This window comes from Streptomyces sp. NBC_00259 (genome assembly GCF_036181745.1).
GTDB lineage: Bacteria > Actinomycetota > Actinomycetes > Streptomycetales > Streptomycetaceae > Streptomyces > Streptomyces pratisoli.
Map to the genome: position 1 here is coordinate 6356991 of NZ_CP108080.1, position 115343 is coordinate 6472333.

Annotated in this window: 96 protein-coding genes, 2 pseudogenes and 1 riboswitch (1 of these 99 only partly in view); of the genes and pseudogenes, 51 read left to right on the top strand and 47 right to left on the bottom strand. The window is 71.9% G+C overall.

What is annotated here, in order from left to right; all coding sequences use genetic code 11:
• From OG766_RS28565 to OG766_RS28590, 6 genes are all read left to right on the top strand, one after another.
• A protein-coding gene (locus tag OG766_RS28565) for a (2Fe-2S)-binding protein (RefSeq protein WP_266387424.1) crosses the window boundary here: on the top strand, positions 1-393 show its 3' portion. It extends 198 nt beyond the left edge of the window; only the last 393 of its 591 coding nucleotides appear in the window; the start codon falls outside the window, past its left edge; its stop codon occupies positions 391-393.
• 5 nt (positions 394-398) lie between these two features.
• On the top strand, positions 399-2807 hold the full coding sequence (locus tag OG766_RS28570; protein WP_266387421.1) for a xanthine dehydrogenase family protein molybdopterin-binding subunit: 2409 nt from the start codon (positions 399-401) through the stop codon (positions 2805-2807).
• A 255-nt stretch (positions 2808-3062) separates the two neighbouring features.
• Complete coding sequence (locus OG766_RS28575; RefSeq protein WP_328726515.1) at positions 3063-4526, top strand: NCS2 family permease; 1464 nt, start codon at positions 3063-3065, stop codon at positions 4524-4526.
• Between the two features lie 46 nt (positions 4527-4572).
• Complete coding sequence (locus tag OG766_RS28580; RefSeq protein ID WP_266387415.1) at positions 4573-5724, top strand: XdhC family protein; 1152 nt, start codon at positions 4573-4575, stop codon at positions 5722-5724.
• Positions 5725-5827: 103 nt separating this feature from the next.
• On the top strand, positions 5828-8194 hold the full coding sequence (locus OG766_RS28585) for an FHA domain-containing protein (RefSeq protein WP_266387413.1): 2367 nt from the start codon (positions 5828-5830) through the stop codon (positions 8192-8194).
• A gap of 11 nt (positions 8195-8205) precedes the next feature.
• A complete protein-coding gene (locus tag OG766_RS28590; RefSeq protein WP_266387410.1) occupies positions 8206-8832 on the top strand; it encodes a hypothetical protein in 627 nt (208 codons plus the stop codon).
• A 157-nt stretch (positions 8833-8989) separates the two neighbouring features.
• Here OG766_RS28590 and OG766_RS28595 read toward each other — a convergent pair whose 3' ends face one another.
• The gene (locus OG766_RS28595) at positions 8990-10264 is read right to left on the bottom strand and encodes a streptophobe family protein (RefSeq protein ID WP_328726516.1); all 1275 of its coding nucleotides are present in this window, start codon (positions 10262-10264) and stop codon (positions 8990-8992) included.
• 223 nt (positions 10265-10487) lie between these two features.
• On the opposite strand from OG766_RS28595, the gene OG766_RS28600 reads away from it, so the two are divergent.
• Positions 10488-11894 (top strand): DUF6777 domain-containing protein, encoded by a 1407-nt coding sequence (locus tag OG766_RS28600; protein WP_328726517.1) that lies wholly within the window; start codon positions 10488-10490, stop codon positions 11892-11894.
• 151 nt (positions 11895-12045) lie between these two features.
• Positions 12046-14193 carry a SpoIIE family protein phosphatase gene (locus tag OG766_RS28605; protein ID WP_266388783.1) on the top strand — a complete coding sequence of 716 codons (2148 nt, stop codon included), beginning with the start codon at positions 12046-12048 and terminating at the stop codon, positions 14191-14193.
• A 17-nt stretch (positions 14194-14210) separates the two neighbouring features.
• Here the strand turns inward: OG766_RS28605 and OG766_RS28610 are convergent, their stop codons facing one another.
• The gene (locus OG766_RS28610) at positions 14211-15311 is read right to left on the bottom strand and encodes a serine hydrolase domain-containing protein (protein WP_266387401.1); all 1101 of its coding nucleotides are present in this window, start codon (positions 15309-15311) and stop codon (positions 14211-14213) included.
• 214 nt (positions 15312-15525) lie between these two features.
• Between OG766_RS28610 and OG766_RS28615 the strand changes: the two genes are divergently transcribed.
• Positions 15526-16245 carry a GbsR/MarR family transcriptional regulator gene (locus OG766_RS28615; protein WP_328726518.1) on the top strand — a complete coding sequence of 240 codons (720 nt, stop codon included), beginning with the start codon at positions 15526-15528 and terminating at the stop codon, positions 16243-16245.
• Positions 16246-16309: 64 nt separating this feature from the next.
• On the opposite strand, the gene OG766_RS28620 is transcribed toward OG766_RS28615, so the two are convergent.
• The gene (locus tag OG766_RS28620) at positions 16310-17251 is read right to left on the bottom strand and encodes an alpha/beta hydrolase family protein (RefSeq protein WP_266387395.1); all 942 of its coding nucleotides are present in this window, start codon (positions 17249-17251) and stop codon (positions 16310-16312) included.
• 239 nt (positions 17252-17490) lie between these two features.
• Here OG766_RS28620 and OG766_RS28625 point away from each other — a divergent pair, with 239 nt between their 5' ends.
• On the top strand, positions 17491-18081 hold the full coding sequence (locus OG766_RS28625; protein ID WP_266387392.1) for a TetR/AcrR family transcriptional regulator: 591 nt from the start codon (positions 17491-17493) through the stop codon (positions 18079-18081).
• Positions 18082-18118: 37 nt separating this feature from the next.
• On the opposite strand, the gene OG766_RS28630 is transcribed toward OG766_RS28625, so the two are convergent.
• From OG766_RS28630 to OG766_RS28645, 4 genes are all read right to left on the bottom strand, one after another.
• Positions 18119-19792, bottom strand: a complete 1674-nt coding sequence (locus OG766_RS28630; protein ID WP_266387390.1) for a SpoIIE family protein phosphatase — start codon at positions 19790-19792, stop codon at positions 18119-18121.
• A gap of 86 nt (positions 19793-19878) precedes the next feature.
• Complete coding sequence (locus OG766_RS28635) at positions 19879-21024, bottom strand: PP2C family protein-serine/threonine phosphatase (RefSeq protein ID WP_266387388.1); 1146 nt, start codon at positions 21022-21024, stop codon at positions 19879-19881.
• A 10-nt stretch (positions 21025-21034) separates the two neighbouring features.
• Positions 21035-23266, bottom strand: coding sequence for an FUSC family protein (locus OG766_RS28640; RefSeq protein WP_266387385.1), 2232 nt, complete (start codon positions 23264-23266; stop codon positions 21035-21037).
• Positions 23263-23394, bottom strand: a complete 132-nt coding sequence (locus OG766_RS28645) for a hypothetical protein (RefSeq protein ID WP_328726519.1) — start codon at positions 23392-23394, stop codon at positions 23263-23265. Before OG766_RS28645 ends, OG766_RS28640 begins: the two co-directional genes overlap by 4 nt.
• A 270-nt stretch (positions 23395-23664) precedes the next feature.
• Between OG766_RS28645 and OG766_RS28650 the strand changes: the two genes are divergently transcribed.
• The 3 genes from OG766_RS28650 (at position 23665) to OG766_RS28660 (ending at position 26224) form a co-directional block, all read left to right on the top strand.
• A complete protein-coding gene (locus OG766_RS28650) occupies positions 23665-24579 on the top strand; it encodes a DMT family transporter (protein WP_266387381.1) in 915 nt (304 codons plus the stop codon).
• 115 nt (positions 24580-24694) lie between these two features.
• Entirely contained in the window at positions 24695-25171 is a 477-nt protein-coding gene (locus OG766_RS28655) for an SPW repeat protein (RefSeq protein WP_266387379.1), read from the top strand.
• A 132-nt stretch (positions 25172-25303) separates the two neighbouring features.
• Positions 25304-26224, top strand: a complete 921-nt coding sequence (locus OG766_RS28660; RefSeq protein WP_266387377.1) for a MurR/RpiR family transcriptional regulator — start codon at positions 25304-25306, stop codon at positions 26222-26224.
• Positions 26225-26618: 394 nt separating this feature from the next.
• On the opposite strand, the gene OG766_RS28665 is transcribed toward OG766_RS28660, so the two are convergent.
• Both OG766_RS28665 and OG766_RS28670 read right to left on the bottom strand, forming a co-directional pair.
• A complete protein-coding gene (locus tag OG766_RS28665) occupies positions 26619-27299 on the bottom strand; it encodes a class F sortase (RefSeq protein WP_266387374.1) in 681 nt (226 codons plus the stop codon).
• A 144-nt stretch (positions 27300-27443) separates the two neighbouring features.
• On the bottom strand, positions 27444-28514 hold the full coding sequence (locus OG766_RS28670; RefSeq protein ID WP_328726520.1) for a hypothetical protein: 1071 nt from the start codon (positions 28512-28514) through the stop codon (positions 27444-27446).
• A gap of 531 nt (positions 28515-29045) precedes the next feature.
• Here OG766_RS28670 and OG766_RS28675 point away from each other — a divergent pair.
• The 3 genes from OG766_RS28675 (at position 29046) to OG766_RS28685 (ending at position 31052) form a co-directional block, all read left to right on the top strand.
• The gene (locus OG766_RS28675; protein ID WP_266387368.1) at positions 29046-29354 is read left to right on the top strand and encodes a hypothetical protein; all 309 of its coding nucleotides are present in this window, start codon (positions 29046-29048) and stop codon (positions 29352-29354) included.
• A 250-nt stretch (positions 29355-29604) separates the two neighbouring features.
• A complete protein-coding gene (gene sigK / locus OG766_RS28680) occupies positions 29605-30198 on the top strand; it encodes an ECF RNA polymerase sigma factor SigK (protein WP_266387365.1) in 594 nt (197 codons plus the stop codon).
• Between the two features lie 2 nt (positions 30199-30200).
• On the top strand, positions 30201-31052 hold the full coding sequence (locus OG766_RS28685; protein WP_266387362.1) for an anti-sigma factor: 852 nt from the start codon (positions 30201-30203) through the stop codon (positions 31050-31052).
• Positions 31053-31067: 15 nt separating this feature from the next.
• Here OG766_RS28685 and OG766_RS28690 read toward each other — a convergent pair whose 3' ends face one another.
• Positions 31068-32303, bottom strand: a complete 1236-nt coding sequence (locus tag OG766_RS28690) for a cytochrome P450 family protein (RefSeq protein WP_266387359.1) — start codon at positions 32301-32303, stop codon at positions 31068-31070.
• A 107-nt stretch (positions 32304-32410) separates the two neighbouring features.
• Here OG766_RS28690 and OG766_RS28695 point away from each other — a divergent pair, with 107 nt between their 5' ends.
• Positions 32411-33646, top strand: coding sequence for an FAD-dependent oxidoreductase (locus OG766_RS28695; RefSeq protein ID WP_266387356.1), 1236 nt, complete (start codon positions 32411-32413; stop codon positions 33644-33646).
• An 81-nt stretch (positions 33647-33727) separates the two neighbouring features.
• On the opposite strand, the gene OG766_RS28700 is transcribed toward OG766_RS28695, so the two are convergent.
• From OG766_RS28700 to OG766_RS28710, 3 genes are all read right to left on the bottom strand, one after another.
• A complete protein-coding gene (locus OG766_RS28700) occupies positions 33728-35401 on the bottom strand; it encodes an acyl-CoA dehydrogenase family protein (RefSeq protein ID WP_328726521.1) in 1674 nt (557 codons plus the stop codon).
• 27 nt (positions 35402-35428) lie between these two features.
• On the bottom strand, positions 35429-36046 hold the full coding sequence (locus OG766_RS28705) for a TetR/AcrR family transcriptional regulator (RefSeq protein WP_266387350.1): 618 nt from the start codon (positions 36044-36046) through the stop codon (positions 35429-35431).
• A 225-nt stretch (positions 36047-36271) separates the two neighbouring features.
• On the bottom strand, positions 36272-39490 hold the full coding sequence (locus OG766_RS28710; protein WP_328726522.1) for a glycosyl hydrolase 115 family protein: 3219 nt from the start codon (positions 39488-39490) through the stop codon (positions 36272-36274).
• A gap of 188 nt (positions 39491-39678) precedes the next feature.
• Here OG766_RS28710 and OG766_RS28715 point away from each other — a divergent pair, with 188 nt between their 5' ends.
• Positions 39679-40329, top strand: coding sequence for a DUF4232 domain-containing protein (locus tag OG766_RS28715; RefSeq protein WP_328726523.1), 651 nt, complete (start codon positions 39679-39681; stop codon positions 40327-40329).
• A gap of 142 nt (positions 40330-40471) precedes the next feature.
• On the opposite strand, the gene OG766_RS28720 is transcribed toward OG766_RS28715, so the two are convergent.
• Both OG766_RS28720 and xylB read right to left on the bottom strand, forming a co-directional pair.
• A complete protein-coding gene (locus OG766_RS28720) occupies positions 40472-40945 on the bottom strand; it encodes a carboxymuconolactone decarboxylase family protein (protein WP_328726524.1) in 474 nt (157 codons plus the stop codon).
• A gap of 190 nt (positions 40946-41135) precedes the next feature.
• Entirely contained in the window at positions 41136-42620 is a 1485-nt protein-coding gene (gene xylB / locus OG766_RS28725; RefSeq protein ID WP_328726525.1) for a xylulokinase, read from the bottom strand.
• 257 nt (positions 42621-42877) lie between these two features.
• On the opposite strand from xylB, the gene xylA reads away from it, so the two are divergent.
• Together xylA and OG766_RS28735 are read left to right on the top strand one after the other, a co-directional pair.
• Complete coding sequence (xylA, locus tag OG766_RS28730; protein ID WP_266387336.1) at positions 42878-44050, top strand: xylose isomerase; 1173 nt, start codon at positions 42878-42880, stop codon at positions 44048-44050.
• Positions 44051-44300: 250 nt separating this feature from the next.
• Positions 44301-45575 carry an ROK family transcriptional regulator gene (locus tag OG766_RS28735; RefSeq protein WP_328726526.1) on the top strand — a complete coding sequence of 425 codons (1275 nt, stop codon included), beginning with the start codon at positions 44301-44303 and terminating at the stop codon, positions 45573-45575.
• Positions 45576-45705: 130 nt separating this feature from the next.
• Here OG766_RS28735 and OG766_RS28740 read toward each other — a convergent pair whose 3' ends face one another.
• On the bottom strand, positions 45706-47601 hold the full coding sequence (locus OG766_RS28740) for a glycerophosphodiester phosphodiesterase (protein ID WP_328726527.1): 1896 nt from the start codon (positions 47599-47601) through the stop codon (positions 45706-45708).
• Positions 47602-47808: 207 nt separating this feature from the next.
• Here OG766_RS28740 and OG766_RS28745 point away from each other — a divergent pair, with 207 nt between their 5' ends.
• From OG766_RS28745 to OG766_RS28765, 5 genes are read left to right on the top strand one after another with little or no spacing between them, the layout of a single operon-like run.
• A complete protein-coding gene (locus OG766_RS28745) occupies positions 47809-48216 on the top strand; it encodes a hypothetical protein (protein WP_328726528.1) in 408 nt (135 codons plus the stop codon).
• The gene (locus OG766_RS28750; RefSeq protein ID WP_328726529.1) at positions 48213-48869 is read left to right on the top strand and encodes a hypothetical protein; all 657 of its coding nucleotides are present in this window, start codon (positions 48213-48215) and stop codon (positions 48867-48869) included. The genes OG766_RS28745 and OG766_RS28750 overlap by 4 nt, the downstream gene beginning before the upstream one ends.
• 2 nt (positions 48870-48871) lie before the next feature.
• Entirely contained in the window at positions 48872-53641 is a 4770-nt protein-coding gene (locus OG766_RS28755; RefSeq protein WP_328726530.1) for a putative T7SS-secreted protein, read from the top strand.
• Positions 53642-53654: 13 nt separating this feature from the next.
• On the top strand, positions 53655-54407 hold the full coding sequence (locus OG766_RS28760; protein WP_266387322.1) for a hypothetical protein: 753 nt from the start codon (positions 53655-53657) through the stop codon (positions 54405-54407).
• Positions 54400-55209 (top strand): hypothetical protein, encoded by an 810-nt coding sequence (locus OG766_RS28765; protein WP_328726531.1) that lies wholly within the window; start codon positions 54400-54402, stop codon positions 55207-55209. Before OG766_RS28760 ends, OG766_RS28765 begins: the two co-directional genes overlap by 8 nt.
• Before the next feature lie 82 nt (positions 55210-55291).
• On the opposite strand, the gene OG766_RS28770 is transcribed toward OG766_RS28765, so the two are convergent.
• The 3 genes from OG766_RS28770 to OG766_RS28780 are packed head-to-tail and all read right to left on the bottom strand — an operon-like array spanning position 55292 to position 58160.
• Positions 55292-56605, bottom strand: a complete 1314-nt coding sequence (locus OG766_RS28770; protein ID WP_328726532.1) for an MFS transporter — start codon at positions 56603-56605, stop codon at positions 55292-55294.
• A complete protein-coding gene (locus tag OG766_RS28775) occupies positions 56602-57090 on the bottom strand; it encodes a MarR family winged helix-turn-helix transcriptional regulator (RefSeq protein WP_266387314.1) in 489 nt (162 codons plus the stop codon). The genes OG766_RS28770 and OG766_RS28775 overlap by 4 nt, the downstream gene beginning before the upstream one ends.
• A 50-nt stretch (positions 57091-57140) precedes the next feature.
• Positions 57141-58160 (bottom strand): LacI family DNA-binding transcriptional regulator, encoded by a 1020-nt coding sequence (locus tag OG766_RS28780; protein WP_266387311.1) that lies wholly within the window; start codon positions 58158-58160, stop codon positions 57141-57143.
• 150 nt (positions 58161-58310) lie between these two features.
• Here OG766_RS28780 and OG766_RS28785 point away from each other — a divergent pair, with 150 nt between their 5' ends.
• From OG766_RS28785 to OG766_RS28800, 4 genes are read left to right on the top strand one after another with little or no spacing between them, the layout of a single operon-like run.
• A complete protein-coding gene (locus tag OG766_RS28785; protein WP_328726533.1) occupies positions 58311-59618 on the top strand; it encodes an ABC transporter substrate-binding protein in 1308 nt (435 codons plus the stop codon).
• Between the two features lie 27 nt (positions 59619-59645).
• Positions 59646-60593: a carbohydrate ABC transporter permease gene (locus tag OG766_RS28790; RefSeq protein WP_266387305.1), complete on the top strand. Its 948-nt coding sequence runs from the start codon at positions 59646-59648 to the stop codon at positions 60591-60593.
• Positions 60593-61411 carry a carbohydrate ABC transporter permease gene (locus tag OG766_RS28795; RefSeq protein ID WP_266387302.1) on the top strand — a complete coding sequence of 273 codons (819 nt, stop codon included), beginning with the start codon at positions 60593-60595 and terminating at the stop codon, positions 61409-61411. Before OG766_RS28790 ends, OG766_RS28795 begins: the two co-directional genes overlap by 1 nt.
• Complete coding sequence (locus tag OG766_RS28800; protein ID WP_443045554.1) at positions 61408-63849, top strand: beta-glucosidase; 2442 nt, start codon at positions 61408-61410, stop codon at positions 63847-63849. The genes OG766_RS28795 and OG766_RS28800 overlap by 4 nt, the downstream gene beginning before the upstream one ends.
• Positions 63850-63957: 108 nt before the next feature.
• On the opposite strand, the gene OG766_RS28805 is transcribed toward OG766_RS28800, so the two are convergent.
• The 3 genes from OG766_RS28805 to OG766_RS28815 form a co-directional block, all read right to left on the bottom strand.
• Positions 63958-65424 (bottom strand): SulP family inorganic anion transporter, encoded by a 1467-nt coding sequence (locus OG766_RS28805; protein ID WP_328726534.1) that lies wholly within the window; start codon positions 65422-65424, stop codon positions 63958-63960.
• 112 nt (positions 65425-65536) lie between these two features.
• A complete protein-coding gene (locus OG766_RS28810; protein ID WP_266387296.1) occupies positions 65537-66145 on the bottom strand; it encodes a carbonic anhydrase in 609 nt (202 codons plus the stop codon).
• A 166-nt stretch (positions 66146-66311) separates the two neighbouring features.
• A complete protein-coding gene (locus OG766_RS28815; protein ID WP_328726535.1) occupies positions 66312-66710 on the bottom strand; it encodes a hypothetical protein in 399 nt (132 codons plus the stop codon).
• Between the two features lie 190 nt (positions 66711-66900).
• Positions 66901-67090: riboswitch (cobalamin riboswitch) on the top strand.
• A 38-nt stretch (positions 67091-67128) separates the two neighbouring features.
• On the opposite strand from OG766_RS28815, the gene OG766_RS28820 reads away from it, so the two are divergent.
• From OG766_RS28820 to OG766_RS28835, 4 genes are all read left to right on the top strand, one after another.
• The gene (locus OG766_RS28820; protein ID WP_266387290.1) at positions 67129-67494 is read left to right on the top strand and encodes a (2Fe-2S) ferredoxin domain-containing protein; all 366 of its coding nucleotides are present in this window, start codon (positions 67129-67131) and stop codon (positions 67492-67494) included.
• 160 nt (positions 67495-67654) lie between these two features.
• Complete coding sequence (locus tag OG766_RS28825) at positions 67655-68644, top strand: ABC transporter substrate-binding protein (RefSeq protein ID WP_266387287.1); 990 nt, start codon at positions 67655-67657, stop codon at positions 68642-68644.
• 86 nt (positions 68645-68730) lie between these two features.
• Positions 68731-69786, top strand: coding sequence for a FecCD family ABC transporter permease (locus OG766_RS28830; protein WP_443045622.1), 1056 nt, complete (start codon positions 68731-68733; stop codon positions 69784-69786).
• A complete protein-coding gene (locus OG766_RS28835) occupies positions 69783-70667 on the top strand; it encodes an ABC transporter ATP-binding protein (protein ID WP_266387284.1) in 885 nt (294 codons plus the stop codon). Before OG766_RS28830 ends, OG766_RS28835 begins: the two co-directional genes overlap by 4 nt.
• Here OG766_RS28835 and OG766_RS28840 read toward each other — a convergent pair.
• The 6 genes from OG766_RS28840 to OG766_RS28865 form a co-directional block, all read right to left on the bottom strand.
• Positions 70636-71655, bottom strand: a complete 1020-nt coding sequence (locus OG766_RS28840) for a pyridoxal-phosphate dependent enzyme (protein ID WP_328727541.1) — start codon at positions 71653-71655, stop codon at positions 70636-70638. The genes OG766_RS28835 and OG766_RS28840 overlap by 32 nt on opposite strands.
• Positions 71588-72607 carry a GHMP family kinase ATP-binding protein gene (locus OG766_RS28845; RefSeq protein ID WP_328726536.1) on the bottom strand — a complete coding sequence of 340 codons (1020 nt, stop codon included), beginning with the start codon at positions 72605-72607 and terminating at the stop codon, positions 71588-71590. Before OG766_RS28845 ends, OG766_RS28840 begins: the two co-directional genes overlap by 68 nt.
• 92 nt (positions 72608-72699) lie before the next feature.
• Positions 72700-73524 carry a Rossmann-like domain-containing protein gene (locus OG766_RS28850; RefSeq protein ID WP_266388774.1) on the bottom strand — a complete coding sequence of 275 codons (825 nt, stop codon included), beginning with the start codon at positions 73522-73524 and terminating at the stop codon, positions 72700-72702.
• Positions 73525-73677: 153 nt separating this feature from the next.
• A complete protein-coding gene (locus OG766_RS28855) occupies positions 73678-74460 on the bottom strand; it encodes an ABC transporter ATP-binding protein (protein WP_328726537.1) in 783 nt (260 codons plus the stop codon).
• The gene (locus OG766_RS28860; RefSeq protein WP_328726538.1) at positions 74457-75698 is read right to left on the bottom strand and encodes a FecCD family ABC transporter permease; all 1242 of its coding nucleotides are present in this window, start codon (positions 75696-75698) and stop codon (positions 74457-74459) included. The genes OG766_RS28855 and OG766_RS28860 overlap by 4 nt, the downstream gene beginning before the upstream one ends.
• Complete coding sequence (locus tag OG766_RS28865; RefSeq protein ID WP_266387270.1) at positions 75688-76719, bottom strand: ABC transporter substrate-binding protein; 1032 nt, start codon at positions 76717-76719, stop codon at positions 75688-75690. Before OG766_RS28865 ends, OG766_RS28860 begins: the two co-directional genes overlap by 11 nt.
• Before the next feature lie 135 nt (positions 76720-76854).
• Here OG766_RS28865 and OG766_RS28870 point away from each other — a divergent pair, with 135 nt between their 5' ends.
• Positions 76855-78129 carry an MFS transporter gene (locus tag OG766_RS28870; protein WP_328726539.1) on the top strand — a complete coding sequence of 425 codons (1275 nt, stop codon included), beginning with the start codon at positions 76855-76857 and terminating at the stop codon, positions 78127-78129.
• A 13-nt stretch (positions 78130-78142) separates the two neighbouring features.
• On the opposite strand, the gene OG766_RS28875 is transcribed toward OG766_RS28870, so the two are convergent.
• Positions 78143-78598 (bottom strand): Lrp/AsnC family transcriptional regulator, encoded by a 456-nt coding sequence (locus OG766_RS28875; protein WP_266387265.1) that lies wholly within the window; start codon positions 78596-78598, stop codon positions 78143-78145.
• A gap of 208 nt (positions 78599-78806) precedes the next feature.
• On the opposite strand from OG766_RS28875, the gene OG766_RS28880 reads away from it, so the two are divergent.
• The 4 genes and pseudogenes from OG766_RS28880 to OG766_RS28895 all read left to right on the top strand — a co-directional run bounded on the left by OG766_RS28880 (position 78807) and on the right by OG766_RS28895 (position 83284).
• Positions 78807-79829, top strand: a complete 1023-nt coding sequence (locus OG766_RS28880) for an asparaginase (protein WP_266387262.1) — start codon at positions 78807-78809, stop codon at positions 79827-79829.
• A gap of 113 nt (positions 79830-79942) precedes the next feature.
• Positions 79943-81391 carry an aspartate ammonia-lyase gene (gene aspA / locus OG766_RS28885; RefSeq protein ID WP_266387260.1) on the top strand — a complete coding sequence of 483 codons (1449 nt, stop codon included), beginning with the start codon at positions 79943-79945 and terminating at the stop codon, positions 81389-81391.
• Positions 81392-81413: 22 nt separating this feature from the next.
• Positions 81414-82280, top strand: a pseudogene (locus OG766_RS28890) (MFS transporter); the annotation flags it as partial.
• 284 nt (positions 82281-82564) lie between these two features.
• Positions 82565-83284 (top strand): SDR family oxidoreductase, encoded by a 720-nt coding sequence (locus OG766_RS28895; RefSeq protein WP_266387257.1) that lies wholly within the window; start codon positions 82565-82567, stop codon positions 83282-83284.
• Between the two features lie 28 nt (positions 83285-83312).
• Here the strand turns inward: OG766_RS28895 and OG766_RS28900 are convergent, their stop codons facing one another.
• Both OG766_RS28900 and OG766_RS28905 read right to left on the bottom strand, forming a co-directional pair.
• Positions 83313-86159 (bottom strand): Pls/PosA family non-ribosomal peptide synthetase, encoded by a 2847-nt coding sequence (locus OG766_RS28900; RefSeq protein WP_328726540.1) that lies wholly within the window; start codon positions 86157-86159, stop codon positions 83313-83315.
• A 299-nt stretch (positions 86160-86458) separates the two neighbouring features.
• Positions 86459-87028: a histidine phosphatase family protein gene (locus tag OG766_RS28905; protein ID WP_266387251.1), complete on the bottom strand. Its 570-nt coding sequence runs from the start codon at positions 87026-87028 to the stop codon at positions 86459-86461.
• Positions 87029-87341: 313 nt separating this feature from the next.
• Here OG766_RS28905 and OG766_RS28910 point away from each other — a divergent pair, with 313 nt between their 5' ends.
• Both OG766_RS28910 and OG766_RS28915 read left to right on the top strand, forming a co-directional pair.
• Complete coding sequence (locus OG766_RS28910) at positions 87342-87569, top strand: CbtB domain-containing protein (RefSeq protein ID WP_266387249.1); 228 nt, start codon at positions 87342-87344, stop codon at positions 87567-87569.
• A gap of 19 nt (positions 87570-87588) precedes the next feature.
• The gene (locus OG766_RS28915) at positions 87589-88377 is read left to right on the top strand and encodes a CbtA family protein (protein ID WP_266387246.1); all 789 of its coding nucleotides are present in this window, start codon (positions 87589-87591) and stop codon (positions 88375-88377) included.
• A gap of 127 nt (positions 88378-88504) precedes the next feature.
• Here the strand turns inward: OG766_RS28915 and OG766_RS28920 are convergent, their stop codons facing one another.
• The 5 genes from OG766_RS28920 to OG766_RS28940 all read right to left on the bottom strand — a co-directional run bounded on the left by OG766_RS28920 (position 88505) and on the right by OG766_RS28940 (position 94091).
• A complete protein-coding gene (locus tag OG766_RS28920) occupies positions 88505-90679 on the bottom strand; it encodes an MMPL family transporter (protein ID WP_328726542.1) in 2175 nt (724 codons plus the stop codon).
• A gap of 246 nt (positions 90680-90925) precedes the next feature.
• Positions 90926-91180 carry a hypothetical protein gene (locus OG766_RS28925; protein ID WP_266387241.1) on the bottom strand — a complete coding sequence of 85 codons (255 nt, stop codon included), beginning with the start codon at positions 91178-91180 and terminating at the stop codon, positions 90926-90928.
• Complete coding sequence (locus tag OG766_RS28930) at positions 91177-91533, bottom strand: ArsR/SmtB family transcription factor (RefSeq protein ID WP_266387238.1); 357 nt, start codon at positions 91531-91533, stop codon at positions 91177-91179. The genes OG766_RS28925 and OG766_RS28930 overlap by 4 nt, the downstream gene beginning before the upstream one ends.
• 194 nt (positions 91534-91727) lie before the next feature.
• On the bottom strand, positions 91728-93449 hold the full coding sequence (locus OG766_RS28935) for an MOSC and FAD-binding oxidoreductase domain-containing protein (RefSeq protein WP_328726543.1): 1722 nt from the start codon (positions 93447-93449) through the stop codon (positions 91728-91730).
• 129 nt (positions 93450-93578) lie between these two features.
• A complete protein-coding gene (locus OG766_RS28940; protein WP_266387233.1) occupies positions 93579-94091 on the bottom strand; it encodes a CGNR zinc finger domain-containing protein in 513 nt (170 codons plus the stop codon).
• Between the two features lie 258 nt (positions 94092-94349).
• On the opposite strand from OG766_RS28940, the pseudogene OG766_RS28945 reads away from it, so the two are divergent.
• From OG766_RS28945 to OG766_RS28955, 3 genes and pseudogenes are all read left to right on the top strand, one after another.
• Positions 94350-95240, top strand: a pseudogene (locus OG766_RS28945) (alpha/beta fold hydrolase).
• Between the two features lie 89 nt (positions 95241-95329).
• Positions 95330-96250 carry an SDR family NAD(P)-dependent oxidoreductase gene (locus tag OG766_RS28950; protein ID WP_328726544.1) on the top strand — a complete coding sequence of 307 codons (921 nt, stop codon included), beginning with the start codon at positions 95330-95332 and terminating at the stop codon, positions 96248-96250.
• Between the two features lie 42 nt (positions 96251-96292).
• Positions 96293-96970, top strand: coding sequence for an NAD-dependent epimerase/dehydratase family protein (locus OG766_RS28955; RefSeq protein WP_328726545.1), 678 nt, complete (start codon positions 96293-96295; stop codon positions 96968-96970).
• A 50-nt stretch (positions 96971-97020) separates the two neighbouring features.
• Here OG766_RS28955 and OG766_RS28960 read toward each other — a convergent pair whose 3' ends face one another.
• The 4 genes from OG766_RS28960 to OG766_RS28975 all read right to left on the bottom strand — a co-directional run bounded on the left by OG766_RS28960 (position 97021) and on the right by OG766_RS28975 (position 102008).
• Positions 97021-99087: an iron ABC transporter permease gene (locus tag OG766_RS28960; protein WP_328726546.1), complete on the bottom strand. Its 2067-nt coding sequence runs from the start codon at positions 99085-99087 to the stop codon at positions 97021-97023.
• A gap of 5 nt (positions 99088-99092) precedes the next feature.
• Positions 99093-100067: an iron-siderophore ABC transporter substrate-binding protein gene (locus tag OG766_RS28965; RefSeq protein ID WP_328726547.1), complete on the bottom strand. Its 975-nt coding sequence runs from the start codon at positions 100065-100067 to the stop codon at positions 99093-99095.
• The gene (locus OG766_RS28970; RefSeq protein WP_328726548.1) at positions 100064-100924 is read right to left on the bottom strand and encodes an ABC transporter ATP-binding protein; all 861 of its coding nucleotides are present in this window, start codon (positions 100922-100924) and stop codon (positions 100064-100066) included. Before OG766_RS28970 ends, OG766_RS28965 begins: the two co-directional genes overlap by 4 nt.
• A 163-nt stretch (positions 100925-101087) precedes the next feature.
• Positions 101088-102008, bottom strand: coding sequence for a cobalamin-binding protein (locus OG766_RS28975; protein ID WP_266387216.1), 921 nt, complete (start codon positions 102006-102008; stop codon positions 101088-101090).
• Between OG766_RS28975 and OG766_RS28980 the strand changes: the two genes are divergently transcribed.
• A complete protein-coding gene (locus tag OG766_RS28980; RefSeq protein ID WP_443045559.1) occupies positions 101971-103293 on the top strand; it encodes a short-chain fatty acyl-CoA regulator family protein in 1323 nt (440 codons plus the stop codon). The genes OG766_RS28975 and OG766_RS28980 overlap by 38 nt on opposite strands.
• 126 nt (positions 103294-103419) lie before the next feature.
• Positions 103420-103902, top strand: coding sequence for a peroxiredoxin (locus OG766_RS28985; protein ID WP_266387211.1), 483 nt, complete (start codon positions 103420-103422; stop codon positions 103900-103902).
• Between the two features lie 9 nt (positions 103903-103911).
• On the opposite strand, the gene OG766_RS28990 is transcribed toward OG766_RS28985, so the two are convergent.
• Entirely contained in the window at positions 103912-104850 is a 939-nt protein-coding gene (locus OG766_RS28990) for a hypothetical protein (RefSeq protein ID WP_266387209.1), read from the bottom strand.
• Between the two features lie 244 nt (positions 104851-105094).
• On the opposite strand from OG766_RS28990, the gene OG766_RS28995 reads away from it, so the two are divergent.
• From OG766_RS28995 to OG766_RS29005, 3 genes are all read left to right on the top strand, one after another.
• Positions 105095-105772, top strand: a complete 678-nt coding sequence (locus tag OG766_RS28995; RefSeq protein ID WP_266387206.1) for a TetR/AcrR family transcriptional regulator — start codon at positions 105095-105097, stop codon at positions 105770-105772.
• Between the two features lie 2 nt (positions 105773-105774).
• Positions 105775-106647: a class I SAM-dependent methyltransferase gene (locus tag OG766_RS29000; RefSeq protein ID WP_328726549.1), complete on the top strand. Its 873-nt coding sequence runs from the start codon at positions 105775-105777 to the stop codon at positions 106645-106647.
• 250 nt (positions 106648-106897) lie between these two features.
• The gene (locus OG766_RS29005; RefSeq protein WP_266387200.1) at positions 106898-107653 is read left to right on the top strand and encodes a dienelactone hydrolase family protein; all 756 of its coding nucleotides are present in this window, start codon (positions 106898-106900) and stop codon (positions 107651-107653) included.
• A 90-nt stretch (positions 107654-107743) separates the two neighbouring features.
• Here the strand turns inward: OG766_RS29005 and OG766_RS29010 are convergent, their stop codons facing one another.
• Positions 107744-108724 (bottom strand): alpha/beta hydrolase, encoded by a 981-nt coding sequence (locus OG766_RS29010; RefSeq protein ID WP_328726550.1) that lies wholly within the window; start codon positions 108722-108724, stop codon positions 107744-107746.
• Between the two features lie 228 nt (positions 108725-108952).
• On the opposite strand from OG766_RS29010, the gene map reads away from it, so the two are divergent.
• The gene (gene map, locus OG766_RS29015; protein ID WP_328726551.1) at positions 108953-109720 is read left to right on the top strand and encodes a type I methionyl aminopeptidase; all 768 of its coding nucleotides are present in this window, start codon (positions 108953-108955) and stop codon (positions 109718-109720) included.
• Positions 109721-109833: 113 nt separating this feature from the next.
• Here map and OG766_RS29020 read toward each other — a convergent pair whose 3' ends face one another.
• Positions 109834-110466 carry a TetR family transcriptional regulator gene (locus OG766_RS29020; RefSeq protein WP_328726552.1) on the bottom strand — a complete coding sequence of 211 codons (633 nt, stop codon included), beginning with the start codon at positions 110464-110466 and terminating at the stop codon, positions 109834-109836.
• Between the two features lie 82 nt (positions 110467-110548).
• On the opposite strand from OG766_RS29020, the gene OG766_RS29025 reads away from it, so the two are divergent.
• Positions 110549-111352 carry an SDR family NAD(P)-dependent oxidoreductase gene (locus OG766_RS29025; RefSeq protein WP_266387188.1) on the top strand — a complete coding sequence of 268 codons (804 nt, stop codon included), beginning with the start codon at positions 110549-110551 and terminating at the stop codon, positions 111350-111352.
• 206 nt (positions 111353-111558) lie between these two features.
• Here OG766_RS29025 and OG766_RS29030 read toward each other — a convergent pair whose 3' ends face one another.
• From OG766_RS29030 to OG766_RS29045, 4 genes are all read right to left on the bottom strand, one after another.
• Positions 111559-111879, bottom strand: coding sequence for a hypothetical protein (locus OG766_RS29030; protein WP_266387184.1), 321 nt, complete (start codon positions 111877-111879; stop codon positions 111559-111561).
• 295 nt (positions 111880-112174) lie between these two features.
• A complete protein-coding gene (locus tag OG766_RS29035) occupies positions 112175-112705 on the bottom strand; it encodes a choice-of-anchor K domain-containing protein (protein ID WP_328726553.1) in 531 nt (176 codons plus the stop codon).
• A 243-nt stretch (positions 112706-112948) separates the two neighbouring features.
• Positions 112949-113257, bottom strand: a complete 309-nt coding sequence (locus tag OG766_RS29040) for a hypothetical protein (protein WP_266387177.1) — start codon at positions 113255-113257, stop codon at positions 112949-112951.
• Between the two features lie 261 nt (positions 113258-113518).
• Complete coding sequence (locus OG766_RS29045) at positions 113519-114592, bottom strand: alkene reductase (RefSeq protein ID WP_328726554.1); 1074 nt, start codon at positions 114590-114592, stop codon at positions 113519-113521.
• A 117-nt stretch (positions 114593-114709) separates the two neighbouring features.
• Here OG766_RS29045 and OG766_RS29050 point away from each other — a divergent pair, with 117 nt between their 5' ends.
• The gene (locus OG766_RS29050; RefSeq protein ID WP_266387171.1) at positions 114710-115090 is read left to right on the top strand and encodes a MerR family transcriptional regulator; all 381 of its coding nucleotides are present in this window, start codon (positions 114710-114712) and stop codon (positions 115088-115090) included.
• Positions 115091-115343: the final 253 nt, after the last annotated feature.

Genomic DNA, 115343 nt, shown 5'->3' on the forward strand with positions numbered 1-115343 from the left:
GTCGAGGGCCGCGAGGTCGTCACCGTCGAGGGCCTGGCGGACTTCGCCAGGCAGCGCGCCGAGCACGGGCACGGCGGATGCGCCACGGGCGCCTGCGGCACCCCGCTCCAGGAGGCCCGGCAGTGGTCCGCCAAGGGCACCGACTCGCAGACCGGCGAGGGTACCGAACTCTCCCCGATCCAGCAGGCGTTCATCGACGCCGGCGCCGTGCAGTGCGGCTTCTGCACCCCGGGTCTGCTGGTCGCCGCCGACGAGCTGCTGGAGCACAACGCCTCCCCGTCCGACGCGGACATCCGCGAGGCGCTGTCCGGCAACCTCTGCCGCTGCACCGGTTACGAGAAGATCCTCGACGCGGTCCGCCTCGCGGCCGCCCGTCAGGAAGAGGCGGTCTGACCACCATGGCGCTCCATCCACGAGTCACCACCACTCCCGCGGGCACGCCCACCGAGGTCACCCAGGGGTCGCAGACCAAGGGCGGCATCGGCGAGTCCACGCTCCGCCCGGACGGCACCCTCAAGGTCACCGGCGAGTTCGCGTACTCCTCGGACATGTGGCACGAGGACATGCTGTGGGGCCAGACGCTCCGCTCCACCGTCGCGCACGCCGAGATCAGGTCGATCGACATCTCCGAGGCCCTGGCCATGCCCGGCGTCCACGCGGTCCTCACCTACGACGACCTGCCGACGGAGATGAAGAACTACGGCCTGGAGATCCAGGACACCCCGGTCCTCGCGCACGGGAAGGTCCGCCACCACGGCGAGCCGGTGGCCCTCGTCGCCGCCGACCACCCCGAGACGGCCCGCCGCGCCGCCGCCAAGATCAAGATCGACTACGTCGAGCTGCCCGTCATCACCGACGAGGCCTCGGCCACCGCGCCCGGCGCGATCCTGGTCCACGAGGGCCGCGACGACCACCACATCGGCCACGTCCCGCACCCCAACATCGTGCACCGGCAGCCGATCGTCCGCGGCGACGTGGCGAAGGCCCGCGAGCGCGCCGACGTCATCGTCGAGGGCGACTACACCTTCGGCATGCAGGACCAGGCGTTCCTCGGCCCGGAGTCCGGCCTCGCCGTGCCCGCCGAGGACGGCGGCGTCGACCTGTACGTCGCCACCCAGTGGCTGCACTCCGACCTCCGCCAGATCGCCCCGGTCCTCGGCCTGCCCGAGGAGAAGGTCCGCATGACGCTCTCCGGCGTCGGCGGCGCCTTCGGCGGCCGGGAGGACCTGTCGATGCAGATCCACGCCTGTCTGCTGGCGCTGCGCACCGGCAAGCCGGTCAAGATCGTCTACAACCGGTTCGAGTCCTTCTTCGGGCACGTCCACCGCCACCCGGCGAAGCTCCACTACGAGCACGGCGCCACCAAGGACGGCAAGCTCACGCACATGACGTGCCGCATCGTCCTGGACGGCGGCGCCTACGCGTCGGCGTCCCCGGCGGTCGTCGGCAACGCCTCGTCGCTCTCCGTCGGCCCGTACGTCGTCGACGACGTCGACATCGAGGCGATCGCGCTCTACACCAACAACCCGCCCTGCGGCGCGATGCGCGGCTTCGGCGCGGTCCAGGCGTGCTTCGCCTACGAGGCGCAGATGGACAAGCTGGCCGCGAAGCTCGGCATCGACCCGGTCGAGTTCCGGCAGCTGAACGCCATGGAGCAGGGCACGATCATGCCGACCGGCCAGCCGGTCGACTCACCGGCCCCCGTCGCCGAACTGCTGCGCCGCATCAAGGCCCGCCCGCTGCCGCCGGAGCGCCAGTGGGAGGTCGCCGGCGGCGCGTCGGACGTACGCGCCCTGCCCGGCGGTCTGTCCAACACCACGCACGGCGAGGGCGTCGTCCGCGGCGTCGGCTACGCGGTCGGCATCAAGAACGTCGGCTTCTCCGAGGGCTTCGACGACTACTCCACCGCCAGGGTGCGCATGGAGGTCGTGGGCGGCGAGCCGGTCGCCACCGTGCACACCGCGATGGCGGAGGTCGGCCAGGGCGGTGTCACCGTGCACGCCCAGATCGCCCGCACCGAACTCGGCGTGACCCAGGTGACCATCCACCCCGCCGACACCCAGGTCGGCTCCGCCGGCTCCACCTCCGCCTCCCGCCAGACGTACGTCACCGGCGGCGCGGTGAAGAACTCCTGCGAGCTGGTCCGCGAGAAGGTCCTGGAGATCGGCCGCCGCAAGTTCGGCTCCTACCACCCCGCCTGGGCCACCGCCGAGCTGCTGCTCGAAGGCGGCAAGGTCGTCACCGACGGCGGCGAGGTGCTCTCCGACCTGGTGGACGTGCTGGAGGACGAGGCCGTCGAGGTCGAGGCCGAGTGGCGGCACCGTCCGACCGAGGCCTTCGACCTGCGCACCGGCCAGGGCAACGGCCACGTCCAGTACTCGTTCGCCGCGCACCGCGCGGTCGTCGAGGTGGACACCGAACTCGGCCTGGTGAAGGTCGTCGAGCTGGCCTGCGCCCAGGACGTCGGCAAGGCGCTCAACCCGCTGTCCGTCGTCGGCCAGATCCAGGGCGGCACCACCCAGGGCCTGGGTGTGGCGGTCATGGAGGAGATCATCGTCGACCCGAAGACCGCGAAGGTGCGCAACCCGTCCTTCACGGACTATCTGATCCCCACGATCCTCGACACCCCGACCATCCCGGTCGATGTGCTCGAACTCGCCGACGACCACGCCCCGTACGGGCTGCGGGGCATCGGCGAGGCCCCGACCCTGTCGTCCACCCCGGCCGTCCTCGCGGCGATCCGGAACGCGACGGGTCTGGAGCTCGACAGGACGCCGGTACGCCCCGAACACCTCACCGGCACCTAGCCCTCCGGCGGCCGGGGGGATTCCGTCCCCTCGGCCACCGGTTCAGGTCCCAGGCGGCGACAGTCCCCAGGAGATCCTGCTCAGCAACACCGGAAGAACTGCAGTGGCGAACCCCCTGGGTTCCCCGGTCTGCAGACCCGTTCGTCTCGGGCCGTCCCCCGGGTCGTGCAGCCCACGAAGAATCCCAAATCCCGTAGCCCGACGCGGCATTCACGTCCGGTGCGGGTGCCCCTGTGAACCTTGGGAGTAGGCATCATGACCCAGTCGTCAGTGGAGCCGAGGACCACCGCGGAGGACGCGGGCCCCGGCTCGCGCGTTCCCGCCGGACGGTCCTGGCTCGACCGGTACTTTCACATATCCGAACGAGGATCGACGGTCGCGCGGGAAGTGCGCGGCGGCATCACCACCTTCATGGCGATGGCGTACATCCTCCTGCTCAACCCGCTGATCCTCAACGGCAAGGACGTTGCCGGCAACGTCCTGAGCCAACCGGGACTCATCACCGCGACCGCCTTCGCGGCCGCCGCGAGCACCCTGCTGATGGGCTTCTTCGGCAAGGTCCCGCTCGCCCTCGCGGCCGGACTGAGCGTCTCCGGTGTGCTCGCCTCGCAGGTCGTCCCGCAGATGACCTGGCCGCAGGCCATGGCCATGTGCGTGGTCTACGGCCTGGTGATCTGCCTCCTGGTGGTCACCGGACTGCGTGAGCTGATCATGAACGCGATCCCGCTGCCGCTCAAGCACGGCATCACGATGGGCATCGGCCTCTTCATCGCCCTGATCGGCCTGGTCAAGGCCGGCTTCGTCGGCAAGGGCTCCGAGTTCGGACCGCCCGTCACCCTCGGCGCGGGCGGCGAGCTGGCCGGCTGGCCCGTACTGATCTTCTGCCTCACCCTGCTGATGATCTTCATGCTGCAGGCCCGCGCCGTACCCGGCGCGATCCTGATCGGCATCGTCGTGGGCACGGTCGTCGCGGTCGTCGTGCACAACGTGGCCGGTCTCGACGCCAAGGCCTGGAACATGGCCCCGCCGGAGCTCGGCGGCGGCGCGGTCTCCATGCCCGACTTCTCGCTGTTCGGGCACGTCGAGTTCGGCGGCTGGGGCGACGTCGGCTCGATGACCGTCGGCTTCATCGTCTTCACGCTCGTGCTGGCCGGCTTCTTCGACGCCATGGCCACCATCATCGGCGTCGGCACCGAGGCCAAGCTCGCCGACGAGCGCGGCCGGATGCCCGGCCTGTCCAAGGCGCTGTTCATCGACGGGGCCGGCGGTGCGATCGGCGGTGTCGCGGGCGGCTCGGGCCAGACCGTGTTCGTCGAGTCGGCCACCGGCGTCGGCGAGGGCGCGAGGACCGGGCTCGCGTCGGTCGTCACCGGACTGTTCTTCGCGGCCTGCCTCTTCTTCACCCCGCTCACCGCGATCGTGCCGCCCCAGGTCGCCTCCGCGGCCCTGGTCGTCATCGGCGCGATGATGATGCAGAACGCCAAGCACGTGGACTGGGGGGACCGTGCGGTCGCCGTCCCGGTCTTCCTCACCGTCGTGCTGATGCCGTTCACGTACAGCATCACCCCGGGCGTGGCCGCCGGTGTGATCGCGTACGTCGCCATCAAGGCGGCCCAGGGCAAGTCCCGGGAAGTGGGCGGCTTCATGTGGGTGCTGACCGCGATCTTCATCGTGTTCTTCGCACTCAACCCGATAGAAGGCTGGCTGGGAGTCCACTGACTCCGCCGAGCCCTCCACGCATCCCCGATCCCCGGAGGAGACCGACATGCTGGACATCGCCGACGAGCTGCACCGGTGGGTCGGGCAGGGCCGTGACTTCGCCGTCGCCACCGTGGTGGCCGTCGGCGGCAGCGCGCCCCGCCCGCCGGGAGCCGCGCTCGCCGTCGACAGCGACGGCACGGCGATCGGCTCGGTCTCCGGCGGATGCGTGGAGGGCGCGGTCTACGACCTGTGCCGGCAGGCGATCGAGGACGGCGAGACCGTGCTCGAACGCTTCGGCTACAGCGACGAGGACGCCTTCGCCGTGGGCCTGACCTGCGGCGGGATCATCGACATCCTCGTCACCCCGGTCCGCGCGGACTCTCCCGCGAGGGACGTTCTCGCCGCCGCGCTCACCGCCGCCGCGCAAGGGGAGGCGGCGGCTCTCGCGAGGATCACCGACGGGCCGGCCGACGTGCTGGGGCGCGCCCTGCTCGTCCGTGCGGACGGCTCGTACGAAGGAACCCTCGGCGGCCACCCGGAACTGGACCGCACGGCCGCGGGCGAGGCCCGCGCCATGCTCGACGCCGGCCGCACCGGCACCGCCCCCATCGGCGCCGACGGCTCGCGCTGCGGGCGGCCCCTCACCCTGCTCGTCGAATCCAGCGTCCCCGCCCCGCGCATGATCGTCTTCGGGGCGATCGACTTCGCGTCCGCACTGGTCCGCGTCGGGAAGTTCCTCGGCTACCACGTGACCGTGTGCGACGCCCGCCCCGTCTTCGCGACCCGGCCGCGCTTTCCCGACGCGGACGAGATCGTCGTCGAATGGCCGCACCGCTACCTGGAGTCGACCGACGTCGACGGCCGTACGGTGCTGTGCGTCCTCACCCATGACGCCAAGTTCGACATCCCCCTGCTCGAACGGGCGCTGCGGCTGCCCGTCGCCTACGTCGGGGCCATGGGCTCCCGGCGCACCCACGAGGACCGCAACGCACGGCTGCGCGAGGCGGGCGTCACCGAACGGGAACTCGCCCGGCTGCGCTCGCCGATCGGCCTCGACCTCGGAGCCCGGACGCCCGAGGAGACGGCGCTGTCGATCGCGGCGGAGATCGTCGCCGGCCGGCGAGGCGGCAGCGGGGTCTCGCTGACCGGCGCCCACACGCCGATCCACCACGACGAGCCGCGCGTACCGGCGCAGATCATCGGGTCCGTCGCCTGACCCCGGCCCCGCGCGGGGAGACACCGTGCCGGTCAGCGCCGCGCGGGGGAGACCGGGCGAGCGACACCGGGCGGGCAAAGGGTGCGAAAGTTAAAATCGACGCATGGCTGAGCGGCCCGCAGCGCCGACCGCGCCCGAGCTGGTCATGGAAACCGACAGGGGCTCGACGCTCATGAGCCCGGGCAGGGTGTACCACGTCGGCCGTGACCCCCTGAGCGACATCGTCATCGAGGACGCCCGGGTGTCCTGGCACCACGCCGTCCTGCGCACGGTGGCGGACCACTGGACGCTGGAGGACGAGAACAGCACCAACGGCACCTACGCGGACGGCCGCCGCGTCCACGAATGGGGGGTGGGCCCCGGCAGCGTCATCCGGTTCGGCAACCCCCAGGACGGCCCGCGCGCCGTCCTGGTCGGCACGGAGCCCGAGCCGCCGCCCCCGCCGTCCCCGGCCGAAGCGCCGCCCACGCCCCGGGCCACGCCGCCGCCGCCCGCCACCAGCACCCTCCGGCAGCCGACCACGGTGCGCCCGCTGCCCACCCGCACCGTCCGCATCGGCCGCGCCACCGACAACGACATCGTCATCGACGACCTCATCGTCTCGCGCCGCCACGCCGAGCTGCGGGCCCATGTCGACGGCACGTACGAGATCGTCGACCTCGGCAGTCACAACGGCACCTACCTCGACGGACAGCCCGTCACCCGGGCCGGGCTCTCGGCCGGGGACATCGTCGGCATCGGCCACTCCACGTTCAGCCTCGTCGGCGACGAACTGCAGGAGTTCGTGGACTCCGGCGAGGTCTCGCTCGATGTGCAGGACCTCGCCGTCACCGTGGACGACGGCCGCAAGGTCCTCCTCGACCACGTGTCGTTCCCCGTCGGCGAGAAGTGCCTGCTCGCCGTCGTGGGGCCCAGCGGCGCCGGGAAGTCCACGCTGCTGAACGCGCTCACCGGACTGCGCCCCGCCGAGCACGGCACCGTCGTCTACGACGGGCGCGACCTGTACCGCGACTACGCCGAACTGCGCCGGCGCATCGGACTCGTACCGCAGGACGACATCCTGCACGTCCAGCTCACCGTCCGCCGGGCCCTCATGTACGCCGCCGAGCTGCGCTTCCCCGAGGACACCGCACCCGCCGAACGCGAGGCGCGGGTGTCGGAGGTCATCCGCGAACTGGGCCTGGAGCAGCGTGCGGACCAGCCCATCCACAGTCTTTCCGGCGGCCAGCGCAAACGCGTCAGCGTGGCCCTGGAGCTGCTGACGAAGCCGTCGCTGCTGTTCCTGGACGAGCCCACCTCCGGTCTCGACCCGGGTATGGACCGCTCGGTCATGCACATGCTCCGCGGGCTCGCCGACGACGGCCGGACCGTCATCGTCGTCACCCACAGCGTGCTCAGCCTCGACGTGTGCGACCGGCTGCTGGTGATGGCGCCCGGCGGCCGCATCGCCTACTTCGGCGCACCCGAGGACGCCCTCGGCTTCTTCGGCTTCGAGCAGTGGCCCGAGGCGTTCGAGGCGTTCGAGAACGACCACGACCGGGACTGGGCGCGGGAGTTCCGGGCCTCCCCGTACCACCGCCAGTTCATCGACGTCACCCCGCAGCCCCGGACCGGCCAGGACCGCAGGCCCCTGGACGCCGCGCCGCCGCCCAAGTCGCAGAGCTGGTTCGCGCAGCTGAGCACCCTGGTCCGGCGCTACGCGTCCGTGCTGAGCGCCGACCGCACCTTCATCATCATCATGATCGCGCTGCCGTTCGGGATGGGGCTGATGGCCCGGGGACTGGCGGGCAGCAGATTCACCCAGGAGACCGCGCTGGACGCCCTGCTCGTGCTGTGCGTCGGCGGAGTCCTGACCGGAGCGGCGAACGCGGTACGCGAACTCGTCAAGGAACGCGTCATCTACCGGCGCGAACGCGCCGTCGGCCTGTCCAGATCCGCCTATCTGACGTCCAAGGTGGTGGTGCTGGGCGTGGTCACGGTCGCCCAGGCCGTCGTCCTCACCCTCGTCGGCCTCTTCGGCGTCGACCTGAACGCGCCCGGCGGGCGGGGCGTCGTGCTGCCCCCGCTCATCGAGATCACCGTGGCCGTCGCGCTGCTGTCGTTCACGTCGATGATGATCGGCCTGGTGATCTCCGCGCTCGTGCCCAAGGAGGAGGTCACCATGCCCCTGCTGGTCCTCCTCACCATGGTCCAGATCGTCTTCTGCGGCGCGCTGCTGAAGCTGAACGGCGTCGCGGGCATGGAGCAGCTGGCGTGGCTGGTGCCGGCCCGGTGGGCCTTCGCCGCGATGGCGGGCACCGTCGACATCGCCCGGATCGTGCCGGGGCCGGACACCGCCGATCCGCTGTTCCGGCACTCCCTCGGGGTGTGGCTGCCGAACATGGGCGTGATGCTGGTGTTCTGCGCCGTCCTGTGGTTCGTCATCGCCCAGCTGCTGCGGCGCCACGAGCCCGCGGTCATGCGGAAGTAGCGGCGGCGACGATGACCGAGACCGCGGTGCCCGGCTTCCGGCCCACGCATGTCGTCCCCGGCGAGGGCATGGCGACCTGGGAGAGCCCCGACGTCGCCAGCCCCAGCGCGCCGCTCGACCCGTTCCTGCCGGTCGAACTCGTCGACCGGCGGGGCGAGTGGGGACGCGTCCTGTGCGCCAACGGCTGGTCGGCCTGGGTCGACGGGCGCCTGCTCATCGCCGTACCGAAGGCACCGCCGTCCGCCGGGCAGCCGCTCGACCGCACGGCCGACCCGCAGCCGCTGCTCGCCCGCGCGGAGGAGGTGCTGTCGCAGTACCGCCGGGCGGCGCAGGAGCTCGCGACGGGCCGCTGCGACGGGGAGACCTTCCGCAGACGTACCCAGGGGATGCGGCTGGGCGTCGTCGTCGACGGGGAGGCGCTCTGGCTGTACGACGCCGAGCACGAGCGCTGGGTGTACTGCGACGGCGCCAGGCTGGCCCCGTTCGCCACCACGGCGCCCCCGAGCACCACGCGCGAGGCGCCCGCGGACACACCCCGGCGGGCCACCGAGCCCGGCCGCCCGTCGGCCCCCGCACCGCCGGGACGGATCACGGAACCCGGGACCGGGTCCGGGGCCGGCAGGGGCCACTCCGGGTGACCGGCGCGTGGCCCCGCGCCGCTGCGGAGTGGCTCATGGCCACGGAAGGACCTCGCTGCTGAGGGGGTCATGGCCCCGGCAGGACCTCGCTGCGGTGGGGTTCATCGTCCCGGCAGGACCTCGCTGCGGTGGGGTTCATCGTCCCGGGAGGACCTCGCTACGGAGCGACCTCGCCTCGGCGCCGTACGGGAGCGGCCAGCAGGGACCCGAGCAGCCCGGCGACGATCCCCCAGCCTAGACCGATGCCCACCGCGGCCCACAGCCGCGGCTCCAGCGCCACCTCGCCGCCGAGCCCTCCCAGATCGCCGACACCGATCAGCGACAGCCCGTACCGTGCCGCGACCCGGCCGGTCAGACACACGACGAGCATCGTGAGGGCCAGCGCCACACCCATGTGCAGGGCGTGCTGCCAGGGCCGGGTCCGCGCGGGGGAGCGCACCGCCATCAGGAACGCCGCGGCCGGCACCAGCACCGCGGCGACCACCACCAGCCACCAGGCGCGTCCGTCCTGTTCGGCGAGCGTGGAGACGCTCAGCGTCGAGGTGTTCTCGCCGCGCAGGACGGCGTCCAGCACCTGCGGCATCGGCAGTCCGAAGGGCCCTTCCACCTTGCCCTCCCAGGACGCGCCCAGGCCGAGGGTGAGCGCGAGCCAGACGAGATTCGGCAGGCCGAGCAGCATCATCGCGAAGGTGCGGGCGGGGTGCCCGTGGGTCGCCGCGACGACGATCCCGGCGCACAGCCCGAGGACGACGTACGCGAGCAGCAGCCAGACCATCGCGTACGCGGCCGGGCGCACCGACTCCTGGAACCGCACCAGCCGGGCGGGCAGCGGGGCCTTCCGGGACACCATGAGGGCGACCGCGATCACCCCGATCAGCCACAGCAGGCCGTAGAGCAGGGTGGGACCCACGTCCGCGCGGAAGCCGACCTCGGGGGTCGCATCGAGGAACTCGCCGAGATCGCTCAGCAGGGAGTCCTCCCCGAGCGAGACCGGGAACGTCTTGTTGGCCGCCGCGGCCAGCCCCGCCAGCGCCGCCAGCCACAGCACCGCGAGCCGGGCGAACCGGCCGAGCAGCTCACGGGTCCTGGCGACGGCGCGGTGACGCAGCGGCCGCAGGAACAGCAGAGCCGTCACCAGGGCCCCCACGAGGCTCACCGACAGCGGCATGACCGTCAGTTCGGCCTGCGACCGGGCCACGAAACCCGCGTCTCCCGCGAGCCCCACCGAGCCACCGGCCGCCATGACGACCAGGGCGGCGACGACCTGCGGGAACGCGTTCTCGGGAAGGCCGGTTCCGCCCGCCGCCCACAGGCCCAGGGCGGCCACGGCGAGCATGGCGGCGAAGCCCGCGACGACGGCCACCAGCGCGTCGCGCCAGTCGCGTACGGCATGTGCGGCGCGACCCGGCGAGGTGGCTCCGTGCTGGCTCACGGTGCCACGGTAAGCAGCGGGGACGACGGCCGCGCGCCGGATGGGCCGACCGGTCCCGGCCGGGGGCCCGGCTTGCGTGCCGCGCCGAGGCGGGGCACACAATTGGGGGAAACCCCCTCGATCTCGAAACCACCCTCGATCTCTGGGACGGCTGGGAAACCCGGGAGCTCCGGAAGCCGGCAGACGGAAGACGGAAGTCCGGGACGTCTGGGAAGTAGGGCCCGTGAGCGCGCAACCGCCGTCAGGGCGACCACCCGCAGGACCTCCCTCCGGCCCGCTCTCGGGCGGGGAGGCGCCGCCGCCACCGCCGCCGGGGGACGGCGCGGGACATGGCGGAGGCGCAGGGACAGGAAGCGGCGGAGGCGCGGGGAGCGGGCGGGGCCGCCCGAGGCGGCCGGGCCCGACGGGCGGCGGACGGGGCGGCGCGGGCCCCTGGTGGCGCTCCGTACCCAGGATCGCGTCGATCACGGCGGTCGTGGTCGCCGCCGCGGCGCTCGCCATCGTCCTCACCCGCCCCGGCGGTTCGTCCGGCAGCGAGGTGTATCTGCAGGCCGCGTCGGAGGCCGGACCCGCCCCCTTCACCCCGTCCTCGGCGAAGGTCCCCGCGACACCGCAGCCGCGCGCCAAACTGCCCGCGTCGCCCGCCTCCCCCTCCCCGGCCGGCGGCAACGTCACCCGCGGCGTCGACGGCGCGACCCCCGGCCTCTACGGCGGCACCCAGAAGCTCGCCAGCTGCGACACCGAGCAGCAGATCCGCAGCCTCACCGAGCAGCCGGACAGGAACCGCGCCTTCGCCTCGGTCCTCGGCATCGAACCGGCCGGGGTCCCGGACCATCTGCGCTCCCTGACCCCCGTCACCCTGCGCATGGACACCCGGGTCACCAACCACCGGTACGCGGACGGCGCCGCCACCCCGTACCAGGCCGTACTGCAGGCCGGTACCGCCGTCCTCGTCGACGGCCGGGGCGTGCCGCGCGTGCGCTGTGCCTGCGGCAACCCGCTGCTGCCGCCCGTGTTCGTCCAGGGGCCCGCCGAGCGGACCGGCGACAGCTGGCCCGGGTACGACGCGGCCGACACCGTGGCCGTCACCCCGGCACCGGAGAACGTCGAGGTCTTCGTCGTCTACGACGCGAAGGACGACGGCTACATCGCCCGGGAGCCCGGGGACGACGTCGCGAAGGACAAACCCGCGCCCCCGCCCCGTGATCCGTCGACACCGGTCCTCGTCCCGGCCGCACCGACGTCCGCGAGCCCCACCGGACCCACCGGCTCCACGACCTCCGGGCAGTCGGAGTCCCGGAGCCCGGGGACGGACAGCCCCGGGTCGGTGAGCCCGTCGCCGAAGAGCCCGGGGACCGACAGCCCGGCCGGCTCTCCGTCGCCGCGTACGCCGGCGGAGGACACCACGCCCGGCCGCACCGCCACGGACGGCACCACGAAGAGCGAGCCGCCCGCCTCGCCGCCGCAGCCGCCCGCGTCGACCCCGGCGGAGAAGCAGGAGCCCGCCCCCGACACCCAGCCCCGGTCCGACGGACCACCGCCCCAGGAGGAGCAGCCGATCGTCCCCTCGCTGCCGGACATCGTCGTCCCACCCGCGAAGACGCCGACGTCCCCGGCGCCGGCGAGCTGAGGCGTCTTCCACCGACCAGCCGCACGGACGCGGAGGAGGTGAGCCGGCCGTGACCGACCCGCCCCCCTCCGGCACGCCCGCGCCCCCAGCCGGTCCGGGCCCCGGCGGGGAGAGCCGGCAGCCGCTGCTCTCGCTGGCGCTGGCCGGGGCGATGGACGAGGTCGGCGCGGTCGCCGGAGCGGTGTATCTGCTCGCGCCCGACGGCACGGCCCTGGAGATGGCGGTCATGGCCGGCCTTCCCAGGGCCTTCGCCGCACCCTGGGAGCGGGTCGGCATCAACGCGCCGATACCCGTCGCCGACGCGGCACGGGAACGATGCCTCGTCTGGGTCGGCGGCGAGGAGGAGATGGCCGCCCGCTATCCCCGGATCGCGGTGGTCCTGCCGTACCCCTTCGCCCTCGCCGCACTGCCGGTGGCCACCGACGACACCGTGTACGGGGCGGTGTTCGTGACCTGGCCGGGCTCGCACCCGCCCGAACTCTCCGCATGGGAACGGGAGCATCTCGCCGCGGCCTGCGAGCGGCTCGCGCTGCGCCTGCAACGGGTCAGCGAACGGGGCCGTCCCTTCCGCACCGAGCCCGACATCCTCGGTGACCAGGCCCTCACCGGCGGGTCGAACGCGGCCGAGGCCCTGCAACTGCTCGACCGCATCCCCGAAGGACTGTGCGCCCTCGATCTCAACGGCCGGATCACCTTCGTCAACCCCGCGGGTGCGGAGCTGCTCGGGCTGGCCCGGCGCGAGCTGCTCGGCAGACAGCTGTGGGGGGCGCTGCCCTGGCTGAACGACCCGGTGTACGAGGACCGCTACCGTGCCGCCCTGATCAGCCAGCAGCCCAGTTCGTTCGTGGCGCTGCGGCCGCCCCGCGACTGGCTCTCGTTCCGCCTCCACCCCAGCACCACGGGCATCTCCGTGCGCGTCACCCCCGCCCGTACCGCCGGGGGCACCGGACGGCACGCCGTCGAGCCGTCCCCCACCCCGCTCGTGGCCATCTCCCATGTCCTCAGCCTGGCCAGCGGATTGACGGAAGCCGTCGGCGTCGACGACGTCATCGAGATGGCCGGTGCCGAGTTCATGCCCGCCGTGGGCTGCCAGGCGCTGGTCATCCTCGCCGCCGAGGCCGGCCGGCTGAGCGTCATCGGCCACCGCGGCTACGACGACCCGCACATCGTGGAGCGCTTCCACGGGATGCCGCTGAGCGCCCACACACCGGGGGCCCAGGCACTGGTCACGGGAGTGCCTTCGTTCTTCGAGTCCCGACGGGATCTGGAGCAGGTCTACCCGGCCCGCCAGAACACCCGCGACGGCATGGCGGCCTGGGCGTATCTGCCGCTGATCGCGTCCGGCCGTACGGTGGGCGCCTGCGTCCTCGGCTACGCGGAGCCGCACCACTTCCCGCCCGACAACCGCGCCGTGCTCACCAGCCTCGTCAGCCTCATCGCCCAGGCCCTGGAGCGGGCCCGGCTGTACGACGCCAAGCACCGACTGGCCCACGGTCTGCAGTCCGCGCTGATGCCGCGCTCCCTGCCGGACGTGCCCGGGCTCGAACACGCCGCCCGCTATCTGCCGGCCACCCGCGGCATGGAGATCGGCGGCGACTTCTACGACCTGATCCGCGGCACCGGCACCGGCGACAGCATCGGCATCGGCATCGGCGACGGTCCTGCCGCCGTCGTCGGAGACGTCCAGGGCCACAACGTGGCCGCGGCCGGGCTGATGGGACAGGTCCGCACCGCCATCCGCGCGTTCACGGCGGTCGGACAGCCCCCGGGCGAGGTCATGGCAGGCACCAACCGGCTGCTCATGGACCTCGACGCCGACCTGTTCGTCAGCTGTGTGTACGTACGACTCGACCTGGAGCACCACCGCGCCCTGGTCGCCCGGGCGGGCCATCCGCATCCGCTGCTGCGTGCGCCGGACGGATCCGTCCGGGTCCTCGACGTCCCCGGCGGCCCGGTCCTCGGCGTGGACGGCGCCTCCCGCTACCCGGCGACCGAGGTCCCGCTGCCGCCCGGCTCCGTCCTCGCCCTCTACACCGACGGCCTCATCGAACTGCCCGACACCGACCTGGAGGAGGAACTGGCCGATCTCGGGGCCCATCTCGCCGACGTCGGCGCGGGCCCCCTGGAGGAGGTGGCGGACAGCCTCGTCGCTCACACCGCCCAGACGCACGAGCGCGCCGACGACGTGGCACTCCTGCTGCTGCGCCTGACGGGCACCCGGCCCGCGTCCGAGGGCACTGTGTCCGGCGGTCCCGCGGCCGGCTCCCGGGAGTCCCGTTCGGGTCGCCGACCGGCATGAGCAGCTTCTGCCGGCTGTCACGCGTCGGGCTGGACGGCGGCGTTCAGGGTCTCGATGAAGAGGTCGACCGGAGGGCAGCCCCAGTCGCCGTTGACGTGCATCGCGGCGGTCTGCCGCCCGTCGCGGGTGCCGTAGAGGTAGGACCAGTTACCGGTGATCATGCCGCCGTGGCCGTAGACGCGGGTGCCGTTGGGGAGTTCGACCGAGGACAGGCCCAGGCCGTAGCTGTGGCCGTCCAGCCACTTGCCGTCCGGGACGCGGGTCATGGTGAGCATCTCCTCCAGCTGGGCGGGCGGCAGGAGACGGCCGCCGAGGAGGGCGCCGAGGAAGGTGGAGAGGTCGCCGGTGGTGGAGATCAGCTCACCGGTGGCGAAGCCGTAGGTGGCGTCGAGTTCGGTCACGTCGTGGGTGGGGGCGTCGGCCTCCTGCAGGGTCAGCTTCGAGTAGCTGTGGGCGTGCGGGCCGCGGAACTCGGTGTCCTTGTCGGCGAGATAGGTGGACTCCAGCCCGAGGGGGCGCAGGATCCGCAGGTCGAGGGCGTCGGAGTAGGACATGCCGGTCGCCTTCTCGATGATCAGGCCGGCGAGGACGAAGTTGGTGTTGGAGTAGGAGAAGTCCGTGCCGGGCTCGAACTCGGCCGGGTGGGAGAGGGAGATCTTCACCAGCTCCTGCGGCCTCCAGCGGTCGAACCGGTGGGCGAGGAGCTCGGGGCCGGAGTAGCGGCGGAGCATGTCCGCGTCGAGCACATAGGCGAAGAGGCCGCTGCGGTGGCTGAGCAGATGGCGGATGGTGATCCTGTCGCCGTCGTGGCCGTTGCCGCGGATCAGCCCGGGCAGCCACGTCTCCACCGTGTCGTCCAGGCCGAGCACGTACTCGGCGGCGAGCTGGAGGATCACGGTCGAGGTGAACGTCTTGGTGATGCTGCCGACCCGGATCTGCTCCTCGGCCAGCCGCTCGCGGCCGGTGCCGTACTCGGCGGTGCCCGCGGCCCCGAACCAGCGCCGGCCGTCCCTGCGGACCTCGGCGACCATGCCCGGGAAGCCGTGGTCGGTGACGGCGGAGTTCAGGACCTGCTGGACGGGGGCGGCGGTGGTGGCGGCGATCTGAGTGGCGGTCATCGTGACTCCTCGATACGGGGCCGCGCCGTTCGCGACATCGAAAAGGCTACGTTGCGTTCACTGTTCCGGCAAACAACGTATCGAGCGTGAATGTCATTCGTGCAGCTCAGATGCTGTGAAGTCTTGCAATGAGCATGCGGATGAACGCAAAAGCTCATCGAGAGTCTTGCAATGATGTAGTGGTGAACGCAGTTGCGGCGGAAGGAGACCGCTCATGCCGGGCGGCAGGCTGACCCAGCAGGACCGCAGGCGGATCGCCGTCGGCCTGGCCGACGGGCTCTCGTACACCGAGATCGCCAAGGGCCTGGACCGGCCGGTGTCGACCGTCACGCGGGAAGTGATGCGCAACGGCGGTCCCCACGACTACCGCGCCGACCAGGCCCACAGGGCCACCCAGAGGCGGGCCCGCCGGTCCACGCCGCGGCAGGCCCCGCAGGCCCCCGCCCCGTCCGTCGACTCCGCGAGGGTGCGCGACTTCGCGGACCGTTTCACGGAACTCCTGGTGGCCACGGGGATCCCGCGGATGATGGCGGCCGTACTGGCGTGCCTGTACACGTCCGAGGACGGCAGCCTCACCGCCGCCGAACTGGTCCGGGTGCTGCAGGTGAGCCCCGCGTCGGTCTCCAAGGCCGTCGTCTACCTCGAGGGACAGGAGCTCATCCGGCGGGAGCGGGACGCCCGGGAGCGACGGGACCGGTACGTCATCGACGAGGACGTCTGGTTCCGGGCCATGCTCGCCAGCGCCCGGATGAACGCCGCCCTCGCCGAGGCCGCCCAGGAAGGCGCCGAGATCCTCGATGCCGCCACCGCCACCTCGGCCGCCGCCCGGCTCTCGGACATGGGCCGGTTCCTCGACCGGGTCGGCCAGGACCTGGTCCGTTCCGCCGAGCACTGGCGCGAGGTCTTCGTCCAGGAGCGCCGCAGCCGGGAGTGACCCGGGCCGCCCGGGCCGGATCCTCGCGATGCCGACTGTCGCGGTCCGGGGCCTCTGCTTGCTCCTACGTGCTCCGCAGCGTCCCCAGCGGGTCGGGGTCGTCCTGCAGGGCGGTGGCCGCCGTCTTCCAGTCCGCGTCCTCGGCGAGCAGGGCACTGCGGAGGAACGCCGTGGTGAGCCGCTGGATCAGGGCGACGCGTGCGGGGCTCTCGTCCGTCGTCTCGGCGACCTCGTACCCGGGGATGCCGCCGAGCGAGTGCTCGGCGCCGAAGAGGGTGAGCAGGCTCTTGCGTCCCGGGCTGTGGGTGTAGGGGTCGGTGAACCAGTCCGGTCCGCGGGTGGACAGGTGGGACTGGTCCTGGTCCCCGGCGACGATGAGGGCCGGCGTGGTCATGGCGTCGAACGACGGCTTCAGGAAGGGGAGATGCTCGGCGGCGAACGGGGTCAGGTCGTCGCCCAGGCCGGTCAGGGCGAGCAGTACGCCCGCGGTGACGCGAGGGTCGGACATGTCCTCGCCGGGAACGCCGTCGGGGCCGAGGACGCGCGCGCCGAGCAGCGCACTCGCCGTCTGCGCTCCCCAGGAGTGGCCCGCCACGGCGATGCGGCCGCGGTCCAGGCGCCCGCCGAGGCCGGGCACGGAGGCTTCCAGGGCGTCGAGTTCGTCGATGACGCGCCCCAGGTCCTCGATCCGCAAGCGCCAGATCATCGGCGTACGGGGGTCCTCGGCGGGGATGCCGAGCGTCCTCGAGTCGAGGTGGGTGGGCTGGATGACCACGAAGCCGTGCGCGGCCCAGTGGTCCGCCAGCGGGGCGTAGCCGTTCATCGACCAGCCGAAGCCGTGGGAGAAGACGATGACGGGGAGGTCGCCGCCGGTCGCGGGGGCGGACACGCGGACCTGGAGGTCCTCACCGCGGCCCGGGGCGGGCAGGACGACGGGCTTCGCGGATATCACCGAAGGGGGCGCGCCCGCGGTCCTCTGCGTGTGCGTGGCGTTCGATTCGGACATGGAGGTGCCTTCCGTTCGGCTTCTCTGGCGGTCTTGGTGTTCTTCGCGTTCTTGGCCCGGTGCGCCCGGTGCGCCCGGTGGCGGGGCACGCCGCAGGCCGGGCCGGCGGGGCGTGATCGCGGCAGCGGCCTGGCCGCCGGTCGCCCGGTCTGTCATCATGAGTGAACCGGAACCTTGCTCCGCTTACGATACGGAACGCTGTTCCGCTTTGCAAGGTCAGCCATGGAAGGAGCGCCGCGGTGGACGACAGCGGCCAGAACGCGGGAAGCGCGGCCGGATCCAAGCGCAAGGACGCCCGGCGCAATCAGCGGACCCTGCTGGACGCGGCCGCCGCGGTCTTCGTCACCTCGGGCGTGGACGCGCCGGTACGCGACATCGCGGCCGAGGCGGGCGTCGGAATGGGCACGATCTACCGCCACTTCCCCACCCGGGCGGACCTCGTCATCGCCGTCTACCGCCACCAGGTCGACGCCTGCGCCGACGCCGGCCCGGCCCTGCTCGCGGCCGGCCCGACGCCGCACGCCGCCCTCGGGCGGTGGGCCGACCTCTTCGTCGACTTCCTGGTGACCAAGCACGGCCTCGCCGCCGCGATGCAGGCCGACAGCGCCGGCTTCGAGACGCTGCACACCTATTTCCTCGACCGTCTCCTGCCGGTGTGCACCCAGCTCCTCGACGCCGCCGCCGCCTCCGGCGAGATCCGCACGGACCTCGACGCCTACCAGTTCATGCGCGGCATCGGAAACCTCTGCATCGGCGCGGACAGCGACCCCCGCTACGATGCACGCCGGCTGGCCGCGCTCCTGGTCGCGGGACTACGACAACCGCGCTGACCGGCCGTGACACCGACCTCCACGGACCAGGCCAGGTCTAGCGGTTGTGGCCCTGCAAGGGCTGTTCCTCCGAGCTGTGCGGGCGGCGACGGCGGATGCGGGCGGCGAGCAGCGCGACATCGTCCTCGGCGTGCTCCGCGTCCAGCTCCCTGACCACCGCGTCGACCATGTCCTCCATCGGCGCGGTGCACGGCAGCCGCACCGACGTCAGCCGCTCCAGCGACACGTCGATGTCCTCGTCGCGCCGTTCGACCAGCCCGTCCGTGTACAGCAGGAGGGTGTCCTCGGGGGTGAGTTCGCGCGTGACGAGTTCGTACCCGCCGAGACCGGTGCCGAGCGGAGGCCCGGCCGGTACGTCGACGAGCTCCGCCGACCCGGCCGCGGTGAAGACGACCGGCGGGAGATGCCCGGCACTGGAGAACGAACCGAGCCCGCGGGCCGGGTCGACCCGCACCAGCAGACACGTCGCCGGCCGCGCCATGGTGTCGGCGATGGCGAGGTCGAGCTGGCGCAGCACCCGGTGCGGCGGCAGATCGGCCGCGGCGACGTCACGGAGCATCGACCGGTACGTGTTCATCTCGACGGCCGCCTCGACGCCGTGCCCCATCACATCGCCCATGACGAGCAGCGTCCGGCCGTAGTGGAGCCGTACCGTCTCGAACCAGTCGCCGCCGACCAGATTGCTGCTGCCGACCGGCAGATAGCGCGTCGCGAACTGCAGGTTGGGGTGGGGCTTGCCGGGCTCGGTCAGCAGGGCGCGCTGCAGCTCGACCGCCTTGCCCTGCTCCGTCGCGAACTGGCGGGCGTGCGCGATGCTCACGGCCGCGCGTCGTGCCGCGTGCCGCGTGATGGCGATCTCGTTCTCGCTGAACGGCGAGCCCACCCGGGCCAGCAGCACCACGCCGATCACCGGGCCGACCGCGCCGCCCCGGTCCGGTGCCGCCGTCAGCGGCACGGCCAGCACCGTGACCCGCTCCCCGTCGCCGTGCTCCGTCGCGGGCAGCCGCGTCTCGATGGCGCGAGCGAGAGCCGACTCCGTCCCCGGACGGCGCCGGCCGTCTGCGTCGTCGAGCAGCTCCACGGCCCCGGTCCCGGCGGTCCGGCGCATCGCCGAGGCAGTGGGCGTCGGCGGCGGCGCACCGCTCTTCACCGGGGGAGGGAGCACGTCGACGGCGGCGGCCTCCGCGAGGCGCGGGCCCAGGAACTCGGCCAGTTCCCGGCACGTCGCGACCTCGTCGAGGGAGGTCCCGATCCGCTCCACGGCCTCGTCCGCCGCGGCGAGCCGGGCACGGGCCAGCTCGAGCTCCTCGTAGAGCCCGGGCACGGGGGTCTCGATCACGATGCACAGGACGCCGGTGACGGTTCCCCGGTTCTCCAGCCGGAGGCAGGTCGTGTGGCAGCGGCCGCCCGGGCCGGTGACCCAGGTACGCGGCACCCCGTCGGCGAGCACCTCGGCCAGCAGCGAGGGCGTACCGATGTACCGCTCCGCGAGCGCGCTCGGGGAGCGGCCCGCGAGGTCCGCCGGAGCCTCCCCGGTGATCCGGCAGTAGGCGGGGTTGGCGAAGCGATAGCGGAGGTCCGCGCCGAGAACGCCGACACCGGCCGGGGTTCCCCGCAGGTCGTCCTCCCAAGGCCGGGGGCCGGGGCCGCCGGCGTCGGCCGTGCGCAGTCCGCGGCGGTCCTGGAGCCAGTCCCGACGATCGGCAGCCACACGAGCACCTCCTCCCCTCGCGGGGCGGTGACCCCAGCTTCCTCCACAGCCTCCCCGCTCGCATCACCTGACGTACATCGGGCCGCTCAGCCTAGCCGGGGGCGCTGCCGCGGCGCCGCGCCGGTCAGCGTCAGGGCGAGAACGGCCTGGTCGTCGTTGTCCGACTGTGCCGACCAGCGTTCCGTGTCGGACCGTACGAACGAGACGACGGCCTCGGGGTCCGGTGACGGCTCACCACCGAACCGTTCGCCGAGCCGCTCCAGAACCGGATAGAAGACACCCTTCGCGTCACGGGCCTCGCTCACCCCGTCCGTGTGGACGACGAGGACCTCTCCGGGACCCAGCGGATGGACCGTCGTGTCGTCCCCGTCCGGGGACAGCGCGCCCAGACCCAGCGGCAGCCCGGGCGCCGTGACCAGCCGCCGGGCGCCGAGCGGGCCGACGACGATCGGCGAGGGATGGCCGCGGTCGACGATCCGCACCTCGCCGCCCTCCGGCGGGAACTCCAGCACGAGCGCGGTCACGAACAGCTCCGGGTCCCCGTCGTCACCGCCGGGGCTGTTGCGGGCGATGCTGAGTTCCAGGCGTTCGGCGAGACTGCTCAGACTCCGCCACTCGTGCGCGGACACCCGGAAGCTGCCCAGCACGGCCGCGACCGTCTGCACCGCGTCCAGCCCCTTGCCCCGGACGTCACCGATGATCGCCCGCACCCCGAACGGGGTCTCGCACACGTCGTACAGATCGCCGCCGACGAGGGTGCCGCCCTCCCCGGCCTCGTAGTACGCGGCGGCCCGCACCGGACCGAGCCGGCCCGGCATCGGACGCAGCAGGACCCGCTGCATCGCCTCCGCGACCGAATGGGCACGGACCAGGTGCCGCCTGGTCCGCTCTCGCTGCCAGGAGAGGGCGACGCTGGCGATCCCGATGACGAGCGTGGCGGAGTAGACGGCCACATGGTGCTGCTCGGCGAAATGGCCCGGGCGGCTGGCGGCCATCCACATCTGGAGTCCCAGGCACACGACGGTGGACAGCGCGGTGCCCCGCGGCCCGCGCGTCGCGGCGGCGAGCGGCGGTACGGCGATGAGCATGAAGCTCACCGGCTCCCTGCCCCTGACGGCGACTTCCGCGATCAGATCGACGGCCACCGCGATCAACGGCAGCCACCAGACCCACCCCCGGCGCGGGGACGGGGGCCGCAGGACGGCGCCAGGACTCCTACGACTTCGAGGCATAAGGCGCACCCTAAGAGCCGGGTTGGCCGGGGCCGGGCACGGAGCGTGCCGTGTCGTCGCCTCCGCCGCGCGGTGCCGTGTCCCCGCCGGCGCGGCGGAACGTGCCCGGGACCACGCCGTCGAGGCCCCTGAGCTGGGCCGCCACACCGTCCAGCCAGAGTTCGAGATCCACCAGCGCGGGCAGCGGCCGGCCACCGGGCGGCGCGGATGCCGGGCCCGGCGGCGGCAACGGCGGCGGTCTCTCGCCGCCGCACAGCGCGGCGAGCCGGTCGGCGGTCGCCGCCGCCCGGCCGGCGGTGGAACAGGCCCGGTCGGCGGCGCCGGCCGGCAGGGCCCTCTCGGGCAGATCGAAGCGGGGGAGCCAGTGGGCGCCGACCAGGATGTGGTTCGCGACGATGAGCACCGCGTGCCAGTCGGCGCGTGCGTGCGTGCTGCCGGCCGGTTCGCTGCGGAACTGGGCGTACGCGGCCTCCGCGAGCCGCAGCCGGTTGAAGGCGACGAGGGTCGCCGGGGGAGGCACGGAGCCCGGCGGGGCGGTCGTGACGGCGGCGGCGGTGCCGGTGATCAGCGGACCGGTGGCGCGGAGCAGCCCGGCCATGGCTTTGCGTACCTCCCGCCGGGCCCCGGCGGGCCAGGCCAGCAGCCCGCACAGCAGACCGACCGCGCTGCCGGCCAGCACGTCCACGATCCGCTCCTCCGCCAACTGCCAGGAGGCCGGCGCGATCTGGGCGAACGCGGTCGCCACCACCAGGGTGAACAGGCCCTGGGCCCAGGCGATGCCCAGCAGTGGCCCGAGGGCGAAGGCGACGAGCATGCCGGGCGCGAGCAGCACGGCGAACACGACGGTGTGGCCGCCGAGGCCGACGAGCAGGGCACCCGCCGCGACCGCGCCGACGAGGGTGCCGGCCACCGCCTGGCGGATCGCCGTCCAGGTCTCCCCGACCGTGGTCCTGCTCAGCGTCAGCACGGCGAGCAGCACCCAGAAGCCGTGCGCCAGATCGAGCGAACCGGCGACCAGCCGGGCCGCGCCCAGACCGAGCGCGATCCGGACGGCGTTCTGGAACTGCACCGAATGCAGCGTCATGTTGCCGGCGATACGGCGGTACCAGAGGACGGCGGTGGGCGCGTCGGCGTACCAGAACAGCCCCTGCGGCGGAATCGGCGCCGTGCGCGTGCCGTCCAGGCCGACCCGTACGGACGCCTCCAGCATCCGCGCGGACTCGGCGACGGCCACCAGCGCGGCCTGCCGGCGCAGGACCGGTACGGGCGGCACCTCGGCAGCCGGCCCGGTCGCCTGCCGGACGCGCAGCTGCTGAAAGCCACGCACCGCCTCATCCATCCGGTCCGGACCCGCCACACCCGCACGCCCCGCCCGCAACGCCGCCGCCATCCGCCCGCACAGGGCGGCCACCTGCCGCAGCATCAGCCCGGACCCCGCGTCACCGTCCGGCCCGGGGTCCGTACCCGCCACGCGCCCGGGCGGCGCGGTGGTGTCCGGACAGGGGAGCCCGCTAGCGGGCAGGACGCCCGTTTCGGTCAGATGGGCCAGCTGTTCGAGCAGCCGGCGGGCCGCGGAGCCCGCCTGCGCGAGGGCCCGGTCCTTACGGCCCGGCCCGGCGGGGCGTTCGGCGGCCGGGAGGTAGGAGAACCGCAGGCGGGCACCGGCCTCGCGCAGCGACTCGGGCGAGGCGCCGGAGTTCCCCCGGGCCGCGGCACCCGCGACCGCCACGGCCTCCGCGAGGCTCTCCCGGTACGACACGTCCGCCGGCTCGGGCAGCAGGAAGCGCTCGCACGCCGCGAGCAGCAGCACGCCCGCGGTGAGCCCGGCCAGCCGCAGCCCCAGGGTGTCCGGGGCGTACGGCGGGAAGCAGGCCAGGATGTAGAAGAGCTGCAGCCCCGGAGCCGCCCCGGCGGGCCGTGGTCCCGCGACCGCCGCGAAGGCCAGCATGAAGCCGATGACGAGCATCCCGAGCACCGCCGCCCAGGTCCGTACCGCCAGCGCCGTCCCCAGCGTCACCAGCAGCAGGCCCACCGGCAGCGCCTTCAGCATCACTTCGGCCCGCTGCCGCCCCGACCCGGGGATCGAGGACAGCAGCCCGAGGGCGATGGGCGCGAACAGGGCGTACAGCGCCACCGTGGGCTCCTGCAGCCCGTAGAGGAAGGGATAGAACCCCGCGGTCGCGGCGAGGGACACCCGTAGCGAACGGTGCAGGATCGCCGTCCGCTCGGCCCCGCTCTTCACGGCCCGCCCTCACCGCTCGCCGCGCGCGGGCACGCGCGGAGCACCCACAACGCGGCCGCACCCGCTTCCTCCACCGTGACCGCGGTGAAGGCGCCCGTCCGCGCGGCCGACGACGACTCTGCGCGCATGGGCACGTTCCTCTCGGGCGAAACCGCCGCGGCGACGTCAACGGGTCGGACATGTCACCTGCCCGACCTGCCCTCCATTGTCGGCCGACGCCGTACGGACCGCAGCCCGGCCCCGTACGGACCGCAGCCCGGCGCCGTACGGACCGCAGCCCCGCGGCCCAGGACCGCTCCGGTGGCCGCGCCGGATCGCGGCTTCGGGCGCGCCGGGGTGACCATGGCAGGAAGTGCCGAGGCACAGGGTCCACGGGGGTGGAGACGGGAGTCCCTACCGTGCACCTCTTCCTCCCCGTCCTCTTCGCGCTCCTATCCGCATTCAGCAACGCCCTCGCCGTCGTGCTGCAGCGCCAGGAGGCCCTCGCGGTGCCCAGCTCCACCGGGTTCCGCCCCGGGCTGATCCTCGATCTGCTGCGCCGCCCGCTCTGGCTGGCCGGGATCGTCGCCGTGATCGCCGCGGGCGTGTGCCAGGCCCTGGCTCTGAACACCGGGCCGCTCACGATCGTGCAGCCGCTCTTCGTCCTCGAACTGCCCCTCGCGCTGATCGTCGCCTCGATCCTGATGCGCCGGCATCTGCCGGCCATGGGCTGGGTGGCCGTGAGCTTCGTCGTGGTGGGTCTCGGTGTCGCCCTCGGCGCCGCGGCCCCCACCGGCAACCGCACCCAGGTCCCGATGGACCGCTGGCTGCCCGTGCTCGTCGTCGGCGCGGGGGCGATCGTCGTGCTGTCCGGCGTGGCGCTGCGCCGCCCCGAGGGCCGGGCCCGGGCCGCCCTGCTGGGCACGGCCACCGCCATCAGCTACGCACTGACCGCGGCGCTGATGAAGTCCGCGACCCACATCCTGGCCGACTACGGGGCCGCGGCCTTCTTCACCGCCTGGCAGACGTACGCCTTCGCGGTGACCGGCGGCACCGCACTGTTCCTGCTGGAGAACGCGCTGCAGGCGGGCCCGCTGGTCGCGTCACAGCCCGCGATCACGCTCGGCGACGCGACCCTGAGCCTCGTGCTCGGCATCACCCTGTACGAGGAGACGGTCCGCTCCGGCTGGTGGCTGGCGCCGCAGATCCTCGGCCTCGCCCTGATCGCCGTGGGCGCGGTCACCCTCGCCCGTATCCCGCTCACCCGCTCGCTCGTCGCCGCCGAGGAGACATCGGGCCCGTCCTCCCGGCAGGCCGGGCAGACGCTTCCGTGAACCCACGGGCCAAGGGAATGAGCAGGGGAGTGGGCAGGGGATTGAGCAAACCCGGCAAGAAGCGTTTCATTGCAGGTGAAGGGCCGATTTCAGGCATTCGAAGGAGGCGGCCCGCATGACCACTCACCCCAGCATTGAGCAACATCCCGACCTCGCCGAGATGCGCGCGCGTTTCGAGCGGGCCACGGCCACGCCGCGCGGCCAGGTGATAGAGACACTGGCCCTGCTCACGGGCCTCTACCTCGCGGCCTCACCGTGGATCGTCGGCTTCAACGGCCTCACCACACTGGCGGTCACCAATCTGATCACCGGTGTCGCCTACGCCCTGTGCCTGGGCGGGTTCGGCTCGGCGTACGAGCGCACCCACGCCATGGCCTGGTGCGCCATCGTCATCGGAGCCTGGACGATCTTCTCCCCCTGGATCGTCGCCGGGAACGCCGATACGGTCCGCAGCATCGTCAGCAACGTCATCGTCGGCATCGTGGCGCTGTGCCTCGGTGTGGCCATGGCGGCCATGAGCGACCGCCGCGGCGGCCTGCGCACCTCCCGGGCATCCGGGCGCGGAGGTCCGGACCTCGGTCCCCTGAGCTGACGCTCCGCACGCAGGCGGAAGGTCCCGGCCGCCCGGACAGGGCCGGGGCCTTCCGGTTGTACGGGGAGTAGCGTTGGCGACCACGGAAGGTGAGCTATGTTGAGCGGCAGCGGGACACGAAGGAGGCACACGGTGCCATCAGGGCAGCAGGCGCGCGCGCAGGCGTCTGCGATCACACCGGGCAGACACTCTCCGGACGCGGAGCCGGCTCCTGTGGAGAAGGTCCGGGCCCTCTTCGGCGGACACCGCCTGTCGCCCGCGCAGCGGCGCATCGCCCAGTACATCGCGGACAATCTGACCGAGGCCGCCTTCCTGTCGATCACGGATCTCGCGGACCGGGTCGGGGTGAGCCAGCCGTCGGTGACGCGCTTCGCGTCCTCGGTGGGCTTCAGCGGATACCCGGCGCTGCGGGAGGCGCTGCAGCCGATCGCGCTCAGCGCCGTCGCCGGCACCCCGGACGCGGCCGAGAGCGGCCGCAACGAACTCCAGACGGCCGTCGACGCGGAGATCGCGAACTTGGAGAGCCTGCGCCGGTCCTTCGCCGACACCGGCCAGGTGCTCGAAGTCGGCCGTGAGCTGGCCAGATCGGTGCCGCTGACCGTTCTGGGCCTGCGGATCTCCACCTCGCTCGCGGAGTACTTCGCCTACGCGGCGCGGCGGATCCACCCGGATGTGCGGCTGGTGTCGCGCGGCGGGAGCGTGGCGTACGACGCGCTGCTGCAGTCCCGTGAGGCGGGCGGCACGTGGGTGCTGGCCTTCGCGATGCCCCGGCACGCGAACGAGATGCTCGCGGCGGTGCGGGCCGCGCGCCGTACGGGCCTGAGGATCGCGCTGATCACGGATCTGACGATGGGTCCACTGGTCGAAGCGGCCGATGTGGCGCTGACCGCGGGCACCGGATCGCGCCTCGTCTTCGACTCCTACTCCGCGCCGGGGGTGCTGTCGGCGGCGATCCTCCAGGCGATGGCCGACGCGGATCCCGAGCGTACGCAACTGCGGCTCGAGCAGTACGAGCACGCCGCTGAGCAGCACGACTTCTTCATCGAGGACTGACCGGGCACCGGCCCCCCACGGCCGCCCGCCCCGAGGCCCACCCCCTCCCCGCAACGGGAGAAACGGGGGATTTTCACGCCAAGAACCGCATGAATTTTTTCATGCCCTTGCTTACTTGGCGGTAAATATATTTACTGCGTGTGGCACTGCGGACGACACTCCTCCTCGTCGGCCCCACGGTGTTCTGTTCGGGCACTCCGCTCCCCTCGGATGCCCCCGGCGGCCCTGGTCAACCCCTGGGCCGGGGCCGCCGGTCAACGGAGCCTGCCACCACATGACTTCACCCGGGCGCGCCACCGCCCGGGGGCACGGGAACGGCCGCCGCGCACCTCGCGGCGGCCGCCCGTGAGCCGAGGCCCGAGCCGGTCACCCGGCCCTCCCGGTGCCCGGCGGCTCAGCCGTTCTTCACGGCGGCGAGGTGGGCGAACACGACGACGTTGTCCTTGTAGTCCTTGGTCTTCTTGTCGAACTCGCCGCCGCAGGTGATCAGGCGCAGCTGCGCGGACGGGGTGTCGTTGTAGACCCGCGCGCTCGGGAACTTGGCCTTGCTGAAGGTCTCCACCGTGTCGACCTTGAAGACGGCGACCTTGCGGTCCTGGCGGGTGACGTCGATCGTGTAGCCCGGCTTGAGCGCGCTGAGCGACTCGAAGACCGCCGGGCCCGTCATGGTGTCCAGGTGCCCCGCCACGACGGACGTGCCGGCCTCGCCGGGGGTGGCGCCCTTCCCGAACCAGCCGACCAGGTTCTTGTCGTTGGGGGGCGGCGCGTTCAGCTGCCCGGTCTTGCCGATGGCCAGCTCGATGAAGGGGGCGTTGACGGAGATGGCCGGGATGGAGATGCGCGTCGGGACGGAACGCGGCAGCGGCGCGACGGTCTTGGGCGGGCTCACGGGGGCGGGCGCGGGGGCCGCCGGACGGGCCTGCGGGGTGTGTTCCGTCGGTGTGCCGAGGGAGTTGTAGAGGAGCAGGGCGCCCAGCCCGGCCGCCACAACGGGCCACAACAGGGCCTGGCCGAGGGTACGGGTAGCGGCGGGCTGCGGGGGTGTCTGTGAGCCGAGCGGCTGCTGGGCGGTCATGCGGGACGCCTTTCGTGTACCGGGTGGGGGCTTCGGCGGGGGAGGGATCGAGGCCGGGCGGCAGAAACGCATCGCCGCGGCCGCCGTCCGGGAAGGGACGGCGGCCGCGACAGCGCAGCGAGCTGCAGGTGATGCGGGCCTGGATCAGGCCGAGGTACCGGTAACGCCGCGACGACGCAGCCTGTAGACGCCGGCGCCGAGGCCACCGAGCATCAGCAGCGAACCGGCGGCGAGGCTGCCGTTGTTGGCGGCCAGACCGCCACCACCGGCGTCGACGCCGCCATTGGGCTCGTCGTCATCGTCGTCGTCGTCATCGTCGTCGTCGTCGTCATCGTCGTCGTCGTGGTCGTCGTCGTCGTCGTGGTCGTCGTGGTCCTTGTGCTTCCACTTCTTGCCGTGGTCGTCCTTGCCGTACTCCTTCTTGTCGTCGTCCTTCTTGCCGTACTCGTCCTTCTTGGAGTCCTCTTCCTTCTTGGAGTCCTCCTCCTTCGAGGAGCTCTCGTCCTTCTGGGATCCCTCGTCCTTCTGGGATCCCTCTTCCTTCGAGGAGCTTTCGCCCTTCTGGGATCCCTCTTCCTTCGAGGAGCTTTCGCCCTTCTGGGATCCCTCTTCCTTCGAGGAGCTTTCGCCCTTCTGGGCGCCCTCGTCCTTCGTCGAGCCCTCGTCCTTCTTCGAGCCCTCGTCCCACTCCTGGTTCACGACGGTCGCAAGGGCGCCACCGCCGGCGTCGACGCCGCCATTGGGCTTGTCGTCGTCGTCGTCGTCGTCGTCATCGTCGTCGTCGTCGTCGTCGTCATCGTCATCGTCGTCGTCGTCGTCGTGGTCGTCGTGGTCCTTCTTGTCCCACTTGCCGTGGCCCTTGTCGTGGTCGTCCTCCTTGCCGTTGTCGTCCTTGCCGTTGTCGTCCTTGCCGTTGTCGTCCTTCTTGGAGTCCTCGTCCTCGGTCACGACCGTGGCAAGGGCGCCACCGCCGGTGTCGACGCCGCCATTGGGCTCGTCGTCATCGTCGTCGTCGTCATCGTCGTCGTCGTCGTCATCGTCGTCGTCGTGGTCGTCGTCGTCGTCGTGGTCGTCGTGGTCCTTCTTGTCCCACTTCTTGCCGTGGTCGTCCTTACCGCCGTGGTCGTCCTTGCCGTGGTCGTCCTTCTTGGAGTCTTCGTGATCCCGGCTGGACGAAGAGCCGTTGTCGTGACCCCAGTCCTCGGCGAGGGTCATCGCGTACGCGGTGGGTGCGGCAATCGTCAGTACCGCGGTAATTGCGGCTGAGGCGCACAGGGTGCGGGCAGAGCGCATGAGAACCCATTCCTTTCGCCGCGACTGCGACAGCTGACACATCGTCGGCTCATCGGATCGCAGCAGCGACGTGTTCACCGTCAGACGGATCCCGGCTTCGCACCAGCCGAGAACGTTGCATTCGAGGGACACCGTGGGCTCTTCGGGTGGCGACACGCCGCAGATTCACTCTTTGGACGGCAGCCGGCCGATACGCGGCTTCGCGGCACCGTCCGAATCATTCGCGATCCGGATTCCGATGAGGGTCCTCGTCTACGCCGACGGCCGAATTCTGTGTTCCTCGGGTCATCCGCCTATCCGGACGGGGGTCGGCTTCGAACTACTCATGTCACACGTACACGGCAGCGCCGCCGTGCGGATTCCGTGTCTCCGATCCGGAGGTCTCCGATCCGGCAGGTCTCCGAAGAGGGACATCTCCGGCGCGGGGCATCTCCGACGAGGGAGGTGTGTCCGATGGGCCTTTCCGTCCGGGTGCGCCGTCTTGCGGTGGCAGCGGCCGCCGTGGGCCTGTTCGCCGGTGGTGCCGCGGCGGGTCCCGCCGGTGCCGCCGTCGCCGTCGCCACTTCCCCGCCGGCCGGCGCGGCGTCGGCCTCGTACACCTCGTACTCCGCCGCCGGCGGCGGAGACCACGACCGCTGTGAGTGGCGGAAGGGGCACTGGAAGGAGAAGCGGGTCGACGGCCGCTGGGAGGAGAAGTGGGTCAAGGGCCGTTGGCAGTGCCGTGACGACGATGACGGCGACAGGCACTGGGACCGGGACTGAGGGAGACGGAGAACGGCGGTCCGTGCACCGTGACGGACCGACAGCGAAGAGTGCACAGCGACGGTGAACAGCGACAGGTGAGCGGTGACTCATGAGCGGTGACAGGTGACCGGGCGGATGTGACATGTCACCGTGCGCGCCACGGCCCCTCGTGGCTCCAGGCGTGCGGCTCGTTCGGATCAGTGGTGGCATTGATGACGAACGAGCCTGCACGGCACCCCTGGTGCCCACGAGGAGCGAGGGGGCGCGAGTGTCGCCACCTGATGCGGATCCCGATGCCGCCGAGCGGCTGGCCAAGCTCGGTCTGAACGAGCTGCTGGTCCTGGTGGGCCGCGGCGACCAGGACGCGTTCGTCCCGGTCTACGAAGCGGTCAGCGGCCCGGTGCTGGGCATGGTGCGACGGGTCCTGAGGGACCCGGCACAGTCGGAGGAGGTGACCCAGGACGTGCTCGTCGAGGTGTGGCGTACCGCCGGCCGGTTCCGGCCCGAGCAGGGCAGCGCCCTGACCTGGGTCCTGACGCTGGCCCACCGGCGCGCGGTGGACCGGGTCCGTTCGTCCCAGGCCCGCACCGAGCGGGAGCGCAGGGTGGCCCTGCTGGAGTCGGGGCCGCCGTTCGACGACGTGGTCGAGCAGGTCGAGATCAACCTCGAACAGCAGCAGGTCCGGCGCTGTCTCCAGGCGCTGACCGAGCTCCAGCGGGAGTCGGTCGTGCTGGCCTACTACCACGGCCTCACCTACCGGGAGGTGGCCGAATCCCTGTCACAGCCGCTGGGCACGGTGAAGGCCCGGATGCGTGACGGGCTGATGCGGATGCGTGACTGTTTGCAGGAGAGCGAGGTGTGACCATGAACGACGACGAGTTGCACTCCGCGACCGGCGCTTACGTACTGCACGCGCTGCCCGACGACGAACGGCGCGCCTTCGAGGAGCACCTCGCCTCCTGCGAGGCGTGCGCGCGAGAGGTCGCCGAGCTCCAGGTCTCGGCCGCACGGCTGGCGCAGCCGGTGGCCGTCGTGCCCCCGTCGGGCCTCTGGCGCCGCGTACAGGAGCGGATCGCCGTCACTCCGCAGGCCCCCTATGCCCCACGGACCCCTTCCACCGCGCAGGTCACGCAGGTGCCAGGGGTCCCGTCGTCCGCCGCGGTCGCCGCCGCCCGGCAGGACCTGTCCGTCTCGCCGGCCGCCGAGGAACACCGCCCGGCCGAGGGCGCCCGGTCCGTCGGCCCGCGGCTGTTGCGGCTGGCGCTCGCCGCGTGCATGGCGCTCGTGGTGGCCCTCGGCGGTGTCGCCGCATGGCAGTACCAGGCGGCCGAACGCGCCCGCTCCCAGCTGGCCGTCGCCGAGGACCGGTACGCGGGTGTCTCCGATGTGCTCGCCGCGTCCGATGTGGAGCTCCACACCCAGCCGCTGGCGAACGGCGGCACCGGCACCATCGCCGTGTCCCGCAGCCAGGACGCCGCGGTCTTCTTCGCCACCGGAGTCCCGGCGCTGCCCGTCGGCCAGACGTACGCACTGTGGTTCGACGAGGACGGGACCTACCGGCCCGCCGGGCTGGTGGGCCGGTCCGGGGCGCAGGACATGCAGATGCTGAACGGTCCCGTGGCCGGGGCGACGGCCGTCGGCATCACGGTCGAGCCGGCCGGCGGCTCGTCGCAGCCCACCACCCCGCCGCTGGGGATGATCAACATCCCGGCCTGACGGGTCCCGCCGGTCTCAGCCCCCGGACGCGTCCCCGTCGGGGGTGAAGGTGACGGGCAGCTGCTGGGGGCCGCGCAGCCCGCCGGGCCGCCAGCGCAGTTCACCCGGCGGCACCGCCAGGGCCAGGCCGGGAAGCCTGCGCAGCGCGGTGCCGATGGCGACCTGACCCTCCAGCCTGGCCAGCGGAGCGCCCAGGCAGTAGTGGATGCCGTGCCCGAACGCGAGGTGGGCGTTGTCGCGCCGGGTGATGTCCAGGCGATCGGGATCGGCGAATCGCGCCGGGTCGCGGTCGGCGATGGCGGAGGCGATCAGCACGGTCGCGCCGGGCGGGACGGTCACTCCCGCGATCTCGACCTCCTCGCGGGCGAACCGCGCGATACCGGGGCTGACCGGCCCGTCGTAGCGGAGGAACTCCTCGATCGCGCCCGGCAGCAGCTCCGGGTCGTCCCGCAGCAGTGCCAGCTGATCGGGGTGGGCGAGCAGTGCGGCGATGCCCCCGCCGATCAGATTGACCGTGGTGATGTACCCCGCCACCAGCAGCAGGAACGACATGGCGATCAGCTCGTCCTCGTTCAGCCGCTGCTCCTCGTCCCGGGCCGTGATCAGCGCGCTGAGCAGGTCGTCTCCCGGCCGGGCCCGTTTCGCCTCCAGGAGCTTGGTCAGATAGGAGCGCATCTGCTCCCAGGCGGCGTTCACCACGGCGGGATCCGGCATCTCGGCCCGGCGCAGCAGCATGTCGTCGGTCCACCGCTGGAAGTCGTGCCGGTCCTCCACGGGTACGCCGAGCAGTTCGCTGATGACCGTGACCGGGAGCGGCAGGGCGAAGTCCGCGACGAGTTCGGCACGGCCGGCCGCCACGACGTCGTCGAGCAGCCGGTCGGTGATCTCCTGGACGCGGGGCCGCAGCTCTCCCACCCGGCGCGCGGTGAAGGCCTTCGAGACCAGCCGACGAAGCCGGGTGTGGTCGGGCGGGTCCGTGCGGAGCATGTTGCTCAGCATCGACTCGCGTTCGGTCACGGGCAGCTGCTGCATCAGCCGGGGATCCGACGCGTCGCGGACGTCGCTGCTGAGCCGGGGGTCCGACAGGGCCGCGAGGCCGTCCTCGTAGCGCGTGACCAGCCAGGCCTCCAGGCCGCCGGCGATCACGGCGCGACGCACCGGGCCCTCCTCGCGTAGTTGCCGGAAGAGCGGGAAGGGATCCGCGAGGAAGGCCGGGTCGGTGTAGGGGAGGAGGACCGGCTGCTGGCTCATGTTGTCTCCCGGGGTACGGCACGGCCGCCGAGGGCGGACTTGTCGAACTTGAGGGTATATGTCCCATTGTGGCGGACCCCGGGATTGCGCCGAAGGGAGCGGTTGCCATGGAGCGGACCACCTGCTGCGTGATGGGCGGCGGACCGGCCGGCATGGTCCTCGGCCTGCTGCTGGCCCGGGCCGGGGTCGACGTCACGGTCCTGGAGAAGCACGGCGACTTCCTGCGCGACTTCCGCGGAGACACCGTGCACCCCTCCACCCTGGCGCTGCTCGACGACCTGGGCCTCGCCGAACGGTTCGCCCGGCTGCCGCAGCGGCGGGTGACGACGATCCAGCTGCCGATCGGCCCGGACCGTTCCCTGGTCACCGTCGGGAACATCGGCGCCCTGCGGGGCACGTACAACTACATCGCGATGGTGCCCCAGTGGGATCTGCTCAACCTGCTCGTGGACGAGGCCGGCCGGGAACCGTCCTTCACCCTGCGGATGAACACCGAGGCGACCTCGTTCCTCAAGGAACACGGCCGGGTCACGGGAGTCCGCTACCGCACCGCCGACGGCCGCACCGGTGAGCTGCGGGCCGCCCTCACCGTGGCCTGCGACGGCCGGGGCTCGCTCGCCAGGACGCTTCCCGAGCTGGGACTGGAGAGCTTCAACTGCCCCATGGACGCCTGGTGGTTCCGGCTGCCGCGGCGTCAGCACGACCCGCGTGGACTGGTGGGAGGTGTGGGCGACCGGTTCTTCAGCGTCCTCATCGACCGCGGCGACTACTGGCAGTGCGCCGCGCTCATCCCCAAGGGAAGCGACGCGCGGCGGCGCGCCGCCGGCCTGGACCGGTTCATGGCCGACTTCACCGCCGCCGTCCCCTGGCTGGCGGACCGGCTGCACGCGCTCGGCTCGTGGGACGACGTGAAGCTCCTCGACGTGACGCTGGACCGCCTCCGGCGCTGGCACCGCCCGGGACTGCTGTGCATCGGCGACGCGGCCCATGCCATGTCACCGGTCTTCGGTATCGGCATCAACCTCGCCGTCCAGGACGCGGTGGCCGCCGCCCGGTATCTCGTCGGCCCGCTGCGGGACGGCACGGTCGGGCTGCGGGACGTGCGACGTGTCCAGCAGCGCCGTCTGCCGACGACCGTGGCGACGCAGACCATGCAGCGCTTCGCGCACGCCAGGGTCGTCGAACCGGTGCTGTCGGGCCGGCCGCCGTTCGGCGACCACCCCAAGCGCGCCCAGCGGCTGACCGAGCTCATCACCACCTCACCCTGGCTGAACCGGATGCCGGCGTACTTCCTCGCCTACGGCGCCCTGCGCGAGCGCCCGCCGACAGCCTCGGTGCGCTGAGGTGCGCCGAGGTGCGCCGGACTCGGGGCGCCGTGACCGACGGCTGTGACATATCACGCTGTACCGACGCAGAGGCGTGGCTCAGCCCGTCGCTCCCGGCACGCGCGAGAGCACCGCGGCGAGGTCGGTGGCGGGGGACAGGGTGCCGAAGGCCAGGCCGTGGTCGGGGGTGAGGCGGGAGGCGCAGAACGCGTCGGAGACGGCGGGTGGGGCGTGGCGGACGAGGAGCGAGGCCTGGAGGACCAAGGCCAGGCGCTCGACCAGCCGGCGGGCGCGGAGTTCGGCGTCGGGGGTGAGGACCAGCTCGCCGCGCAGCTGCCGCCAGGCCTCGTCCAGGCGCGCGTCCGCGCCGGCGGCGGCCTCGACCTCGGCACGGAAGGCGTCCAGGGATGCGGGCTCACGTGCGACGGCACGGAGCACGTCGAGCGCGTTCACATTGCCCGAGCCCTCCCAGATGCCGTTGAGCGGGGCGTCCCGGTACAGCCGCGGCATACCGGACGTCTCGTCATAGCCGTTGCCGCCCAGGCACTCCAGGGCCTCGGCGACCGCCGCGGGCTGCCGCTTGCAGACCCAGTACTTGCCGACCGCCGTGGCGAGGCGCAGGAACGCCCGCTCCTGGGCGTCCCCGCGCTGCGCGCGGTCCGCCGCACCCGCGACCCGCAGCGCGAGCGTCGTCGCCGCCTCCGACTCGAGCCCCAGGTCGGCGATCACATTGCGCATCAGCGGCTGGTCGATCAGCTTGGCGCCGAACACACTGCGGTGGCGCACATGGTGCGCCGCCTGCGCCAGCGCTGCGCGGATCCCGGACGCGGAGCCCAGGATGCAGTCGAGCCGGGTCATGGTGACCATGTCGATGATCGTCCGGACCCCGTGCCCCTCGGCGCCGACCGGCCAGGCGACGGTGTCGTCGAACTCGGGCTCGCTGCTGGCGTTGCTGCGGTTGCCGAGCTTGTCCTTGAGCCGCTGGATACGGAAGGTGTTGCGGCTGCCGTCCGGCAGCACCCGGGGCACGAGGAAGCAGGACAGCCCTCCGGGAGCCTGGGCCAGCACCAGGAAGAGGTCGTTCATCGGGGCGCTGGTGAACCACTTGTGGCCGCGCAGCCGCCAGGTCCCGTCCGGGCGCTCCTCGGCCACCGTGGTGTTGGCGCGTACGTCCGTACCGCCCTGCTTCTCGGTCATGCCCATTCCGGCCAGCAGCCCGCGCTTGGTCCCGGGGGCACGCAGGCCCGGGTCGTAGACACGGCTCGTGAGCAGCGGCTCGTACACCGCGGCGAGTTCGGGCGCCGACCGCAGAGCGGGGACGACCGCGTACGTCATGGACACCGGACAGCCGTGGCCGGACTCGGCCGAGCTCCACACCATGAACCCCGCGGCACGGGCGACATGCGCGCCGGGCCGGTCGTCCGCCCACGGCGCGCCGCCGAGACCCTCGCGGATCGCCACGTCCATCAGCGCGTGGTACGAGGGGTGGAAGTCGACCTCGTCGATCCGGTTGCCGTAGCGGTCGTGGGTGCGCAGCAGCGGCTCGCAGCGGTTCGCCTCCGCGGCCCAGCGCTGGACCTGCTCCGACCCGGTCAGCCGGCCGAGGCGGTGCAGATCGTCGGCGTACCACCCGGCGCCCTCGCGTCGCAGTCCCTCCAGCAGTACGGGATCGTCGGCGACGTCGTGACCGGTCAGCGGCGGTGCCTGGTTGGTCACCTCGTGCGTGCGCGCGGCCGGATCGCTGTGCAGGGGGGTGTCCGCGGTGGCGGTCATGGGGGAGTCCTTCCGGAGATGTAGGGATCAGGCCGCGGGCGGGGCGCCCGCGCAGCGCAGGGACATCGCGACCAGTTCGGTGACCAGCCGGCCGGCCGCGGAGCCCTCGGCGGGCGCGGACAGCGGGTCCACCAGCACCTCACCGATCGCGCCGGTCAGCGCGGCGGCGGTGATCTCCGGGTCCTGCTCCGGCAGCAGCCCGGCGTCGACGCCCTCACGGATCACCTCGGCGAAGACGGCGCGGTAGCGGCGCCGGAACGCCAGCCGCTCCTGGCCCACGGCCGGTTCGGCCGGTGCGGCGAGCAGCGCGTACGCCAGTCCCCGGCGTTCCATGGCGCGCCGGGCGAAGACCTCGACGCCGTGCGCCAGCCGCTCCACCGGGTCGCCGCTGCCCTCGCGGAGCACCTCGCCCAGCACATCGGCCTCGTGTCCGGAGGCCCGGCGGAACACCTCGACGGCCAGCGCCCCCTTGGAGGGGAAGTGCTGGTAGACCGAGCCGACCGACATGCCGGCCGCGGCGGCGACGGCGGTGACGGACGCGTTCGCCCAGCCGGCCTCGGCGACCACGGAGGTGGCCTGCTCCACCAGGTGGTCCCTGGCGGCGGTCAGCCGGTCCTGCACGGCAGGTGTCCTGCGGTAGACCATACAAACAGTGAACCATCGTTCAGAGCTTCAGGCCAGGTCTCCCGCCCAGGTCTCCCGCCCAGGTCTCCCGCCCAGGCCTCCCGCCCTCTGGCGGCGCCGGGCCCGTACGAGAGCCGCCTCGTGCGCGGAGCTGCCCGCGCCGCCACCGCCCCGGCCCCCTGCGCCACCGTTCCGGCCCCCTGCCCGTGGGGCGGCCGCCCGCAGCGGCCGCCCTCGGCGCCGGGCTCAGCGCAGGCGGCGGCTCTCCTGCGGTCCGAGGTAGGTGTCCGGCAGGCCCCCGGTGTCGATCAGCAGCCGCTGCAGCACGACGGTCGGGTCCACCATCCAGAACTTCAGACGGTGCACGCCCGCGGCGAGGGTGTGCCGGGTGGCGGTCCTGCTGACGTTGTCGGAGGTGTTGCGGGCCCACTGGGGGTTCATGACTCCGTCGTCGGAGCCGCTGACGGCGATGATGTCCACGGTCTGCGGACTGTCGTCGTCGAACGAGACGGCGTAGCGCAGCCCGCTGTGCGCGAGGACCGGATTGCGGGGCGACAGATACGCCCACAGCGTCACCTCGCCACCGGTGACCAGGCCGATCTCGTACTCCAGGCGCGGCGAACGACTGCCGCCGGGCGTCTGGGACGGGGCGGTGACCGGGACCGGTGTGAGGCCCGGGCCGTTGCGCCCGATGCCCTCGACGCGCTGCCAGTCGATGCCGTTCGCGCCCACGACGCGGTCGGTGTGCTCGGCGTCGATCGCGACGTAGCCGCCCGCCTCGACGAAGCCGCGCAGGCCCCGTACGTCCGGGTTCTCCACGACCGCCGTCACGGTGACGCGCTCCCCGCCGGGCCCGTGCACCACCAGGGTCGCCTCCGTGGTGCCGCGCGGGGCCCGGTCCCAGTCCGCGCCCACCGTCACCCGCGTCTGCTTCGTGACCCGCCCGGCGGGGCGGTCGACGCGCAGCCACGGGGCCGAGGACTCGACGCGGTAGTCGAAGGGCTCGCCGCCCCGGTTGAAGACCTCGATGTACGGGGCGGGGGCGGTGCCGTGGCGGCTGAGCGGGGAGAGCCGCGCGGCGGTGGTCGCCTGCGGCCACCAGTCGCCCGACCCCGAGACGGCCACACCGAGCGCCGCCGCGGCGGGGACGTCGATGCGGCGTACGGCAGGGAAGATCTCGTCCGGCAGGGCCACGTTGTTCAGCTCGGGCTGCTGCCAGGGCGCGTTGGGACCGTAGCGCTCCACATCGCCGTAGCCGATGTGCGGCTGGGTCTGGAAGCCCTGCCATTTGCCGCCCGCGACACGGGAGTTGAACCGGTCTGCGAGGGCGAAGTCCTTGTCGAGGCAGGCCTCGGCGCGCGCGGCCCGCTCGTTGGTGGCGGCCCGGCCCTGTTCGGCGTAGCGGAGATTGGTGAACTGGGCCTCGCGCAGGGCGTAGACGTTGGCGGTGGCGGCGACCTCGTAGCCGACGAGTTCGAACCAGGCGTCCTGGGCGGACCCGGGCAGGCGGCGGCCGATGCGCTCGGCGCGCGCCGCGAGCTCCTGCCACTGCTCGGTGACGCGCTCCAGTTCACGGTGGTGGTCGAGCGAGAACGGCGTCGCCCTGTCGTCGTGGACGATCGCGGAGGAATCGGTCGCCGGGTCCTTCGCCGGGTCCAGGGAGATGCGCCGGTTGAGCAGCTCGGGTTTGCGCAGCGACTGGAGACGGGCGTAGTCGGAGAGTACGGAGGCGATCGCGGCCGCCTGCGTCGTGCCGAAGTTCTGTGCCGCGTAACGGTGTTCCCACTCGGGGATGTTCTCCAGATCCCAGCGTGCCGGGTTCCAGGCGTGGTCGAGGAAGAACTGGGTGGGCAGTTCGTTGCCCTTGAGGTCGCCGACGTTGGTCATCCACAGCGTGCGGTTGCCGTACGCGACGGCCTGGCGCAGCTGGTCCCACAGGTTCGGCAGCGACGCCGTGTCCACCCACTTGTAGTTGCGGCCGACGCCGACGTAGTCGAAGTGGTGGTAGAGGCCGTAGCCGCCGGAGCGGGCGGGCTCGGCCGGGTCCGGGTGCTTGCGGATGTTGCCCCAGTTGTCGTCGCACAGCACGACGGTGACGTCCTCGGGTACGCGCAGGCCGCGCGCCCAGTAGCGCTGGACCTCCTTGTACAGGGTCCAGACCTGCGGGATGTCGGAGAGCGGCCTGCCGGTCTCCTCGGCGAGGATCTTCCGCTGGGCGGCGATGATCTCCTGCATCAGTTCGATGCCGTCGCCGTCGGGGAGGCTGACGTCGCCGTTGCCGCGCATGCCGAGCGTGACGACGCCCTCGAAGTCCTGCTCGGCCATGCGCCGGATGCCGTCGCGCCAGTACGCCTTGATCGCCTCGGCGTTGCGGCGGAAGGACCACTCGCCGGTGCCGCCGTAGGGGTCGCGGCCGGGGGTGACGATGGTGCCCGCGCTGTCGCGCACGGCGGCCACGGCGTGCCGGTTCCACTCCTCGATGCCGCGCATCATGGGGGCCTCGTGCGAGGTGCCCATGACGATGCCGTACTCCTTGGCGCGGGCGTGGTTCTCGTGGTCGTCCTCGGCGAACGCGCGCCCCCACACCGCCGGCCACAGGTAGTTGGCCTTGAGCCGGAGCATGACCTCGAAGACCCTGGCGTAGAAGTCGGCGTTGAAGCCGCCCTCGTAGCCCTCGGCCCTGCCGGGGCCGAAGTGGCGCGGTGCCCAGGTGCCGAGCGCCGGGTTCTCGTCGTTGATGAAGATCCCGCGGTACTTGACGGCGGGGGTGCCCTGGGTGTGCCGGCCGGGCAGCGCGTAGAGCGCGTCGCGGTGGACGGGCCGTACGTCGTCCCACCAGTACCAGGGCGACACACCGATGCCGTAGCTGACGTCGTACGCGCCGAAGACGGTGCCGCGCGGGTCGCTGCCCGCGACGACGAACGCGCGGTCCACACCGGGCAGCGGACGCTCGACCACGGTCTGCAGCGAGGTCTCCCAGCGTCCCGCCACCCCGTCGGTGTCCAGCTTTCCGGCCGCGACGAGGCGGTCGATCAGCGGGCTGCGGCCGAGGGTGCCGACCAGTACCACCTCGCGGTCGGCGCCCGGCACTTCGCCGTTCCTGGCCTTCTTCAGGGCGGGCCGTACCCCGGTGACCCGTTCGATGTCGTCGCACAGGTCGGACGCGACCCGTACGACTCCCGGATGGTCACCGGTGTCCACCACGACCGCCCTCGCCCTCCCGGAACGCGCCAGGGTGAAGGCGCCCTTGCGGGGGGTGAAGGAGATGTACGCGCCGGAGTCCGTGACGCGGAGGGCTCCGCTTCCTGCGCCGGGGCGGTCGTTGCTCGTCGTGGCGGCCTCAGCGGTACCCGCAATTCCCGCTGCCCCGCCGAAAGTTGTCAGGGCGAGTGCACTCGCCCCCACTCCGGCTCCTGCGCCGAGTACGGCTCTACGGCGTGGATCGGACGGGCTGTTCACGCTCATTTCCACTCCTTTTCGCGCATCTGCCGCGTCAGTCGGCACCTGCGAGACAGATCTTGGGCGATCCACGCCGTCGAAACAATGGAGTGTCACGGTCGAAACACTTTCGAACCGGGCTTCGGCACACGGGTGTTGGGGGACATGTCCGTGGATGCCGCCCGGGCGATGCCCGGGCATGTGATGATCGCGCCATGAGCGTGATACCTGTGAGGCGCATGGTGATCCTGGCGGCGGTGGCGGCCCTCACCGCCGGCTGCGGGCTGCCGGCCGAACTCGACCGCGAGGCGGATCCGGCGCGCACCGGGGCGCGGGAGCGGCCCCGGCCGGCCGCCACCGCTCCGGCGACGAACGCTCCGGCGACGAACGCTCCGGCGGCGACCGCCCCCGCGTCCGGCGCGGCGACCGGTCCGGGATGCCCGGACACGGGCACGCGGGTGTCGACCGGGATGGTGACCGCCGCGATGGGACTCCGCGCCACGACCGTGACGCTCACCAACTGCGGCGAGCGCGACCAGCGGCTGAACGGCTACCCCGATGTCCGCGTCCGGGACGTGAAGCACCGGCCCATGAACGTCACGGTCCTCAAGGGCCCGGGTCCGATCACCCAGCTCGAGGACCCGGGCCCGCACCCCGTCACGCTGAAGCCCGGAGAGTCGGCCTACAGCGTGTTCGTCTGGCGCTACTCGGCCGTCGACACGGCCACCCTGCGCGGCAGTGGCGTGTACGTGGAGATCGCCCCGGCCGCCGGGGCCGCCCGGCAGACGGTGCAGCCGGAGGGCGGCCTCGACATCGGCGAGACGGGAATGCTCGGCACGACGGCGTGGCAGAAGGCCGCCGAGTAGGCCGTGTCCGACGCCCGACGCCCGACGCCCGACGCCCGACGCCGCCCGCCCGCCCGCGAGGTGCGGTCCGCTCGCGGGGCGTCGGGCGGGAGGTGCCGGACACTTGCCCGGGGGCCTCGGCGCGCCGGCCGGGTGCTGCCGGCTATCCGAACTGGCCGGGCTGGTAGTCGCCGGCGGGCTGCCGGATGATGACGTTGCCGCGGTTGAAGGCGTTGATGAGGGCGATGAGGGACACCAGGGCGGCGAGCTGCTCCTCGTCGTAGTGCTTGGCGGCGTTCGCCCAGGCCTCGTCCGTGACGCCGCCGGCCGCGTCGGCGATGCGGGTGCCCTGCTCCGCCAGCTCCAGCGCGGCCCGCTCGGCCTCGGTGAAGACCGTGGCCTCCCGCCAGGCCGCGACCAGGTGGAGGCGCACCGAGGTCTCCCCGGCGTGCGTGGCGTCCTTGGTGTGCATGTCGAGGCAGCCGCCGCACCCGTTGATCTGACTCGCGCGGATCTTGACCAGCTCCTGCGTCGCGAACGGCAGCGACGAGTCCGCGAGCACCTTGCCCGCCGCGATGATGTGCTTCCAGGCCTTGGTGGCGATCGGGCTGCCGAACATGTTCAGACGGGCATCCATGGTGGACTCCTTGGCCGTTTCCGGTGGTTGCACACCTAGGACGGAACGGCTCGGCGCGATGTGACACGGCCCGATGTGACGTGCGTCTCCGCTGCCGCGCCGCGGCGGGGACCACCCCCGGAGTGCCATGGCGGGACCACCTCCGGAGCGCCGTGGCGCCGCCCGCCCCTGACGGCGCTCGGGCCTTCGGTCAGCGGCCGGCCCGGGCGAACCAGCCGTCCGCGTCGCCCAGCACCGACTCGATCCGGTCCCACGTCGCGTCGTCCCGCGTCACCGCGGGCAGTTCGCGGCCGCGGCCCGTGTCCCATCGGGTCGCGACGGCCACCGGGTCCTCACCGGTCGCCGCGCCCGTGGCGAGGGCCGCGGCGCCCAGGGCGACGAGTTCCTGGGCCTCGGGGACGAGCACCGGACGGCCGGAGAGCCGGCGTACCGTCTCGACCCAGGTGCGGCCCTGCGCGCCGCCGCCGATCAGCCGGAGCGGGCGGGAGTGCACGCCGGGGTCGGCGGGGCCGAGGCCGACGGCGAGCAGGAGCTCGTCGAGTGCGCGCAGCACGGTGAAGACGGCCCCCTCGTAGGCCGCGCCGAGGAGTTGCGCCGGTGTGGTCGAGTGCCGCAGGCCGGTGAGCAGGCCCGAGGCGTGCGGCAGGTCGGGGGTGCGCTCGCCGTCGAGGTAGGGCAGCAGGACCGCCTCGCCGCCCGCTTCCGCGTCCTCACGGCCGAGCCCGAGCAGCGCGGCGACCTTGTCGACGGCGAGCGTGCAGTTGAGGGTGCACGCGAGCGGCAGATAGCCGCCGTCGGCCGAGGCGAAGCCGGCGAGCGCGGCCGAGGCGGGCCGGGTGCGGGTGGCGGCGAAGACCGTGCCGGAGGTGCCGAGGCTGACCACGGGATGGTCGAGCAGCCCGGCGCCGCCGAGCCCGAGGCCGACCGCGGCCGCCATGTTGTCCCCGGTGCCGGCCGCCACCGCGACGCCCTCGGGCAGGCCGAGCGCGGCGGCTGCCGCGCGGGTCAGGGAGCCGACGCGCTCGGCACCGCCCGAGGCGACGGTGGGCAGCAGCGCCGGGTCGAGGCCGACGAGGTCGAGCAGTACGGGGTCGTACGCGCCGGTGGCCGTGGAGTACCAGCAGGTGCCTGACGCGTCGCCCGGGTCGGTCACGGCGACCCCCGACAGCCGTTCGGTGAGGAAGTCGTGCGGCAGTCGTACGGCGGCGGCCGCGTCGGCGGCGGCGGGCTCGTGGTCACGCAGCCACTGCCATTTGGCGGCGGTCATCGAGGCGACGGGCACGCTGCCGCTCCTGGCCAGCCATGCGTCGGGGCCGCCGAGCGCCTCGGTGAGCGCGGCGGCCTGCGGCGCCGAGCGGGTGTCGTTCCACAGCAGGGCCGGGCGCAGCGGGCGGCCCGCGGGGTCCAGGGTGACCAGACCGTGCTGCTGCCCGGCGACGGCGATGCCGGTGACGGCCGACGGATCCGTACCGGACTCCTTCAGGCCGTGGGCGACCGCCTCGCGCAGCGCCTGCCACCACACCTCGGGATCACTCTCGCGCGCGCCCCCGTCACCGGTGACGGTGTGGGGCGCGCGGCCCACCGCGAGGATCCGGCCGGTGGCGGCGTCGGTGACGGCCGCCTTGGTGGACTGGGTGGAGCTGTCCACACCGATGACGACGGGCGTTGTGGGCACTGCGCACCTCACTGGTGGTTCCTGGACCTGGTGACAGGTGGTTCCCGGACCTGGCGAAGGCCGGACCGGGCGACTGCTGCCTTTTGGTTATGCAGACAACAAAATATGTCCAGGTGGCAGGCGCTCGTCAAGCCTGTAGTGGCAGGCATCCCTGGTATGCCGCGTCCGCGCCGAAGCGGCCCCGTCAGGGGTTGGCCCACGCCGTCCCATGAGGTATTGGTTAGAAGCCAAACAAATTCCGAGCAAGGGGCCGCACCATGTCGGAGCAGTTCACTCCCACCTCTCAGGACAAGTTCACGTTCGGTCTGTGGACCGTCGGCTGGCAGGGCCGCGACCCCTTCGGCGAGGCCACCCGCCCCGCCCTCGACCCGGTCGAGTCCGTCGAGCGGCTGGCCGAGCTCGGCGCGCACGGCGTGACCTTCCACGACGACGACCTGATCCCGTTCGGCTCCTCGGACGCCCAGCGCGAGACGGCCGTCAAGCGCTTCAAGGACGCGCTCGAGCGCACCGGTCTCAAGGTGCCGATGGCGACGACCAACCTCTTCACGCACCCGGTCTTCAAGGACGGCGGCTTCACCGCCAACGACCGCGACGTCCGCCGCTTCGCCCTGCGCAAGACCATCCGCAACATCGATCTCGCCGTCGAGCTGGGCGCCACCACCTACGTCGCCTGGGGCGGCCGCGAGGGCGCCGAGTCCGGCGCCGCCAAGGACGTGCGGGTCGCGCTCGACCGTATGAAGGAGGCCTTCGACCTCCTCGGCGACTACGTCACCGAGCAGGGCTACGACCTGCGCTTCGCCATCGAGCCCAAGCCGAACGAGCCCCGCGGCGACATCCTCCTGCCGACCATCGGCCACGCCCTCGCGTTCATCGAGCGCCTCGAGCGCCCCGAGCTGGTCGGCGTGAACCCGGAGACCGGCCACGAGCAGATGGCGGGCCTCAACTTCCCGCACGGCATCGCGCAGGCGCTGTGGGCGGGCAAGCTGTACCACATCGACCTCAACGGCCAGTCCGGCATCAAGTACGACCAGGACTTCCGCTTCGGCGCCGGCGATCTGCGCCAGGCGTTCTGGCTCGTCGACCTGCTGGAGACGGCCGGCTACGAGGGTCCGCGCCACTTCGACTTCAAGCCGGTGCGCACCGACGGCTTCGACGGCGTGTGGGAGTCCGCGAAGAACTGCATGCGCAACTACCTCATCCTCAAGGAGCGCGCGGCCGCCTTCCGCGCCGACGCCGAGGTCCAGGAGGCGCTGGTCGCGTCCCGGCTCGACGAGCTCGCACAGCCGACCGCGGCCGACGGCCTCAAGGGGCTGCTCGCCGACACCTCCGCCTACGAGGAGTTCGACGTGCAGGCCGCGGCCGAGCGCTCCATGGCCTTCGAGCGCCTCGACCAGCTCGCGATGGAGCACCTGCTCGGTGTGCGCCGCTGACCGCCGGGTTATGTTGATCCGTCGTTGAACTGTCGTCGCCGATCCGTGTGATCCGTGCGATCCGCGTGTTTCGTGTGATCCCTGTGATCCCTGTGATCCGCATGATCCGCGTGATGCGTGCGATCCGCCGGATCCGTGCGATGCGTGAAGGGGCGCGATCCGCGTGATCCGCCGTTGAACGGGAGCCGTCACCCCTTGGCCGGAGCCCGGAGCCATCCGGTCCGGCCGAGGGCGGGTAGGGAGTGAGTACGTGCCACTGAGCGCCGCCGAAGCGGCTCGCTCCCCCGGGGCGGCCCCCGTCGACCAGGTGGCGGTCCGCCGCGCCAACCTCGTACGCGTGCTGCGCGAGGTCCGTACGGCAGGACCGCTGTCCCGGGCGACCGTCGCCCGCCACACGGGACTGACCCGGGCCACGGTCTCCAGCCTCGTCACCGAGCTGATCGAACGCCGGCTGCTGCGGGAGACCGACTACCAGCAGGACGGCACGGTCGGCCGCCCCGGGCGCCGGCTGGAGATCGACGGCAGCGCAGTGGCCGCGCTGGGTCTGGAGGTCAACTCCCGCTACCTGGCGGCCTGGTCCATGGACCTCGCGGGCCGGCGGCTCCAGGAGCGGCGCCTGGTGCACGACGCGACGCACCAGGACGCCGAACACACCATCCGTACGCTCGCCGGGCTCGCGGCCGAGCTGATCGACGATGCGCGCCTGGCCGGGGCCCACACGGCGGGGGTCGGTGTCGCCGTCCCCGGCCCCGTGGACATCGCCACCGGCTTCGTGCGCTCCGCGCCGAACCTTCACTGGCGGGACGTCCCGGCCGCCGCGCTGCTGCGCGAACTGCTCGCCCTGCCGGACGAGGTGAGCGTCGTCGTCGACAACGAGGCCAATCTGGCCGCACTCGCCGAGCACGGCCACGGCCGGCCGGGCACCGCCGATCTGGTGTACGTGACCGGGGAGGCCGGCATCGGCGCCGGGATCGTGGCGGGCGGCCGACTGCTGCGCGGCTCCGGCGGCTTCAGCGGCGAACTGGGGCACATCCTGGTCGATCCCGCGGGCGAGCGCTGCGCCTGCGGACGCATCGGCTGCCTGGAGACCAAGGTCGGGCTGCCCGCCGCGATGCGCGTCGCCGCCCCGGACCTGGAGGGCGCCGATGAGGGCGCGGCGACGGGTGCCGTGTCCCACGATCCCCAGGAGCAGGCGGGGGAGTTGCTGCGCCGCGCCACGGCGGGGGACCCGCGGGTGCTGACCGGTCTGGACGAGATCGGCCGCTGGCTGGGCATCGGTCTGTCGATCCCGGTCAATCTGCTCAATCCGGAGGTGATCGTGCTCGGCGGCTACTTCGCGGCCGTCGCCCCGTACCTTCTGCCCGCCGCCATGCGCGAACTGCGCGAACGGGCCGTGGCGGGCGATGCGGCGGTGTGCCGGGTGACCGGCTCGGCCCTGGGCTTCACGGCGGCCGTGCGCGGAGCGGCGGACATCATCGTGGAGGAGATCTTCGCCGATCCGGGACGGGTCGCCGTCCACGTCTAGCGGTGTCCGGCGGATGGTGCCGGGCACCCCCTGGCGTCCGGCCGGGCACCGCCTGGCGTCCGGACGTCCCGAGCGCGCGGCACCCCGGGGGCAGTGGCCCCGGGGTGCCGTCCGCCTTCTGCCCGCCTTCTCAGCCGGCCCGCAGTTCCTTCGCGTCGGCGGCGATCAACTCGGCCGTCGCCGCGGGAAGTTCGCCGCGGGCTCCCGCCTTGCGCGCCTGCTTGCCCAGCTGCTCGTACCGCCCGCGGGCGAGACTGCCGAGCAGCCCCTCGACCGTCTGCGGCCTGCCGCCCGAGGCCAGGATCAGATGACCGAGACCGGCCCTCGTCGCCTTTACGGTGAAGGTGCTGGTGGTGACCGTCGTGCCGCCGGGACCCGTCGCCGTGAGCCGCAGCGTGTGCCCGCCCGCCGCCAGCGCGCCCAGGTCGAGCACGGTTCCCGGCTCGCGCGGCTCACCGTCCAGCGTGAGCTCCACCTTCGCCGCGTCCGCGTGCTCGGTGGTGACCGCCAGCACGGGGCGCTGGGCACGGTCGAGTACGGCGCCGTCCGCCGGGGACGCGACCGCGGCCGCCGGCTTCTGCGGAGCGGTCCGGGCCTGGCTCCAACCGGCGAGCTCCGCAGGGCGGTTGGTGATGATCCCGTCGACGCCGTACTCGTCGTACCTGCGCCACTCGGTCGCCGAATCGATCGTCCACACCATGGTGGCCACACCCGCCCTGTGCAGCTCGGCCACCACGCCCGGACGCGCGTCGAGCGCGGCGCCGCTCGGGTTGTACGACGTCAGATGCAGGTCGGCGGCGACGGCCACGGGGTCGGCGTCCAGAGTGCTGCGCAGCAGCCCGAGGGGGAGTTCGGGCGCCAGCTCGTGCACCCAGCGCAGATGCCGGGGCTCGAAGCTCTGGACGAAGACCCGGTCGGTCATCTTCTCGGCGCGTACGACGTCGATCATCGCGGCGACCTGTTCCCTGGTGTCGGCGCGCTTCACCTCGAGGAGGAGACTGCCGCCGCGGGTGCGCAGATCGGCGAGCTGCGCGGCGAGGGTGGGAACGCGGGCACCCGCGAAGTGCGGGGAGAACCAGGAACCGGCGTCGAGGGTGTCGAGTTGCGCGGCGGTGAGGGTCCGGATGTCGCCGGTGCCGTCCGTCGTGCGGTCCACGGTGGTGTCGTGCAGGAGGTAGGGCACGCCGTCCTTGGTCAACTGGACGTCGTTCTCGATGAAGTCGGCCCCGGAGCGGCGGCCGACCTCCTGCGCGAACATGGTGTTCTCGGGCGCCGAGGACGAGGCGCCGCGGTGCGCGACGACGGTGACGGGGGCGCCTTCGGGGCGCAGGTGGCCGCTCGGGCCGAGCGCGGTGACCTTGACGTCGTCGAAGGAGACCTGCGAGCCGTTGACGACGAGGGCGAGGCCACCGTCGGCGGAGCGCTGGAGCCGGTTGGTCCGCATCAGCTGTCGGCCGTCGAGGAACCAGGCCGCTCGGTGGCCGTGCACCTCGATACGCACCTTCACCTCGCGGCCGGTGGCGGCGGCGTAGGGAGCGGCGGCGGTGTCGGTGACGTTCCACGAACCGGCGGTCGTGAGCTGGGCGAACTCGGCGCCGTTGGCCGCGGTGCTGCCGCTGCGCAGGGTCGCGATCCACCAGGGGGTCGCACCGGACGCGGGTACGTCGAGGCCCAGCGCGAACCAGCGTGTCGCCTCGGCGACGGTGTCGAAGCGGGCGGTGGCCTCGAAGCGGTAGTCGGCGAGGTGCGGGCCGAAGGTGAGCTTCCTGGTGCCGGAGGCGGCGGCGCCGACCAGGCGGCCGTCCTCGACCTGCCAGTCGCCGTCGATCGCCCGCCAGCCGTCGGGGAGCGAGCCGGACGCGAAGTCCTCGGAGACGACGACGTCTCCCGGCTCGGGGGCGGCGCCGGGGACGGTGCCGGGGGCGCCGGCCCGGGCGGGCGGGGCCAGGCACAGCAGGGCGAGCGCCCCGGTGAGGGCGAGTGCGGTGCCGATGCGCGCGGAAGCGGACGTCGCGTAGGAGAACATGCGTGGGACGCTAGGCGCGGCGCCCGAATGCGGGGCGACGCGTCCGTGGCGCCAAGGGGAACCCGTGGCGGCACCCACCCGCGACCGGCCCCGGCGCGCGGACCCGGTGCTGACCGAATCGGTCGACGCTTGCCGGAACCCGCCACCGTGTCCCGCGCGTCTCTTTCATGGTCAACGGATGTCCCGCAGGAGGGGGAAGCGGTCTTGATGCCGACAGGGACGGCGCTCGCCGAGCGGATCGCCGAGAGCAGAAGAGGCGCGGGGGACCCGCGGGCGCTGGTCGGCGAGATGAGGCGGTCGGTCCTGCTCGTACCGGTGTCCGGCGGCGGGCTGTGGTCGGCCCGGTCGGGCGGGGTGCGCTGGATCTGCGCATTCACCGACGAGTCGGCGCTCGCCCTGTTCGCACGGAGCCAGAGCCCCGGGGACCGGCCCTGGGAGTACGCGGCGCTGCTGGGCGCGCGGATCGTGGACGAGGTCGTGCCGTCCCTCGGCGAACCGGCCGGACTGGCCGTCGACATCGCGACCGAGGACGGGTCGGTGTTCTTCCCGCCGGTCGCCGGGATCGTGCCGGACGGCGTCGCCCTGGACGTGGACACGGAAGGGAGCGCCCGGTGAGCGGCGGGGGCGGGGAGCTCGCCTTCGACAAGGGTGCCGTCGCCAGGTTCACGCAGGGCGTGGGCTCGACGATCGACCAGCTCGGCGACCTCGGGGGCGCCACCGGCTCGAAGATGGGCAAGGGCTTCTCGGAGCTGTCGATGACGGGGATGGAAGCCGGACACCACGGCCTCTCCGTCGACTTCGAGGACTTCTGCGAGCGCTGGGAGTGGGGCGTACGTGCCTTGGTGCACGACGCCAGCGAGCTCGCGAACCGGCTCGGCCTGGCCGCGGGCACCCAGTGGGAGCACGACCGGTACGTCGAGGGCGCGCTGAAGGTGGGCGTCAACTCCGTGATGGGCGGCAACCCGCACGCCACCGAGGAGGAGATCACCCAGCAGGGCTGGGGCGACGTATTCACGCCGGACGCCTTGAACCCGGACTGGAGCTCCGAGTCGTGGGACCGGGCAGGCCAGGAGATGGAGCAGACCTGGAAGGACACCGGACGCACCGTCCTCACCGAGGGCCAGGGCGGCCGGCAGTCGGAGATGCTCAACGACGCGCTCGGCATCTCCGACGACCAGTGGAACCGGGCACTGGACGACACCTTCGGCCCGTCGCCGGAGGAACGCGCCCGGCAGGCGCAGCAGCAGGGTGACACGGGGGGCAACTGACCATGGGCATCGGCGATCTGATCAGCGACATCACCCCGGACTCGGTCGAGAACGCGGTCGAGGACGGCGTCGAGTGGGTCGGCAACCGGGTCGAGGACGCCGGGAACTGGACCGCCGACCGCCTGGACGACGTCGGCTGGGAATCCGGCGCGGACTGGGTGCGCGAGCAGTCGCGTTCGGTGGCCAACCGCATGGGCGCCGAGGTCGACGAGATGGACCTCGGGCAGACCGAGGACAAGACCAAGCTGATCTACGGCAGCGCTGACACCATCCGCTCCACGGCGAAGAAGCTCCGGTCCTTCGCGACGTCTTTCGACAACGCCGGCGAAGGCCTCAAGGGCCTCAAGTCCTCCGAACTCAAGGGCGAGGCGGCCGAGGCTCTGCGGAAGGCGGTGAGCATCCAGCCGCCCAAGTGGTTCAAGGGCGCCGACGCCTGCGAGAAGGCGGCCTCCGCGATGGAGTCGTTCGCCGGAACGGTCACCTGGGCGCAGGGGCAGGCGCAGACCGCGATCGACAAGTGGAAGGAGGGCGTCAAGGCTTCCGAGGCCGCCGCCGACGCCCACCGCAAGAAGATCGACGACTACAACAGCGCGGTCGACCGCTACAACGCCCAGCCCGCGGACGAGCGCAACCCGTCCACCCTGCCGCCGTGCCCGGCCCCGACGTTCACGGACCCGGGCAAGAAGCTGATGCAGGACGCGCAGGACCTCCTCGCCGAGGCCCGCAAGCAGCGGAACACGGCCGCGGAGACCGCGCGCACCGCGGTGCGCGCCGCCCGTGACACGGCCCCGGAGAAGCCGTCCTACGCCGAGCAGCTGGGCGACGGGCTCCAGGAGCTGCAGATCATGGGCGACCACGTCGGCGGCGGCCTCATCAAGGGCACCGCAGGGCTGGTGAACTTCGTCCGCGGGATCAACCCCCTGGACCCGTACAACATCACGCACCCGGCCGAGTACGCGACCAACCTGAACAGCCTGGCCGCGGGGCTGGTCGTCGCCGTCAACGACCCTGTGGGCACGGGCAAGCAGATGGTCAGCGACTTCATGAAGGACCCGTACGAGGGCTTCGGACGTCTGCTGCCGGACGCGGCGCTGACCGTGGCCACCGGCGGTGGCGGCGCCGCGGTCAAGGCGCTGAAGGTCGTGGAGAACGCCGCCGACGCGGCGAAGGCACGCCGGCTGGCCGACAACTCCCCGGACGGCACCCACAACACCCCCGACGGAGACCGCAAGGCGGGTGGTGACCCGGTCGACCTCGCCACGGGCCGGATGTTCCTCCCGCAGACCGACGTCGAACTGCCGGGCATCCTGCCGATGATGTTCACCCGCCGCACCGAGTCCGGTCTCGCGCTGGGCTGCTTCCTGGGCCCCGCCTGGACGTCCACGGTCGACGAGCGGCTGGAGATCGACGCGATCGGCGTCGTCCACGTCACCGCCGAAGGCCTCCTGGTCACGTACCCGCACCCGGTGCCCGGCGCGCCCACCCGGCCGGAGTCGGGCGGCGCCCGTACGCTGCTGGACCGCGACGCGGCCGGCCACTACACGGTCACCGCCGCCGACAGCGGTCTGACCTTCCACTTCACCGCACCGTCCGGGAGCGAGCCGGGCGGTGACGGCCGTGCCTGGCTGTCCGTCATCACCGACCGCAACGGCCACTCCGTCACCGTCGACCGCGCCGAGGACGGGCTGCCGACGGGCCTGGTCCATTCGGCGGGCCACCACCTGAAGCTGTCGGCCGCCGACGGCCTGGTCACCGCCCTGTCCCTGGCGGGCGCCGGCGAGGGCGGCACGGACCTCCCTCTGATGAACTACGGCTACGAGGACGGGAACCTCACCGCCGTCACCAAGCCCTCCGGAGCCACCACCACCTTCGTCTACGACGACCGCCGCCGCGTCACCGCCTGGATCGACTCCAACCGAAGCCGCTACGACTACGTCTACGACGACCGCGACCGCGTCGTCTCCGAGGGCGGCGAGGCGGGCCACGTCCAGATCTCCCTGGCGTACACCGACCCGGACCCCGAGACGGGCCACCGCACCACCACGCTCACCACCGCCGACGGTCACACGACCCGCCATCTGTTCGGCCCCCGCTGCCGTCTGCTGGCGCTCACCGACCCCTTGGGGCACACGACCCGGTTCAGCTACGACCGGCGCGGCAACCTCCTGACCCACACCGACCCGCTGGGCCTCACCACCGTCCTCTCCTACGACGAGGACGACAGGCTCGTCTCCGCAGTCCGTCCCGACGGCAGCGAACTGCGGACCGTGCGCGGTCCGTTCGGTCTGCCGGTGGAGGTCGTCGGGCCGGACGGCACCCGTGTGCTGCACGAGTACGACGAACGCGGCAACCGCACCGCCGTCACCGACCAGGCCGGCTCCACCACCCGTCACACCTGGGACGACGCCGGTCGCCTCACCTCCGTCACCGATCCCCTCGGAGCCGTCACACGCGTGGTGTGCGACGCGACGGGGCTGCCCGTGGAGGTGACCGGCCCGACGGGTGCCGTCACCCGCACGGAGCGCGACGCCCTCGGCCGCCCGGTCCGCACGACCGGTCCGACGGGCGGGGTCACCCTCTTCGCGTGGGACGTCGACGGTCAACTCGCCCGTCGCACGGGCCCCGACGGCTCCACCGAGGCGTGGACCTACGACGGCGAGGGCAACTGCCTGACCCACACCGACGCGTCCGATGGCGTCTCCCGCTTCGAGTACACCCACTTCGACCTGCCCGTCGCCCGCACGGGGCCCGACGGCGTCCGCCACGAGTTCGAGCACGACGCGGAGCTCCACCTCACCCGAGTCACCAACCCGCAGGGGCTGACCTGGGACTACGAGTACGACGCAGCCGGGAACGTCGTCCGCGAGAGCGACTTCGACGGACGCACCCTCACCTACCGGGTGGACGCCGCCGGCCGCCTCGCGGCCCGCGTCGACGCGCTCGGCGGCACCATATCGTTCGAACGCGACCGCCTGGGCCAGGTGATCCGCAAGGACGTCGACGGCCGGGTGACGACGTACGCCTACGACCGGGCCGGACGCCTGCTGGAGGCAGCCGGGCCGGACGGCGAACTCCGGTACCAGTACGACCGCCGCGGCAAGGTGAAGACCGAGCTGGTCGACGGCCGCCCCGTCGTCTACGCCTACGACGCCCTGGGCCGCCGCACCCGCCGTACGACCCCCACCGGCCATGTCACCTCCTACGCCTACGACGCCGGCGGCAGGCCGGAGCACCTGACCACCGGCGGTCGCCGCGTCGGCTTCACCCATGACGCCGCCGGCCGGGAGGTCTCCCGCGTCCTCGGCGACAGAGTCACCATGACCTCCGCCTGGGACGCGGCCGGACGGCTGGCCGAACAGCACATCACGGCCGGGGCGCGGCCCGTGACCGGCAGGTCCTACTCCTACCGCGCCGACGGCCACCTGGTCGCCATGACGGACCGGCACGCGGGCACCCGCACCTTCGACCTGGACCCGGCGGGCCGGGTCACCGCCGTCCATGCCCGCGGCTGGACCGAGCGGTACGCGTACGACACCGCAGGCAACCAGACGTCCGCGACCTGGCCGTCCCGGCATCCGGGGGGCGAGGCCACCGGGGAGCGCGCCTACACCGGTACCGCGATCACCCGCGCGGGCGGGACCCGCTTCGAGCACGACGCGCTCGGGCGGGTCACCCTGCGGCAGAAGACCCGTCTCTCCCGCAAGCCCGACACCTGGCGCTACGAGTGGGACACGGAGAACCGCCTCACCTGCGTGACCACCCCCGACGGGACCCGCTGGAAGTACCGCTACGACCCCCTGGGACGCCGTACCGCGAAGCAGCGCCTGGCACCCGACGGCGAGAGCGTGACCGAGGAGAGCCGGTTCACCTGGGACGGTCTCACCCTGTGCGAACAGACCGACCACCGGTCCGGCGGGCCGCACACGGTCGCCCTCACCTGGGACCACCGGGACGTCGTCCCCCTGACCCAGACCGAGCGCATCCTCACCGCCGACAGCCGGCAGCAGGAGATCGACCGCCGGTTCTTCGCCATCGCCACCGACCTCGTCGGCACGCCCACCGAACTGATCGACGACTCCGGCGACATCGCCTGGCGGTCCCGCTCCACTCTGTGGGGAACCACCGCCTGGGCCCGCGACGGCAGCACCTACACGCCCCTGCGCTTTCCCGGCCAGTACTACGACCCCGAGACCGGCCTCCACTACAACTGCTTCCGCCACTACGACCCCGAGACCGGCCGCTACGCCTCCCCGGACCCTCTCGGCCTCGCGCCCGCGCCGAATCCGGTCGCCTACGTGGGCAACCCGCACAGCGGGTGCGACCCCCTGGGCCTCATGCCCAAGTACACGAAGGAGGAGAAGGCCCAGAAGGCGCGGGAGGACGCCCTCACCGCCATGGACCAAGTCATCGCCAGGGCACAGGAGGGCAAGATCAAGAAGGCCGGGAACTACCACGCGGACGACCACGGCTTCACGGAGGAAATGGTCACGGAGATCCTCAAGAAGCCGGACGCGGTGTACCACTCGACCGCGGGCAGTGGAAACCTGATCTTCCGTCAGGGAGAGGACGTCGTCGTGACGCGAGCCGACAAGGTAGGGGCAGGCAACGTCATCACGGCGTACGGTTCGTCCGGCATCAAGGGCCCTTCCGGGGCCGAGGCGCTCGGTGGCTCGCCGTCTGACCCCGGTGCGCCGATTACGCATGCAGCCGTGGTGGAGGGCAGGATTCCAGCGAAGAACGGCTACATGCCTCCCGCAGTACAGGTCAGATGAAGTGGCATTCACCATGAGACTCACCATCGACGACCGGACCGCCACCGTGTTCGGCGATCCGCTGCGCATCGCCCCCCGTCTCGACTTCCGCGACTTCCGGGTACGCGTCGCACCGTACGCGGACGTGAAGGAACGTGGGCAGTTCCTTCTGGACACCTTCGGTAGCGGGCCGTGGTTGTGGGACACGCCCGACGAGCTTCGGTTCGACCCCCTGAGCAGGGGATTGGTCGGGGCCGAGTTCCAGGTTCCGGGCGATGCCGCCGATCCCGAGGACTGTGCCCGTCTTCCCGCTGAGCCCTCCAGCCGCCCGGGAGGCCTGCGCGCGGACGAGGCGCGGGACTTCCGCCTGGAGGTGACCACGGAACTGTGTCGCGCTCCCGGAGACGCCGTGCTCACCTGTCTGCGTGATCTCGGCGTCCTCGACGAGCCGTTGGACGCCCGTATCGGCATCGCCCCCGATGTGGCTCTTCTTGTGCAGCGCGGCACCGTCGTGGGCTGGAGCCTCACCGATCCGGTGCGCTACTTGACCACCGGCTTCGCCGCCCCCGACCCGGCCCCCGCTGCCCCGGCCACCCGGCTGCTGTTCACCGAGTGCCTGGATCTGATCACCTCGTCGCTCCTCGACGAGGTGAGGGACCGGGACCCGTCCGCCCTGGCCCGTCTCCGGGCCATCGACGAGGCACTGCGGGCCCAGCCCGAGGACCGGCACCGGACCGATGCCCTCCGTGCCTTCACCGGCGAGCTGCTGGAGGACCACGGTGCATGACCGCGGGGCGCGTCGGGAAGCAGGCGGGCGTGATGCGGCGAGGACGGCCACGACGCTGACGTTCGACGGCGGCCGGCGCGCGACGGTGACGGACGATCCGCTGCACATCACCCCGCGCTTCTCGGGCGACACTGTGGATGTCGCGCACTACGCCGATGTCGAGGCGCGTGAGCGGTTCCTCGCAGATACCTTCGGCAGCCGGCACCAACTGTGGGACACGCCGGACGTCTTCCGGTTCGACCCGGGCAGCCGGAAGCTCGTCGGGGCCGGAGTCCAGATGCCGTACGTCTCCGCGATGTCAGAGACCTCCGATCGCCTCCCCACCCTGCCCCCGGTACGCCGGGGCGGGCTCCGGGCGGACGAGGTCCGGGACTTCCGGCACGAGATGTGCACGGTCCTGTGCCGCGCCCCAGGGGATACCGTGCTCATCTGCCTGCGTGATCTCGGCGTCCTCGACGAGCCGTTGGACGCCCGTATCGGCATCGCCCCCGATGTGTCGCTTCTCGTCCAGCGCGGGGCGGTCGTCGGCTGGAGCCTCACCGACCCCGCGCGCTACCTGACCACCGCCTACGCGGCCCCGGACCCGGCCCCGCCGTCGTCGGCCACCCGTCGGCTGCTCACCGAATGCCTGGACCTGATCACCGAGCCGGTGGTCGACGATCTGGTGGACGGTGACCCCTCCGCCCTGGCCCGTCTCCGTGCCGCCGACGCAGCCCTGCGCGCCCAGCGCGAGGACCGGCACCGGGCGGCCGCGCTGCTGGAGCTGATCGCGACGTATGTGGATGACTACGGGAGCGCGTGACGGACGTGGCGCAGGCGGTGTCGATGCCTGTGCGCTGTATGCGATGCGACGGCCCTTCTTCCCTGCTCGGGGTCGCGGCTGTCTAGCCGGCTGCCGTTGGCGCGTCGGCGGTCGTCGGCTCGGCCGGCTCCGTGGCGGTGGGCGGAGCGGGCGTCGGCGTGCGGTAGGCGCGGAGGGAGGCGTTGGCCGCGGCCACGGCGCCGATCGCCAGGGTGGCGGACAGGCCACCGGCGACCAGGGCGAAGGGGGCGGAGGTGACCGAAGCCAGCAGTCCGCCGCGGAAGTTGCCGAGTTCGGGACCTGCGACGCCGATGACGTGTTCCACGGAGGAAACCCGCCCCCGGTACGCGTCCGGGGTCTCCAGCTGTACCAGGGCACTGCGGGTGATCACGGACACCGTGTCGGCGGCGCCGGCCACGGCCAGGCAGCCCAGAGCCGGCCACAGCGGCCCGGCGAGGCCGAAGCCGGCCAGCGCCAGGCCCCAGACGCAGGCCGCGACCAACTGGACCAGACCGGCGCGGCGCCGGCGCGTCACCATGCCGGAGAACAGGCCGGCGGTGATCCTTCCGACCGCGACGGCCGAAAGGAACAGTCCGAGGGTCTGCGGGTTGCCGCCGAAGCGGATCTCGTTGACCAGGGGGAAAAGCGCGACCGGCATCGCGAGCAGCGTTGCGGACAGGTCGGTGGCCATCGAGCCCCACAGCGTCGGTCGGCGCAGGACGACGCGCCAGCCGCCACGCTCCGGCCGACGTCTGCCGGCAGCCGCGTCGGTGACCGCGGCGTCGGTGACCGTGGGACGCATGGCGGGGAGACGGATCACCGCGAGCGTCGAGATCGCCGCTGCCAAGGCCTGCGCAGCGTAGGCGGCGGGGAAGTCCCAACGGGCGATGAGCATTCCGGCCAGCGCGGGTCCTGCCAGCATCGCCGTCTGGAAGGAGACGTTGTTGAGTGCGAGCCCTGCCGCAACCTGGTCGGCCGGCAGCAGCCTGACCGGGAAGGTGCGCCGGGCAGGGGCACCAAGCGCGCCGCAGGCGGCCCCCGTGGCGACCAGGGCGAGCAGCAGCACCACGTTCTGGTTGTCGGCCAGCGCCTGGACGCACAGCCCCGCGGCTGCCAGCAACTGACCGGCGGTGGTGTACCGCACGACGGCACGGCGGTCGACGGCGTCCGCCAACGTGCCCCCGAGCAGCCCGAAAACCACCATCGGCAGTCCGGTGGCCAGACCGATGAGCCCGGTGCTCACCGGGCTGGCGGTCAGGTCCCAGACCTGAGCCAGCACCGCCACGGCGGCCATCTGACCGCCGAGTTGGGAGGCGGCGCTGCCGATCCACAGGTCGCGGAACGGCCGGCTGCTGCGCAGCGGGCGGGTGTCGAGGAAGGTGACGCTCCCCTTCATCGTGGCGGCTCGACCAGGTGGTCGAGGATCCGCTGCCGCATCGGCCGTTGCTCCAGCGCCCGCCGCAGCTCCTCGACGAGGGCGGTCAGCGCGTACGGGGTCTCACCGTCCAGTTCGGCGACCGCCGCCTGGGTGGCGCGCCACTCGGCTTCCAGGAACGGCACCAGCGACCGGCCGCGCTCGGTCAGGTCGATCCGCCGGGTGCGGGCGTCGGCCCCCGGGGAGGAGGTGACCAGATCCTCCTTGCGCATGGCGGCGATGGTCTGGCTGATCGCGGAATGGGAGCGGTCGAGGGACTCCGCGAGTTCGCGGATGGTCAAGGGCCCTGTGTGGGCGAGCCGGATCAGCGGATAGGCGAACCGCGGCCGCACCCCCTCGATGCCGCGCTCGACGTAGACCTGCTCGATCTCGTTGTCCATGGCGGCCAGCAGCTTGTGCAGCGGCTGCCAGGGGTCAGGCAGTGTCGTGGGATCCGCAGATGTCACAGCGCTAATATAACAGCGCTGCGATAGTTGGGGGCGATCCCCCCGCCGGGTCAGTCCGCCCGCGGTGGCGCCGTGCTCTTTCGCACCACCAGGCTCGTCGCCAGTTCCAGCCGCGTCGACGACGGTTCCTCGGTGCGCAGTCGCAGCAGCATCTGGGCCGCCTCCTCGGCCATCTGGCGCAGGGGCTGGTGGACCGTGGTCAGGGCCGGGCTGGACCAGCGGGCGACCTGGACGTCGTCGTAGCCGACGACGGAGAGGTCGTGCGGGACGCGCAGCCCGTTGACGCGGGCCGCCTCCAGGACGCCGAGGGCCTGCAGGTCGCTGCCCGCGAAGACGGCGGTCGGCCGCTCCGGCAGGCTCAGCATCTCCATCGCCCGGTCGTAGCCGCCCTCCACGTGGAAGTCGCCGAACCGGATGAGTTCGGGCGCGGTTTCCAGTCCGGCCATGCTCATCGCCGAGCGGTAGCCGTCGAGGCGGGCCAGGGAGCAGAGCATGTCCTCGGGGCCGGTGATGATGCCGATCCGCCGGTGTCCGAGCTCGATCAGATGCCGGGTGGCGGCGAGGCCGCCGGTCCAGTTGGCCGACCCCACGGACGGTACGTCGGGATCGGGGTCACCGGCCGGGTCGATGATGACAAAAGGTATGGAACGAGCCCTGAGTTGCTGCTTGACCGCCTGAGGGAGGGCGGAGAAGACCAGCACGACGCCGATGGGCCGGCGCTGCAGGACCCCTTCGATCCAGTCGGGGTCCGGTGAGTGGCGGGTGCCGCTCTCGGTCAGCACCACGCTCGCCTGGTTGGCCTTGGCGACGTTCTCCACCCCGCGGATCAGCTCCAGGGCCCAGATGCTGTCCAGCTCGTGGAAGACGATCTCGATGAGCGGCGCCTCCCGGGACGACCTCGCCGTACGCCGGTAGGCGTGGGTCTCCAGCAGGCGTTCCACCTTGATCCTCGTCGGCGGGGCCACGTCCTGCCGGCCGTTGAGGACCTTCGAAACTGTCGAAATGGAGACGCCGGCCTTCTGGGCCACCTGGGCCAGGGTGATGCGGCCCATCTCCTCGTCATCGCGCATGGCGGGAGCATAAGGCACGTTCAACTGCCGCAACAGGGTAACGCTTTGGTAACTGGCTGTTCGAGGGTTGACCCCCCAGGTGGGGGCGCCTACCGTCCCCTCTCGTGAACTTTCGGTAACGGTGCCGAAATAGTTTCGAGAGGCGAGGCGATGAAGCTACGCGTACGGTTCCCCCGGGCCGCCGTCATCGGCGGGTTGGCGCTGGCCATGACGCTTTCACTGTCCGCGTGCGGCGGGGCCACCGACGACTCGGCGGGCGGGGCCGACGAGATTCACGTCCTGGTCTACGGCGACGCGGCCAACAAGGTCGAGAAGCAGCTGGTCGAGACCTTCAACAAGACCTCCAAGGTGAAGGCCGTCCTGGACACCATCCCGGGCGCCGACTACCAGGCCAAGCTGCAGACGATCATCAGCGGCAAGCAGGCCCCGGACGTGTTCTTCAACTGGGGCGGCGGTTCCATCAAGCCGTTCGTCGACGCGGACCTGCTGATGCCGCTCGACGACTTCATCGCCAAGGACCAGGGCCTCAAGGACAAGTTCCTGCCCTCGGTGTTCAACACCGCGGTCGTGGACGGAAAGCCGTACGGCGTGCCCATGCGCGGCACCCAGCCCGTCCTGATGTTCCACAACAAGAAGGTCCTCGCGGACGCCGGCATCACCCCGCCGAAGACCTGGGACGAGCTGCTCGCGGCGGTCAAGACCCTCAAGGGCAAGGGCGTCACCCCGATCGCGCTCGGCGGCGGCGACAAGTGGCCGACGCAGATGTGGTACCAGTACGTCTACGACCGCGTCGCCGGGCCCGAGCTGTTCCAGAAGGCCATGACGGGCGACAAGAGCGCCTGGGAGAGCGCCGAGAGCAAGAAGGCCCTCTCCATGATCAAGGAGCTGGTCGACGCGGGCGCCTTCGGCACCAACTTCGACTCGGTGAAGTTCACCGACGGCGGTTCCCCGGCCCTGCTCGCCACGGGCAAGGCCGCCTTCGAGCTGATGGGCTCCTGGGAGTACTCGACCCTGCAGGACGCCCACCCGGACTTCGCCAAGAGCGACCTCGGCTACGGCACCTTCCCGACCGTCACCGGCGGCAAGGGCGACCCGAACAACATCGCGGGCAACACCAACAACTACTACTCGGTGCTGAAGAGGACCGAGCACCCCGAGGCGGTCGCCGACTTCCTCAAGCTCATGTACTCGGACGAGTTCGTGAAGGCGCAGCTGTCCATAGGCAACCTGCCCACCACCACGAACACCCCGGACTTCCTCGACACCTCGGCCAGCCCGGAGTACTCGAAGTTCCAGTACGACCTGGTCGCGAAGGCCCCCGCGTTCCAGCTCTCCTGGGACCAGGCGTACCCGCCCGCGGCGACGACCACGATCCACTCGGCCGTGCAGCAGTTCTTCAACGGCCAGCTCGACGCGGACGGCTTCATCAAGCAGATGCAGTCCCTGCCGGCCGCCTGACCCCACCACTGATCCGGATCACCTGACATGACCACTGCCACCGCACCCGCCGTGGACGGCGAGCAGTCCGCACGGACCGGCCGCGCCCCCGGCCGGTCCGGCACCGGAGTGGGCCGCCCGGGCTTCGCCTGGGCGGCTCCCGCCGCCGTGTTCTTCGGACTGTTCGCCATCGTCCCGCTCGGCATGCTCGTCGTGCTGTCCTTCGCCGGCTGGAACGGCCTCGGCGAACCGGAGTTCGTCGGCCTCGACAACTGGACGAAGCTCCTCGCCGACCCCGTCATGCTGGAGAGCCTCTGGCTGAGCGTCCTGCTCACCCTGCTCGGCGTCGTCGTCCAGACCCCGATCAGCATCCTGCTGGGCGTCTGGGCCGCGGGCCGCCAGCGGAACCGGGCGGTCCTGACCGCCGTCTACTTCGTCCCGCTGCTGCTCTCCATCACGGCCGTCTCCGTGCTGTGGCGCGCCGTGCTCGACCCCAACTTCGGCGTGCCCTCGCAGGCCGAGTGGCTCTTCGGGGACGGCAATCTGCTCGGCAAGCAGGCGACCGCGATCGGTGTCCTGGTCTTCGTCGCCACCTGGCAGTTCACGCCCCTGCACACGCTCATCTACCAGGGCGCCGCCCGCGCGGTCCCGCAGGTCCTCTACCAGGCCGCCCAGATCGACGGGGCCGGCCGGGTCCGGCAGTTCTTCCACATCACCCTGCCGCAGCTGCGCAACAGCATCATCACCTCGGTGATCCTCATGGTCGTCGGCGGTCTCACGACCTTCGACACCGTGCTGATCCTCACCCAGGGCGGCCCCGGCACCGACACCACGATCAGTGCCTACTACATGTACCAAAAGGCCTTCAAAAGCTTCGACTTCGGCGCGGGCGCCGCCATCGCGCTGCTCCTCGTGGTCGTCGCCACGGTCATCTCGCTGATCACGGTCCGGCTGTCGGGCTACGACAAGATGCGCAGCACCCAGGAGGGCGTGTGATGAAGAGCCGTCCCAACTACCTGGCGGGGTTCGGCTCGCTCGTCTGGCTCTTCCTCGTCGGCCTGCCGCTGTACGTCATGCTGATCGCGACGTTCCAGAGCCGGGCGGACTACGCGGCCAACGGCCCGCTCGCCTTCCCGGACCACTTCACGCTCGACAACTACGTCAACGACCTCAACGACGGCTTCGCGCAGTACTTCCTCAACACGGTGATCGTCACCGTGGCCGTCGTCGGCATCGTGCTGCTGCTCGTACCGCCGCTGGCGTACGCGATCGTCCGCAGCCAGGGCCGCACCACCGGCGTCGTCTTCCGGCTGTTCCTCCTCGGCCTCGCGATCCCCTCGCAGGCCGTGATCGTCCCGATGTTCTACGTCATCAGCAAGGCCGGTCTCTACGACAACCTCATCGGCGTGATCCTGCCGACCGCGGCCTTCGCGATGCCGGTGTGCGCGCTCATCCTCACCGGTGTGATGCGTGACATCACACCGGAGCTGTACGAGGCGATGACCGTGGACGGCGCCTCGCCCTGGCGGACCTTCTTCCAGCTCGTCCTCCCGCTCTCCAAGAGCGGCCTGTCGACGATCGTGGTCTTCTCCGCCCTCCAGGCGTGGAACGGCTTCCTCTTCCCGCTGGTGCTCACCCAGTCCGCCGGGACCAAGGTGATCACCATGGGTCTGTACGACTTCCAGACGGAACACGGGGTCGACATCCCCGGCCTGCTCGCCGCCGTGGTCCTGTCCATGCTCCCCATCCTGCTCGTCTACCTGTTCGCCCGTCGTGCCCTGGTCCAGGGGCTGATGGGGGTCGGAGGAAAGTGACCGACAACGTGGCTGTAGAGGACACCGTGGCCGTGGAGACCGACTCCGCCGCCCCCCTCTGGAGCGATCCGTCCCTCGACGCGGGCACCCGCGCCGACGCCCTGATCGCCGCGATGACCCTCCAGGAGAAGATCGCCCAGCTCTTCGGGGTCTGGGTGGGGGCATCCGACGAGGGCGGCGAAGTCGCCCCGCACCAGCACGACATGGAAGAGGCGGTCGACCTCGAGGAACTGCTGCCGTACGGTCTCGGCCAGCTGACCCGGCCGTTCGGTACGGCACCGGTCGACCCGGCGGCCGGCGCGCTCTCGCTGGCCCGCACCCAGCGGCGGATCGCCGGCGCGAACCGCTTCGGCATCCCGGCCCTGGCCCACGAGGAGTGCCTCGCGGGCTTCGCCACCTGGGGCGCCACCGCCTACCCCGTGCCCCTGTCGTGGGGCGCCACCTTCAACCCCGGGCTGATCCGCGAGATGGCCGCCGCCATCGGCCGCGACATGCGCTCCGTCGGCGTCCACCAGGGGCTCGCCCCCGTCCTCGACGTCGTGCGCGACGCGCGCTGGGGCCGGGTCGAGGAGACCATCGGCGAGGACCCCTATCTCGTCGGCACCGTCGCCACCGCCTACGTACAGGGCCTGGAGTCGGCCGGCATCGTCGCCACGCTCAAGCACTTCGCCGGCTACTCCGCGTCCCGGGCCGGGCGCAATCTGGCCCCCGTCGGCATGGGAGCCCGCGAGCGCGCCGACATCATCCTGCCGCCGTTCGAGATGGCGGTGCGCCAGAGCGGCGTACGGTCGGTCATGCACGCCTACACCGACACCGACGGCATCCCCTCCGCAGCCGACGAGCGGCTGCTGACCGGACTGCTCCGGGACACCTGGGGCTTCACCGGCACCGTGGTGGCCGACTACTTCGGCATCGCGTTCCTCAAGACCCTGCACGGAGTCGCCGGAACCTTCGGCGAGGCCGCAGGCGCCGCGCTCGCCGCGGGTGTGGACGTGGAGCTGCCCACGGTCAAGACGTTCGGCGAACCCCTGCTGGACGCGGTCGCCGAGGGAAGGGTGCCCGAGGCGCTGGTGGACCGTGCCGTACGACGCGTCCTCGTGCAGAAGGCCGAACTCGGCCTGCTCGACCCGGACTGGAGCGCTCTGCCGCCGGCACTCGACGGAGCGGACCCGGACAGCGCCACCGGCCCGGGCCCGGACGCCGGGACGCCGCGCGGCTCGGTGCGCCTGGACTCCGACGACAACCGGGCCCTCGCCCGCCGGGTCGCCGAACAGGCGGTCGTGCTCCTCCACAACGACGGCACCCTGCCGCTGTCCCCGGACCACGCCCCGGAGCGGACCGCGCCTCCCGCCAGGATCGCGCTCATCGGCCCCAACGCCGAGGACCCGACGGCCGTACTGGGCTGCTACGCCTTCCCGGTCCACGTCGGCGTCCAGCACCCCGGGGTCCCGGTCGGGATCGAACTGCCCACCCTGCGCGAGGCGTTGGCGGCCGAGTTCCCCGACAGCGAGATCGTCGTGGCCCGGGGCGCGAGCGTGGACGGCACCGACACCACGGGCTTCGCGGCGGCCGCGGAACTCGCCCGCGGCGCCGACATCGTCATCGCGGCACTCGGTGACCGCGCCGGACTCTTCGGGCGCGGTACCAGTGGCGAGGGCTGCGACGCCGAGTCGCTGGCCCTGCCCGGCGTCCAGCAGCAGCTGCTCGACACGCTCCTCGACACCGGAACCCCGGTCGTGGTCACGCTGCTGGCCGGCCGGCCCTACGCGCTGGGCCGGGCGGCGACCGCGTCGGCCGCCGTCGTCCAGTCCTTCTTCCCCGGCGAGGAGGGCACGCGGGCGATCGCCTCCGTGCTCGGCGGCCGGACCGCGCCGGCCGGCCGGCTCCCGGTCAGCGTCCCGCGTCACCCGGGGGCCCAGCCGTCCACCTACCTGGCGGCACGCCTCGGCCACTCCAGCGAGGTCTCCAGCATCGACCCGACGCCCGCCTTCGGCTTCGGGCACGGCCTGACGTACACCACGTTCGCGTGGACGGACCTGGCCGTGGAGAGCGACGAGGCGACCACGGACGGCGCGTTCGGGCTGGCTTTCACGGTCCGCAACACGGGACCGCGCGAGGGCACCGAGCTGGTGCAGCTCTATCTGCACGACCCGGTCGCCTCCGTGGTCCAGCCCGTGCAGCGCCTCATCGGCTACGCCCGGCTTGAACTCGCTCCGGGCCAGGCCGTACGGGTCCGCTCGACGGTCCCCGCGGACCTGGCCGCCTTCACGGGCCGGGACGGGCTGCGCATCGTGGAACCGGGGAAGCTGGAGCTGCGGTTCGGCGCGTCGAGCACGGACACGCGGCTGACGGCGCGGGTCACGCTCACCGGCCCCGTACGGGAAGTGGACCATCTCCGCGCGCTGCACGCCACGTTCAGCACCGAGCCCGCCGCATAGCCGAACCCGCCGCGAAACCGCCGCCGACGCGTGCACCACTCCTCGTGGTGCACGCGTCGGCGTGCTTCCCGTGGCCGTCCCAGGGGCAGGGCGACGGTCCGCCTGACCTCAGGGAGTCGGCCGGGGCGCCTGCGGCTGTGAGATGTGCGCGTTGCGCTGGTCCGCCCAGCTCTGCAGCGCCGTCATACAGGCGTGGTCCAGGTGGCGTACCCCCGACAGATCGAGCTCGACCTGACGCTGCGGCAGCGCCTCCAGGGTGTCCAGGATGCGCGGCAGCCGCAGGAAGGTGGCATTGCCGGTGAGCCGCACCCGCACCGCGCCCATACCGCTGTCCGAGACGGAGATATGGACATGGGACATCGCCCAGGCGGTCTTGACGACGGCGAGCAGCACACCGATCAGCACGCCCTCGAACATGGTGGTCGTCACGATCGCCCCCGCGGTGACGACCAGGACGACGGCCTCACCCCGGTGGTCGCGCCACAGCGGCGCGAGCTCCTTGAGCGGGATCAGCTTCCAGCCCGCGTGGATGAGGACGCCGGCGAGTGCCGCGGTCGGTACGTAGGACAGCGCCTGCGGCAGGAACGCCGCGAACAGGAGCAGCCAGACGCCGTGCATCACCCGTGACAGCTTCGTCTTGGCGCCCGCCTGGACGTTGGTGGCGCTGCGGACGATGACCGCGGTCATCGGCAGCGCGCCGAGGGCGCCGCAGACGGTGTTGCCCGCGCCCTGCGCCATCAGCTCCTTGTCGTAGTCGGTACGCCGGCCCGTGTGCAGACGGTCGACCGCGCTCGCGCTGAACAGGCTCTCCGCCGAGGCGATCAGGGCGAACGCGATCACGGTGGCCGCGAACCCGACGTTCGCCAGGCGCCCGGCGTCGGCCAGGCCCGGCGGCTGGATCGCCTGGAGCAGCCCGGTGACCTCGACCCGGTGGATCGGCAGGTCGAACACCACGGTCAGGGCGGTCGCCGCGCCCACCGCGACCAGTTGTCCCGGTACGACCCGCATCCTGGCCGGCATACGCGGCCACATGGCGATCAGACGTGCCGTTCCGATGCCCACGGCGAGCGCCAGCAGCGCCGTCTGCGAGGTGACGGTCCGGACGACGAGTTCCGGCAGACCCGCGAGATCGGCGAGGCCGCCGCCCGGCGCCGTGGCGTCGGCCATGGCGTAGAGCTGACCGGCGATCAGGACCAGGCCGATGCCCGCCAGCATGCCCTGGACGACGGCCACGGAGATCGCGCGGAACCAGCGCCCCAGCCTGAGCGCGCCGAGCACGAGCTGCAGCAGCCCGGCGCCCAGCACGATCACGCCGAGGGCGGACAGCCCGTACTCGTGGACCGCCGTGTAGACGAGGACGGTCAGCCCGGCGGCGGGGCCGCTGACCTGGAGACTGCTGCCGGGCAGCAGTCCGGTGACGATACCGCCGACGATGCCGGTGATCAGGCCCAGTTCGGCCGGTACACCGGAGGCGACGGCCACGCCCACGCACAGCGGCAGGGCGACGAGGAAGACGACGAGCGAAGCGGTCAGATCGGCCCGGACGTGGCGCCCGAGCGAAAAGGTCAGGGGCATCTTGGGCATGGCGTTCTCTCGGGGTGAGGAAGGAACGTCGTGGGCGTCCGGGGCGGCGCGGTGTCCGCTGTGGTGGGATTCCCCCCGTCCGGTGCCGGGAGGCCGGCCCGGATCACAGGGGCCGGAAGACGCGGCCGCCGGGCTCGCAGGCCAGGACCTCGCCGGACTCGACCGTGTAGAACCAGGCGTGCAGCCGCAGCCGCCCCGAAGCCAGCCGCCCGGCGACACACGGGTAGGTCCTCAGATGCTCCAGCTGGGTCAGCACATGCCGCTGGGCCGCGGCGACCGGGTCGTCCTCCGGTGGCGCCGCCGGCCCCGGCCCGTCGTGGCCGCCGCGGTGCCCGGCCCGGGTCAGCCAGCGCCGTACCAGCGGCATGCTCCGTACGGTCTGCTCCCGCAGCAGGCCCTGGACGGCGCCGCAGTGGGAGTGACCGCAGACGACGATGTCCGGGACGTCGAGGGCCTCCACGGCGAACTCCAGGCTGCCGGCCACACCGCAGGCCGTGTGCGGCTGCCAGGAGGGAACGATGTTCCCGGCGGTGCGTACCTCGAAGATGTCGCCGGGTGCGGCGCCGGTGAACAGTGAGGGAATCACCCGGGAGTCGGAGCAGGTGATGAACAGCGCCTGGGGCCGCTGGCCCCGCGCCAGCGCGGCGTAGGTGTCCTCTTGCCCCGCGATCCGTGCGGGGAAGTGCCGGGCGTGCTCGATGAGCGACTGCATGGTCGTACCTCGGTCTCTTCGATACGGAAGGGTGTGCGTGCTCGAAGAGGGGCGCACCGCGACGGCCCTGGCGGCGCGTGACAGGCCGCGCGGCGGGCACCGGAGGGTGCCCGGGCACGTCGTCAGGCGGCCGGGGAAGGGCCCGCGTCGGCGGTGCGCCTGCCGATCAGCAGCGGAACGCCTGCAGGTTGCTCAGGCTCGGCGTCGCCGCCGCGCCCGGGTTCCGGGTGTGCCTCGCGGTACTCGCGCAGGGGGCGCCCGGTGGGCTCGCCGTCTCGTCCGGCGCGCTGTTGGCGCCGTTGCCGGGGGCGGCGGGCGCGTGGGCGCCGAGCTGAGAGACACGGGAGAGATGGGTCAGCGGGTCGTACGACTCGTCGTGGTGGTGCGCCGCGCCGTGGGCGCTGATCACCACCACCGTCGTGTGCGGGTTCCTGCTCTCCGCGGCGACGACGGCCGAATCGGCCCGGGGGGCTCCGGGGGCTGCCGGGGTGGCGCAGACCGGTGTCAGGACATGCAGCAGGACCGCACAGATCAGCAGAATGCCCGCTGACACACGTGAGATCACTGCCGGACTCCTTGACGTCATTGCTGCGCAGGGATGAACGTTACCGTCCCTTGTGTTCCGGTTGCGGTTGATTTTCCCGCTGAATGCGCTTTATGCAGTGCTGTCAGCCTGGGCCAGGACTCGATCGGCTGCCACCGGTGGTCGGCCGTTCGCGCTACGGGTAGGGAGCGGGCCCGGGCGTATGACATGACGTTCGTTTCTGCGATGATGTCCCGCGAAAAGGCGACGGCGGAACGAGGAAGCCGGTGTGAATCCGGCGCGGTCCCGCCACTGTGATCGGCGAGCGGATCCCGAACAGACCACTGCCCGGATGCGGGTGGGAAGGCCGGGACGAGCGGTGACCCGAGAGCCAGGAGACTCACGCGGTCGCCTCCTCACGTGACTGGGGCGGATTTCCCCAGAGGGGAGGCTTGTCGTGATGCCCGAGGTGCCATCGCCGCGCGGTCCGGTGCCGTGCCGCGTCGTCGTGTGCCGTGACTGCTGCTGCGGCAGTCCCAAGGTGACCGGTGTCGACCACGCGGAGCAGACCGCGCGTCTCGCCCTGGACGCCCCGGTGCGGATCTCCGACTGTCTCGACGTCTGCGACCAGGCGAACGTGATCGTCGTGCAGCCGTCGGCAGAGGGGCGCGCCGCAGGCGGCCGGGCCGTCTGGTTCGGCCTCGTCAACGACTCCCTCGCGACCGAGGACGTCGCGGCCTGGGTACGGGCGGGCGGCCCCGGTGTCGCCGCGCTGCCGGAGATTCTCGGCCTCTACGCCTTCACCCCGCCACGGCGCGTGCGCTGACGGTCGTCGGCGCCGCCCGCACGCTGCCCGACGCTCCCTTCGTGCTCGCCCCCTTCGTGTTCGGCCCCTGCGTGATCGCGACCTGGGATCGCGACCTCCTGTTCACGACCTTTTGATCACCACTCTCCTGAACAACTCCCCGCGGTGAGAGGACCACCACATGATGGGCAAACGCCCGCTGTCCCTGCTGTCCGCCATGGCCCTGGCGCTGCTGGTCGCCGGTTGCGGCGGCGGCAGCGCCGCCCGTGACGACGCCGCGCCGGCCGGCCCCGCCGAGGGCTTCCCGGTCACCGTCGACAACTGCGGGGTGAAGACGACGTATCAGCGTCCTCCGCAGCGCGCCGTGTCGCTGAACCAGCACGCCACCGAGGTCATGCTGGCGCTCGGGCTGGAGGAGTCGATGGTGGGCACCGCCTACCTCGACGACCGGATCCTCCCCGCGTACCAGGACGCCTATCGCGGGCTCAAGGTGCTCGCGAAGGAGTACCCCTCGTTCGAGGTGCTGCTGTCCGCCGAACCCGACTTCGCCTACGGCGGTTTCGCCAGCACCTTCGACGAGAAGGAGGGGCGCAGCCGCGCCGCGCTCTCCAAGGCGGGCATCAACTCCTATCTGAACGTCGAGGAGTGCCCCTCCGGGCCGGTGACGATGGCGCACATGGACCAGGAGCTCCGCACCGTCGCGAAGATCTTCGGCGTGACGGACCGGGCCGAGCGGGAACTGGACCGGCTGCACGGCACGCTCGACACCGTCGAGCGCGAGCTGGCCGGCGTCACTCCCACAAAGCTCTTCGTGTACGACAGTGGCGACAAGACGGCCTTCACCGCGGGCGGCGCGGGCGTCGGCAACGAGATGATCAAGCGGGCCGGCGGGGCGAACCTCTTCGCCGACCTGGACAAGGCGTTCGGTGACGTGTCCTTCGAGCAGGTGGCCGAGCGCGCCCCCGAGGTCATCGTCATCTACGACTACGGGGACCAGTCGGTCGAGGACAAGAAGAAGTTCCTGCTGGCGAACCCGGCGCTGAAGGACGTGCCCGCGATCAGGAACAAGCGGTTCGCGGTGCTGCCGCTGTCGTCCACCGTGCTGGGTGTCCGGGTGCCCTCGGGCGTCGAGTCCCTGGCCCGCCAGCTCCACGCGGAACGTTTCAGGTGACCGGCACGACGGAATCGACGGAATCGACCGAGGCGACGGGGGCGACCGGCACGACCGGCACGACCGACGCGACGGGGCCGGCCGGCGTGAGCCGGGCGGAGCGTACGGCCGCCGCCCGGCGCCCCGGCGTTCCCTACCCGCTCGTGCTCGCCCTGCTGGCCGCCCTGGTCGTGATCGCGGCGACCGCCGGGATCGCGGCCGGCTCCATCAGCGTCCCGGCCGAGCAGGTCTGGGGCATCCTGCTGCACCGGGTGCATCCGGGCCTGGCCGACCCGACCTGGACCCCGGTCCGGGAGACGATCGTCATCGACGTCCGGCTGCCGCGCGTACTGCTGTCCGGCGTCGTCGGGGCGGGCCTGGCGGTGGCCGGAATGGCGCTGCAGGCGCTCGTCCGCAACCCCCTCGCGGACCCCATGCTGCTCGGGGTGTCGTCGGGCGCCTCGGTCGGGGCGGTGCTCGTCGTCGTCTTCAACGTCGGCCTGTTCGGCGTGTTCTCACTGCCCGTCGCGGCGTTCCTCGGGGCGCTCATCGCCCTGGTCGCCGTCTACTTCCTGGCCCGGTCGGGCGGACGGATGACCACGGTGCGGCTGGTGCTGGCGGGAGTGGCGACGGCCGAGGTGCTCTCCGCGCTGGCGAGCTTCCTGATCGTCACCTCCGACGACCCGCACAAGACCCAGGCGGCACTGCGCTGGATGCTCGGCGGGCTGGCCGGCACGACCTGGACGGTGGTGTGGATCCCCGTCTGCGCGGTCCTGCTCGGCACGGCGGTCCTGCTCGGCGTCTGCCGTCCGCTCAACCTGCTGCTCGCGGGGGAGGAGGCCGCCGTCGCCCTCGGCCTGGACGTACACCGTTTCCGTGCCGCGCTGTTCATCCTGGTCGCCCTCATGATCGGCACGATCGTCGCGGTCAGCGGGCAGATCGGCTTCGTCGGTCTGATCATGCCGCACGTGGTACGGCTGTTCGTCGGTGCCGACCACCGCCGTGCGCTGCCCGCCGCCGCGCTGCTCGGCGCGGCCTTCCTCATCGCCGCGGACCTGGCCGCGCGCACCCTCATGAGCCCCGAGGAGATCCCCGTGGGCATCCTCACCGCCCTCGTCGGCGGTCCCTTCTTCCTGTGGCTGATGCGACGGAGGTCCTCATGACGGACATGGCCACGGACTCGGCCACGGACGCGGGCAGGGGCAGGGGCAGGGGCAGGGGTTCGGACGCGGGCAGGAGCACGACCGCGGCGGCGCCCGGCACGCTGGCCCTGGAGGGCGTGTCGGTCGTCGTCGACGGCACGGTGCTCGTGGACGAGGTGTCCCTGCGGGCGGCGCCCGGCGAGGTGGTCGCGCTCGCCGGGCCCAACGGCGCAGGGAAGTCCACCCTGTTGCGTACGGTGTACCGGGCGCTGCGCCCCACGTCGGGGCGGGTCCTGCTGGACGGCGAGGACGTCCGGCGGATGTCCGGCAAGTCCCTGGCACGCCGGCTCGCGGCCGTCCTTCAGGAGTCCGCCGGGGACTTCGACCTCACGGTGTACGACGTGGTGGCCATGGGCCGCACCCCGCACAAGCGGGCCTTCGAAGGGGACAGCGCCGACGACCGGGCCGTCATCATGGACGCGCTCGCCGAACTCGACGCCGCCGGCCTGGCGTACGCCCCCTTCGGCCGGCTGTCCGGCGGCGAGAAGCAGCGCGTGCTGATCGCCCGCGCGCTCGCCCAGCGCGCGGGGACGATGGTGCTGGACGAGCCGACCAACCACCTGGATCTGCGTCATCAGCTCGACACGCTGCGCCTCGTCCGCCGGCTCGGCGTCACCGCCGTCGTCGCCTTGCACGACCTCAACCTGGCCGCCGCGTTCTGCGACCGGATCTGTGTGATGGCCGGCGGCCGTGTGGTGGCCACCGGGGCACCCGGCGAGGTCCTCACTCCCGCGCTCCTGTCCGAGGTCTACGGCGTCGACGCCGAGGTGGCGGAACACCCCCGCACCGGCGTCCCGCACATCACCCTGCTCACCGGCCCGCCGGGTGCGGGGGGCCCGTGACGGCACCACGGACGCCACCGGCCACCGACCTCGCCGACTCCACCGATGCCACCGACTCCGCCGATGCCACCGCGGAGGCGGGTGCCGGAGCACGGTCCCAGCTCATCCGGCACCAGGGCAGGGCGAGTTCGGCCGGTGCGCTCACCGTGCGCGGCGCGAGGTCCTCGACACGGGCGGCCTCCCGGTGCCGGGCGAAGACGGTGTCCACGTAGCGGTGGCCGGTGTCCGCGGCGAGGAACACGACGGTGCGCGCGGGGTCGTGCTCGCGCTCCCAGCGGGCGGCGAGATAGCCCGCCCCGGTGGACAGCCCCGCGAACACCGCGTGCCGGCGGAGCAGGTCGACGCTGCCCGCGAGCGCCGCCTCGAACGCGAGCCAGTGGACGGTGTCGTACAGCCCGTGGTCGACATTGGCGAACGGGATGGAGCTGCCGATCCCGGCGATGATGATGTCCGGGTCGGCGACGTGTTCGCTGCCGAACGTCACACTGCCGTACGGCTGTACGCCGACGAGTTCCACGCCGTGCCCGTCCTCCCGCAGCCGGCGGGCGAGCGCACCGGTCGAGGCCCCCGAACCGACCCCGCCGACGACGGTGAGAGGGACGTCCCCGGTCTCCTGCCGGACGCGCTCGGCGACGTCCCGGTAGCCCAGGTAATGGATGTCGTCGTGGTACTGGCGCATCCAGTGGTAGTCGGGGTGCTCCGTCAGGATCTCCTGGATGCGGGCGACGCGCCGCTTCTGATCGAGTTTCAGGTCGCTGCACGGCTCCATCTGCTCGAGCGTCGCGCCGAGCACCGCGAGCTGGGTGCGCAGGGTGTGGTCGACCGTCGTCGAGCCGACGATGTGGCAGCGCATTCCGTGGCGGTGGCAGGCCAGGGCGAGGGCGTAGGCGTAGATACCGCTGGAACTGTCCAGCAGCGTGTCACCCGGCCGTACCGCTCCGGTGTCGAGCAGATGGCGGACGGCCGCCGAGGCCGAGACGACCTTCATGGTCTCGAAGCGCAGACACACGAGCCGGTCGTCCAGACGTATCAGGTCCGGCCTGCCGATCGATTCCGCGATGTGCTGGTCCATTCATGAACTCCTCGGTCGGGGTGTACGTCGTGAAGGTCCGGGTGGCGGGGATGCCTTCGCGCTCCAGGTCGTGGCGGCAGCGCTCCACCCGGTGCGGGAGCCCGGGGGCCGCCGGGTCGAAGAGCAGTCCGGCCACGGTGCCGCTGTGGGCGATCTGGACGCCCACGGCGCCGGTGTGCCCGGCGATCGCGACGAGGGCGTCGAACTCCGGGTGCCGCAGCAGGCGCTGGGCGCGCCGGGCGCTCTCCGTGCCGACCCGGCCGAGAAGCCCCGGGTCCGCGGTGGCGACGGCCCGGCGCAGCAGCGCCCGCAGACGTTCGTAGGCGCGTACGTCCTCGTCGTCGTGGACCGGGGCGGGCAGGGACAGGGTGTCCACCGGCCCGCCGCCGCCGAGGGTGCAGCCCACGACGACGACCGGCGGCAGGGCGTCGCCGAGGACCTCCAGGACACGTCCTTCCCGCTGCGCGAACAGCACGGGACGGGCGCCGAGCATGAGCGGGTCGGACGCCAGCTCCGCCCGTACCGACAGCCGGGCGACCGTCCCCGGCGGCAGCCGCAGACCGTAGGCGTCGGCGACCGCGCGTACGGCCGCGATGACATCGCTGGTGGAGGAGCCCATCCCGAGCCCCACCGGGATGTCGCCGGTGAGCCGCAACTCCCCGCCGCACAAAGGCTCGCGGCACCGTCGGGCACACTCGTCGACGGCCAGGGCGACGGCGCGCAGCGCCTTCGTACGGTCGTGCGGGGTGACGGTGAACGCGCCGGGCGGGGCCTCGGGCCGTCGCACGAACCGGGCCCGTGTGCCCGGCCCGTTCATCGGCAGGGTGACCAGCCCGGCGCAGCGCCGCCCGCGGTCGTCGAGGAACACGCCCTGCAGGATCTCCCCGTGGTGGCAGCAGGCGTGCCCGGTGCCGACCCCGGCGGTGCCCGTGTCGGCCCTCGCCCGGCGGGTTCGCGCCGTCACGAGCCGCTCGCGGTGTGGCGACGGTAGCGGTAGAGGACGGTCTCCTCGGCGCTGAACTGCGAGAACGGGAAGGGCTCCGCGGACAGTGCGGTCACTCCCGCCCCGAGGAAGGCTCTGGCCACCGCGCTGCCGCTCTGTGCGTACACGACCAGCGGCACGCCGCGCTCGCGGCAGTGGGCCACGATCGTGTCGAACGAGCCGTTGCTCAGCGTCATTCCGGTCGCCACGACGGCGTCGGCGGCGTCCAGCACCGTGTGCATGTCGTCGGTGACCGGCTCGCCCCACTGCGTCGTCCGCAGATTCAAGTCGCACGGCAGGGGTGTGCCGCCGCGCTCCCTGATCGCCGCGAGCAGCGGGTTGACGACGCCGATGAGGGCCACCCGCGCGCCGTCCTCGATGTCGAGCAGCCCGGCGATCGCGGTGTCCCGGGCCCTCGCCCGGACCTCCGGGGGACCGGCCGGCAGGGTGACCGGTTCGGCCCGCGAGGACCGGGCGGCCTCCCGGTGCGGCAGTGTCTCGGCGAGATACGCGTCCAGGGCGGCCATCCGCAGCGGGCGGGGCCCGTCGCGCAGCAGGACGTCGAGTGTGGTGCCGGAGGCGTCGCGGCAGATCGCCGGGTCGATCTCACCGGCCTCGAAGGCACAGCCGCCGAAGGAGCCGCCGAGGCGCACCAGGACGTACTGGTTGAGGTAGGTGACCTGGCCGCCGGCCAGCCGGGTGCCGTGGTGGATCCAGAAGACGCTCGTGGCGGTCAGTGTGGAGGGGCAGGGGCCGTGCTCTCCGGCCAGGACGGCGCCGAGCAGCTCGTCCACGGTCGTCACGGCGGGGCCGCGGTCGGTTGTGTCCACGGGTACTCCTTCTCTCGGAAGTCTTGAAGCGGGTGCGGGTGCGGGTGCGGGGATCGGACATCGGTCAGCGGATGTGGTGTTCGGGGACGGGGCGTGAGGGATCCGGGGATTCGGGGATGCGGGTCCTCAGCCGTCGACCCGCGGCGCGGCGACGCCGCGGTAGGCGACGGCGGGGTTGCCCAGGCTGTCCGGCCCCACCTCGGCGTCGACCTGGAAGACCTCCGCGAGCCGGTCCGGACTCAGCACGTCGCCGGGAACGCCCGCGGCGACCAGGCGCCCCTGGTCCATGAGCAGGACGCGGTCGCAGAACCGTGCGGCCAGTGACAGGTCGTGCAGCGCGACCAGTACGGTCTGCTCGGTGCGGGCCAGCAGCTCCATGAGCTCCAACTGGTGCCGCACGTCGAGGTGGTTGGTGGGCTCGTCGAGCAGCAGGCACCAGGTCCGCTGCGCCAGTGCCCGTGCGATGTGGGCGCGTTGCCGCTCGCCGCCCGAAAGGGCCTTCCACGGCCGGTCCGCCAGCGCGGTGAGCCCGGTGCGGTCGAGCGCGGCGGCCACGACGGCCCGGTCCTCCGCGGTCGGACCGCGCCAGCCGTCCCGGAACGGCGTCCGGCCGAGCCCGACCACTTCGGTGACCCGCAGTTCGCTGTCGGTGCCGGTGGTCTGCTCGACGAACGCCACCCGCCGGGCGATCCGGCGCGCGCTCCAGTCCCCGATGGCCTCGCCGTCGTAGCGGACCGTGCCCGCGGACGGGGTGCGCAGTCCGGCGAGACACCGCAGCAGCGACGACTTGCCCGATCCGTTGGGCCCGAGCAGGCCGACGGTCTCGCCCGCCGCGATGTCCAGACCGACGTCGCGGACGACGGTCGTGCCGGACACCGACCAGCTGAGGCGTTCGGCGGTGATCCTCACAGTTCACCTCGCTTGCGCAGGACGAGAAGGAAGAGCGGCACCCCGAGGAGGGCGGTGAGGACCCCGACCGGGACCTCCCGTGGCGCGAACGCGACCCTGGCGAGCGCGTCGGTCCACACCAGGAACACGGCACCGGCCAGCGCCGTGCACGGAAGCAGCACCCGGTGCAGCGGGCCGGCCAGGAACCGGGTCCCGTGCGGCACGATCAGCCCCACGAACCCGATCGCGCCCACGGAGGCGACCGCCACGGACGTGAGCAGCGCCGTCACGACGAGCAGCACCCTGCGCGTGGCGCGTACGTCGATCCCGAGCGACGAGGCGGTGTCGGCGCCGAACGAGAGCCCGTCCAGGGTGTGCGCGTACAGCCCGATCACGACGAGCCCGCACAGCGTGACGAGCGCGCACAGGACCACCGAGTCCCAGCGGGCGGGTGCCATGGAACCCAGCAGCCAGTGCGTGACGGCCCGTGTGGTGTCGGCGTCCGCGGAGGCCATCAGGACCAGTGAGGTCAGCGCGGTGAAGAGCTGCCCCACCACCACACCCGTCAGGACGATCCGCGTCGAGTCCAGACCGCTGCGCCTGAGCAGCAGGGCGAGCAGCCCGAACGCCAGCAGGGCGCCGGTGAACGCCCCGCCGGCCACCCCGAGGGTGCCCGCACCGATCCCGAGGACGACCACCGCCACGGCCCCGGTGGACGCGCCCGAGGACACCCCGAGGAGGTACGGGTCGGCCAGCGCGTTGCGGGTCACCGCCTGCAGAACGGCGCCGCACACCGCGAGCGAGGCACCGACGAGGGCGGCCATGAGTACGCGGGGGACGCGCAGATCCCAGACGAGCGAGTCGACGAGCCGGGGCAACGGCTCGACGTCCAGGCCCAGATGGAAGCCGAAGGTCCTGGCCAGATCCGCGTAACCGATGTCGGTGGTGCCGATCCGGACGGACACCGCGACCGACGCGACGAGCGCCGCGGCGCCGCACAGCAACAGGACGGCCCGGGCAAGGGGGGAGCGGCCGGGGACCGGCACGGTGCCGGGACCCGCCGGCCCGCCGTCCCGGCCCTGCGCTGCTCCGGGTTCGTGGCCCTGCGCCGCTCCGGCTTTCCGGTCCTGCGCTGCTCCGGGTTCGTGGCCCTGCGCCGGTCCGGCCTTCCGGTCCGGCGCCGTCCGAACGGCCGCCGGGTGCAGCAGGTCCGCCACGCTCACGCCGGCCCCGGGGGAGGCGTTCCGGCTAGCGGGCATGGCCCAGGTCCTTCATGCCCTTCGCCAGCAGCTCCAGCGTGTGGACCGAGCGCACCGACGGGTCCATCTCGATGCCGGGCGCCTCGATGATCCGGTTCTCCCGTACGGCCTTCAGCTGGGACACCACCGGGTCCTCGCGCATCAGGGCGCGCTTCTCCTCGGCGCTGTCACCCGGCCTGCCGCGCTCGGAGAGATCGCCGAGCACGATGAAGTCCGGGTCACGCCGGGCGACTTCCTCCCAGGTGACCTCCGGCCAGTCCTCGTTCACGTCGTCGAAGGCGTTCCTCGCGCCGACGATCGCGCTCATCGCGCTCGGCATCCCGCTCCTGCCGGCGACGTAGGGCGCCCCGTTGAAGACGGAGTACACCCAGACGACGGTCGGCTTCCGTGCGCCGTCGCCCCTGACCTTCGCGGCGGTGGCGGCCGCCTTCTCGACGGCCGTCCGCTGCTTCTTCGCGAGCGCGGCGGCCCGGTCCTCGACGCCGAAGATCCGCCCGTAGTTCCGGTAGTCGTCGAAGAGCAGGTCGAACGGCGTCCTGCCCGGCTCGCTCCGCTCAGGGCAGTCCACCGCGCTGGTGTACGCGGGCAGTTCGAGCGCGCCGAGTTCCTCGCGGGTGCCCGCCCGGTCCTTCGTGTACAGGTCGGCGAAGGACGCGACGACGACGTCCGGGCCGGCCGCACGCAGCTGTTCACCGGTGAGGATCCGGGGGTTGAGCACCGGGACGCGGGCGTAGGCGGCCCGGTACTGCTCCGGGATCCGCGTCTTCAGATTGGACGTGCCGGCCATGCGGTCCGTGAGTCCCAGCTCCAGCAGGGTCTCGGTGGCGTTCTGGTCGAGCGTGACGGCGCGCTCCGGCGCCTTGTCGAAGGTCAGCTTCCGGCCGCAGCTCATGACCGTGGTCACACCGGCCGTCGCCGTGTCCGCCCTGTCCGCCGGGGCGGAAGGGCCGGTCGAGGCGGAGCAACCCGCGGTCGAGAGGGCGATGGTGAGGGCGATGCCTAGGTGGGCGGGGTGGCGCATGGGGTCCTCCAGGGGATGTGGGCAGGGGGTAACACGCACCGGTCGGGAGCGGTCGAGCCAGAGTGTACTGTAATGGTAATCATTTTCATTAACACTCTGCTGTGGCAGACCGCACGCCGGAACAGGAGCCTCACCGTGCCGACTTCGCCCGCACCGACCGACCTCAGGCAGGAACCACCGCTGAAGCGGCCGTCCGTCCTGCGCGACACCGCGTTCCTGCGCCTCTGGTCCGGCACCACCGCATCGGGACTCGCGACCTGGGCCCTGCCGTTCGTCCTCGGGCTCGCGGTGCTCGACCGGTCGCTCACCCCCGCCGGCCTCGGCCTGGTGCTCGCCGCCCGAACCGCCGGATTCCTCGTGGCGGTGGCGGTCGGCGGAGTGCTGGCCGACCGCCACTCCCGCCGCGCCGTCGTGCTGTGGTCGGCCCTCGCCGCCGCGGTCGCGGCCCCGCTGCTCGCCGCGGGACTCGGGCGCTCACTGCCGCTGATGGCCGCCGCCGCGGCTCTCGCCGGTGCCGGTCAGGGCGCGTGCCGGCCGGCGTTCCAGGCCCTGACCGCCGAGGTCGTCGACGCCGGCCGCAGGCAGCAGGCCAACGCCGCGATGACGCTGGCCGTCCGGGTCAGCGCCCTGGCCGGGCCCGCGCTGACGGCGCTGCTCGCCGTGGTCCTCGACATCGCGGCGCTGCTGCTGGGCATCGGGCTGCTCTGGCTCGTGGCGGCACTCGTCCCCGGCCGGGGCGTCACCGGCGCACCGGCGCCATCGGCGGAACGCGCCTCGTTCCGTGCGGAGTTCATGGAAGGGATACGTGAGGCCCGCAGGCACCCCTGGTTCGTCGCCGGTCTCGCCGCGCTCACCGCGGTCATCGCCACGGGCTACTCCGCCACGGGAGTCGCGCTGCCGCTCATCAGCCGGGACCGTTACGGCAGCGAGGTCGTCCTCGCCGCAGCCACCACCGCGTACACCGTCGGCGCCCTCGCCGGAGCCCTGCTCATCGCCCGCTGGCGGCCGCGCGCGCAGGGCCGGGCGGCCCTCGCCGGGCTGGCCGCCTACGGGGTCGCCCCGCTCAGCCTCATGCTGCCGGTGCATCCCGCCGTGGTCGTCGCCGCCTACGCCGTGGCCGGGATCGGCATCGAACTGTTCAACGTGCCCTGGTTCACCGCCACTCAGCGCGAGGTGGAGCCCGGCAAGCTGGCGCGTGTCTCCTCGCTGGACTTCATGCTGTCCTACGGGCTGGCCCCCGTCGGGCTCGCGCTCATCGCCCCCGCCATCGGCGCGTTCGGCGCCGCACCGGTCCTCGGTGCCTGCGCCCTGATCTGCTTCCTCGTCCCGGCCCTCGCGGCCCTGGTGCCCACGTCCCGCCACTTCTCGCGCGCCGCACCGGCGGAGCGGGCAGCGGACGGCGGGCGCTGAGCGGTGACCGGGGTCAGCCGTCCACCGGCAGCCCGCGCGGCTCCTTGATCCGCTTCATGATGATCTGGGAGTTGACCTCGGTGACCCCGGACAGCGCGGTCAGCCGCTCGATCCACAGCCGTTCGTAGGCGCGCAGATCCGCCACGGCGATACGCAGCAGGCATCCCGGGCTGCCGAAGAGCCGGTACGCCTCGACGACATCCGGGATGTCCTGGAGGGCGGACTCGAACGCCTCGACCACCTCGCGGTCCCGCTTCACCTCGATGGAGACCAGCACCTCGAAGGCCCGGCCCACCGCGTCGGGGTCGATGACCGCCCGGTAGCCCTGGATCACACCGTCCTGCTCCAGCTGCCGGACCCGCCGCATGCACGGCGACGGCGTGAGGCCCACCCGCTGGGCCAGCTCCTGATTGCTCAGCCGGCCATCGTCCTGGAGCTCACGCAAGATAGCCCTGTCGATCTCATCCATGGCGCAATTATCCACCACGCGCGTCGGAAGCCTGGGCTGAAATCGCGATCCGATTGCGTACTGCACCTTCTATCATTGCGTACGACTGCTCCGGCCACCTCCGGATCAGCCATGGGGCGCAGCTCGGCCGGCGCCAAGAGCGACCGCCGGGCCGCGTGCCCCGTCGGATACGCCGCCTCACTGCGGCAAGGGACGAGGAGAGGGCACTGTGGGACGGATCGTCGTCATCAGCACCGGTGGGACGATAGCCAGCCGCTGGCAGGGGTCGGGGTTCGCCGCCGACGCGCACGGCCGTGAGGTCATGGCGACCGCCGCCGTGCCCGAGGGCGTCGCCATCGAGGTCGTCGACCTGTTCAGCGTGAACAGCCCGCGCCTCACCACCCACCACCAGCTGACCCTGCTCCACACGGTGCACGAGGTGCTCACCAACCCGAACGTGGACGGCATCGTCGTCACCCATGGCACCGACACCCTGGAGGAGTCCGCGTTCCTGGTCGACCTCCACCACGACGACCCCCGCCCGGTGGTCTTCACGGGCGCGCAGCTCCCGCTCGACGCGACCGACGGCGACGGACCGGGCAATCTCCACGACGCGCTGCTGACCGCCGCGACGACGTCCGGTCTGGGCGTCGTCGTCGCCTTCGACGGCAAGCTGCACCCGGCCCGCGGCACCGTCAAGACACAGACGCTCGCCCCCGACGCCTTCGGCGACCCGTCCGGCGCCCGCATCGGGAACATCGGCTTCGGCCGGGTCTCCGTGCTGCGTCAGCCGCAGCGCCGGGCCCCGCTGGCCCTGCCCGGCATCCCCGGCATCGCGCCGCGCGTCGACATGGTGATGCACCACGCCGACGCCGACCCGCTGCTGCTGAACGCGGCCGTGGACGCGGGGGCCGAGGGCATCGTCCTGGTGGCCACGGGCGCCGGCAACGCGACCCCCGACTTCGTCGAGGCCGTCTCCGCCGCCACCGCCCGCGGTGTGCTCGTCGCCCTCACCACCAGGGTCCAGGCCGGGCCCGTCACCGAGATCTACACCCACGGCGGCGCGGTCGACCTCGTGGCCGCGGGCGCCGTGCCGACCGGAACGCTCCGCGCCGGCCAGGCCCGTATCGCCGTACTCAGCGCCCTGCTCGCCACCACCGACCCGCGCGAGCGGGACCGGGTGCTGCGCCACGCGCTCGGCGAGGAGATGCCCTGCGGCGCCCGCCCGGCGGCGGAACTCGTCGAGGCATGACCGCTGTTCCGGGCCCGGCCGTCCGCGTCCCGCCCCGCCACCGTGCCCCACTCCCTCCCCACCCTCCGCCTCGCCCTTCCGCGTACGCGCCCGACAGGAGAGTCCGTACCGCCATGCCCAAGCACGACCACGACCGCCCCGAAGCACCCGGCGAGTTCCGCAGCGAGCACGATCTGCTCGGCGACCGCGACGTCCCGGCGGACGCCTACTACGGCATCCACACCCTGCGGGCGGTGGAGAACTTCCCCATCACCGGCACCAAGGTCTCGTCCTACCCCGACCTCGTCACGGCCCTCGCGTGCGTCAAGCAGGCCGCGGCCCTCGCCAACCGTGAACTCGGGCTGCTGGACGGCCGCAAGGCCGACGCGATCGTGGCCGCCTGCGAGGAGATCCGGGGCGGCAAGCTGCACGACGAGTTCGTGGTCGACGTGATCCAGGGCGGCGCGGGCACCTCGACGAACATGAACGCCAACGAGGTCATCGCCAACCGCGCCCTGGAACTCCTCGGCCACCGCAAGGGCGACTACACGAGTCTGCACCCGCTGGAGGACGTCAACGCGGGCCAGAGCACCAACGACGTCTACCCGACCGCCGTCAAGGTCGCGCTCGACCTCACCGCCCACCGGCTGCTGGACGCCATGGACGTGCTGCGCTCCGCGTTCGAGGCGAAGGCGGCGGAGTTCGCGGACGTCCTGAAGATGGGCCGCACCCAACTGCAGGACGCGGTGCCCATGACCCTGGGCCAGGAGTTCGCGACGTACGCCGTCATGCTCGGCGAGGACCACAGGCGGCTCACCGAGGCACGCGCGCTGATCCACGAGATCAACCTCGGCGGTACGGCGATCGGTACGGGACTCAACGCCCATCCCCGCTACGCGGCACTGGCCACCGGGCACCTGCGGACCGTGACCGGCCTGCCGCTGACGGTCGCCGACGACCTCGTCGAGGCCACCCAGGACGCCGGCGCGTTCGTCCAGCTGTCCGGCGTGCTGAAGCGGATCGCGGTCAAGCTCTCCAAGACGTGCAACGACCTGCGGCTGCTGTCCTGCGGGCCGAGGGCCGGCTTCGCCGAGATCAACCTTCCCCCGGTACAGGCCGGTTCGAGCATCATGCCCGGCAAGGTCAACCCCGTCGTTCCCGAGGTGGTCAACCAGATCGCGTTCGAGGTCATCGGCAACGACATGACCGTGACCATGGCCGCCGAGGCGGGCCAGCTCCAGCTGAACGCCTTCGAACCGATCATCGCCCACAGCCTGCTGAAGAGCCTCACCCATCTGCGGGCCGGCTGTCTGACCCTCGCCGAGCGCTGCGTCACCGGCATCACGGCCAACCGCGAGCACCTCGCCGGCCTCGTCGCCCGCTCCATCGGCCTGGCGACCGCGCTGAACCCGCACATCGGCTACGAACAGGCCACCGCCGTCGCCCAGGAGGCACTCAGGACGGGCCGCAGCGTCCAGGAACTCGTCCTCGACAAGGGCCTGCTGACCGAGGACGAACTCCGGCGCATCCTCCTGCCGGACAACCTCGCGCGCCCGCACCTGCACACCGCCGCCGAGGGGTAGACCGGGCGGACGCCCTGCGCGCGGCCTGTTCCTCGGCGCACGCGCCGTGCCCGAGACCCGCTCGCAGCGGCCCGAGCCCGTCGACGTCGCCGGCACCCTGCTCCTCGCCACCACGCTGCTGACGCTGCTCGCACCGCTGACCGAGGGGCGCGCCACGGGCCGGCCCCTGTGGACCTGGCTGTCCCTCGCCGCGTTCCCGTTCTCGGCGTACGCCTTCTACCGCGTGGAGCTCCGGGCCGACCGGAAGGGCCGTACGCCGCTGGTGCCGCCGAGCCTGTTCCGGCTGCTGTCGCTGCGGCGCGGACTCGTCATGATCGTGCCGTTCTCGATCGGCTTCAGCGGCTTCATGTTCGTCATCGCCGTGGCGCTGCAGCAGGGCGCGCGGCTCGGCCCGGTCTCCGCGGGACTCACGCTCGTGCCGATGGCGGTCGGCTTCTTCGCCGCATCGCTGGCGGGCCCGCGGTTCGTGGCCCGGTACGGCACCCGGGTGGTGACCGCCGGCGGACTCGTCCAGGACCTCGGCGTCGCCCTGATCGCCCTCGCCACCTGGCGGGACTGGCCGCACCTGGGTGTCCTGCCACTGATGCCGGGAGTCGCGGTGGCCGGCCTGGGCCAGGCCCTCCAGCTCCCCGTCCTCTTCCGGATCGTCCTCTCCGAGGTGCCCGCGGACCGGGCCGGAGTGGGCGGCGGAGTCATGATCACCACCCAGCAGTCGGCTCTCGCCCTCGGCGTCGCCACCCTCGGCTCCCTGTTCCTCGGCCTGGTTCCCGCGCTGGGCATGCGCGACGCGCTGGTGACGACGCTGCTGGTGCAGCTCGCGGGCATCGCGCTGACGGTGCTGCTGAGCCTGCGGCTGCCGAGGCGGATCCTCGATCAGGCCGCACCGTAGCGGCTGCCGGGGCGCGGCAGGCCCGGACGGCCGCGGAGCGTCGTGGCGTCGTAGGCGGTGCGCTCGTCACCGGCATCGACGCCGGTGCCGGGATGCTCGCGTCGGCCGGGCGGCGGTTCGGTGCCGACGTAGCCCTGCCCGTGGTCACGTAGCCGGGGAACTGCAATTGACTACCCTGACATTTGCCGCATAACGACAGGAACAGGTGTCCTTTCGTCGAGGGCGAGGCCCCACGCCCCCACACACAAACGATGTGCGGACCAGCCCAGTGACGGAGTGAACCCATGACCCGCAGGCGAGTACTCATCACGGGCGCGTCCAAGGGCATCGGCCGCGCCCTCGCCGAGGAGTTGGCAGGAGACGGCCATACTCCCGTGGGCATCGCCCGCAGCGCACCGCAGTCCTTTCCCGGCGAGTTCCACGAAGCCGACCTCGCCGACCGTGCGGCCACCGATCAGGTCCTGCGGGACGTGCTGGACGCGGGGCCGGTCGACGCCGTGGTCAACAATGTGGGGACGGTGCGACCCGCGCCCGTCGGGGAGGTCGCCCTGTCCGACCTCGACGCGGTTCTCGACATGAACGTGCGCACCGCGGTCCAGATCGTCCAGGCCGTCCTGCCGGGCATGCTCGAACGGTCCTGGGGCCGCGTGGTGAACGTCACCAGCCTGGTCACCCTGGGGTTGCCCGATCGCACGTCCTACGGTGCGGCCAAGGCCGCCATGGAGTTCCTGACGAGAGGCTGGGCCGGAGAGCTCGCCGCGCACGGGATCACCGTCAACGCCGTCGCCCCGGGCCCCACCGACACCGAGTTGTTCCGGAAGAACAACCCGCCCGGGTCGGCCGGAGCCGCCCGCTACCTGGCGGGTGTTCCCATGGGAAGGTTCGGGCGCCCGGACGAACTCGCCGCCGCCATCGCCTTCCTGCTCTCCGAGAAGGCGGGTTTCATCACCGGCCAGATCCTGCGCGTCGACGGCGGTGCGAGCATCGGCCGCAACAGTGCCTGAATCCGTGGCCCGGTGCCCCGCGCCTGCCTCATGAGTCCGTGAAGCTCTCTCTTGTTTCGCCCTGATGCCTCTCCGGCGTGGCTCGATCACTCGCGACGAGGGCCGTGGCCGGGTTTCCACTCCACCGGGCCTGGGCGGGCACTTCCTCGCCCTTCATCAGGAAGGAGTCGGCGCCGAGTTGGGCATGGTCGCCGACCGTGGTCCCGTAGTGGACGAACGCGCCTACGCCGAGCGTCACGTTCGCCCCGATGCTGATGTGGTCGGACTTGAAGGCGCCGTCCTCCTGCGAGTGGCACTGGATGACGGTCCCGGCGTTGAGGGTGCAGCCGTCCCCGATGCCGACGAGGGTGCGCTCGGCCGTCGCGCAGCCGTCGTCGAAGACCCGGCGGCCGATCCTCATCCCCAGCAGGCGCCAGAGCATGGCCTTGAACGGGGTGCCGTTGAAGATCTGCATGTAGACGTGGATCGCCCCCAGCTTCCAGAAGCGTTCGTGCGCCCAGAAGGCCGGCTCGTAGATCGAGCAGTACAGCGGCCTGAGCCGGCGGAATCCCATGGAGGCCCATTCGACCAGCGCGAAGTAGCCGACGCTGAACGCCAGTGAGAGCAGGCCCGAGAGGGCGAACACCACGGCGCCGAAGACGTGGTAGAGATCCACGGCGACCATGGCGATGAGCGCGAGCGCGAAGAAGTGCAGCCATCGCGTCAGCAGGAACAGGCCGGCGGTGAGCGCGTTGTGCTTGTTCTTGGCGGCGAGCCGGCGGCGCAGCTCCTCGCCCCGGCCGAAGTGGTCGAGCCTGCTGTCGCGGAGCACGGTGCGCGGGATCTCGAAGCTCGGTGAGCCCAGCAGGCCGACGCCCTCGCGCATCGGTCCCTCGACGGGGACCATGACCTTCGTCGCGAGCAGGCAGTTGTCGCCGGTCCTGGCGCGCGGGGGGTAGACGATGTTGTTGCCGAGGAAGCTCTTCGCACCGATCGTGGCCGGGGAGAGGCGGAACGACGTGCTGGAGTAGTCGGTGTTGATGACCGACAGGCCGTCGGCGATCATCGTTCCCTTGCCGACCCGGCTCAGGTAGGGGGTGTCGTATCTGACCAGCAGACCGAAGTTCGACCCGGTCTGCTGGACACGGCCCAGGTCGTAGCCGAGGGACCTCAGGTAGTGCACGATCGCGGAGCTGTCCCCGAACAGCGTGGTGAAGAACCTGATGTTGGTCATCCGGGTGACCGCCCGCTGGACGCCGTAGTGGAATCCGTAGAGCGGATAGATCCTGCCGCGTTTGTTCACCGGGCTGAGCAGTCGCGGCACCGTGTTCACCGTCAGCAGTCCCACGAGCAGGCCGCCGAAGAAGACGACCAGGGAGGCGACGAGCGTCTCCAGGAAGAACGCCAGGCTCGTGAAGACCGGCGGTCCGGCGGACACCACCGCGTTCAGCTGCGGCAGGAGGGTCAGGAGCAGGTCCACACCGGCCACCGTCAGCGGCAGGTAGATCAGCACGATCGCCATCACTCGCCACAGGCTGTACAGGCCCCTGCGCAGCGTGCCGCACTCCACGGGCCCGACAGCCCGGTAGTCGACGCTCGACGGCCGTGCCGGTGTCCCGTGCCACGCCTCACCGGGCGGCACCGTCTGCCCCGAGTGAAGGGAGGAGGCGTGGCCCAGCTGGGATCCGTCGCCCATCGACGTCCCGATGTCGATGACGGCCTGTTCGCTGACGGTCACGTCCCTGCCGAGCGTGAGCGTGCCCGTCTCGATCCGGCCGTCGTGCGCCCGGTAGCCGGAGAACAGCACGTCCTTTCTGACAACCGTGCGGTCACCGATGGTGATCAGGTCGGGGCAGACCGGAACGAAGCGCGTGAGCACGGTGACGCCCTTGCCGATGTGCGCACCGAGGGCTCTGAGGTACAGCACGTACAGCGGTGATCCGACGAACAGTCGCGCCGGGCTGGTGCGGATGAGCGTCTTGATCCACCAGAAACGCAGGTAGGCGAAGCTCCACACCGGGATGCTCCGCGGGGTGAAGCGGCCGATGAGTATCCACTTGGCCGCGACGGGGAGGGCGCACAGCCCGAGGAGGATCACTGCCCCGAACGCGACCGCCCGCAGATAGACGTCGGCCGTCCCGGAGCCTGCCGCGATCCACATGTAGCCGCGGAGGAGGGCGAGGGTGCCGAGGCAGGAGAAGCCGACGAACGTCAGCAGCTGGGCCGTACCGCACAGGACGTAACGCCAGGCACCGGTCCCGGACGTCCGCCCCGTCTGCGGACCGGATTCCACGTCGGCCGCGGCGCCGGGCGGGGCGTCGGTCCGTGGTGGGGCCGTGGCGGTGTCGGGGAAGGCGGCGGCCAGGCTCTCGATCGTGGAGTGCTGGTAGATGTCCTTCATGGACACGGTGGGCAGGTCGTCGCGCTTGCGGACGCGGGCGCAGAACTTCGCCATCACGAGCGAATCGGCGCCGAGGTCGGTGAAGAAGTCGCCGTCGGCCGGCACCCGCTCGGTCCGCATCACGCCGGCCAGCACCTCGGCCAGCAGCGTCTGCGTGCCGGCGCCGGACTCCACGCCGGACTCCACGCCGGATTCCACGCCGGACGCGGCGCCGGACGGGGTGTCGGTCCGTGGTGGGGCGGGGGCGGTGTCGGGGAAGGCGGCGGCCAGGCTCTCGATCGTGGAGTGCTGGTAGATGTCCTTCATGGACACGGTGGGCAGGTCGTCGCGCTTGCGGACGCGGGCGCAGAACTTCGCCATCACCAGGGAATCGGCCCCCAGATCCGTGAAGAAGTTGCTGTCGAGCGGCACCTCCTCGGTGTCCACCACACCGGCCAGCACCTCGGCGAGCCGCTCCTCGGTACTGACCGTCGCCCCAACGCTCTTGCCGGTCACGACACTTCTCCCAGGACGTAGCGACCGACGGCCCTGGCGCGTCTCCGGGGAATCACATGGTCAAAAGCGCTGTTCTGTTCGTCGATCCACGACACCATCGGTTTTCACCTGCAGTCACTGCAGTCCATCGTCGGTTGTGTCTGCGTTTCCCGGCGCAGCCGTGCCTGTCGGGCCACACGGCGGAAGCCGGACACCTCTCCCTTCCAGTAGGCCTGATCGGAGCAGGTCTGTCCTGTCTGATTGAAATCAGAACCAGACATGACGAGCCGGACACGTGCGGTCACCGGCTCGCCGCCTCGTCATCCGGAAGAGGCCGCCGCCGCGAGCCGCAGATTCCAGCGCCCGGACCGGCCTGTCAGGGTCAGCGCGGACAGCGGTGGTACGTCGACGCGCCCGAACGCCGTCAGGGGCGCGGCGAGCGCGTGCACGGCCGCCGCGCGGACCACCGCGGGTTCGACGACGGCGAGCACGCGCCCAGCGTCCTCCCCGAGGGCGTCCATCCAGCCGCCGACCCGTCCGCACAACGTCCGCACGGACTCGCCGCCGTGCGGTGCGGCCCCTGGATCGGTGGCCCAGGCCGCGAGCGCCTCGGGATGGCCGGCGGCGACCTCGGAGAGCGTGAGGCCCTGCCAGGTCCCGAAGTCCAGGTCACGCAGGCGCTCTTCCGCCGTGGCCGCCAGGCCGAGGGCCTGCGCGGTCTGTCCGCACCGCACCGAGGGACCGCGGAAGCACGCGGAGAACGGGGGCAGTGCCGCCGCGGCGGTACGCGCCTCGCCGCTGCCCCGTGCGTCGAGCGGACCGTCCCCGAACCGCGCCTCACGCACCGCGGGCCCCGCAGCGGCACACCAGAGTGTGAGCCGGATGGACATGGCCGGAAACCTCCCCGTGCGGCAGCGGGCACCGCACCGGGTGCCCGCCCGGATCCTACGACGGCACCCGCATCGTCACTGTGATGAAGATCGCTGCTCACAGGCGGTATTGGCGCGAGATGCGGGGGCCGCTACCCTCTCCCCGAAAGGACGACGGCGCTCTCGGAAGACCGGTGAGAAACCGGCACGGTCGCGCCACTGTGTGCCAGGCGGCCCCAACCCCTCTTGGGCGGACCGCAGGGCGAGTCAGACCCGCAGCCGTCGTCGCATGCTCCACACGATGCGGGACGCGTGTTCCCGAGGAGGTACCGGCATGGCCCAGTCCGCCATCACGCCCGTCGCAGTTCCTGTTTCCCCGCCCGCCGTGGCCAAGCTCCCGATCCGGGCCATCGTCCCCTGGGCGGCCTTCTTCGGACTGCTGATGCTCGTCCTGCTGTACTTCGTCGGCGCCGAACAGGGCGCCTTCTCCGTCTTCTCCGGCGAGAGCGTCCACGAGTGGGTGCACGACGGCCGCCATCTGCTCGGCTTCCCCTGCCACTGATACGGAGCGGAACACACACATGAACTCCGCAACCGTCCGGACCCTCCTGGTCCGGGGCATGATCGCGGGCGTGCTCGCCGGGCTGCTCGCCTTCGGCCTCGCCTACCTGATCGGCGAACCCCAGGTCGACGCCGCGATAGCCGTCGAGGAATCGGCGTCCCACGCGCACGGCCACGGCGGTGACCCGGCGGAAGAACTGGTCAGCAGGGCCGTCCAGTCGACCGCCGGTCTCGCCACCGCCGTCCTCGTCTACGGAACGGCGCTCGGCGGCATCACCGCCCTGGCCCTCTGCTTCGCCCTGGGACGCGTCGGGGCCTTCCGGTCCCGCGCCACCGCTGCCCTCGTCGCCCTGGGCGGCTTCGTCACGGTGGCCCTGGTGCCGTTCCTGAAGTACCCCGCGAACCCGCCCGCCGTCGGCGACCCCGACACCCTGAACCAGCGCACCGCCCTGTACTTCCTCATGATCGCCCTCGGGGTGCTGCTCGCCGTCGGGGCGGTACTGCTCGGCAGAAAGCTCGCCCCACGCTGGGGCAACTGGTATGCCACGGTCGCCGGTTGTGCGGTCTTCACCGTGGCCGTGGGGCTCGCCCTGGCCTTCCTCCCGGCGGGCGACCCGATCCCGCACGACTTCCCGGCCGACGTCCTGTGGCAGTTCCGGCTCGCCTCGCTGGGCGTCCAGGCCCTGCTCTGGACCGCCCTCGGCCTGATCCTCGGGCATCTGGCCCAGCGGGTCCTGGAGCCCGCGGCCGTCACGGCGCCCGCGACGACCGGGGACACGGCTCCCGGCGCTTCGGTGGCGGCGCACTGAGGCTCCGTACCACCAGCGCCGGAAACTCCGGTACGTCCGTGCTCGGTGCCCCGGGTACCGGACCGGTACGGCACGTCGGACCCCGCCCGGGGGCGCGCCCGGGCGGGGTCCGGCCGTCACCGAGGCCCTACGGCCGAACGGCCCTGCCGTCCGGCGTGGAAGCGGTGCCGCCCGGTGTGGAAGCGGTGCCGTCCGGCGTGGCAGCCGCGTCACCCGGCGGCGACGGCCATGCACGCGTGGCGCCCGGCTCCCGGGCCAGGTCGCGGAAGAGACGGCCGGGCCACCAGAACCAGCGGCCGAGGTCGAGCGCGAGGGCCGGGACCAGGACGGTGCGGACCAGGAAGGTGTCGAGCAGGACGCCGACGCCGACGAGGACGCCCATCTGGGCCATGGTGACCAGCGGCAGCCCGGCGAAGACCGCGAAGGTGGCGGCCAGGACGACACCGGCCGAGGTGATGACGCCTCCGGTGCTGGTCAGACCCTCCAGTACGCCACGGCTGTGGCCGAGACGACCGGTCTCCTCCCGTACGCGGTGCATGAGGAAGATGTTGTAGTCGATTCCCAGCGCCACGAGGAACACGAAGCCCAGCAGCGGGATCGACCAGTCGACTCCCGCATGGCCGAGTACATGCTCGAAGAGGAGGTTCGAGGCGCCGAGCGCCGCGAAGAAGGACAGCACGACGGTGCCGAGCAGCAGCAGCGGACCGATCAGGGCGCGCAAGAGCCAGACCAGGACGAGCAGGACGACGGCGAGCACGACCGGGATGACCGTCCTCAGGTCGCGGTCGCTCGCGCGCTGGGTGTCGAGGGTCTGCGCCGTGGTGCCGCCGACGAGCGCGTCACCGCCGTCGACCCCGTGCACGGCCGCGCGCAGGTCGTCGACGGTGCCCTTCGCCGCCTCACTGTCGGGGACGTCCTTCAGCACCACGGACAGGGTGGCGAGTTCACCGTCGGGAGTGCGCTCGCCGTCCTCGACACGGGCGACGCCGTCGACCCCGGAGGCCGCGGCCCGCACCTCGGTGACGGCGGCCGCGCGCGTGACGATCCTCGCGGGATCGGAGGCGCCCGACGGGTAGTGCGCGGAGATCCGTTCCTGGGCGAGGACCGACTCGGGCTTGTCCTGGAACAGTTCGGACTGCTGCAGGCCCATGCTGATCCCGGCGGCGCTGAGCGCGAGGACGCCGGTGACGGCGACGGACATCATCCAGGACCAGCGAGGACGGCGGGCGACGGCGGCTCCGATACGGGACCAGACCGTGCGGGCCTTGCGGGCCGGAGTGCCGTACGCCGGTACGAACGGCCAGAACACCCAGCGGCCGGTGATCACGAGCAGCGCCGGCAGAACGGTGACCATCGCGAGGAAGCCGCACAGCACGCCGACCGCGCCGACCAGCCCGATGGAGCGCGAGGAGTCGAGATCGGCGAGGGAGAGACAGACCAGGCCGGCGGCGATGGTGCCGGCGGAGGCCAGGACCGCCGGCCCGGAGCGGCGCAGGGCGAGCCGCATCGCCTCGTGCCGGTCCTCGTGGCGGTGCAGTTCCTCGCGGTAGCGGGCGATCAGCAGCAGCGCGTAGTCCGTACCGACACCGAAGACCAGCACCATCAGGATGCCCGAACTCTGCGGATTGACGGGCAGATCGGCGTACCGCGCGAGCAGGTAGGTGCCCGCCTGGGTGAGGACCGCGGCGAGGCCGACCGAGAGCAGGGGGAACAGCCACAGGACCGGGCTGCGGTAGGTGATCAGCAGCAGGACGGCCACGACGAGTGCGGTGGCGATCATCAGGGTCGAGTCGAGGGTGGCGAAGACCGCGACCTGGTCGGTGAGAGCCCCGGCGGGACCGCCGACGGCGACCTCGACACCCGGTGGTGCGTTGGCGCCCGCGATCTCACGGAGTTCGTCGATCCTGGCGGTGATGTCGGCGTCCTCGGTGGACAGCGGCACGACGGTCATCAGCGCCTCGCCGTCCCGGGACGGAACGGCCGGCGGGATCCGCTCGCCCTCGGCCGCGAACTCCGCGAAGGCGGCACGGTCACTGGCGGCCTTCGCGTCCGCGCCCTCGCCGGTGTAGACGACCACGGCGGGCATCACCGTGTCGGTACGGAACTTCTCCAGCTCCGTGTTGACCTGCGCGGACTCGGCGCCGCGCGGCAGGAATGCGTTGGCGCCGGTGTCCTCGACCTCGCCCACCTTGCCCGCGAGCGGGCCGAGGGCGACGGCGAGGACGAGCCATGCGAGAAGGACGAGCCATTTGCCGCGGTGGCCGCCGGGGGCGACGGCCACACGCGTGAGCAGCGCGTTCATGAGTAGTCTCCTGGGAGTGGAGTTCGTGGCGCACGGAACCCGCACCGCGGCGTGACGGTTTGCCGACCTGCCTGCCGCGGAGTGACGGGGTGGTGCTGCCTGGGATCTGTTCTCCATGAGTACGGCCGGGAGTTGGCCCTCCCGGCCGTACGTACGGTGTGTGCCATGCGGCAGGCGGCGAGCGGCGCGCGGTACGTGGTGTCCGGTGAGCGACCGTGCCCGTGATGCCGGTGCCGGTGCCGGGGGCTACTCGATGGACCGCATCATCTTCTCCATCGACATGATCGAGATGCGGGCCTGCGTCAGCTCCTCCAGCGTGCGCCGGTGCAGCTCGACGTTGTCCTCCAGCAACGCGGCGTACTTCGCGGCGAGTTGCTTGTACTGCTCCTCGCGGGCCGCGAGCATCCTGGCCCGCCAGGTCGCGGCGATCTGCCACGCGACCACGATCAGGAAGAGGAAGACACCACCGGCGCCGACCGCTCCCGCCCAGTCTCCGCTCATCGCCCTGTCTCCTTCACGGTTGCCTTCTCCTCGTCGGTGATCGTCCGGGCTGCTTCCACGACGACGCCCGGGGTCAGGGTGAGGGCGAACGCGGTGACCTCGAAGTACTTCATGGCCTTTCCGTCCTCCGACACCTCGAGCGACCCCGTGACGAGCCCGGCGGCCTCCAGCCGCTGCAGATGCATGTGCAGCAGCGGTCGGCCGATGCCCAGCTCGCGGGCGAGCCTGCTGACGTAGTTGCGTCCGCCCTCGGCGAGCGCCGCGACGATCCGCAGCCGGTGCGGATTGCCGAGCGCCGCGAGAATCCTCAGCAGCTCGTCCCCGGTCGGGTGCGGGGCCGGTACTCCGGTCATCACGCCCCCTTCATCGGTACCTGTCAGTAGAAGCTGACAGCTGTCAGGAAGGCCTGTCAAACCGATCCGGACCATCTCGGGGGCGGACCGGGGATATCTCAGGGACGGCTCAGGGACGGCTCAGGGGCGCCTCAGGGACGGGGTGCGCACGCCCACGCTCTCCCGCCGGCGCTCGGGAGACCGGTCGGCCCCGGCTACAGGTCCAGGACGACGTCGGTGGCCGGCCGGCTGCAGCAGATCAGAACGGAGCCGGCCTCGGGGGCTTCCAGCGGCTCGGTGGTGTAGGTGGTGTCACCTGTGACGAGCGAGGTGACGCAGGTGTGACAGACACCCGTACGGCACGACCAGCGCGTGGGGATGTCGCAGGACTCCGCCAGGTCGAGGAGCGTGGCACGGGCCGGTGACCAGGGGGTGGTGATGCCGCTGCGGGCGAAGGTGACCAGGGGGCCGGTCCCCGGGGGGCCGGGTGGCTGATGCGGCCGGATCTCGGCGGTCGGCGCGACGCCGGGATTGACGGCGGACGGAGCGCCGAACAGTTCCGTGTGGATCCGCTCGGGCCGAAGGCCGTGAGCGCGCAGATGGCCGCCGAGGTCCTCCATGAACGCGCGAGGCCCGCACAGATAGGCGTCGGCGTCGACGGGAATCCCCAGCTCCGCCGGCGACCGGGCGGTCAGGCGGCCCCGTACGACGTGGAGGCCGCCGGTGTGCGGGGCGGGTTCACCGCCCGCGGTGTAGCAGGTGTGCTCATGGGCGTCGGGGAGTTGCTCCAGGAGTGCGTGGGCCTCGGCGGCGAAGGCGTGATGGGCGCGGTCGTGGGCCGTGTGGATCCACCACACCGGGCGTGGGTCTCGTAGAGCGGCGAGCCGGTGGAGCATCGCCAGCACGGGGGTGGCGCCGATCCCCGCGGAGAAGAGGGCGACGGGGCCGGTCCCCTCGTCGAGTACGAAGGTTCCGCGGGGGCTTGCGATGTCCACGAGATCCCCCTGGCGCAGGCGCGTGTGGAGGTAGCCGCTGACCTGCCCGTGGGGCTCGCGCTTGACGCTGATGCGGTAGCTGCCGGCCCCCGGTGCGCAGGACAGGGAGTAACTGCGCACCGCGGGGGCGCCGTCCCCGGTGAGCAGGCGGATGGACAGGTACTGGCCGGCGCGCGCTTCGGGAAGCGGTGTGCCGTCGGTGGTGTCGAGGTGGAACGACGTGACGGTGGGGGTCTCGGGCACGATGCGCGCGACGCGCAACGCCCTGAAGCCCGGCCACCCCGGTTCCCGTCCGGGCCGCCCGGCGTCCGCCAGTTCACGGAAGGACTCCTGCCAACCGGGGCTCAGGGCGGGGATGTTCAGCGCTCTGCGCAGCGTGGCGGGGTCGCGGTGCGGGAGGTAGAGCAGTGCGTCGATGTCGGCGACGCTGAGGTGTTCCGGGCCCTTGCGGACGAGGGTGATCTCGTCGCCGGCTTGTACGTGTCCCTCGGTGATGACGCGCAGATAGAAGCCGGGGCGGTGGTGGGCCACCAGAAGGGATGCCATGGCGGGCTCGCCCAGGCGCATGCCGACGCGGTAGCAGGTGACGCGAGGCTGGGTGACCTCGAACTCGGCTTCGCCGATGCGGTAGCGGTCACCGATGCACACCTCGTCGTCGGGCAGGCCGTCGACGGTGAAGTTCTCGCCGAAGATCCCGAAGGTCAGATCGTCGCGGCCGAGGTGCTGTTGCCAGTGCCGGTAGGACTGCAGCTGGTAGACGAGGACGGCGCGCATCTCGCCGCCGTGCCCGGCCAGGTCTCCCTGGCCGTCGCCGTCGATGTTCAGCCGCCGCACCATCCGGGGGCCGCGCACGGGTGCCTTCCACGCACCGGTGTGGACGGTCCTCCCTTGCCAGGGGACGTCCTTCGGCATGCCTGCGTTGAGAGACAGCAGCGTCGCCATTGCGGTTCTCCTGCGTGGGTGACCGGCCGGAAGAGCCCCTCATGGCGCTGTGATCCGCGCTGCGCCCGATACTAGTCCGCGGTCCTCATGCCCGGCATACCGGGAGATTCCCGGCGTACGTCCAGGCGGCTACGCGGTCGCGCCGTCGCGGGTGCGCTGGTAGTGGCGCCTGGCCTTCATCCTGTTGCCGCACACGGCCATGGAGCACCAGCGGCCCTTGTTGGTCCTGCTCCGGTCGAGGAGGAAGCGCCGGCACTCGGGGTTGCCGCACGGTCGCAGCCGCCCGGGTGCCGTCTCCTGCAGCATGCCCCAGGCCAGCACCGCCTCCACCGCCGTCCGGCGCTCCTCGGGGGCCTCCAGTCGCCAGGACACCCCCGCCTCGGAGACCTCGGGGCGGGAGGTGACGCCGGTGAGGAACGGGGCCAGTGACTCCGCCGGCCGGCTGCCGCGCACCACGTCCTGCAGCGCGTCGCGCACCTGCAGAAGGTGCCTGCGCTCTTCCGCGGTGCCGCTGCCGCCGTGCTCCTGCTGCCAGGCCCTCGCCGCTTCCGGGTCCTCCAGCAGGTCCTGGACGACCCCGCGGACCACCGGTGTCGTGTTGAGGAGTTCCACGAGCGCGTCCTGCTGCTCACGATCGGTCACGGTGACACCTCCTAACCGTATTGACTCGCTTGACAGGTTACGTGATGCGGGTTGCGCGGGGCCTCGACCGGGGCTGCTGCGGTGGCCGACGGCCGTCGGCGGACGGAGGCTTGAGCGGGGCGGCCGGTTCCGGACGGGGTGGGGTGGCGGCCCCTCGGGCCGCGGTCGATTCTAATCGATCAAATCGTCTTGACAGGTTACAGCAGCCGGGCTTCACTGGACCTATAACCACTGAAACTCACGAGAGGGGTTATAGAGATGCTTTCCGCAGTCCACCACCGCACCGCCACCGTCGACGGCCTGGAGGTCTTCTACCGGGAGGCCGGCGACCCCCAGGCACCCGTCGTGGTGCTGCTCCACGGGTTCCCGACCAGCTCGCACATGTTCCGCCGGCTGATCCCGGCTCTCGCCGACCGGTACCACGTCATCGCGCCCGACCACATCGGGTTCGGCCAGTCGGCGATGCCCAGCCTCCAGGACTTCCCGTACACCTTCGACGCGCTCACCCAGGTCACCTCCGGCCTGCTCCGGCAGCTGGGCGTCGACCGGTTCGCGATGTACGTGCACGACTACGGCGCCCCCATCGGCTGGCGGCTGGCGCTGTAGGACCCCGACCGCGTCGCCGCGATCATCACCCAGAACGGCAACGCCTACACCGAAGGCTTCGTCAAGCCGTTCTGGGACGGCGTCTTCGCCTACACGCAGGCGCCCGGGCCCGAGACCGAAGCCCCGATGCGCGCCGCCCTGACCGCCGAGGTCACCCGCTGGCAGTACGTGAACGGAGTCGCCGACCACACCCTGGTCAGCCCCGACAACTGGGTTCACGACCAGGCGCTGCTGGACCGGCCGGGCAACGACGAGATCCAGCTCAGGCTCTTCCGCGACTACCCGACCAACGTGGACCTCTACCCGCGGGTGCACCAGTACTTCCGGGACTCCCAGGTCCCTCTGCTGGCGGTCTGGGGCGCCAACGACGAGATCTTCGGCCCCGCGGGCGCGGAGGCGTTCGGCCAGGACCTGCCGGACGCCGAGATGCACCTCCTCGAGTCCGGGCACTTCGCCCTGGAGAGCCACCTCGAACCCATCACCGAGTACATCCGCGACTTCCTCGGACGCGTCCTCGTCCGACCGGACCGGCGCCCCGCCTGAGCGGACCGGCGCCCCGCCTGACCGGGGCGGGGCCTCGCGGTCTCGATGTTGGCGTTGACATCATTGTTGGCGATGGCTACATTGGGGCCATGGCGAAGACCAAGTGGAACACCTCCGACATTCCCGACCAGGGCGGTCGTACCGCGGTGATCACGGGAGCCAACACCGGCCTCGGCTTCGAGACCGCCGCGGCGCTCGCCGAGCGCGGTGCGCATGTGGTCCTCGCGGTGCGCAACACGGACAAGGGCCGTGAGGCCGCCGCCCGGATCGCCGCCAGGACCCCGCGGGCCGCCGTCACCGTCCAGCGGCTCGACCTGAGTTCGCTCGACTCGATCCGTACCGCCGCCGCCGAGCTGCGTGCCCGCCACGACCGCATCGACCTGCTGATCAACAACGCGGGCGTGATGTGGACGCCGAAGTCCACCACCGCGGACGGGTTCGAGCTGCAGCTGGGCACCAATCACCTCGGCCACTTCGCGCTCACCGGCCTGCTGCTCGACCACATGCTCACCGTCCCCGGCTCGCGCGTCGTCACCGTCAGCAGCGAGGCCCACCGGCTGCGTGCCTCGATCGACTTCGACGACCTCCAGTCCGAACGCGGCTACAGCAGGACCGGCGCGTACGGACAGTCCAAGCTGGCCAATCTGCTGTTCGCCTACGAGCTCCAGCGCCGCCTGGCCGGCAAGCACGCCACCATCTCCCTGGCGGCCCACCCCGGCGGCGCGGGCACCGAACTGGCACGCAACTCCAGCCCGCCGGTGCGCGTGCTGTTCGAGAGGGTCGTCGTCCCCCTCTTCGCCCAGGACGCCTCGGCCGGCGCACTCCCGACGCTGCGGGCCGCGACCGACCCGCGGGCGAGCGGCGCGCAGTTCTACGGGCCGGACGGGATCACCGGCATGCGCGGCCACCCCGAGGTCGTCACGTCGAGCAAGAAGTCCCACAACACCGAGGACCAGCGCCGGCTCTGGTCCGTCTCCGAGCAACTGACCGGCGTCGTCCACCCGGTCTGACCGGCCGGCACATCCGAAGCGAAACGAAAGGGCCACGAACCGATGAAGGTGATTCTGCTCGGTGCGACCGGCATGGTCGGCCAAGGCGCTCTGCGCGAGTGCCTGCGCGACGAGCGGGTGAGCGACGTGCTCGTGATCGGGCGTACGGAGCTCGGCGTGGAGCACGCGAAACTGCGGCAGATCGTCGCCCCGGACCTGGCGGAGCTGATGACCCGCACGGACGTCGTGAACGCACTGTCCGGGTACGACGCCTGCTTCTTCTGCCTCGGCGTCTCCTCCGCGGGCATGACCGAGGAGGCCTACCGCCGCATCACCTACGACCTGACCCTGACGGTGGCCCGCGCCCTGTCCGGCCGCAACCCCGGCCTCAGGTTCGTGTACGTGTCCGGGCAGGGCACGGACAGCACCGAACAGGGCCGCAGCATGTGGGCCCGGGTCAAGGGCAGGACCGAGAACCGCCTGCTCGAACTCCCCATGGACACCTACCTGTTCCGCCCGGGGTACATCCAGCCGATGCACGGCGTCAGGTCGAGGACCCGCCTGTACCGCGCCCTCTACACGGTGGCCGCACCCCTGTACCCGCTCCTCAGGAGACTCGCGCCGAACCAGGTCACGACCACCGAGACCCTCGGACGCGCGATGATCGCCGTCACCGCGGCCGGCGCACCCCGGCCCCACCTCGGCACCCGGGAGATCAACGCCGCCGCGGCCGGCGGCTGATCCGCGCCGCGGCCCGAAGCCGACCCGCGACCGGGACGTTCGCAGGTCACCTACCGGCGGCTGCGTACGAGCAGATGGAGGAAGTACGGCGTGCCGATCACCGCGGTCATCAGGCCGGCGCCGAGCTGGGCCGGCGCGATGACGGTCCGGCCGATCAGGTCCGCGGTGCAGACGAGCAGGGCGCCGAGGAGCACCGCGACCGGCACCACGCGGTTGTGCCGGCGGCCCACCAGGGCCCGGGCCGCGTGCGGTGCCACGAGCCCCACGAAGCCGATCGTCCCGGCGGCCGCCACGGCGGTGGCGCTGAGCAGGACGCTGAGCACGAGGAAGCCGAGGCGTCCCCGTGCCGGATCCAGCCCGAGGAGCCTCGGGGTGTCCTCGTCCAGTGACACGAGGTCGAGTTCGGTGCGCCGCAGGACCGCGAGGAACAGGCCCACGGCGAGCACCGCGGCCAGAGGGGCCACGTCGGGCAGGGTCCGCCCGTAGGTGGAGCCCGACAGCCAGGTGAGGGCCTTCGTCGCGTTGAACGGGTCGGTGAGGACGATCAGCAGGCTGATCAGCGCCGCCGTTCCGGTGGCGACGCCGAACCCGACGAGGACGAGCCGGTTCTGCTGGTATCCGCCCCGCGCGGCGAGTCCGAAGACGAGTACGGAACTGACCGCGGCGCCGGCGAACGCCGCACCGGCCACGCTCCATGACCCGGCCACCGGCACCGTCGTCACGAGGAGCACGGCGCCGAGCGCGGCCCCGCCGGAGACACCCAGGACGCCTGGTTCCGCGAGCGGATTGCGGGTCACGGCCTGGACGAGCGTTCCGGCCAGGGCGAGTGCCGCGCCCGCGAGGAGCGCCGCGAGGACCCGGGGCACCCGGGTGTCGAGGACGAACTGGACGGTACGACCCGCCCGGCCCTGGGCCCAGTTCACCACGTCGCCCAGCAGCAGCTTGCTGTCGCCCAGCAGCACGGCGGCGATCGTGACACCGACGAGCACCGCCACCAGAACGGCGGTCGTGGTGAGGAAGACGGCCCGGCTCCTGATGCGCAGCCGGTCGGAGGCGTCGGCGCCTGCGGTGCTCCGGACGCGGGTGGCCGTCACGACCAGGAACACGGCACCGACGAGGCTGGTGGCGACGCCCGTCGGCACGGCGACCGCCACGTCGGCGGGTACGAGGACGCGCAGGAGCACGTCCGAGCCGAGCACGAGCACCGCACCGGCCAGGCCCGCGGCCGGCACGGCCGTACGCGAGCGGGAGTACGCGCGGAACCTGCGGCCGAGCGGGCGGACCAGGGCGGGGGCGCACAGGCCGACGAAGCCGATCGGTCCGGCGAGCGTGACGGCCGCCGCGGAGAGCAGCGCCGCGAGCACGACCACCGTGACACGGGTGGCACGGACGGGGACGCCGAGGCCGCGGGCCGCGTCGTCGCCGAGGGCCAGGGCGTCGATCCGGCGGGCGACGAGCAGCAGCCCGACGAGGCCGACGAGGGCGATCGGCGCCATCTGCAGCACGCCGTCGAAGCCGTTCTGGGAGATGCTGCCCTGGTTCCACCGGTAGAGGCCCTCGGTCTGCCGGGGGAACAGCAGAAGCAGGCTCTCGGTGACGGCGGTGAGGCCGAGGGCGAGGGCACTGCCGGCCAGCACGAGCCGTACGGTGCCCGCGCCCAGGCCCGACAGCCCGAGCACGACGGCCGCCGCCGCGAGGCCGCCGGCGAAGGCGACGCCGGAGGAGGCGAACAGCGGCAGCGAGACACCGGTGACCGCGACCAGTCCGAGGGCCAGGTAGGAACCCGCGTTCACCGCGAGGGTGTCGGGCGAGGCGAGCACGTTGCGGCTCACCGCCTGCAGGGCGGCGCCCGCCATGCCGAGCACGGCCCCGACGAGCAGTCCGGCGGTCATCCTCGGCAGCCTGGAGGCGATGATGACGGAGGCGTCGTCCGGGTCGGCGCGTCCGGTGAGCGCCTTCCAGACCTCGGGCGCGCCGACGGCGGCCGTGCCCTGCGTGATGTCGACGACCGCGAGGACCGTGAGGAGGAGGACCAGTGCGGCCGTCACCGCGGCCGCGCCCGTCCGGGACGTGACCGCCGACGGACGGGTGGCGGGGGTGGAAGCGGTGACGGCCATGGGTGTTACTTCGTCAGCGCGGCGACGACGGAGTCGACGTACTTGTTCATCGACTCGGGTCCGCCGAACATCCAGATGCCGTCGGGCAGCCGGTGGACGTTGCCCTTCTTCACGAACGGCAGCGACGTCCACACCTTGTCCTTGGCCAGGACACCGGCGAACGGCGTGCTGGCCTTGTCGCCGTCGCTGCCGATGTAGGCGAACTGCACGTCGCCGAGCTTGGTGAGGCCCTCGACGTCGGTGGCGGCGAGGCCGTAGCTCGGGTCGCCCTTGACGGTCCAGGCGTTCTTCAGACCGATCTTCTCGTTGACGGCGCCGATGAGCGAGCCGCTCGTGTACGGCCTGATCGAGACCTGGTTGGAGACGACGTAACCGTCGGCGAAGGCGTACTTCGTGTTGGTGAGACCGGCGTCGACGAGGGCCTTGGCGCCCTCGGCGAGCTTCGCCTCGAAGTCCTTCTTGAGCTTGCCGGCCTGCTCCGTGGTGCCGGTGGCCTGCGCGATCAGGTCGAGGTTCTCGGTCATCTGCCCGATCGGGTCGGCGGCGTCGGCGGCCCGCACCTCCAACACCGGGGCGACCTTGCGCAGCTGCTTCACGGCGGCCGGCGGCAGGTCGCTGGTGGCGACGATGAGATCCGGCTTCAGGGACGCGATGGTGTCCATGCTCGGCTCGCCCCGGGTGCCGATGTCCTTGGGCTCGTTCTTCAACGGGACCGCGGTGTCCCAGGTCGTGTAGCCCTTGACGTCGGCCACGCCGACAGGGTCGACGCCCAGCGATATCAGGCTCTCGACGACGTTCCACTCGGTGCCGATGACCTTCTTGGCGGGTCCGTCGAGCTTCACCTTCGCGCCGGAGGCGTCGGTGAGCGTGATGGCCTCGGCGGTCTTCTTGGCGTCGTCGGCGGCGGGCTCGGTGGTCCCGCAGGCGGTCAGGGAGAGCGCCGCGGCGGTGGCGGCGGCGGTGAGGAGGAGGCGTCTCATGAGGTGGTGCTGAGCCTTTCGCTTCGCGTGTGGTGTCGGCCGATCGCGCGGGTGCGCAGCCGGCCCGTGAGGGGATCGGTGTCGACTTCGATGCGGATGCCGTACGTGTCGGTCAGCCGCCGCGCCTCGAGTACGTCCTCGGGAAGGCCGTCGGCGATGATCCGGCCCTCGTGGAGCAGCACGATCCTGTCGGCGACGGCCGCGGCCTGGTCGAGGTCGTGCAGGACGGCGCCGACGGCGATGCCGTGATCGTCCGCCAGGTCGCGGACGAGGTCGAGGAGTTCGATCTGGTAGCGCAGGTCGAGGTAGGTCGTCGGCTCGTCGAGGAGCAGTACGCCGGTTTCCTGGGCGAGGCAGCCGGCGAGCCATACGCGCTGGAGCTGTCCTCCGGAGAGATGCTCGGCGCCTCGTTCGGCGAGTTCCGCGACGCCGGTCATGGCGAGCGCGCGGTCCACCGCGGCCCGGCCACCCGGGTCCGCCCTGCCCCAGCGGCCCCGGTACGGGTAGCGGCCGAACTCCACGACGTCCCGTACGGTCAGCCCGCCGGGGGTGGGCCGTCCCTGGGTCAGCAGGGCGACGTGTCGTGAGAACTCACGGGGGCTCAGGGTGAGGCCGTCGGTGTCGGCGTCGATGACGAGGGTGGCGGTCCTGGGCCGCTGTAGGCGCGCGATCGTGCGCAGCAGCGTCGACTTCCCGCTGCCGTTCGGACCCACCAGGACGGTCACTTCCCCGGGCCGCAGCGTCAACGACGCGTCGTGCACGACATCGACACCGTCGTACGCCACGGTGACCCCCGTGGCGGACAGTTCATGACCGCGGGGAGTCAGGGCCGCGGACGTCTCTTCACCGACATTCACGGAGCGAAGGTTAGCCTAACCTTATGGCGATCCACGACAGAGGGTGGAGATTCAGACACAAGATGAAAACCGGCCAGAGTTTGCGCCATGGATCGTCCGGGTGTCCGTGCGTCCGTCGCCTCCCTGCCCGTGAACCGCACCGGCGCCCGGAAGGCGAACGTGGTCAGGCGTCGGCCAGCCGCCGTGCCTCGCCGGGGGTGACCGCAGCGCCCGTCCCCTCGTCGTGCAGGACATGCGCCAGGACCTCCGCGCCCCGCACCACGCGCGGCCCCGGACGGTTGAAGTAGGCCGGCCCGTCGAGAACCCAGACCGCGCCGCGCCGTACCGCAGGCAGCTCCTCCCAGCCGGGCAGCCGCGTCAGCAACTCCCGTTCCTGGAAGGTACGGTCCGGGCTGAAGCCGCACGGCAGGACGAGCAGGACATCGGGCCGGGCCGCCACGACGGCCTCCCACGTCATCGGCTTGGTGTGTTCACCCGGCGCGGCGAGGAGCGGCTGCCCTCCGGCGCAGGCGATCTGCTCGGGGACCCAGTGTCCGGCGGGCCAGAGCGGGGCCAGCCACTCGATGGCCACCACCCGGGGCCGCGGCAGTCCCGCCGTGCGTTCGCGAACCGCCGCCAGCCGGACGGTGAGTTCCGCGTGGCGCCGCCGTGCGACCTCCTCCACGCCCAGCAGCGCCCCGACACGCAGCAGACAGTCGAGCACGTCGTCCAGCGTCTTCGGTTCCAGGCTGAGTACGCGTGCATCCGCGTCCAGGACCCGTACGGCCCGGGACACCCCCGTGTACGAGACGGCGCACACGTCGCACAGGTCCTGGGTGAGGATCACATCGGGCGCCAGGGACGCCAGCCTGTCGGTGTCGAGCGCGTAGAGCGAGGACCCTGAGTGCCGCGCGCCGCCCACCGCGTCGGAGATCTCGCGGCTGCTCATCCTGTCCGCCGAGAACCCCGCGGACGTGACCACCGGCACGGACGCGACGGCTTCCGGCGGCCAGTCGCATTCATGGGTCCGCCCCACGAGGTCTCCCGCGAGCCCGAGCTCGGCGACGATGTCCGTGGCGGCGGGGAGCAGCGAGACGATGCGCATGCGCCAGACCCTATGCCCGGCCGTGCTCCTCAGGCTCACCGAGAGCTTCGGCGTCGACCCGGGCTTCTTCTCCGAACGCGACACGACCCGGCTGGTGGCGGATCTCCGCGAGGCGCTGACGGGCGAGATCGCCGAGTCCCGGGTGTCGCCGGCCGACATCGCCGAACTGGCCTCGCGGATGCCGGCGGTCGCCCAGGTCCTGCTGGACCTGGGCCGCCGCAACCAACTCCTGTCGGAGCGGCTCGCCGGAGCCGCCGACGGCCGCGACACCACGCAGGAGGCGCCCCGCTCACCCCACGAGGAGATCCGGGAGTTCTTCTACCGCCGCCAGAACTACCTCCACGACACCGACCTCGCGGCCGAGCGCCTGTCCGAGGAGATCGGCATCCGCCCCGGCGACGTCGTACGCGCCCTCACCTCACGGCTCGCCGACGCCCACGGCATCCGCCTCACCGCCGAAAGCGGCGACCACCTTCACCACTACGACGAGCCGACCCGCACCCTGCACCTCTCCACCCGCCTGCGCCCCGGACAGCGCGCCTTCCGCATGGCCACCCAGCTCGCCCTCCTCGAGTACGGCGACGAACTGGACCGCCAGGCGGCCGAGGACTTCCGCGCCGGCACGCCCACCCACGCCCTGGCCCGCATCGGCATCGCCAACTACTTCGCCGCCGCGCTGATCCTCCCGTACCGGAGCTTCCACGCCGCGGCCGAAGAGGTGCGCTACGACATCGAACGCCTCACCGACCGCTACGGCCTCGGCTACGAAACCGTCTGCCACCGCCTCAGCACACTTCAGCGGCCCCGGCTGCGCGGTGTGCCGTTCAGCTTCGTGCGCGTCGACCGCGCCGGCAACATGTCCAAACGCCAGTCCGCGACCGGCTTCCACTTCTCCCGCGCGGGCGGCACCTGCCCGCTGTGGAACGTCTACGAGGCGTTCGCCGCGCCCGGCCGCATCCATGTCCAGATCGCCGAAATGCCCGACGGCCGGCGCTACTTGTGGACCGCCCGCGCCGTCACCCGCCACCGGGGCGGCTGGGGCGAGCCCGGCAAGACCTTCGCCATCGGCCTCGGCTGCGAGATCCGCCACGCCCACCGGCTGGTGTACTCCGACGGGCTCGACCTCGACCGCGGCTCCGCCGCCACACCCATCGGCATGGGCTGCCGCGTCTGCGAACGCCTCGACTGCCCCCAGCGCGCCGCGCCACCGCTCGGCCGGCCGCTGCGGATCGACCAGAACAGCAGCACCTTCGTCCCGTATCCGGTGCGGCCCGCCATGCCGTGAGGGGAGAGGGACCGACGGCGTTCGGTGGTGAGGGAAGCCACTGGCGGGGGCCTCCCTCGGGGCGGGAGGGAGCAGTGGTGTACACCAAGGTGCGGTAAGCCATCGAGAGCGCGACGGGAGTGGGCCATGGGAACCGGACCTGCGGTGGGCGAGGCGGTAGGTGACTTCGTCCTCAAAGGCGGAGTCCTGGTGGGGGAGTCCTTCGAGCGGGGCGAGTTCGCCCTGCGCGAGCAGCGGGGGAAGCCTGTGGTCCTGGCCTTCTATCCCGGTGATGACACCAGCGTGTGCACGAAGCAACTGTGCTCGTACTCCAGCGGCCTGGAGGTGTTCGCCGATCTGGGCGCCCTCGTCTGGGGCATCAGCCCGCAGGGCGTCGACAGCCACGAGGCCTTCGCCCGCAAGCACGGTCTCCGCATGCCGCTGCTCGCCGACACGGACCGGGCGGTGGCACGGTCGTTCGGCATCGCGGCTCCGGGCATCGGGCTACGGCGCGCGATCTTCCTCGTTGCCCCGGACGGGACACTGCACTGGAAGCACGTCTCCTTGCTCGGAGCGACCTTCCAGAGCATCGCGACACTCTCCGAGCAGCTGAACACCATGCCCCGCTGACCTGTGCCGTCACCGGCGCGGGCCGCGGTGTGCCGTGCGGTGCGCCGTGCGGTGCGGTCCGCGACGGGCGGGGGCATAGGGCGACGGCTCCCAGAGCAGGCGTACGCCGGTGGCACGGGCGATGGCGCGCAGGTGGGGGCCCGTGTTGCCGACGTACCAGATCGGCCGGTCCGCGTGCGGCCACGCGTAGGACGGCACACCGTCGTCCAGCAGGGCGCCGAGCCGCGGCTGCTCCAGGGCCATGGCGGAGAACTCGTAGAGCTCGGGCAGACGTGGGGCGATCACGCCGTAGTCGAGCATCCGCGCGAGGGGGTGCTCGTCGAGGACGGTCTCCTCGACGGGCGCGGACACCGGGTACTCAGGGGGGAAGGACCGGCCCAGGTCGAGGTACATCCTGACGGCCCGGTGGCGGGGGTCGGCCATCAGAGGGCCGAGTGCGGCCAGCGGGCCGAGCGCGAGTCGTGGCCGCACCAGCATCGCGTGGGTGAACAGGACGCGGAGCAGCGCGACGTTCATCATGAATCGCTCCACCTGCAGCTCGGCGGCGGCCAGATCCTCGTGCTGCAGATAGCCGGCGACGATGCTGGCGTTGTGCGCGCGGTACCAGCGGCCGGGCTCGGGCCTGTGGATGAAGTCCACCCAGTACTCGACGCTTCGGGCACCGGCCGTGCCGGTGGATCCGGTGGACAGCAGATGGGCCTCGGTCTTGTCCCGCAGGAGCCGTTCGTTGACGGCGCGCCACCAGGGACTGCCCGGTGGGTCGGCCGTCTCCGGCGCGAGTACGCCGCGCCCGAGCGACCAGCGCATGAAACTCAGCTCGGCATGGCCGTACCGGCGACGGGGTCCGGTGGCGAGCCGGTAGAACGTCCGGGCCAGCGCGTAGCGGCCGGCCGGATGGTCCCGCACACCCGCGACCCGCTGCTCCGCGCGTGAGGCCGCGTCAGCCATGACTGCTCGATCGGCTCGGCATCATGCGGTGACCTCGAGGATCTCGGGACGGGTACTGCGCCAGGCGTCGTGAGTCTTGTGGAGGAATCCTTGCGTATGAATCATCGCGAACAGCAGGGATTGTCGCGAACCATGGCCACCGCGATCGCGTGCGCGATCATGACCGTCGGGTCATGTCGACCGTAACGGCTAATGCGACCGCCCGGTCACCTTGGTGTTGGGCTCCCAGCAGGAGGAGGGCCGTATGACCGAGACGAAGGCCGCTCCGGGCCGGCGAGCGGACATGGTGCGCAACCGGTGCCTGCTCATCGAGGCGGCGAGCGCGGCGTTCGCCGAGCACGGGGTCGAGGCGTCCATGGGCGAGATCGCCCAACGCGCCGGCGTCGCCAAGGGCACCGTGTTCCGGCACTTCCCCTCGAAGGAGGACCTGCTCGCGGCGATCGTGCTGCAGATGCTCGACCGGCTCATTCGCACGGCGGACGGCCTTCGCGAGGCCGACGACGCGGCAGCGGCGCTCCGGGAGTTCATGACCGACGGCGTCGAAGTAATCGCCGCCGACCGGGCGTTCTGCGAAGTCTTCGGACGTCCGTCGCTGCAGCACGCCGAGGTGCGGGACACGATCGACCGTCTCTGCGCCGCCGCCGAGGCCCTCACGGCCCGGGCACGCGAACAGGGTGTCGTCCGCGACGACATCACGGGCACGGACATCGTGCTGCTGCTCGGCGGCATCCACCGGACGGCAGCGCCCCTGCTGGCCGCGCAGCCACAGGCATGGCGCCGCTACCTCGAACTGGCCCTGGACGGCCTGCGCGCCGCCGACGCCCAGCCCCTGCCGCACCGGCCGCCCCACCGCCTGCACCTCACCGACCAACCTGGGCTCACCGACACCTATGGGCTGACCGACGCCCCTGGGCTCGGCTGACCGTGGATGCGGCCGCCGGCTGGGAGTGGGACGACACGCTGTTCTCGGGCACGGCCGCCTACTACCGGCGCGGGCGGCTGCCCTACGCCCCCGGGCTGGCGGACGCGCTGGCCGAGATCCTGAAGCCCGACGGGCGTGGGCGTCTCGTCGACGTGGGGTGCGGACCGGGCACCCTGGCCCTGACGCTGGCGCACTTGTTCGGTGACATCGTCGGTGTGGACCCGGACGGCGGGATGATCACCGAGGCCGGACGCGCGGCCGCCGACGCGGGAATGACCGGGAAGCTGCGGTGGGTGCGGGCCCGTGCCGAGGAACTGCCCGCAGACCTGGGAGCGTTCGACGTCGCGATCTTCGGTCAGTCCTTCCACTGGATGGATCGCGACCTGGTGGCGGCTTCCATCCGGGACATGCTCCGGCCCGGCGGCGCGCTGGTGCACATCTCCGACCTGAAGAACGAGCATCGAACCATCGACGGCCTTCCGCATCCCGCCGTGCCGTACGAGTCCGTCGAGGACCTGATCCGGCACTACCTCGGACCGGTCCGACGAGCCGGCCGGGGCGTGCTGCCGCAGGGAACACCCGGCGGTGAGGCGGCGGTGCTCACCCGGGCGGGATTCACCGGCCCCCGGCGTCTCGTCGTCCCCGGCGGACAGGCGCTGGAGCGCACGTACGACGATGTCGTCGCGTGGGTGTTCTCGATGTCGTTCTCTGCTCCGCACCTGTTCGGCACGCGCCGCGAGGACTTCGAGGCGGACGTGCGTCGACTACTGTGCCGGGTCTCCCCGTCGGGCCGGTTCTCCGAACGCCGCCCGAGCACCGAGGTCTTCGTCTGGCGGAAAGGCCCTGCCGGCCCGCCATCTGCACCGGCCCGGTGATGGCGCACTACGCCGGCTGAGAGAAAACCACGCACCGCCGAGGCGGTCGCGCTTCGATGGGCTGTTGCTGTTGCTGTTGCTGTTGCTGTCGCCGGCTGCGAGGCGGGGGCTGAGAGGCGGGAGCCGGCGGGCTGGCGTGCCTGCCCGGGCGGGGAGGGCGGCAAGGTAACGTCCTGGCGTAAGGGTCCAGCCGTCCCCACCTGCCGGTTGGCCCGGTGAAGGGCCCGCCCCCACGAGAAGGAGAACGGTCATGCCCGCCGTGAGCGGAACCTTCGTGGACATCCCCACCCAGGACGGCACAGCCGACGCCTACCTGGCCCATCCCGACGACGGCGGCCCGCACCCGGCGGTGCTGCTCTACATGGACGCCTTCGGGCTGCGCCCCGGGCTGAGGGCGATGGCGGACCGCATCGCCTCGGCCGGCTACACCGTCCTGGTCCCCAACGTCTTCTACCGCCACGGCAGGGCCCCCGTGGTCGAACTGCCCGACTTCATCGACCCGGGCCGGCGCCCCGAGCTCTTCGACGCGCTCGGCCCGGTCATGCAAGCCCTCACCCCAGAGTTGGCCATGCGCGATGCGGACGCCTACCTGTCGTATCTCGCCGCCTCACCCCTGGCCGACGACGGACCGGTCGGCCTCACCGGCTACTGCATGGGCGCCGTTCTGGCGCTGCGTACCGCCGGAACGTACCCGGAGCGGGTCGCGGCCGCGGCCTGCTTCCACGGCGGACGCCTGGCCACGGACGCGGCGGACAGTCCGCACCTGCTCGCCGACCGCATCACGGCGGAGCTGTACTTCGGGCACGCGGACGAGGACCCGTCCATGACGGCCGACCAGATCGCCCTCCTCGAGAGGACCCTCACCGCAGCGGGCGTCAGGTATCACAGCGAGGTCTACCGCGGAGCCCGCCACGGCTTCACCCAGGCCGACACCGCCGCCCACGACGCCCAGGCGGAGGAACGCCACTGGCAAGCGCTGCTGGGCCTGCTGAGCCGCACACTCTGACCCGGGCCGATCGGCGTCGAAGTCCCACGGCTCCTCGCCGTCCTCTTCCGGGTCCTCGAACACGACAGGTGCCCGGTTTCCGGAGAGGCTTCAGGCGGGCAGGGAGGCGAGCCAGTCGGTCAGGAGCCGGTTGATCTCGGCGGGGCGCTCTTGCTGGATCCAGTGGCCGCAGCCGTCGAGGATCTGGCTGGAGAGCAGGCCGGGCAGGGTGGTGGGGTACGCCCTGATCGCATCGGCCATCCACGTGGTGGAGGCGTCCAGGCCGCCACCGACGAACAGGGACGGCTGGGTGAGGGGGGCGCCGTCGAAGTCGGCGAGATCTTCCCAGTCCCGGTCCATGTTCCGATAGCGGTTGAGGGCCCCGCTCATGCCGGTCCGCTCGAACTCCCCGGCGTAGACGTCCAGATCGTCTTCGCCGAGCCAGACGGGCAGCCGCCCGGTGGGGAAGCGGTCGCGCAGCCTCGCGCCTCGGCCGACGAAGTGCGGGCCGGGTGCGTCGGGCGCGGGCATGGTGTCGGCGGACAGGGCGGCGTAGAAGCCCGCGAGCCAGCCGCGCACGTCGGGCTCGATCTCGGCCTCGGCCCGGCCGGGCTCCTGGAAGTAGGAGACGTAGAACTCCTCGTCCGCACCCAGCTGCGCGAAGACCGTGCTCGGCCGCGGTCCGCCGCGCGGGGCGTACGGAACGCTGAGCATCCCCACCGCGCGGAAGACGTCCGGCCTGACCAGGGCGGAGTTGGCGGCTATGGCCGACCCCCAGTCGTGGCCGACGACCACCGCGGACTGTTCGCCCAGGGCGTGCACCACGGCGGCGTTGTCCTCCACCAGCTCCAGCATCCGGTACGCCTCGGGATCGCCGGGCTTGGAGGAACGACCGTAGCCGCGGACATCGATCGCGACCGCGCGGTACCCGGCTGCGGCCAGGACGGGCAACTGGTGGCGCCAGGAGTACCAGGACTCCGGGAAACCGTGGACGAGCAACACCAGCGGCCCGGTGCCTTGCTCCACCAGGTGGGTCCGGCCTGCGGGCGAGGAGACCAGCCGGTGGGTGACGTCCGTGGCCTGCTGCGACATGACTCCTCCAAGAATGCGACCTGCCGTGCGCCAGGACCGGTACCCGATCATGCGCGTAACGGCACAGGCGTGGCGAGTCCTGTTGCCGGTTCGGCAAAGCGGCGGTTCCGGGCGGTCCGAGGGTGCCTCTCCGAGGGCGCCATTCCGAGGGTGCCAGAGGATCCCGCGTGACCGTGATACTAATACCGGTATAAGTATTGGATCGACGTGCTGTGGAGAGCCGAACGCATGGTGGAGATCAAGACCGATGCCGCATTGGACGCGATGCGGGAAGCCGGACGTGTGGTGGCCCGTGCCCTGGCCGCGGTCCGAGAAGCGGCCGACGTGGGGGTGTCCCTGCGAGAGCTGGACGAAGCGGCCCGGTCGGTTCTGGCCGAGGCCGGAGCCGGCTCTCCGTTCCTCGGATACCGGCCGTCCTTCGCCCCGGTCGCTTTCCCTGCCGTGATCTGCACGTCCGTCAACGACGCCGTGTCGCACGGCATCCCCACCGGCTACCGGCTGCGCGACGGCGACCTGGTCAGCATCGACTGCGGCGCCCACCTCGACGGCTGGACGGGCGACGCGGCCATCACCTTCACCGTCGGAACGCCGCGCCCCGGCGACCTCGATCTGATCGACGCCACCCAGCAGGCCATCGACGCAGGCATCGCCGCCGCCCAGGTGGGCAGCCGCATCGGCGACATCTCCCACGCCATCGACACCGTCGCCCGCAAGGCGGGCTGCGGCATGCCCGCCGACTTCGGCGGCCACGGCATCGGCCGCCGCATGCACGAAGACCCTCATGTCCCCAACCGAGGCCGCCCCGGCCGTGGGTTCCCTCTCCGTCACGGCCTGGTCCTCGCCATCGAACCCATGCTCATGGCCGGCGGGCAGAACATCTACCGCACCGATAGCGACGGCTGGACCCTGCGCACCACCGACGGCAGCCGGGCCGCCCACATCGAGCACACCGTCGCCATCACCGACCAGGGTCCCCGCATCCTGACCCTGCCCTGACGTCTCCCGGGCCCTGCCCTGGCGTTTCCCGGACGCTGCCCTGACGTTCTCTCGCGTTCTCCCGGACGCTGCCGGATCCGGGACCGGATCGTTCGATGCCTGGTTCGGCACTCTCAGCCGTGGCCCCGCACCGCTGCGAGGCACTGGTCGTAGAGGTCTGCCAGGTCGAGCTGCCCGTCGTGTCTGGTCCAGAGCTCGGTCGCCGTGTCGACACAGGCGAAGACCGTCGCGACGATCGCCTTCGCGCGCGGGTCGGGGGCCTGGGCGGTGGCCCGTGTCGAGGTCGGGGCCTCGGTGGGTGCCGGGCCGGGGCGGGTACCGGTGTCCAGCCGCGCCTGGATGACCGGGACGAGGTCGGCCTGCCAGCGCAGTCGCTTCTCGATGTAGCGGGCGTGCAGCGAGGGGGTGTCGAAGATGAGGCGGGAAAGCTGCAGCACCCGCTCCGGGGTGTGGTTGGCGGTCAGGACGACCTCGAACCCGGCGCGCAGCGCATCCCACGCGGACACCTCGGCCGGCTGCTGCTCCACGGTCTGCTTCAGCAGCTTGCCCAGCGCCTCCTGGTCGCCGCAGACCAGGTCCTCCTTGGTGCCGAAGTAGCGGAACAGGGAGCGCTGCGAGATCCCCGCCTCCCGTGCGATCTGCGTGATCGTCGTCTGCTCGTAGCCCTGTTCGGCGAAGAGTCGGACCGCCGTGTCCAGGATCGCCTGGACGGCGATCTGCCGTGAACGGTCCCACAAGGTCGTCATGGACGTCAGGCTACCCCCTCTAGACAGAAGCCGACTAGTTGGCATTAACTGCCAGGAAGGCAGCGACTGAAAGAAGGTAACCATGGCAGCCGTCGACTACCACGGACAGACCACACTGATCACCGGCGCCAGCGCGGGTCTCGGCGCCGAGTTCGCCCGCCGGCTCGCCACCCGCGGCTCCGACCTGGTGCTGGTCGCCCGCCGCCGGGAACGCCTGGAGGAGCTGGCCGCCGAGCTGCGCGCACGGCACCGGATCCAGGTCCACGTCGTGGAGATGGACCTGGCCACGGACAACCCCGGACAGGCGCTGGCCGAGCGGATGGAGCGGCTCGGCGTACGCGTCACCAGCGTGATCAACAACGCCGGGTTCGCCGGCTTCGGCCCCTTCCACCAGGCTGATCCGGTACGGCTGCGCCAGGAGATCGCCGTCGACGTGACCGCGGTGGCCGACATCAGCCGCGCCTTCATCGAGCAGCTGCGTACGGCGGGGCGCGGGGTGCTGGTCAACGTGGCGAGCATGGCGGCCTACCAGCCCAACCCACGTATGGCGGTCTACGGGGCGACCAAGGCGTTCGTCCTGAGCCTCACCGAGGCACTGTGGGAGGAGTCGCGCGGCACCGGTCTGCGGGTGCTGGCCCTGTCCCCCGGTGCCACCCGGACCGAGTTCTTCGACGTGGCGGGCACGGAGCAGGCCGCCGGAGGGACCAGGCTCGCCTCACCCGCCGACGTCGTCCGCACCGCGCTGACCGCCCTGGACCGCAGGAACCCGCCCCCCAGCGTCATCGCGGGACGCATGAACCGGGTGATGGCCTTCCTCGCCCGCCGCCTGGCCACCCGACGGCAGGTCATCCGAGCCATCGGCCGGCTCACCGCCGAGGGGGCGTGAGGATTCCGGCGATTCCGGCGATTCCGGCGTCCTGCGGCTGCATGCCCCCGAGTTCAGGCCGAGCTGTACGACAGGGGCAGGCTCCAGGGGGGTGTCCCCGGCGTGCTCCTCGGCACCCTCGCCCTCGCCCCGCAAGGCGGTCACCAGCTTGGTGAAGCAGCGCGGAGTCAGCCCGGTGAACGGCGCTGTCCAGACACCTCAGGGTCCTAACGCGTCAAGTCCCCGTCGGTGAGCGCATGTTGTCCCCAGCGATTCCAGAGCGTCTGATGCCATTCGCCGGCATCGGTGTCGGGTGGCGTCAGCGGCGGCACCGGCCCTGGGCTGGTCTCGATCAGGTGCACCAGCGACCAGGCGACGCCATAGCAGTCGTCGGGGCCGAAGCAGGCAGCCAAAGCCTGCGCCTCGTCGGGTGTGACAGGCGCGGAGATGGCTTCGAGTTGTCTGACCCGCCGGTCGATCTCCTCCTCGTCGGCATCCCAGTCGGGCAGGGGTCCGTGGGCGACGAATGTCTGAACTTCGGGTCTCATCTCTGAATGATCGACTGCTGCGGCGGCCTGAGCAAGGTGCGTTGCCGCAGGTCAGGCGGCAGCCGTGTCGGTCACCGAGGGCGGTGTTGGGATGGCTGCCAGTTCGTCGAACCGTTCGCTGTGCTGGAGGCAGACACGTGGCACTCCTGGGTCGCGGCGTCCTGCGGCCCGAAGCGCACGAGCTTCGGGAGCAGCCCGGACCTCTGAGGGGAGTCGGGGCTTCGTCTCCGGCTTCGCGAAGCGGTCCGTGGTCTTCGATGAGGTCCCGGGCGTGGGTGCCGTCCTCGTATCGAGGCTATGCCGGGCCCTGATACGGCGTGAACGAGGCTCTCAGTTCAGCGGTGTTGGGGTCCTTGGCGTCCTCGACGCTGACGAAGTGCCTGGTGATCTGGCCGAACTGCAGGAACCCCTGGACGTGCATGTCGTACCAGCGACCGTCGACTTCCACGACCTGCTCGAACTTGACCTCTTCCAGTTCGACTGTGTCTTCTTGTGACGCACCCACGTTGGGCGTCTCGTGATGCTGGAACTTCATCGGGCCGACCGTGCGCCGGTCCTTGTTGCCGAAGGCCACGGTGACGGTGAGTTCCGCCGTGAACATCGGGTTCGGCGGCATGGGGATCACGTGGTTGTAGTGCTTGAAGGTGCCGATCACACTCGGGATGCCGTCGAGTGACACCTGGGTGGAGCACCCCTCGAAGACGTAGGAGCTCTTCACATCGTCCGTGACGTCGCCCCAGGCGAGACGCTTGGTTTGCAGACCGCTGAACTGCGATGCGTCCACGTCGACACCCGTCCAGACGCCGCTGCTGAGGACATTGACCATGCCAGGAGTGCTCCTTCCCCGGGTTCATCCGGCGAACTTCCGTCAGGCGCGGGGGCTGTCGCGAGTGCGCCCATGACGCACCGTAAGCGCAAGGGCACGGTGAGCTGAATGGGAGAATGAGGCAGTGTCGGCATGGCGTGATCACAGCGTCGATCGCGCGTGCGAGCCCGGCCGGCTTGTCGGAATCGGCCCATGACAGTCGTCGTTCCGGCTCATTGTCGCAAAGCCGCCGGGCTTCCTGGCTCACCGGAGGTGGGTGCGGTTTCGATGCAGCCGATGAGGCCGGGGAAGGGGCCGGCCGATGTCGGCCGGCCAACTGGGTCTGATGTCGGCAAAGAAGTCCGCGAAGTTCTTCCGCAAGTACTGCGGATCGGACGGCTTCAGCCGGAGCTGCTGACGGTCGAACGCCCACCAAACCTCGAAATCAGTGACGGTGCCTTCGGCGGGCCATCGTTCCGCCTGTTCCGGCAACAGCAGGACGTCGACGAAGCCCCCGACGCCCAAGCCGATATCTACGAAGATCCCGATCGCCCCAGGTCTGGGCACCTTCACGACTGTGCCCCGCAAGACTTGCCCGAAGCGCAGGCCCCCTCGAATCCGCTCCCACTCCGCATCTGTAACCACACAGCGCATCCTCGCAGCCCACGGCACTGAGGCAGTCCGATCTCGTGGCGAACCGACGCTCGCCACGCGATCGGACTGACTGTGCCAACAGCATCGAGGTGTCGACGGCGGGGCGCGCGACGGGACCGGACGGGACCGGGCACCGACCCCACCTCGACGTCCAGCGGTCCAGGGAGACCGCCTGCCGCATCAGCCCGTGTGCTGATAGGCCGGGTAGGTGAGGTAACCCGCGTCGCCGCCCTGGTAGTACGTGGCCTCGTCCACCGGGGCGATCGGAAGTCCGAGCCGCAGTCGCTCGACCAGGTCCGGGTTGGCGATGAAGGCGCGGCCGAAGCTGATGAGGTCCGCGCCCAGACCGAGCCAGTGATCCGCGTCCGTCCGGCCGGTCTGCTTCGGTCCCATCGGGAGTGTCGGGTTGACGATGAGGGTGCCCGGCCAGGCTCGGCGCAGTCCGAGGAGCACGTGTTCGTCGGTGGTGGCTTCGAGATGGACGTAGGCCACTTCGAGGCGGGCCAGTTCGGTGAGCAGCGCGGCGTACAGCACGGGAACGTCGGTTTCCGCAACGCCCCAGAACGTCCCACCCGGAGAGAGGCGGATGCCGGTCCTGGTCTTGCCCACGGCGTCGATCGTGGCAGCTGTCGCCTCGACGGCGAACCGGATCCGGTTGGTCACCGAGCCTCCGTAACGATCCGTGCGCACGTTGGCGTTGGAGGAGAGGAACTGAGAGATCAGATAGCCGTTGGCGCCGTGCAGCTCGACCCCGTCGAAGCCGGCGTCGACGGCGCGACGAGCGGCCTCGGCATACGACTGGGCGTGCTCAGGCACATCGGCGGTGTCCAGAGCGCGCGGCACGGGCGCGGGCTGGGGCCCGGTCGGGGTGAACACGTCGCCGGCGGCGGGGACGGCCGAGGGCCCGACCGGCTGCATACCGGTGGTGTCGGAGTGGGAGACCCGGCCGCCGTGCATGATCTGGGCGGAGATCCGGCCGCCGTTGGCGTGTACCGCAGCAGTCACCGGGCGCCACGACTCGACCTGTTCATCGGTGTGGAGTCCCGGCGTCCCCGGATTCGACTGCCCGATCAGGCTCGGCTGCACTCCTTCGGTGAGGATCAGCCCGGCCGTCGCCCGCTGGGCGTAGTACGTCGCCATCGACGGTGTCGCCAGACCGCCTGCGGCGGCCCGGACCCGCGTCATCGGGGCCATCACCACGCGGTTCGGCAGGGTCAGGTCGCCGAGTCGATGGCTGTCGAAGAGCGTCGTCACTGTGGGGCTCCTTCGTGCTCCGTAGCGCCCGAACCTCGGGCACAGCAGCTACGCTAAAACCTGACATTGACGTCAGAGGCAAGCTGTTGTGCTGCAGGTCATAGCCAGGAGGACGAGATGCGTATCGGGGAGCTCGCGGCGCGGGCCGGGGTCAGTGTCCGGTCGGTGCGCTACTACGAGGAGCAGGGCCTGCTCACCAGCACCCGCAGCGCCAGCGGCCAGCGGCATTACACGGACAGCGAGGTGGAGCGGGTCACGTTCATCCAGCGGCTGTATGCCGCAGGGCTCTCCAGCCGCACCATTGTTGAACTGCTGCCGTGCGTCGATTCGCCCAGCGAGGAGCACTCCGACGCCGCGCTGGAGCGGATGATCCAGGAACGTGACCGGCTCTCCGACCACATCGCCGAGCTCATCCGCACCCGGGACGCACTCGACCAGGTGATGGCCGCGGCTCAGGCGCACCGGGAGAGTCTGCGCGCGGCCGTGGCCGCCACCTGAGCCTGATGAGACGAACCTCGCCGTGACCAACGTTCACTACGGCACGGCCCACGGCCAACCCTCCGCGAGACAGGACAGCCGGGTACGAAGTGGGCCGCCCCGGCAGGGAGCTGACCTGGTCCTCGTAGGCGATCCATACGGTTCATGGGGACGACGTGGCTGCCGCGGTGATGGCGTGCCGGGTCACCGTCAGCGGCTGGGAATCCAGCAAGACCAGGACGGAGCCGCAAGGGCCCGTGGGACGGTGGGCCCG

Coding starts and splice junctions, on each gene's coding strand:
- OG766_RS28925 (WP_266387241.1), bottom strand. CDS start 91,180: ATGAGCGGAGACTGGGCGGGAGCGGTCGGCGCCGGTGGTGTCTTCCTC.
- OG766_RS28720 (WP_328726524.1), bottom strand. CDS start 40,945: ATGGATGCCCGTCTGAACATGTTCGGCAGCCCGATCGCCACCAAGGCC.
- OG766_RS28645 (WP_328726519.1), bottom strand. CDS start 23,394: ATGCGCGCAGAGTCGTCGTCGGCCGCGCGGACGGGCGCCTTCACCGCG.
- OG766_RS28585 (WP_266387413.1), top strand. CDS start 5,828: ATGGCTGAGCGGCCCGCAGCGCCGACCGCGCCCGAGCTGGTCATGGAA.
- OG766_RS28790 (WP_266387305.1), top strand. CDS start 59,646: ATGACCACTGCCACCGCACCCGCCGTGGACGGCGAGCAGTCCGCACGG.
- OG766_RS28655 (WP_266387379.1), top strand. CDS start 24,695: ATGACCACTCACCCCAGCATTGAGCAACATCCCGACCTCGCCGAGATG.
- OG766_RS28915 (WP_266387246.1), top strand. CDS start 87,589: ATGAACTCCGCAACCGTCCGGACCCTCCTGGTCCGGGGCATGATCGCG.
- map (WP_328726551.1), top strand. CDS start 108,953: ATGGTGGAGATCAAGACCGATGCCGCATTGGACGCGATGCGGGAAGCC.
- OG766_RS29035 (WP_328726553.1), bottom strand. CDS start 112,705: ATGGTCAATGTCCTCAGCAGCGGCGTCTGGACGGGTGTCGACGTGGAC.
- OG766_RS29010 (WP_328726550.1), bottom strand. CDS start 108,724: ATGTCGCAGCAGGCCACGGACGTCACCCACCGGCTGGTCTCCTCGCCC.
- OG766_RS28875 (WP_266387265.1), bottom strand. CDS start 78,598: ATGGATGAGATCGACAGGGCTATCTTGCGTGAGCTCCAGGACGATGGC.
- OG766_RS28820 (WP_266387290.1), top strand. CDS start 67,129: ATGCCCGAGGTGCCATCGCCGCGCGGTCCGGTGCCGTGCCGCGTCGTC.
- OG766_RS28615 (WP_328726518.1), top strand. CDS start 15,526: ATGCCGGGCGGCAGGCTGACCCAGCAGGACCGCAGGCGGATCGCCGTC.
- OG766_RS28895 (WP_266387257.1), top strand. CDS start 82,565: ATGACCCGCAGGCGAGTACTCATCACGGGCGCGTCCAAGGGCATCGGC.
- OG766_RS29050 (WP_266387171.1), top strand. CDS start 114,710: ATGCGTATCGGGGAGCTCGCGGCGCGGGCCGGGGTCAGTGTCCGGTCG.
- OG766_RS28810 (WP_266387296.1), bottom strand. CDS start 66,145: ATGCAGTCGCTCATCGAGCACGCCCGGCACTTCCCCGCACGGATCGCG.
- OG766_RS28935 (WP_328726543.1), bottom strand. CDS start 93,449: ATGGCGACGCTGCTGTCTCTCAACGCAGGCATGCCGAAGGACGTCCCC.
- OG766_RS28795 (WP_266387302.1), top strand. CDS start 60,593: ATGAAGAGCCGTCCCAACTACCTGGCGGGGTTCGGCTCGCTCGTCTGG.
- OG766_RS28960 (WP_328726546.1), bottom strand. CDS start 99,087: ATGGCCGTCACCGCTTCCACCCCCGCCACCCGTCCGTCGGCGGTCACG.
- OG766_RS28575 (WP_328726515.1), top strand. CDS start 3,063: ATGACCCAGTCGTCAGTGGAGCCGAGGACCACCGCGGAGGACGCGGGC.
- OG766_RS28670 (WP_328726520.1), bottom strand. CDS start 28,514: ATGACCCTCGCCGAGGACTGGGGTCACGACAACGGCTCTTCGTCCAGC.
- OG766_RS28920 (WP_328726542.1), bottom strand. CDS start 90,679: ATGAACGCGCTGCTCACGCGTGTGGCCGTCGCCCCCGGCGGCCACCGC.
- OG766_RS28710 (WP_328726522.1), bottom strand. CDS start 39,490: ATGAGCGTGAACAGCCCGTCCGATCCACGCCGTAGAGCCGTACTCGGC.
- OG766_RS28755 (WP_328726530.1), top strand. CDS start 48,872: ATGGGCATCGGCGATCTGATCAGCGACATCACCCCGGACTCGGTCGAG.
- OG766_RS29020 (WP_328726552.1), bottom strand. CDS start 110,466: ATGACGACCTTGTGGGACCGTTCACGGCAGATCGCCGTCCAGGCGATC.
- OG766_RS28570 (WP_266387421.1), top strand. CDS start 399: ATGGCGCTCCATCCACGAGTCACCACCACTCCCGCGGGCACGCCCACC.
- OG766_RS28995 (WP_266387206.1), top strand. CDS start 105,095: ATGACCGAGACGAAGGCCGCTCCGGGCCGGCGAGCGGACATGGTGCGC.
- OG766_RS28580 (WP_266387415.1), top strand. CDS start 4,573: ATGCTGGACATCGCCGACGAGCTGCACCGGTGGGTCGGGCAGGGCCGT.
- OG766_RS28695 (WP_266387356.1), top strand. CDS start 32,411: ATGGAGCGGACCACCTGCTGCGTGATGGGCGGCGGACCGGCCGGCATG.
- OG766_RS28605 (WP_266388783.1), top strand. CDS start 12,046: ATGGACGAGGTCGGCGCGGTCGCCGGAGCGGTGTATCTGCTCGCGCCC.
- OG766_RS28805 (WP_328726534.1), bottom strand. CDS start 65,424: ATGCCCCTGACCTTTTCGCTCGGGCGCCACGTCCGGGCCGATCTGACC.
- OG766_RS29025 (WP_266387188.1), top strand. CDS start 110,549: ATGGCAGCCGTCGACTACCACGGACAGACCACACTGATCACCGGCGCC.
- OG766_RS28930 (WP_266387238.1), bottom strand. CDS start 91,533: ATGACCGGAGTACCGGCCCCGCACCCGACCGGGGACGAGCTGCTGAGG.
- OG766_RS28610 (WP_266387401.1), bottom strand. CDS start 15,311: ATGACCGCCACTCAGATCGCCGCCACCACCGCCGCCCCCGTCCAGCAG.
- OG766_RS29030 (WP_266387184.1), bottom strand. CDS start 111,879: ATGAGACCCGAAGTTCAGACATTCGTCGCCCACGGACCCCTGCCCGAC.
- OG766_RS28700 (WP_328726521.1), bottom strand. CDS start 35,401: ATGACCGCCACCGCGGACACCCCCCTGCACAGCGATCCGGCCGCGCGC.
- OG766_RS28760 (WP_266387322.1), top strand. CDS start 53,655: ATGAGACTCACCATCGACGACCGGACCGCCACCGTGTTCGGCGATCCG.
- OG766_RS28835 (WP_266387284.1), top strand. CDS start 69,783: ATGACGGACATGGCCACGGACTCGGCCACGGACGCGGGCAGGGGCAGG.
- OG766_RS28910 (WP_266387249.1), top strand. CDS start 87,342: ATGGCCCAGTCCGCCATCACGCCCGTCGCAGTTCCTGTTTCCCCGCCC.
- OG766_RS28785 (WP_328726533.1), top strand. CDS start 58,311: ATGAAGCTACGCGTACGGTTCCCCCGGGCCGCCGTCATCGGCGGGTTG.
- OG766_RS28705 (WP_266387350.1), bottom strand. CDS start 36,046: ATGGTCTACCGCAGGACACCTGCCGTGCAGGACCGGCTGACCGCCGCC.
- OG766_RS28770 (WP_328726532.1), bottom strand. CDS start 56,605: ATGAAGGGGAGCGTCACCTTCCTCGACACCCGCCCGCTGCGCAGCAGC.
- OG766_RS28950 (WP_328726544.1), top strand. CDS start 95,330: ATGGCGAAGACCAAGTGGAACACCTCCGACATTCCCGACCAGGGCGGT.
- OG766_RS28985 (WP_266387211.1), top strand. CDS start 103,420: ATGGGAACCGGACCTGCGGTGGGCGAGGCGGTAGGTGACTTCGTCCTC.
- OG766_RS28740 (WP_328726527.1), bottom strand. CDS start 47,601: ATGTTCTCCTACGCGACGTCCGCTTCCGCGCGCATCGGCACCGCACTC.
- OG766_RS28840 (WP_328727541.1), bottom strand. CDS start 71,655: ATGAAGGTCGTCTCGGCCTCGGCGGCCGTCCGCCATCTGCTCGACACC.
- OG766_RS29005 (WP_266387200.1), top strand. CDS start 106,898: ATGCCCGCCGTGAGCGGAACCTTCGTGGACATCCCCACCCAGGACGGC.
- OG766_RS28590 (WP_266387410.1), top strand. CDS start 8,206: ATGACCGAGACCGCGGTGCCCGGCTTCCGGCCCACGCATGTCGTCCCC.
- OG766_RS28635 (WP_266387388.1), bottom strand. CDS start 21,024: ATGCCTCGAAGTCGTAGGAGTCCTGGCGCCGTCCTGCGGCCCCCGTCC.
- xylA (WP_266387336.1), top strand. CDS start 42,878: ATGTCGGAGCAGTTCACTCCCACCTCTCAGGACAAGTTCACGTTCGGT.
- OG766_RS28665 (WP_266387374.1), bottom strand. CDS start 27,299: ATGACCGCCCAGCAGCCGCTCGGCTCACAGACACCCCCGCAGCCCGCC.
- OG766_RS28690 (WP_266387359.1), bottom strand. CDS start 32,303: ATGAGCCAGCAGCCGGTCCTCCTCCCCTACACCGACCCGGCCTTCCTC.
- OG766_RS28990 (WP_266387209.1), bottom strand. CDS start 104,850: ATGGCTGACGCGGCCTCACGCGCGGAGCAGCGGGTCGCGGGTGTGCGG.
- OG766_RS28955 (WP_328726545.1), top strand. CDS start 96,293: ATGAAGGTGATTCTGCTCGGTGCGACCGGCATGGTCGGCCAAGGCGCT.
- OG766_RS28780 (WP_266387311.1), bottom strand. CDS start 58,160: ATGCGCGATGACGAGGAGATGGGCCGCATCACCCTGGCCCAGGTGGCC.
- OG766_RS28715 (WP_328726523.1), top strand. CDS start 39,679: ATGAGCGTGATACCTGTGAGGCGCATGGTGATCCTGGCGGCGGTGGCG.
- OG766_RS28745 (WP_328726528.1), top strand. CDS start 47,809: ATGCCGACAGGGACGGCGCTCGCCGAGCGGATCGCCGAGAGCAGAAGA.
- OG766_RS28675 (WP_266387368.1), top strand. CDS start 29,046: ATGGGCCTTTCCGTCCGGGTGCGCCGTCTTGCGGTGGCAGCGGCCGCC.
- OG766_RS28965 (WP_328726547.1), bottom strand. CDS start 100,067: ATGAGACGCCTCCTCCTCACCGCCGCCGCCACCGCCGCGGCGCTCTCC.
- OG766_RS28980 (WP_443045559.1), top strand. CDS start 101,971: ATGTCCGTGGCGGCGGGGAGCAGCGAGACGATGCGCATGCGCCAGACC.
- OG766_RS28620 (WP_266387395.1), bottom strand. CDS start 17,251: ATGTCCGAATCGAACGCCACGCACACGCAGAGGACCGCGGGCGCGCCC.
- OG766_RS28825 (WP_266387287.1), top strand. CDS start 67,655: ATGATGGGCAAACGCCCGCTGTCCCTGCTGTCCGCCATGGCCCTGGCG.
- OG766_RS28865 (WP_266387270.1), bottom strand. CDS start 76,719: ATGCGCCACCCCGCCCACCTAGGCATCGCCCTCACCATCGCCCTCTCG.
- OG766_RS28905 (WP_266387251.1), bottom strand. CDS start 87,028: ATGTCCATCCGGCTCACACTCTGGTGTGCCGCTGCGGGGCCCGCGGTG.
- OG766_RS28860 (WP_328726538.1), bottom strand. CDS start 75,698: ATGCCCGCTAGCCGGAACGCCTCCCCCGGGGCCGGCGTGAGCGTGGCG.
- aspA (WP_266387260.1), top strand. CDS start 79,943: ATGCCCAAGCACGACCACGACCGCCCCGAAGCACCCGGCGAGTTCCGC.
- OG766_RS28975 (WP_266387216.1), bottom strand. CDS start 102,008: ATGCGCATCGTCTCGCTGCTCCCCGCCGCCACGGACATCGTCGCCGAG.
- OG766_RS28685 (WP_266387362.1), top strand. CDS start 30,201: ATGAACGACGACGAGTTGCACTCCGCGACCGGCGCTTACGTACTGCAC.